This is a genomic window from Streptomyces sp. NPDC002055 (genome assembly GCF_040296705.1).
Lineage (GTDB): Bacteria > Actinomycetota > Actinomycetes > Streptomycetales > Streptomycetaceae > Streptomyces.
On the sequence record NZ_JBEOXS010000034.1, the window covers coordinates 1 to 86,490 of the forward strand.

The 86,490-nt window shown below is 70.1% G+C and carries 63 protein-coding genes, 2 pseudogenes and 2 CRISPR repeat arrays; of the genes and pseudogenes, 32 read left to right on the forward strand and 33 right to left on the reverse strand.

Annotated elements, in window-relative coordinates; genetic code table 11:
* Positions 1–266 precede the first annotated feature (266 nt).
* From ABT112_RS21470 to ABT112_RS21480, 3 genes are all read right to left on the reverse strand, one after another.
* Positions 267–632 carry a hypothetical protein gene (locus tag ABT112_RS21470; RefSeq protein WP_351511889.1) on the reverse strand — a complete coding sequence of 122 codons (366 nt, stop codon included), beginning with the start codon at positions 630–632 and terminating at the stop codon, positions 267–269.
* A 158-nt stretch (positions 633–790) separates the two neighbouring features.
* Complete coding sequence (locus ABT112_RS21475) at positions 791–1,621, reverse strand: MOSC domain-containing protein (protein WP_351511891.1); 831 nt, start codon at positions 1,619–1,621, stop codon at positions 791–793.
* 220 nt (positions 1,622–1,841) lie between these two features.
* Positions 1,842–3,428, reverse strand: coding sequence for a class I adenylate-forming enzyme family protein (locus ABT112_RS21480; protein WP_351511893.1), 1,587 nt, complete (start codon positions 3,426–3,428; stop codon positions 1,842–1,844).
* Positions 3,429–3,797: 369 nt separating this feature from the next.
* Here ABT112_RS21480 and ABT112_RS21485 point away from each other — a divergent pair, with 369 nt between their 5' ends.
* The 3 genes from ABT112_RS21485 (at position 3,798) to ABT112_RS21495 (ending at position 16,203) form a co-directional block, all read left to right on the forward strand.
* Positions 3,798–12,293: a type I polyketide synthase gene (locus ABT112_RS21485; protein ID WP_351511894.1), complete on the forward strand. Its 8,496-nt coding sequence runs from the start codon at positions 3,798–3,800 to the stop codon at positions 12,291–12,293.
* Between the two features lie 255 nt (positions 12,294–12,548).
* Positions 12,549–13,508 (forward strand): ricin-type beta-trefoil lectin domain protein, encoded by a 960-nt coding sequence (locus ABT112_RS21490; protein ID WP_351511896.1) that lies wholly within the window; start codon positions 12,549–12,551, stop codon positions 13,506–13,508.
* A gap of 376 nt (positions 13,509–13,884) precedes the next feature.
* Positions 13,885–16,203 carry an ATP-binding protein gene (locus ABT112_RS21495; RefSeq protein WP_351511898.1) on the forward strand — a complete coding sequence of 773 codons (2,319 nt, stop codon included), beginning with the start codon at positions 13,885–13,887 and terminating at the stop codon, positions 16,201–16,203.
* A gap of 104 nt (positions 16,204–16,307) precedes the next feature.
* On the opposite strand, the gene ABT112_RS21500 is transcribed toward ABT112_RS21495, so the two are convergent.
* From ABT112_RS21500 to ABT112_RS21510, 3 genes are read right to left on the reverse strand one after another with little or no spacing between them, the layout of a single operon-like run.
* Positions 16,308–16,973 (reverse strand): response regulator, encoded by a 666-nt coding sequence (locus ABT112_RS21500; RefSeq protein ID WP_351511900.1) that lies wholly within the window; start codon positions 16,971–16,973, stop codon positions 16,308–16,310.
* The gene (locus tag ABT112_RS21505) at positions 16,970–17,695 is read right to left on the reverse strand and encodes an ATP-binding protein (RefSeq protein WP_351511902.1); all 726 of its coding nucleotides are present in this window, start codon (positions 17,693–17,695) and stop codon (positions 16,970–16,972) included. Before ABT112_RS21505 ends, ABT112_RS21500 begins: the two co-directional genes overlap by 4 nt.
* Before the next feature lie 37 nt (positions 17,696–17,732).
* Complete coding sequence (locus ABT112_RS21510) at positions 17,733–18,308, reverse strand: hypothetical protein (protein ID WP_351511904.1); 576 nt, start codon at positions 18,306–18,308, stop codon at positions 17,733–17,735.
* Between the two features lie 208 nt (positions 18,309–18,516).
* Between ABT112_RS21510 and ABT112_RS21515 the strand changes: the two genes are divergently transcribed.
* Positions 18,517–19,242, forward strand: coding sequence for a dienelactone hydrolase family protein (locus tag ABT112_RS21515; protein WP_351511905.1), 726 nt, complete (start codon positions 18,517–18,519; stop codon positions 19,240–19,242).
* 125 nt (positions 19,243–19,367) lie between these two features.
* Here ABT112_RS21515 and ABT112_RS21520 read toward each other — a convergent pair whose 3' ends face one another.
* Positions 19,368–19,937, reverse strand: coding sequence for a PadR family transcriptional regulator (locus ABT112_RS21520; protein WP_351511907.1), 570 nt, complete (start codon positions 19,935–19,937; stop codon positions 19,368–19,370).
* Between the two features lie 283 nt (positions 19,938–20,220).
* On the opposite strand from ABT112_RS21520, the gene ABT112_RS21525 reads away from it, so the two are divergent.
* The 3 genes from ABT112_RS21525 (at position 20,221) to ABT112_RS21535 (ending at position 25,649) form a co-directional block, all read left to right on the forward strand.
* Entirely contained in the window at positions 20,221–21,702 is a 1,482-nt protein-coding gene (locus ABT112_RS21525) for a phytoene desaturase family protein (RefSeq protein ID WP_351511909.1), read from the forward strand.
* Between the two features lie 25 nt (positions 21,703–21,727).
* A complete protein-coding gene (locus ABT112_RS21530) occupies positions 21,728–22,864 on the forward strand; it encodes an FAD-binding oxidoreductase (protein WP_351511911.1) in 1,137 nt (378 codons plus the stop codon).
* Between the two features lie 295 nt (positions 22,865–23,159).
* Positions 23,160–25,649, forward strand: coding sequence for an FtsX-like permease family protein (locus ABT112_RS21535; RefSeq protein ID WP_351511913.1), 2,490 nt, complete (start codon positions 23,160–23,162; stop codon positions 25,647–25,649).
* An 83-nt stretch (positions 25,650–25,732) separates the two neighbouring features.
* Here ABT112_RS21535 and ABT112_RS21540 read toward each other — a convergent pair whose 3' ends face one another.
* Both ABT112_RS21540 and ABT112_RS21545 read right to left on the reverse strand, forming a co-directional pair.
* Positions 25,733–26,023: a hypothetical protein gene (locus ABT112_RS21540; protein ID WP_351511915.1), complete on the reverse strand. Its 291-nt coding sequence runs from the start codon at positions 26,021–26,023 to the stop codon at positions 25,733–25,735.
* Entirely contained in the window at positions 26,020–26,634 is a 615-nt protein-coding gene (locus ABT112_RS21545; RefSeq protein WP_351511917.1) for a nucleotide-binding protein, read from the reverse strand. The genes ABT112_RS21540 and ABT112_RS21545 overlap by 4 nt, the downstream gene beginning before the upstream one ends.
* A 464-nt stretch (positions 26,635–27,098) precedes the next feature.
* Here ABT112_RS21545 and ABT112_RS21550 point away from each other — a divergent pair, with 464 nt between their 5' ends.
* The 4 genes from ABT112_RS21550 to ABT112_RS21565 all read left to right on the forward strand — a co-directional run bounded on the left by ABT112_RS21550 (position 27,099) and on the right by ABT112_RS21565 (position 32,333).
* Positions 27,099–28,643 carry an FMN-binding glutamate synthase family protein gene (locus ABT112_RS21550; RefSeq protein ID WP_351511919.1) on the forward strand — a complete coding sequence of 515 codons (1,545 nt, stop codon included), beginning with the start codon at positions 27,099–27,101 and terminating at the stop codon, positions 28,641–28,643.
* Between the two features lie 151 nt (positions 28,644–28,794).
* On the forward strand, positions 28,795–29,541 hold the full coding sequence (locus tag ABT112_RS21555) for an alpha/beta hydrolase family protein (protein ID WP_351511921.1): 747 nt from the start codon (positions 28,795–28,797) through the stop codon (positions 29,539–29,541).
* A 286-nt stretch (positions 29,542–29,827) separates the two neighbouring features.
* Positions 29,828–31,243, forward strand: a complete 1,416-nt coding sequence (locus ABT112_RS21560) for a DEAD/DEAH box helicase (RefSeq protein ID WP_351511923.1) — start codon at positions 29,828–29,830, stop codon at positions 31,241–31,243.
* Between the two features lie 217 nt (positions 31,244–31,460).
* Entirely contained in the window at positions 31,461–32,333 is an 873-nt protein-coding gene (locus ABT112_RS21565) for a universal stress protein (protein ID WP_351511925.1), read from the forward strand.
* A gap of 224 nt (positions 32,334–32,557) precedes the next feature.
* Here the strand turns inward: ABT112_RS21565 and ABT112_RS21570 are convergent, their stop codons facing one another.
* Complete coding sequence (locus tag ABT112_RS21570; RefSeq protein ID WP_351511926.1) at positions 32,558–32,941, reverse strand: VOC family protein; 384 nt, start codon at positions 32,939–32,941, stop codon at positions 32,558–32,560.
* Here ABT112_RS21570 and ABT112_RS21575 point away from each other — a divergent pair.
* Positions 32,940–33,365 carry a sterol carrier protein domain-containing protein gene (locus ABT112_RS21575; RefSeq protein WP_351511928.1) on the forward strand — a complete coding sequence of 142 codons (426 nt, stop codon included), beginning with the start codon at positions 32,940–32,942 and terminating at the stop codon, positions 33,363–33,365. The genes ABT112_RS21570 and ABT112_RS21575 overlap by 2 nt on opposite strands.
* Positions 33,366–33,477: 112 nt before the next feature.
* On the opposite strand, the gene ABT112_RS21580 is transcribed toward ABT112_RS21575, so the two are convergent.
* Both ABT112_RS21580 and ABT112_RS21585 read right to left on the reverse strand, forming a co-directional pair.
* Positions 33,478–33,855, reverse strand: a complete 378-nt coding sequence (locus ABT112_RS21580) for a VOC family protein (RefSeq protein WP_351511930.1) — start codon at positions 33,853–33,855, stop codon at positions 33,478–33,480.
* Between the two features lie 241 nt (positions 33,856–34,096).
* Entirely contained in the window at positions 34,097–35,353 is a 1,257-nt protein-coding gene (locus ABT112_RS21585) for an MFS transporter (protein WP_351511931.1), read from the reverse strand.
* A gap of 108 nt (positions 35,354–35,461) precedes the next feature.
* Between ABT112_RS21585 and ABT112_RS21590 the strand changes: the two genes are divergently transcribed.
* The gene (locus ABT112_RS21590) at positions 35,462–36,304 is read left to right on the forward strand and encodes a LysR family transcriptional regulator (RefSeq protein WP_351511933.1); all 843 of its coding nucleotides are present in this window, start codon (positions 35,462–35,464) and stop codon (positions 36,302–36,304) included.
* 571 nt (positions 36,305–36,875) lie between these two features.
* Here ABT112_RS21590 and ABT112_RS21595 read toward each other — a convergent pair.
* Positions 36,876–37,832 carry a LysR family transcriptional regulator gene (locus ABT112_RS21595; protein ID WP_351511935.1) on the reverse strand — a complete coding sequence of 319 codons (957 nt, stop codon included), beginning with the start codon at positions 37,830–37,832 and terminating at the stop codon, positions 36,876–36,878.
* Between the two features lie 356 nt (positions 37,833–38,188).
* Here ABT112_RS21595 and ABT112_RS21600 point away from each other — a divergent pair, with 356 nt between their 5' ends.
* Positions 38,189–39,319: a homogentisate 1,2-dioxygenase gene (locus tag ABT112_RS21600; protein WP_351511937.1), complete on the forward strand. Its 1,131-nt coding sequence runs from the start codon at positions 38,189–38,191 to the stop codon at positions 39,317–39,319.
* A 173-nt stretch (positions 39,320–39,492) separates the two neighbouring features.
* On the opposite strand, the gene dmpG is transcribed toward ABT112_RS21600, so the two are convergent.
* From dmpG to ABT112_RS21630, 6 genes are all read right to left on the reverse strand, one after another.
* Positions 39,493–40,524, reverse strand: a complete 1,032-nt coding sequence (gene dmpG, locus ABT112_RS21605) for a 4-hydroxy-2-oxovalerate aldolase (RefSeq protein WP_351511939.1) — start codon at positions 40,522–40,524, stop codon at positions 39,493–39,495.
* Positions 40,521–41,468 (reverse strand): acetaldehyde dehydrogenase (acetylating), encoded by a 948-nt coding sequence (locus ABT112_RS21610; protein WP_351511941.1) that lies wholly within the window; start codon positions 41,466–41,468, stop codon positions 40,521–40,523. The genes dmpG and ABT112_RS21610 overlap by 4 nt, the downstream gene beginning before the upstream one ends.
* Positions 41,465–42,286: a 2-keto-4-pentenoate hydratase gene (gene mhpD / locus ABT112_RS21615; protein WP_351511943.1), complete on the reverse strand. Its 822-nt coding sequence runs from the start codon at positions 42,284–42,286 to the stop codon at positions 41,465–41,467. The genes ABT112_RS21610 and mhpD overlap by 4 nt, the downstream gene beginning before the upstream one ends.
* Positions 42,287–42,456: 170 nt before the next feature.
* Positions 42,457–43,473 (reverse strand): VOC family protein, encoded by a 1,017-nt coding sequence (locus ABT112_RS21620; RefSeq protein WP_351511945.1) that lies wholly within the window; start codon positions 43,471–43,473, stop codon positions 42,457–42,459.
* Positions 43,470–44,333 (reverse strand): alpha/beta fold hydrolase, encoded by an 864-nt coding sequence (locus tag ABT112_RS21625; protein ID WP_351511947.1) that lies wholly within the window; start codon positions 44,331–44,333, stop codon positions 43,470–43,472. The genes ABT112_RS21620 and ABT112_RS21625 overlap by 4 nt, the downstream gene beginning before the upstream one ends.
* A gap of 318 nt (positions 44,334–44,651) precedes the next feature.
* The gene (locus tag ABT112_RS21630) at positions 44,652–45,029 is read right to left on the reverse strand and encodes a DoxX family protein (RefSeq protein WP_351511949.1); all 378 of its coding nucleotides are present in this window, start codon (positions 45,027–45,029) and stop codon (positions 44,652–44,654) included.
* Positions 45,030–45,143: 114 nt separating this feature from the next.
* Here ABT112_RS21630 and ABT112_RS21635 point away from each other — a divergent pair, with 114 nt between their 5' ends.
* Positions 45,144–45,656: a MarR family winged helix-turn-helix transcriptional regulator gene (locus ABT112_RS21635; protein ID WP_351511951.1), complete on the forward strand. Its 513-nt coding sequence runs from the start codon at positions 45,144–45,146 to the stop codon at positions 45,654–45,656.
* 129 nt (positions 45,657–45,785) lie between these two features.
* The gene (locus tag ABT112_RS21640) at positions 45,786–45,908 is read left to right on the forward strand and encodes a hypothetical protein (RefSeq protein ID WP_351511952.1); all 123 of its coding nucleotides are present in this window, start codon (positions 45,786–45,788) and stop codon (positions 45,906–45,908) included.
* Positions 45,909–46,013: 105 nt separating this feature from the next.
* On the opposite strand, the gene ABT112_RS21645 is transcribed toward ABT112_RS21640, so the two are convergent.
* A complete protein-coding gene (locus ABT112_RS21645) occupies positions 46,014–46,163 on the reverse strand; it encodes a hypothetical protein (RefSeq protein WP_351511954.1) in 150 nt (49 codons plus the stop codon).
* A 324-nt stretch (positions 46,164–46,487) separates the two neighbouring features.
* Here ABT112_RS21645 and ABT112_RS21650 point away from each other — a divergent pair, with 324 nt between their 5' ends.
* From ABT112_RS21650 to ABT112_RS21660, 3 genes are all read left to right on the forward strand, one after another.
* The gene (locus ABT112_RS21650; protein ID WP_351511956.1) at positions 46,488–47,699 is read left to right on the forward strand and encodes a cation:proton antiporter; all 1,212 of its coding nucleotides are present in this window, start codon (positions 46,488–46,490) and stop codon (positions 47,697–47,699) included.
* Between the two features lie 557 nt (positions 47,700–48,256).
* The gene (locus ABT112_RS21655; RefSeq protein WP_351512003.1) at positions 48,257–49,381 is read left to right on the forward strand and encodes an MFS transporter; all 1,125 of its coding nucleotides are present in this window, start codon (positions 48,257–48,259) and stop codon (positions 49,379–49,381) included.
* A 535-nt stretch (positions 49,382–49,916) separates the two neighbouring features.
* Positions 49,917–50,879: an alpha/beta hydrolase gene (locus tag ABT112_RS21660; protein WP_351511958.1), complete on the forward strand. Its 963-nt coding sequence runs from the start codon at positions 49,917–49,919 to the stop codon at positions 50,877–50,879.
* Between the two features lie 139 nt (positions 50,880–51,018).
* Here ABT112_RS21660 and ABT112_RS21665 read toward each other — a convergent pair whose 3' ends face one another.
* Positions 51,019–51,408 carry a DUF6281 family protein gene (locus tag ABT112_RS21665; RefSeq protein WP_351511959.1) on the reverse strand — a complete coding sequence of 130 codons (390 nt, stop codon included), beginning with the start codon at positions 51,406–51,408 and terminating at the stop codon, positions 51,019–51,021.
* 12 nt (positions 51,409–51,420) lie between these two features.
* Positions 51,421–52,503, reverse strand: coding sequence for a matrixin family metalloprotease (locus ABT112_RS21670; protein ID WP_351511961.1), 1,083 nt, complete (start codon positions 52,501–52,503; stop codon positions 51,421–51,423).
* Positions 52,504–53,249: 746 nt separating this feature from the next.
* Here ABT112_RS21670 and ABT112_RS21675 point away from each other — a divergent pair.
* The 4 genes from ABT112_RS21675 (at position 53,250) to ABT112_RS21690 (ending at position 57,893) form a co-directional block, all read left to right on the forward strand.
* Positions 53,250–54,092, forward strand: coding sequence for a calcium-binding protein (locus ABT112_RS21675; protein ID WP_351511962.1), 843 nt, complete (start codon positions 53,250–53,252; stop codon positions 54,090–54,092).
* A gap of 588 nt (positions 54,093–54,680) precedes the next feature.
* Complete coding sequence (locus tag ABT112_RS21680; RefSeq protein WP_351511964.1) at positions 54,681–55,808, forward strand: FAD-dependent monooxygenase; 1,128 nt, start codon at positions 54,681–54,683, stop codon at positions 55,806–55,808.
* 90 nt (positions 55,809–55,898) lie between these two features.
* Positions 55,899–56,840 (forward strand): VOC family protein, encoded by a 942-nt coding sequence (locus ABT112_RS21685; RefSeq protein ID WP_351511966.1) that lies wholly within the window; start codon positions 55,899–55,901, stop codon positions 56,838–56,840.
* A 51-nt stretch (positions 56,841–56,891) separates the two neighbouring features.
* Positions 56,892–57,893, forward strand: coding sequence for a helix-turn-helix transcriptional regulator (locus ABT112_RS21690; RefSeq protein ID WP_351511968.1), 1,002 nt, complete (start codon positions 56,892–56,894; stop codon positions 57,891–57,893).
* A 71-nt stretch (positions 57,894–57,964) separates the two neighbouring features.
* Positions 57,965–59,579: direct repeats of the CRISPR family, unit length 29 nt; unit sequence GGGCTCATCCCCGCGGGTGCGGGGAGCGG.
* A 190-nt stretch (positions 59,580–59,769) separates the two neighbouring features.
* Here ABT112_RS21690 and ABT112_RS21695 read toward each other — a convergent pair.
* A pseudogene (locus ABT112_RS21695) lies at positions 59,770–60,030 on the reverse strand (site-specific DNA-methyltransferase); the annotation flags it as partial.
* A gap of 569 nt (positions 60,031–60,599) precedes the next feature.
* On the opposite strand from ABT112_RS21695, the pseudogene ABT112_RS21700 reads away from it, so the two are divergent.
* Positions 60,600–60,857: pseudogene (locus ABT112_RS21700) on the forward strand (hypothetical protein); the annotation flags it as partial.
* A gap of 506 nt (positions 60,858–61,363) precedes the next feature.
* Here the strand turns inward: ABT112_RS21700 and ABT112_RS21705 are convergent.
* Both ABT112_RS21705 and ABT112_RS21710 read right to left on the reverse strand, forming a co-directional pair.
* A complete protein-coding gene (locus ABT112_RS21705) occupies positions 61,364–62,269 on the reverse strand; it encodes a phosphotransferase (RefSeq protein WP_351511970.1) in 906 nt (301 codons plus the stop codon).
* Positions 62,270–62,694: 425 nt separating this feature from the next.
* A complete protein-coding gene (locus tag ABT112_RS21710; RefSeq protein WP_351511972.1) occupies positions 62,695–63,699 on the reverse strand; it encodes an NsdA family TPR-like regulatory protein in 1,005 nt (334 codons plus the stop codon).
* Between the two features lie 580 nt (positions 63,700–64,279).
* Here ABT112_RS21710 and ABT112_RS21715 point away from each other — a divergent pair.
* The 7 genes from ABT112_RS21715 to ABT112_RS21745 all read left to right on the forward strand — a co-directional run bounded on the left by ABT112_RS21715 (position 64,280) and on the right by ABT112_RS21745 (position 70,289).
* Entirely contained in the window at positions 64,280–64,714 is a 435-nt protein-coding gene (locus ABT112_RS21715) for an ATP-binding protein (RefSeq protein WP_351511974.1), read from the forward strand.
* A gap of 388 nt (positions 64,715–65,102) precedes the next feature.
* The gene (locus tag ABT112_RS21720; protein ID WP_351511975.1) at positions 65,103–65,564 is read left to right on the forward strand and encodes a helix-turn-helix transcriptional regulator; all 462 of its coding nucleotides are present in this window, start codon (positions 65,103–65,105) and stop codon (positions 65,562–65,564) included.
* A complete protein-coding gene (locus ABT112_RS21725; RefSeq protein WP_351511977.1) occupies positions 65,561–66,145 on the forward strand; it encodes a DUF6624 domain-containing protein in 585 nt (194 codons plus the stop codon). Before ABT112_RS21720 ends, ABT112_RS21725 begins: the two co-directional genes overlap by 4 nt.
* On the forward strand, positions 66,142–67,122 hold the full coding sequence (locus tag ABT112_RS21730; RefSeq protein WP_351511978.1) for a D-alanine--D-alanine ligase family protein: 981 nt from the start codon (positions 66,142–66,144) through the stop codon (positions 67,120–67,122). The genes ABT112_RS21725 and ABT112_RS21730 overlap by 4 nt, the downstream gene beginning before the upstream one ends.
* Before the next feature lie 35 nt (positions 67,123–67,157).
* Positions 67,158–68,156, forward strand: a complete 999-nt coding sequence (locus ABT112_RS21735; protein ID WP_351511980.1) for a threonine ammonia-lyase — start codon at positions 67,158–67,160, stop codon at positions 68,154–68,156.
* Positions 68,157–68,364: 208 nt separating this feature from the next.
* Complete coding sequence (locus ABT112_RS21740; RefSeq protein ID WP_502975406.1) at positions 68,365–68,853, forward strand: peptidase; 489 nt, start codon at positions 68,365–68,367, stop codon at positions 68,851–68,853.
* Positions 68,854–68,885: 32 nt separating this feature from the next.
* The gene (locus ABT112_RS21745; RefSeq protein WP_351511984.1) at positions 68,886–70,289 is read left to right on the forward strand and encodes a UDP-N-acetylmuramoyl-tripeptide--D-alanyl-D-alanine ligase; all 1,404 of its coding nucleotides are present in this window, start codon (positions 68,886–68,888) and stop codon (positions 70,287–70,289) included.
* On the opposite strand, the gene murC is transcribed toward ABT112_RS21745, so the two are convergent.
* A complete protein-coding gene (murC, locus tag ABT112_RS21750; protein ID WP_351511986.1) occupies positions 70,286–71,740 on the reverse strand; it encodes a UDP-N-acetylmuramate--L-alanine ligase in 1,455 nt (484 codons plus the stop codon). The two genes, ABT112_RS21745 and murC, sit on opposite strands and share 4 nt — an antisense overlap.
* Before the next feature lie 179 nt (positions 71,741–71,919).
* Between murC and ABT112_RS21755 the strand changes: the two genes are divergently transcribed.
* Complete coding sequence (locus tag ABT112_RS21755; RefSeq protein WP_351511988.1) at positions 71,920–72,339, forward strand: hypothetical protein; 420 nt, start codon at positions 71,920–71,922, stop codon at positions 72,337–72,339.
* A 408-nt stretch (positions 72,340–72,747) separates the two neighbouring features.
* Positions 72,748–76,386: a CRISPR direct-repeat array (repeat unit 29 nt; unit sequence GGGCTCATCCCCGCGGGTGCGGGGAGCGG).
* Positions 76,387–76,651: 265 nt separating this feature from the next.
* On the opposite strand, the gene cas2e is transcribed toward ABT112_RS21755, so the two are convergent.
* The 7 genes from cas2e to casA are packed head-to-tail and all read right to left on the reverse strand — an operon-like array spanning position 76,652 to position 86,024.
* The gene (gene cas2e, locus ABT112_RS21760; protein ID WP_351511990.1) at positions 76,652–77,002 is read right to left on the reverse strand and encodes a type I-E CRISPR-associated endoribonuclease Cas2e; all 351 of its coding nucleotides are present in this window, start codon (positions 77,000–77,002) and stop codon (positions 76,652–76,654) included.
* Positions 76,999–78,009, reverse strand: a complete 1,011-nt coding sequence (gene cas1e / locus ABT112_RS21765; RefSeq protein WP_351511992.1) for a type I-E CRISPR-associated endonuclease Cas1e — start codon at positions 78,007–78,009, stop codon at positions 76,999–77,001. Before cas1e ends, cas2e begins: the two co-directional genes overlap by 4 nt.
* 3 nt (positions 78,010–78,012) lie before the next feature.
* On the reverse strand, positions 78,013–78,717 hold the full coding sequence (cas6e, locus tag ABT112_RS21770; RefSeq protein ID WP_351511994.1) for a type I-E CRISPR-associated protein Cas6/Cse3/CasE: 705 nt from the start codon (positions 78,715–78,717) through the stop codon (positions 78,013–78,015).
* A 2-nt stretch (positions 78,718–78,719) separates the two neighbouring features.
* Positions 78,720–79,448, reverse strand: coding sequence for a type I-E CRISPR-associated protein Cas5/CasD (gene cas5e, locus ABT112_RS21775; protein WP_351511996.1), 729 nt, complete (start codon positions 79,446–79,448; stop codon positions 78,720–78,722).
* Complete coding sequence (gene cas7e / locus ABT112_RS21780; protein ID WP_351511997.1) at positions 79,445–80,665, reverse strand: type I-E CRISPR-associated protein Cas7/Cse4/CasC; 1,221 nt, start codon at positions 80,663–80,665, stop codon at positions 79,445–79,447. The genes cas5e and cas7e overlap by 4 nt, the downstream gene beginning before the upstream one ends.
* Positions 80,662–81,384: a type I-E CRISPR-associated protein Cse2/CasB gene (gene casB / locus ABT112_RS21785; RefSeq protein ID WP_351511999.1), complete on the reverse strand. Its 723-nt coding sequence runs from the start codon at positions 81,382–81,384 to the stop codon at positions 80,662–80,664. The genes cas7e and casB overlap by 4 nt, the downstream gene beginning before the upstream one ends.
* Positions 81,381–86,024, reverse strand: a complete 4,644-nt coding sequence (gene casA / locus ABT112_RS21790; protein ID WP_351512001.1) for a type I-E CRISPR-associated protein Cse1/CasA — start codon at positions 86,022–86,024, stop codon at positions 81,381–81,383. The genes casB and casA overlap by 4 nt, the downstream gene beginning before the upstream one ends.
* Between the last annotated feature and the right edge of the window lie 466 nt (positions 86,025–86,490).

The window sequence follows — 86,490 nt, forward strand, 5'->3', positions numbered from 1 at the left end:
GCTTCTTCGCCCCCTGAGGGCTCCGCACCTTCCGGATCTGGAAGTCCATCGCATCCCCTGAACTGGGGTGTTGCGACGACCACTAGAACCCAAGCGGCCGGGGGCGGGCCCTGTATCCATGGGTCATGCCGGAAGGTGTGCCGCGTAAGGCTTCGATGACGGCCTCAGCGGCTGTCATCCCAGTCAGCGGCCCGCCTGCAGTGAGTCCCCGGCACGGGACGTTGCACTCGCCCGAACCTGCTGGGCACGAGTGTCGACGCGTGCCGTCAGGTGCGGACCTTCGAGTAGGCGCAGGTCCCGTCCTCGATGTCGTCACCGTCGATGAGGCAGACGTTGAAGGCAATCGTCTTCCCCTCGGGGAAGGACAGATTGTGGCTGGTGGAACCGCCGGTCCTGTTCGTGATGGAGCGGCCACCGACGTACGCGGTGACTCCCCGGCCGTCCGCGAAGCGGTCGACGAGCTGGACGGTCTCCCCGTCACTGAAGAAGATCGCCTCGCCCGCGCCGGCCTTGAAGTTGAGCCACTTCTCCGTCGCGATGAACCCGTTGGCACTGGCCGGAGACGCGAGGGCCATCGTCAGAGCAGCGCCGGACACCAGCGCCCCGAAGACCTTCGCTTTTCCCCTGAACATGCAGAAATCAACTCCCCGTTGTGTTGCAGTCGTGCAGGTGCACTTTCCCTTCCATGCTAGGTGCACCAGGTCGGCGGGGCCAATGAATTCACCTCGCCGACCGACCTCCACCCGACCTGTGAAGGTCCAGTGATTGACCGTCGCCCATTCCTCGCATTTCAGCCGACCTCGTCCCTCATCCATGCAGTGACGGTGAATTCGTCTCCCACCGCCAGTTTCCCGGTCCGCATCACGGAGAATTTCGAGCCGAAAGCCACACCTCCCCCGGGCACCCGCCGGTAGGAGGCGAAGGTCCGCAGCGGCTCCGGTCCGGCCTTGATGCCGGCTTCCTGGTCGACCATGGTGACGGCGCAGCGGAGAGCGAGCTTGGCGAACCCCAGCTCGGCGTCGCCCACTTCGGCCCGGAGCACCCGGTCCTCGGTGTGCGGCTCGTGCCACCCGTCCAGCACGATGTTCGGCCGGAACCGGGTCATCGGAAGGGGCTGCTTTCCCGCCGCTGTCAGCCGTTCATTGAGGTCGTCGAAGGTGGCCAGGGAAAGGATGTGCAGCGGGCTGCTGTCGGCGTAGCCCGAGGTGCCCGGAATGAGGCCGTCGGCCACCCGGTCGTGCTCCGGTGGTACACGCACCAGCCGGCAATCCGTACCGAGCGTCCCGGACAGCCAGTCGGCAGCCGCCTCTCCTTGGTCGATGCCACGGAATTGCTCCCCGAAGAGGTCGATGCCCCTCCGCGGCGAGGTGGTGTCCACCTCGATGTGCACAGCTCCACCTCCCTCTTTGCGTAAGGTGAGTTGAGTGCCGTCGGAGCTGATGTCGGGGTGGATCACCGCCAGCAGCGGATCGGTGCGCTGGGTGCGGAACACCCCCCGATCGTTGACGACCAGGAAGCTGCGATCGTGCGGGAGGCCTGCCGGAGTGAGACCGGCCTCCGTCAGCGGAACCCCGGCGCACCCTTTGACGGGGTAGGTGATCAGTTCGGTCACTGTGGGCATGCGGACACCTTATGAGCACCCCGCCGGGGGCATGACGGGTGATCCACAGCGACCGGGTGAGCCGTGCACTCCGGCCCGCGTAGAGGGCGAGGGCGGCCGCCGGCTCGGGGCCGGCTCGGCTGCCCCGGCCCACGGCCCCACCCCTACGGCACCCCCGTCCGGTGGGCGGAGCCGCGCCGGTCCGGCAGTCGCAGGGGCAGGGCCTGCGAGGTCCGAGAGCCTACGGCGCGTCCTGGGACCCGCTCGTCCACGCGGCGCGCAGCGCCTTCTTGTCCACCTTGCCGACCTTGGTCGTCGGCAGCTGGTCCAGCAGCACCGTCCTCGCGGGCGTGTACAACTCTCCCAACTCGGCGGTCACCGCCGCGCCGACCGCCTCCGGGTCGACGTCCGCGCCGCCCCCGGCCGTGGCCAGGAAGATCTGCACGGCCTCCCCGTACTCCTCGTCCGGCACGCCCAGCGCCGCCGCGTTGCGCACACCGGGCAGCGTGAGGAGGAAGTCCTCCAGGACCCGGGAGTAGACGTTGTCGCTGGTGCGGCCGGTGACGATGATGTCCTTGGCCCGGTCGACGAGATAGAGGTAGCCCTCGGGGTCGAGATAGCCCATGTCCCCGGTGCGCAGCCAGCCGTCGTGCAGCGCCGCCGCGGTGCGCTCCGGGTCCTCGTAGTAGCCGAGCATCACCGTCTCGCCACGCACGCACACCTCGCCGACCTGCCGGACCGGCAGTGCCGCCGTGCTGTCCTCACCACGGATCTCGATCTCGACGTCGGAAATCGCGCGACCGCAGCTGCGCCAGAGCTCGGGGCGCCGGGCTGCCTCCGAGGCGAGGTCGTCCGCACCGAACGCGGTGATACCGAGCGCCTCCGACTGCCCGTAACCCTGGCTGAGCACGGGCCCGAACATCTCGACCGCCTGCTGCAGCCGGCTGGGCGACGTGGCCGCGCCGCCGACGACGACCCGCCGCAGCGCGGGCAGGGCGCCCGGCTCGCACTCCGGGTGGTCGAGCACCGCGTACAGCATGGGCGGGACGAACATGGTGGCGGTGATCCGCTCCTCGCGCAGCACCCTCAGGGCCGCGCCCGCTTCGAACTCGGGGAGCACGACGAGTGCGGACCCCGTCACCAGGGCCTGGAGCGAGGTGAGGTGGCCGCTGCCGTGCGTGAGCAGCGTGGCGGCGAGCACCCTGTCCGTGCCCTCGTTCATGGCCGGGAAGAATGCGGAGCCGGAGTTCTGCGGGTCGTCCTCGACCAGGTCCACCAGCGCGTCGTAGAGCCGGTGGCTGTGCGCGGCGAGCTTGGGGCGGCCCAGGGTTCCGCCGGTGTAGAGCACGGTGACGGCTTCGTCCGCTCCGGGGGCGGGCACGCCGTCGGGGCGCACGGCCGGGCACTCGGCCGCCAGCGTCAGCAGGTCCGTGCACGGCAGCTCACAGGGCCCGAGGCTGAGCAGTACGGGGGCGTGGACGCTGCGGCCGGCCGCGTCGGCGGCCCGTTGCGCGAAGAGCGGGTCGGTGACCACGACGCGCGCCCGGGACTGCTCGACCAGCGCGGCGAGCTCGCCGGGCCCCGGCTCGGGCGGCAGGAACACGACGCGGCAGCCGATGAGATGGACGGCGAGCTGCACCAGGACGGAGTCCACGCGGTTGGCCAGGAACAGCCCCACTCCGTCGCCGGGCGCGAGCCCCTGCCCGCGCAGGGCGTGCCCCAACCTGAACAGCCGCCGCCGAGCCTCCCCCCGCGTCAGCCGCTGCGCGCCTTGGACGAGCGCCTCGGCGTCCTCGTCCTCGTGCCAGTGCTCGAGAATGTGGTCCACATACGTCCGAGGCTCGGATGTTTCCTGTGCGTTAACAATCACCAACACATCCAAACACGCTGCTCAGACGCCGTGTCCGCACGGGGGCCAGCTTCGGCCATCAGCGGGCGGAGTACCATGCCCCATGCTCACTCCTTGACGAAACTCCCGTATTCGCAGGCCAGTTGAGCGCCACCTTCCGGCGGGAGAGGGCCGATGGGGAACACCTCGTGAGTGGTTCCGACCTTCCGGACTCGGCAACTCGCAGGGCTGTCCGCTCCGTTGCACGTCCCGCCCGGCACCCTTCCTCTGGTCCGGCGCACCGGTCGCCTATCGTGAGGACGCCAACTCCCGTATTCAGAGGAAGCGTTCATCCTGGTGACAGTGCACATGACCGCCCTCCGTCCGCTGCCGGATCTGCTCCGGGAGCACGCGCGGCGCCTCGGCACCAAGACCGCCTTCCAGGACGACCGTTCCCGTGTGACGTATGGGGAGCTGGAGCTGCGGACCGGCCGACTGGCGGGACATCTCGTCGGCCTCGGTCTGCGGCACGGGGAACGCGCGGCGGTCCTCCTGGGCAACCGGGTGGAGGCCGTCGAGAGCGTCCTCGCCGTCCTCAGGGCGGGCGCGGTCGGTGTGCCGATGGACCCGCGGAGCACCACCGCCGAGTTGGCACACCTGCTGGACGACAGCGGGGCCCGGTTCGTGTTCACCGACCGGTCCTCCCTGGAACGGTTACGGCCGTTGCTGCCGGATCGCCCCCGGCTCGGCGTGGTGCTCGTCGAGGATGCCGGGACGCGAGACGGATACCCGGCGGCGGAGGCGAGTGGCGACTCGGCCGACGAAGCGGGCATGTTCCGCTACGCGCCCCTGGCCGCCACCGAACCGCCCGCGCCGGCTCCGGACGATCTCGGGCTCGACGAGGTGGCCTGGCTCCTCTACACCTCCGGGTCGACCGGCCTGCCCAAGGGGGTGCTGTCCACCCAGCGCAACCGGCTGTCCTCGGTGGCGTCCGGTTTCGTCGCCGTCCTCGGCCTGTCGGCGGACGACCGCCTGCTCTGGCCCCTGCCCCTCCACCACGCCATGGGGCAACTCCTCTGCGTCCTCGGGGTGACCGCGACGGGAGCGTCCGCCATGCTCCTGCCGCGGTTCTCCGTGACGGACGTGCTGGGTGAGCTGCGCCGGACCGAAGACCCGTTCACCCTGCTGGCAGGGGTACCGGCGACGTACGCCAAGCTCGTCGACGCTGTGGGGGACGACGGGCTGCGGGCACCCGCGCTGCGGGGCTGCGTCAGCGGGGGCGCGGCCGCCCCTCCCGCGTTCCAGCGGGCCTTCGAGGAGGTCTGCCGGGTTCCGTTCCTCGATCACTACGGGAGCACCGAGGCGGGGCCGGTCGCCATGACGGCACCGGGCGCCGCCCGGGTAGACCGCTCCTGCGGCCGTGTACTGCCGGGTATGCGGGCGCGTATCGGCGACGGCAGCGGCGCCCCGGCCTCGGGCGAGGGCGAGTTGTGGGTCTCCGGGCCCGGTGTCATGGCCGGGTACCACCAGCGGCCCGACGACACCGCCGAGGTCCTGCGCGACGGGTGGTACCGCACCGGTGACCTGGCCCGGATCGGCGCCGACGGTGAACTCACCCTCACGGGCCGGGTCAGCGAGCTGATCATCCGGGCCGGGAAGAACATCCATCCCTCCGAGGTGGAGGCGGTGCTGTTGGCCCTGCCGGGCGTCCGGGACGCCGCCGTGGCCGGCCTCCCGGACGACGTGCTCGGTGAGGTCCCGGCCGCCTACCTGGTCCCGGCGAACGCCGGTGCCCTCGACAGGCGAGAGATTCTCGCCGCCTGCCGGGAACGCCTCTCGCCGTTCAAGGTGCCGGCCGCCCTCTACGAGGTGGACGCGATCCCGCGCACCGCCTCGGGCAAGGTCAGGCGGTACGCGCTCGCGGAGGTGTCCGCGCGCCCGCTGCCGGCCGGCGCCCCCACGCCGACGGAGGCGGAGACGGTGGCGGAGACAGCGACTGTGGCGGAGACGGAGGCGGCGGACCTGACGGCTCTGGTGCGGGCCGAGGTCGCCGCCGTGCTCGGCTGCGCCGTGGACGAGGTGGAGCAGAGCACCGCGTTCCGTGACCTGGGGCTGGACTCGTTGACGTCGACGGTGCTGTGCAACCGCTTGTCGACGGCGACCGGCCTCCCGCTGTCCGAGGCCGCGCCCTTCGACTTCCCCACCGCGGCCGAGCTCGCCGCACATCTCCGGGCGCGGCTCACCGGTGGGCGTGCGACGGCCACGCCCAGCCGTCCGGAAGACGCCGGTACGGACGAGGACCCCGTGGTCATCGTCGGCATGGCGTGCCGTTTCCCCGGCGGCGTGCGGAACCCCGAGGACCTGTGGCGGCTGATCGAGGACGGGACCGACGCCATCACCCCCTTCCCCACCGACCGGGGGTGGGACGTGGACGGGCTGTACGACCCGGACCCCGGGCGGGCAGGCCGTACCTACGTCCGCGCGGGAGGCTTCCTGTCCGGTGTCGACCGCTTCGACCCGGCCTTCTTCGGGATCTCGCCCCGCGAGGCCCTGGCCATGGATCCGCAGCACCGGTTGCTGCTCGAAGTCGCCTGGGAGGCCTTCGAACACGCGGGGATCGATCCCGGCACGGTGCGCGCCACCCCCACGGGTGTGTACGCCGGACTCATGTACAGCGACTACGCCGGCCGTATCGCCCGCACGCCGGAACGGGTGGAGGGCTACCTCGGCATCGGTAACGCGGGCAGTGTCGCCTCCGGCCGTATCGCCTACACCCTGGGCCTGGAGGGGCCGGCGGTCACCGTGGACACGGCGTGCTCGTCGTCCCTGGTGGCCCTGCACCTGGCAGTCCAGGCTCTGCGCAGGGGCGAGTGCACGCTGGCGCTCGCCGGAGGCGCCACGGTGATGTCGGCACCCCACTCCTTCGTCGAGTTCAGCAGGCAGCGCGCGCTCGCCCCCGACGGCCGCTGCAAGGCGTTCGGGGCGGCGGCGGACGGCACCGGGTGGGCCGAGGGCGCCGGCATGCTGCTCGTGACCCGGCTGTCGGAGGCCCGGCGGGCCGGCTACCGGATCCTGGCCGTGGTGCGCGGTTCCGCGGTGAACCAGGACGGCGCGAGCAACGGCCTGACCGCGCCGCACGGTCCGGCGCAGCAACGGGTGATCCGTCAGGCTCTGGCGGACGCCCGGCTGGGCCCCGCGGACATCGACGCGGTGGAAGCGCACGGCACGGGCACCCGGCTCGGCGACGTCATCGAGGCGGAGGCGTTCCTGGAGGCGTACGGGCAGGCCGGACGGCGTGAACATCCGCTGTGGCTGGGCTCGGTCAAGTCGAACATCGGGCATACGCAGGCGGCGGCCGGCATGGCCGCTGTGATGAAGATGGTCCAGGCGATGGCACACGGCGTCCTGCCGCGTACGCTGCACGCCGAGCAGCCGAACCCCGGCGTGGACTGGTCGTCGGGTGCGGTGTCGCTGCTCACCCGTTCGGTGCCCTGGCCCCGGACCGGACAGCCCCGGCGAGCGGGGGTGTCGTCCTTCGGGATCAGCGGGACCAACGCGCATGTGGTGATCGAGCAGGCGCCCGCGGAGGAGCCGGATGCACCGGGCCGCCCGGACCGCGGATCCACGGCCGCTCGGGTGCCGGCCGCTCAAGTGGCCGCGGCCCCGGGGGCGGCCGTGCCGTTCCCGGTGTCGGCGAGGAGCGCCCCGGCGCTGCGGGCGCAGGCTCGGCGACTCCACACCCACGTGGCCGAACGCCCCGGAGCAGACCTGCTGGACCTCGGCTTCTCCCTGGCCACGACCCGCGCCCACTTCGAGCATCGCGCGGTGGTCGTGGCCGGTGACCAGGAAGAACTGCTCGCCTCGCTCGACGCGGTGGCCGCCGGCCGCGGACGGCCGGGCCTGAGCGCGAGCGGCCCCCGCCCGGCGGGCCAGGTCGCCTTCCTGTTCACCGGGCAGGGCAGCCAGCGGGCCGGCATGGGCCGGGAACTGTACGAGGCCCATCCCGTCTACGCCCGTTCCTTCGACGAGATCTGCGCACTGATGGACCCGCTGCTGCCGGAGCCGCTTCGGGACGTGGTGTTCGCCGCGGAGAACGACGGGAACGCCGGCGCCGGCGAGGGCGGCACGGGGAGCTCCGAGGGGGTCGGGGATGTCGAGGGTGTCGGGGGCTCGCGAGCGGGCGGGCTCCTGCACACGACGCGCTTCGCACAGCCCGCACTCTTCGCTCTGGAGGTCTCCCTCTTCCGGCTGCTCGAGTCCTGGGGCGTACGCCCCGACAGGGTGGCGGGGCACTCGGTCGGCGAACTGGCGGCGGCGCACGTCGCCGGGGTGCTGTCCCTCGCGGACGCCTGCACCTTGGTCGCGGCACGGGGCCGTCTGATGGACGCCCTGCCCACCGGTGGGGCGATGGCCTCGGTACAGGCCGACGAGAGCGAGGTCACCGCGTACCTGGCAGGCGGAGCGGGCGGTGCGCGCGGGGTGGACATCGCAGCCGTGAACGGCCGCTCCGTGGTCGTCTCCGGGGACGAATCCGCAGTGCTGGAGGCCATCGCGCACTGGCGCGAACAAGGACGCGAGACCACTCGTCTACGCGTGAGCCACGCCTTCCACTCGGCGCACATGGAACCCATGCTCGACGCCTTCGCCCGGGTCGCGCAGGGGATCAGCTACTCGCCGCCGACACGTCCCCTCGTCACCGCGGTGGCGGACCGGCCCGCGACCACCGAGGAGATCTGCTCGCCCCGGTACTGGGTGGACCATGTGCGCCGACCGGTCCGCTTCGCCGACTCGGTGCGGTACCTGTCGGAGCAGGGGGTCACGCACTTCGTGGAGCTCGGCCCGGACGGTGTGCTCGCGGGCCTGGCACGCGACTGCCTCTCCGGCCACCGCCCGACGGCCACGGCGGACACGGCGCACACGGCGACGGGGACGTCCAGTGGCGGTACGGACGGCCCGGCGCCTCTGGTCGTCCCGACGCTGCGCGGCCGACGGCCGGAGGCCGGGGCACTACTCGCCACGGTGTCCGCACTCCACGCCCACGGTGTGGACGTGGACTGGCACGCGGTCTTCGCCGGGCGCGGCGCACGGCACACGGCGCTGCCCACCTACGCGTTCCAGCGTGAGCGGTACTGGCTGGAGGCCGACCCGGCGGGATCCGCGGCGGAGCCCGACACCGCGACCCACCCCTTCCTGCGCACGGTGACCGCGACGGCGTACGACGACGGCCTGCTGCTGAGCGGCCTGCTGTCCCTGCGTGACCAGCCCTGGCTCGCCGACCACGCGGTGCTGGACACGGTGCTCCTGCCGGCGACGGCCTTCGTCGACATGGCGATCCACGCCGGAGACCGGGTGGGCGCCTGTGTACTGGAGGAACTGACGCTGACGGCACCGCTGGTGCTGTCCCTCGACGAGACGGTCGAGCTCCAGGTGAAGGTGGCGCGAGCGGATGCGGACGGGCGCTGGGCGGTGGTCTTCCACGCACGGACGCACGCCCCCGGATACGACGACCGCCCGTGGACCCGCCACGCCTCCGGAGCCCTGTCCCCTGCGGACTTCGGCGTTACAGAACTGCGGACGTCCGCGGACGTGCCGTCCCCATGGCCTCCGGCCGGCGCCGTACCGCTGCCGCTCGGCAGCGAGGCGGGTACCGGCCTCTACGAGGAACTCGCGCACGGCGGGCTGCGTTACGGACCGGCCTTCCAGGGCCTGCGGGCCGCCTGGCGCCTGGGTGACGACCTCCTCGCCGAGGTCGAACTCCCGGAGGGGGAACACGTCGACGCCCACCTGTTCACGGTGCATCCGGCGCTGCTGGACGCGGCGCTGCACACCCTGACACTGGATCAGGCCGCTCCGGAGGGCGACGGCGGCGGCGGAACCGGGGCGGTGTTGTCGCTCCCGTTCGCCTGGAGCGGTGTGCGGCTGTACCGGTCGGGCGCCCGCGCGCTGCGGGTGCGGGTGTCCCGGACGGAGGGGAACACGGCCCGGCTGGAGCTGACCGACGGGACCGGAGCCCTCGTGGCCACGGTGCGCTCGCTCGCCCTGCGGCCGCTCTCCCCCGAGCAGTTGAGCGGCGTACGCGCGCACCGGGACAGTCTGTTCCGCCTGGAGTGGACACCTCTGCCGGATTCCTCGGATTCCTCCGCCCCGATGCCGACGGAGCCGTCTGAGTGCGGGCTCCTCGGCGAGCCGGGCCCGCAACTGAGCGGCACGCTCGGGCAGTCGGGCATCCGGACGATGCTCCACCCGGATCCGGCCGCCGCGGCAGCGGACGCACCGGCCGTCGTGATCGCCTGTCCTCCGCTCACCGGGGAGGACGGGCCGGACCGCGCCTCGGCCGCACACCGTGCGGCCGGCTGGGCACTGCGGCTCGTCCAGGACTGGCTCGCCGAGGAACGGCTCGCCCACTCCCGTCTCGTCGTCCTCACCTCGGGCGCCGTCACCACCGGAGCCGATCCGGACGAAACGATCGGCACCGGCGATGCCGCTCTCGTCCAGGCCCCGGTGTGGGGGCTGCTCCGCTCCGCGCAGACCGAGAACCCGGGCCGCTTCTCGCTGATCGACATCGACGACCATCCCGAGTCCGCAGGGGCCTTGGCCCGGGCCCTGACGAGCCCCGAGCCGCAGACGGCGGTACGCCACGGCGTCGCGTACGTACCGAGACTCGTCCGCGCATCCCCAGCGGCAGCGGCAGCGACAGCAGCAACGGCAACGGCAACGGCAACGGCCGATGGTGCACCGCGCCGGCTGCACCCGGACGGCACCGTCCTGGTCACCGGTGGCTCCGGCTCCCTGGGCATGGCGTTCGCCCGTCACCTCGTGGTCGAGCACGGGGTACGTCACCTGCTGCTCGTGGGACGGCGCGGAGCCGACGCGCCCGGTACCGCCGAACTGTGCGCGGAACTCACCGCACTGGGCGCGGAGGTCACGGTGGCGGCCTGCGACGTCGCCGACCGCACGGCGCTTGCCGCGCTGCTCGCGAGCGTGCCGGAAGCACACCCACTGACCGGCGTGGTGCACACCGCGGGGGTCCTGGACGACGGCGTGGTCCCGTCCCTCACCCGGGAGCGGCTGGACCGCGTGCTGCGCCCGAAGGTGGACGCGGGCCTCGCCCTGCACGACTTGACCCGGAGCAGCGACCTGGCGGTGTTCGCCCTGTTCTCGTCGGTGGCCGGGGTGTTCGGCTCCGGTGGCCAGGGCAACTACGCGGCGGCGAACGCGTTCCTGGACGCGCTGGCACGGCACCGCAGGGCGCTCGGGCTGCCCGGCACCTCGCTCGCCTGGGGGCCGTGGGAGCAGAACGGTGGGATGACGGCCGGGCTCCGGGGCGCGGACCTGCGCCGGATGGCCCGTTCCGGTTTCCTCCCGCTGCGGACCGAGGAGGGCCTTACGCTCTTCGACGCCGCCGTCGAAGGACCGGACGCCGTCCTGGTGGCCGCTCGTCTCGACCCGGCGGCAGCCGGGGCATCCCGGGAACCCGGGGCACCGCTCTCCCGCGTACCGGGCCGAGGGCCCGTACGGAGGGCCTCCGCGTCGCTCACCGGGCCCCTCGCCGACGGCGAGGACGCGCTGCGCCGACGGCTGGCCGCCACGCCCGCGGGCGAACGCGGTGTTCTGCTCCTCTCGCAGGTCCGGGCGGAAGCCGCCCTGGCGCTCGGCCACGGCTCGGGGGATTCCGCGGTCGACGCGGACCGCGCGCTGGCCGAGCTGGGCCTCGACTCACTGGCCGCGGTCGAATTGCGCAACCGGCTCGCGGCGCTGACCGGGCTGACCTTGCCGGCCACGCTCCTGTTCGACTACCCGACGGCGCGCGGGGTCGCTGCCCACTTGGCGGAGCTCTGGTCCCGGAACGCTCCTGCATCTCCCGGCCCGTTGACCGCTCCCGGGTGTCGGGGCGGTGCGGCCGACAGCGCTTCGGCCCCGAAGGGCACGGACGCCGACTCCTTGTCCGCGCTCTTCCGTACGGCGTGCGCCCGCGGCAAGGCGTGGGACGGGATGGCTCTCCTGACGATCGCGGCACGTCTCCGTGAGGTGTTCGAGGACGCCGCGCTCCTCGGTTCACCCCCCTCGGCCGTCACCCTGGCGACCGGGGGCTCCGGGACCCGCCTGATCTGCTTCCCCGCCCTCAGCGCACTGTCAGGGCCGCACGAGTACTCGCGTTTCGGACCGGCCCTCCAGGACCGGCGTCCGGTGTCGGTCCTGCCGAACCCGGGCTTCCTCCCGCGGGAACTGCTGCCCGCCACGCTGGACGCCTTCGTGGCGGCGCAGGCCGCCGCCGTACGCGCGTGTGCGGGTGACGAGCCGTTCGTCCTGCTGGGGCGCTCGGCCGGCGGATGGGTGGCCCACGCGGTCGCCGAGGAGCTCGAGGGCGCGGGCCTGATGCCGTCCGCCGTCGTCCTGATCGACACCTATCCCGGCGAGGAGAGCGGCCCCGGCGGCCGCGGTGACGACGGTCCCGCGCTCTCGGCGATGACTGCGGGCATGCTGGAGAACTCCGCGCAGTTCGCCTCGGCCGAGACCGACCGGCTCACCGCGATGGCCGGCTACCTGGAGCTCTACGCCGGCTGGAAGCCGACCGCCCTGACGGCCCCCACCCTCTTCGTCCGGGCCGGAGACCGTCTGCCCGGCATCGAGGCAGCCGATCCATGGAGCCTGCCGCACTCCGAGATCACCGTGCCCGGCGACCACTTCACCGTCCTGGAGGACCATTCCCGCACGACCGCCCTCGCCCTTCACACCTGGCTCTCCGAGCACCTCCGAGAGGACACCTCCGGAGACGAGCCCCAGGGCCACGACGGGGAGGCCGGACGGCAGCCGGCTCCCCGGCCGTCTCCCGCCGACGGCGGTGAACCCGCTCACGACCGCTGACGCACCCGTCGCGGCGGAGCCGGGAGGTCACGGCGCGGACGGTGTCGCCGTCCCCTCGCCCCGCGGAACCCATGATGAGCTCGAACTGCGTAGTTCTACGCTACCGGGTGCCGATGGTCAGGCGGAGACTCAGCCACGTCATCGACCGCACCGACCGAACAGGTTCCGGAAACGGTCTCATCGCGCAATGCCGCAGAAGAAACGGCACCGGCCATCTCTTGCCGCGAGCGGCGCTGCCAAGAAGGAGCGAGAAGCGTGACCATTCGCCTACTGCAGCAAAGGTCAGGGCTGCGCACTGCCACTGGCCTCCTGGCTTCCCTGGGAGCCTGCGGACTCCTGGTGCTTTTGCCCGCAACGAACGCTCATGCCGAAGACAACAGGACCCTCGCCCTTCCAAGAGGGACCTACACGGCAGTCCCCGACAGTGACAGCGGGACCTTCCGCCTGGAGAGGGAGGGGCAGTGTCTCGACGTCGATTCCAGCGGTAACACCACCGACTCATCCTGTGACAGTGGAACCCGCTGGAATATGCAGCCCAACAAGGACGGTGATGGAAGGTACCTCCGCCACGTCGGCGACAACAAGTGCATGAGCAAGCTCTCGCTTGCGGTCACCGACTGCGACAGTGACTCGGTGGACAACTTCCGGGGCGTCTCCGACATTCCAGTGGACCTGAAGCTGAGCAGGCAGGCTGCGATCAGCTTGGGTGAGAACAAGATCTCCATCTGCAACCAAGGGGGATTCGCAGCCAGGGCGGTCATCGAGTACCGCGTCCAGTCCGACCCCAACAGCGCCAACGAGACCAGCGATCGCAGAGTCATCGGATCGTTTCCTGCCGGTCAGTGCCGGACCGAAACCCTCCCGGCAGGAAAGATCTACGGGAACGTTGAACTGCGCAGGTACACCGGCTGGTACCTGGGAAATTACGCTTTCTGGGACGGAGACAGCGGCGCCTACGCCGGCAGCGCCAACGACCAGCTGACGGCCAACTGGACCTTCGGAGGCGATCACATCGACGGGTCGTACAACCTGACGGGTTCGACGTGTCACTCAGGTTCGAACTTCGACCCGAACAGCAGCAACCAGGCGTCTTCAAAGATGAAGGATGGCCAGACCGGCTGTACCGGTGTCAATCCTGAGCGCATCACGACCGATTCGGTGGGCGCGATCGTCGGCCAGGTGATCCCCATGGTCCTCCGCATGGTGTTCTCCTGAGCAAGGCGCTCCCTGGAGATCCCGGAGTCGCGATGGGACCGGGCCCCATGGTGTAGCCGCTTTCGGGCCGGGGAATGGACCGCCGCAAACGGCGTGGTGTACGGAGATCAACGCCTGTGCGGCGGACAGGAAAGGCCGCCGGACATCTTGCCAAATTGTTCGACCAGCGGCATTCTGTCCTGGCCGACTCGGGCGGCCCGTGAGTCGTGCGAATCCGTCATGAGTAGTGAGCGTGCACGGTCTCCTTCGTTCTCCGCGGTTGGCTTCCGCCTCACCATCCGGCGGGTATCCGGGCGGGCCCGATGGCACCGCGAGACCTGGGGGGAGGGACCACCGCCGGCGGTGGTCCCTCCCCCCAGAGCAAAGGGCTTGAAGCATGGCGCGATCAGGCGTGCGGGAGGGCAATCTTCCGGCGGAGGTGACGAGCTTCGTCGGACGCCGGGGCGAGCTGCGCGAGGTGCAGCGACTGCTCACCGGAGCCAGACTGCTGACGCTGACGGGTGCCGGCGGACTCGGTAAGACGCGCCTGGCCCTTCGGAGCGCTTCCGACATGGGCCGGACCTTCTCCGACGGTGTGTGGCTGGTGGACCTGGCTCCGCTGAGGGAAGGAGCCCTGCTGGCACAGACGGTCCTGACCGCGCTGAGGCTTGATCACGACTCCGTCCGCCCGCCGGTCCCGGTGCTGACGGAACAGCTCGCGGACCAGCAGCTCCTGCTGGTGCTGGACAACTGCGAGCATCTGCTCGACTCCTGCGCGGCGCTGACACGCTCGTTGCTGGCGGCGTCGCCCGGCCTGCGGGTGCTGGCCACGAGTCGGCAGGCACTGGGGGTGGACGGTGAGCAGCTGTTGTCCGTGGCGCCGCTGCCCCTTCCGGACCCCACGTCTCCCCCGCGACTGCACGCCCTGGCCGGCCATGAGGCGGTGCGGCTGTTCGTGGACCGGGCCTCGGCGGTGTTGCCCGGGTTCACACTCCGTGCGGAGAACTGTGAGGCGGTCGCCGGGATCTGCCACCGGCTGGACGGCATCCCCCTGGCCATCGAGTTGGCCGCGGTGTGGCTCCGGTTCCTGTCGCCCGAAGAGATCCTGGAACGTCTCGACGACCGGTTCGGCCTGCTGACCCGCGGTAGCCGCGCCGCTCCACCGCGCCAGCAGACCCTGCGCGGCGCCATCGACTGGAGCTTCAACCTGTGCACACCCCCCGAACAGCGCGCATGGATGTCCCTGTCGGTCTTCACCGGCGCATTCGACCTGGAAGCCGCCCAGGCGGTCTGCTCGGGGCCGGAGTGTGACCCCCGAGGCACCCTCGACCAGCTCGCCGGGCTGGTGGACAAGTCGGTGCTGACCCACGAGGAGCACCGGGACGGCCCGCGCTACCGCATGCTGGACACGATCCGTGAGTACGGCCGTGCCCACCTGCGCGATCACGGTGCCGAGGAGCCCGTTCGGCGCCGTCTGCGTGATCACTACCAGCAGTTGGCCGCCCGCGCGGAAGCCGAATGGCTCAGCCCCCGCCAGACGCAGTGGTTCGTCCGGCTCCGCCGGGAGGATGCGAACATCCGCACCGCGCTGGAGTTCTGTCTGAGCACGCCGGGGGAGGAGGAGGCCGGGCTCCGATTGATCGCCTCCTTGTGGCGGCATCGCCTCGGCGTCGGTGGCCTGGAGGAGCAGCGTCACTGGCTGGGACGTGCGCTGGCACGGTCAGGTCCCACGCCTGCCAGGGCGAAGGCCCTGTGGGTGGACGGCTGGATGGCCTGCCTGCGCGGCGAGACCGCCTTCGGGCGGAGCCGGCTGGCCGAATGCCAGGCACTGGCCGCGGAGTTGGACGATCCCGACGCCATGGCCCAGTCCGTGCAGTTCGCCGGCCTGGTGGCGCTCTTCGACGACGACTATCTCCAGGCCATCGAGCATCTGGAGCTGGCGCTCGACCGCCACCGTGCGTGCGGCGACCGCAATGCGGAGTGGACCGACCTGTTCCTGCTGGCCCTTTCCTGCTGCCTGTCCGGGGATCCCCGCACCTCAGTGCTGGGTGAAGAGTGTCTGGCCCTCTGCGACGCTCATGACGCGCGCTGGTCCCGCCCGTTCGCGCTGTGGGTCCTGGGACTCCAGCGATGGCTGTCCGGCGACGCCGAGGGCTCGATCGCCCTGCTACGTGAAGGGCTGCGCATCGAGCAGCCCGCGCACCACGTCTTTGCCGTCGCCCAGTGCCTGGAAGTACTGGCCTGGGCCGAGGCGACGGTCGGACGCCATGTACAGGCCGCCAGACTGTTCGGCGCGGCCCAGAACGCCTGGCGCCTGCTGGGTACCGCAGTGCCGGGGGCCGGGCGTCTGCTGCGCCACCACGCCGAGTGCGAGGAGATCCTGCGGCGCGCTCTCGGTGACGAGCGCTACGCGGCAGTGGTCGAGGAGGGCAGGGGGCTCGGCGTCGACCGGGCGGTCGCCTGTGGGAGGGGACGCGGTGAGCCGCCGTCCGCAAGCGAGCCGGGCGGTGCCCCCGAGCTCTCCGCCTTGACCCGGAGGGAACGTGAGGTGGTCGCCCTGCTCGCCGAGGGGCTCAGCGACAAGCAGATCGCCGCCGAGCTGGTGCTGTCCCCGCGGACGGTCGAGGGGCACGTCTGGCGCGTTCTCGCCAAGCTGCACTTCACCTGTCGCACGCAGATCGCCACCTGGGCCGTCCAGCAGGAGCCGGCACGGTAGCTGCGCACCGGCACTCCGTTCCACGACGCCTCGGCTTGTTCCCGGCCTTCGCCGGACCGACCGAGCGCCTCGAACCGGCTGACCGACCAGGGCGCCGCCGCGGTTCAGTTCGTGAGGCGCCCGGGGACCACCAGTCCGGTCTCGTAGGCAGCGATCACGGCCTGGACCCGGTCGCGGAGTCCCAGCTTGGTGAGCACGTTGCTGACATGCGTTTTCACGGTGTGCTCGCTCACCACCAGCGCCGTGGCGATCTCCGCGTTGGACAGGCCTGCGCCGAGCAGCTGCATCGTCTCGCGCTCGCGGGCGGTGAGGACGTCCAGGCGTGCGCTCCGCGGCGGAGCCACGGCGGCGCCCGAGGTGAAGGCGGCGATCAGGGTGCGGGTGACGGAGGGGGCGAGCAGCGAGTCGCCCGCCGCGACCACACGGACCGCGTGCACGAGATCGTCCCGCCGTACGTCCTTGAGCAGGAAGCCGCTCGCGCCCGCGCACAGGGCGTCGAAGAGGTAGTCGTCCTGCCCCCAGGTGGTCAGCATGATCACCCGGCAGTCCGTTTCGCCGCAGATGATCCGCGCCGCCTCGATACCGTCCATCCCCGGCATCCGGATGTCGAGCAGGACAACGTCGGGGCGGTGTGCGCGGGCGGCGCCGACCGCCTCGAACCCGTCCCCGCTCTCCGCGACGACCTCGATGCCGGGCTGCGCTGCCAGGATCATCGCGAATCCGGCGCGTACCAGCTCCTGGTCGTCGGCCACCACCACGCGGATCGTCACGCCACCACCCCCACTCCCGGGGCGGCCAGGGGCAGCCGCGCCCGCACTTCGAACCCCGGGAGACGGTCCTCCCGGGGGCCCGCCGTCGCGGTCCCGCCGCAGGCGGCGGCCCGCTCGCGGAGGCCGGTCAGACCGTTCCCGCCGGACGGAAGGTCCTTGCCCGCGCCGCGGCCGTCGTCGACGACACGGATGTCCAGCCCGTCGTCGCGCCAGCACAGCCGCACCTCGACGCGGGCCGCGCCGGCGTGCTTGACGACGTTGTTCAGCGCCTCCTGCACGATCCTGTACGCCGCGGCACCGCACAGGACGACGCCGCGCGTCGCGGTGTCCAGCGAGCCGATCGAGGCGAGGCCGGCCGCGCAGATCGCCAGGAGCACCGGTATCCGCACCCGGGGTGGGGAGACGGACGCCATCCCGTGCAACGCGATGAGGACTCCGTACCAGAGCGGCTGCGGAGCGAGCGGGGCGGCGAGGTCGTAGAGGCTGGAGAACGTGGCGCAGACCAGCAGGACCGGCGCCGGCGCGCGCCGTCGCACCGCCAGGGGAAGCGATGCCCCGACCGCTGCGAGGTACCCCCACCAGTGCCAGGGGCGTCCGCTGTCGCTGTGTACGAACAGCAGGGGCGCCAGCTGCGCGACGGCAGTGACGACGGCGAGCGCACCCTCCGACCACGGCGCACCCACCAGGCGGCGCGGCAAAGGGGATTGGGACGGCGCGGGCATAACGATGAATTCTTCCACGAGAGGTGTTCGACGGTCCTCAGTCGGTCGCAGTGGCAGGAGAGGTGCCGCTACGGGGCGACGGCGCGAGTCCGGCACACAGCAACAGGCCCACGGCCGGCAGCGCGTCCAGTCCCAGGAGGGAGACCAGCACGGCCATCAGCACCGCCACCGCCCGCCATTCGGGAACGGCACCGGCCGACGCGAGTTGGCAGAACATGACGAGCAGTCCGAGGTGGAGCAGCACGGGTCCCACGGTGTAGACGAAGAGGTTCACCCCGGGGACGCTCTGGACATCGGCGAACATGTCCCGCATGGCCTCATGGTCCGCGGCGAGCACGCCGACGACGAGGTCGACGGAGATCTGGGCCATGGAGCAGACAGCACCGGCAAGACCGACGACGGCCATGGCCGTGGCGAACAGGCCGCGGCCCGCCAGCCGGCGCAGCTCCAGGAACACCGGCACGAAGAGGATCAACGCGGCCAGGAACGCGAGGTGACCGGCCGTCCAGGCCGGACCCGGACCCCGCTCGCCATCCAGGCCGTCCAGCACGCGCAGACCCGCGTAGACGGTGACGAGGAGTGGGGCACTGGTGAAGACGATGGCTTTGGTCATGGCCAGGATCCTCGCCGCGGCGACTCCCCCGGGGCATCGCCGACGTGACCCATCTCCTCCCTCCCCCGGAGGAGCGAGAAGAGACTGACGGGCCTGGAAGCAAACCAAGGAACCACCTACCCCCGGGTGGTGCAGCCGGGACAGGCCGGTGTCTGCCGTCGGCAGACACCGGCCCGAGCGGGCTCGACGGTCACTACAGTCCCGTCGCATGACGACGGTCACCACTCGTACGGTCCAATACCCGGCCGACAACCTGACGATGATCGGACACCTCGCGCTCCCGGCCGGTGCCGGGCGCCGGCCCGCGGTCCTGATCGGGCCCGAGGGGATGGGGCTCAGCGACGTCGAGCGCCGCCGAGCCGACGCCCTGGCCGAGCTGGGATACATGGCGCTGGCCTTCGACCTCCACGGCGGACGCTATGTGAGCGATCCCGAGGAGATGCTGGCCCGTTGCATGCCGTTGCTCGCCGACCCCGACCGCATGCGGGGCATCGGCCACGCGGCCCTCGACGTGGTGCGTGCCGAACCGCGGACCGACCCCGACCGGATCGCCGCCGTCGGCTACGGCACCGGCGGCGCCATCGCGCTGGAACTCGGACGGGACGGCGTCGGCCTGCGTGCGATCGGGACGGTCAACGCCCTGACCACGGGCCGACCGGGGGAAGCGGCGCGCATTCGCTGCCCGGTGTGGGCCGGGGTCGGCTCCGAAGATCCCATCATGCCGCCCGCGCAACGGGAGGCGTTCACCACCGAGATGCAGGCAGCGGGCGTCGACTGGCGTCTCACGGTCTACGGCGGAGCCCTGCACGCCTTCCATCACCCACCGGTCGACCATGCCGTGGTCTCCGGAGTCGGCTATCACCAGCGGCACGCGCAGCGGGCCTGGCGCGACGTCGTCGACCTGCTGTCCGAGTGCCTACCGGTGACGGAGTGATCCGGACCGCGCTGCGGCGCCTGCTGCGCCTCCCGCTGCCCGACCGCGGTCCTGGCGGTGGATGACTTCGCGCCGCGTCGTCGGCGCCGCTCACCGCCTGGGCTCGCCTGCGCAGCAGGCCGGTCTCACCCCTCGGTGGAGGTCGAAGCGCGCTGTTCCAGCCGCGTCAGGGCGAGCGCGCCCCACCGGAGGTTGTCCTGTTCCAGGGCCATGCCCCGCAGCAAGGTGAGGTAGGGGCCGATGCGCTCGGCGGTCGCGAAGAACTCCTCCTCGGTACGGCCGTCCAGCAGGCGCTTCCGCAGACGCTCGTAGCGGGCCAGCTTGGCCGTGGACCGCTCGGTGCGTTCGGCGATCATGGATCGCACGGCCCCGATGTCGCCTGCGTCGACACACTGAACCTTGACCATCAGCTCGTCCCTGATGGCCGTCGGCTTGGAGGGTTCGGCGGTGTAGGCCCGCACCGCCTCGAGTCCGGCCTCGGTCAGGGAGAACAGCCGCTTGTTGGGGCGGCGCTCCTGTTCCACGACGCGGGCCGCGATGAGCCCGTCGGCCTCCATGCGCTCCAGTTCCCGGTAGAGCTGCTGGGGGGTGGCCATCCAGAAGTTGGCGACCGAGGCGTCGAAGCCCTTCGCGAGGTCGTATCCGGATGCCTCGCCCTCCAGGAGGGCGGCCATCACCGCGTTACGTAGAGCCATACCGCCAAACCTAGCATTGGTTGATTAGTAAAAAACATGACTAGGTCTGGACGGGGCGCATCCGCGCCCCTAATCTACGATGCACCTATTCAACTCGTTGGGTATGCGAGGTGATCTTTGTGCACCCCTTCCGCACGGCCGGAGAGGCGGGCGACGGCGGGATCGACGACTTCCTGGTGAGGGTCCGCCCGCTCTCGGCCGCGAAGAAGGCACGGGCCGGGGCGATGGGCGCGGAGTCCGACGGGCGCGGAGTCCGACGGGATCGCGCGAGAGGCGGCCGGCCATGAGTGACGTCGACGCCGTGGTCATCGGGGCCGGCAACGCCGGCCTGACCGCCGCCACCACCCTCCAGCGCGCGGGACTGCGCACGCTGCTGGTGGAGCGCCACAACATCCCCGGCGGCTGCGCCACGTCCTTCCGGCGCGGCCGCTACGAGATGGAGGTGGCCCTGCACCAGCTCTCGGGGGTCGGCTTGGAGGGCCAGGAGTTCTCCCTGCGGGGCCTGTTCGAGGACCTGGGCGTCACCGACCGCCTCGACTTCGTCCAGGAGCACGACCTCTACCGGGCCGTGGTGCCCGGCGCGTACGACGTGACGCTGCCCGCGGACTGGACGGCCGCCGTGGACGTGCTGAGCGATGCCTTCCCGGGCAACCGCGAGCGCGTCGAGCGGTTCTTCCAGCTCCTGAAGGAGACCACGATCTGGCAGATCGCCGCCATGCGCGGCCTGCCGGCCGAGCGGATCGACCCCGGCTACTTCCGCCAGGGGCTGCGGCCGTACAGCGAGGTGCTGGACGACCACTTCGACGACCCCCGGCTCAAGTCGGCCCTCGCCGCCTACTGGCCCTACCTCGGACAGCCGCCCTCCCGAGTCGCCTTCCAGGACCTGGCGCTGATGCTGTTCGCCTACTTCGAGTTCAAGCCCTGGCACATCAGGGGCGGCTCGCAGGCCATGTCCAGCGCGTTTCTCGACTCGTTCCTCACGGCGGGCGGCGAGGTCCGCTTCAACACGGCGGTCGAGGCGATCCTGACCGAGCGGGGACGCGCCGTCGGTGTGCGGCTCGACGACGGCCAGGAGATCTCCGCGCGGGACGTCATCTCCAACGCCTCGATACCGGTGACGTACGCCATGCTCGGCGACGCCGTTCCCACGGCCGTACGGGACGATCTCGCCACCCGCCGCATCGGTGTGTCGGGCTTCATCCTGCACATGGGGCTGGACGCCACACCCGCCGAGCTCGGCTTCACCACCAGCACCACCTTCGTCAACGCCGACCTGGACGACGACCGCACGCAAGCCTCCTGGCACACCCTGGAGCCGGCCCGCGGGATCTGCGTCTCCTCCTACGACATCGCCCCGATCGGCTTCGCCCCCTCCGGCGCCACCCACATCAGCCTGATGACACTCCAGTACGCGGACGCCTGGAAGAAGGTCCCGCCCGGCGAGTACGCCCGTACCAAATTCGCCTACGCCGGGACGCTGCTGGACCGCGTCGAGGTGATCACCCCCGGCATCCGCGACGCCATCGAGGAGGTCGACGTCGCCACCCCGATGACCCTGTCCCGCTACCTCGGGCATCCCGGCGGCGCGATATACGGCTACGACCAGGACCGCACCGAGAACTGGCTCTTCCGCAACAGCGAACGCGAGACCCATGTCCCTGGCCTGCACCTGGCCGGTTCGTGGGCCGGAATGGGCGGCTTCCAGCCGTCGCTGCAATCCGGTCACCGGGTCGCCCGCGGCCTGCTGCGCCACCAGGCCGCCTGACCGCACGATCCGACAGGGAGTCCCCGTGCCCCACCGCCTCGCCCCGCTCTTCGAGGGCTGCACCGACGTCCAGGCCGACATCGACAGCCGCCCCGCGGACACCGCCGACCACGCTGCCGAGACATGGCGCACGGTCGCGTCATACCATCCCCGACGGCTGACCCTCACCGTCTCCGAAGCCATCACCGAGACCGTCAGCTCGGCCACCTTCCGGCTGCGCCGTCCCGACGGAGCGGACCTGCCGCCGTTCCTGGCCGGGCAGTACGTGGGCGTGTTCGCCGGCAACACCAACCGCCCGTACGCCCTGTCCTCCAGCCCGGCGAGCCCCGGCCACTGGGACCTGACGGTGCGCCGGGTACCCGGCGGGCGGATCAGCAACCACCTCGTCGACACCCTCTCCGTGGGCGACACGCTCACCACGACCGGGCCGATGGGCACCTTCCACCACAACCCGCTCTTCCACGGCGACGACCTCGTGTTCCTCGCCGGCGGCTCCGGCGTCGTACCGGCCATGAGCATGATCCGCGACATCGTCGACCACGGGCTGGACCGCCGCTTCCACCTGATCTACGGCTCTCGCACACCGGATGACGTGATCTTCCACAAGGAACTCGACGCCATCGCCGCCGACCACCCGAACATCCGCGTCCACCACGTCATGGCCGAGCCCGGACACGGGTGGGCCGGATCCACCGGCCTGCTCACCGCCACGCTGATCAAGACCCTCGCCGGTCCGCTCGACGGCCGCATGGTCTACGTCTGCGGCCCGCAGGCCCTGTACCCGTACGCGCTGCGGCAGCTGGAAGAGCTCGGCCACCCCCGCCGCCGGATCCGCTTCGAGGCCAACGGCGCTCCCGCCGACCCCACCCGCCAGGCCCACTGGCCGGCCGGCGCGGACCCCGACTCCGAGGTCACCGTCACCGCCGGCGGCACGTCGTTCCGCACCCGCCGCGGGCGGCCCCTGCTGGACGCGCTGGAGGACCAGGGCGTCCGCCCGGAAGCGGCCTGCCGCTCCGGCGAGTGCGGCCTGTGCCGCGTCCGCGTCCTCCGGGGCACCGTTCACACCGCCGAGGAAGCCCAACTGCGCATGTCCGACCAGCGGTTCGGCTACACCCACTCCTGCGTCGCCTACCCGGTCACCGACCTCGACCTCGACATCTGATCCGGTACGGCGGTCGCATCGCGGGGCGCGGTCCCGCCGGTCGGCAGGGTGCCGGCGGGACCGGATCGGGTAGCCCCGCCGGGCTTGGAGTCCCGGACCCGGTCGCCCTCCGCGTCGTTCGGGCCATCCGCGGCCACGACCGGGCCGAAGACCACGGCGTCATACCGGAGACGTACGGGGTCCCCACCGGGGCGACTCCGGACTGACCTCGCGATCGTGCCTGGTGGGGCCGGAAGCGGCCAACGACGGCGCATAGCGTTGAGGCAGACCACCGGGAAGGGTGAGTGGCCCCGCCATGAAGAGACTGTCCAGCTTCGCCGTCAAGGATTTCCGTGCCCAGTTGCGTCAGTTGGTGCTCACCGGGGTCGCCATCGCCGTGGGTGTGGCGTTCCTGGTGCTTTCCGTGGGCGGCAGCGGCGCCCTGGTGCAGCTCTCCTCGCAGACCGCGGCCGTGGAGGTCGGGAACGCCGACCTCCAGGCAGTCTCCGGCTCCGGCAGTGGCCTGCCCGAGGAAGCGGCGGCGCGGGCCGGGAAGGTGCCGTCGGTGACACGGGTGAGCCCGCGGGTTCTCGGGCACGGGAAGGTGGTCGGCCCCTCCGGGCGCCGCCTCTTGGACGACCGGGCCGTCGTCACCTCGATCGCCGCCGACACCAGGATGCGCTGGCAGCGGCTCGACGACGGCCGCTGGCCGCAGGGCCCGGGCGAAGCCGTCCTCGATCGGGGGACCGCCGAGCGTCTGGGCGCACAGCCCGGGGACACCGTCCGTCTGGTCGAGCCCGACGGCAAGGCAGCGGGCGTCACGCTGACCGGCCTGCTGGACACCAGCTCGTCTCGCACCCTCGCCTCACAGGCCGCCATCGGCGTGCGGCACGAGGCGATGAAGACGTACGCGACCGGGCTGACCACCACACACATCGACATGGACATCCACGAGGGCGCGGACGCCTCCACCGTCGCCCAGGCGGTGAAGACGGCACTGGACGGCAACGCGTCCGTCTTCACACACGCCGGTGCGGTCGACAACGCGCAGCAAGAGAACCGGACCATGTACCCGATCGTGCTGACCGCCGCGCTGTCGTTCGTGATGATCGCGATGGCGGTGGCGCGCATGGTCGTCACCAACACCTTTTCCGTGGTCCTCGCCCAACGCGCTCGCCAGCTGGCCCTGCTGCGCTGCATCGGTGCCGACCGCGGCCAGGTGCGCCGGATCATCCGCCGCCAGGGGATCATGCTCGGCGTCCTCGCCTCGGCCACGGGTCTCGCCGCCGGCGGCGCCGCGTGCGCCCTGGGCACGACGATGCTGCGCAATGTCGTGGACCTCGGCCCCGTCACGATCTCTCTGCTGCCGAACTGGATCGCCTTCGCCCTTTCCGGCCTCTTCGGGGCCCTGCTCACCCTGTGGGCGGTCCGTAAGCCCGCCAGGGCGGCCGCCGCCGTGCCGCCGGTGGCCGCGCTCGCACAGAGCGGGTCCGCGACGCTTCCCGAGCCAGGTCGCAAAGCCGTACGCCGGATCTTCTCCGTGCTGCTCCTGCTCTTCGGCGTCTACATGCTCACGTTCGGCGCATTCGGCGGTTCCCTGGCGCTGCTCGATGTGACCATCGGTGCCATCTGCAGCTTCTTCGCAGTGCTCAGGTTCGCCCAGCACCTGCTGCCACCCCTGGTCGGCCTCCTGGGTATCCCGGCCCGCCGATGGCTCGGCACGACCGGCAAGCTGACAGTGCAGCAGCTGAGGTCGAACGCGCGCCGCACCAGCGCCGCCGCCTCCGCGATGCTCGTCGGCGTCACCGTCGCCGTCTCGGCGGTGACCGCGATCGGCGCCACCAGCGGTGCCACGGAGTCCATGCTGTCGCCGGGGCTGCCCGCCGTCTTCACACTGAACACCACGGACAACGAGGTGCCCGCCGGCGCCGTGGAATCCCTGCGCGGGCAACCGGAGTTGGCCGTCATACCGGTCCGTTCCGCAACCCTCACCGTCGACGGACACAAGAGCCTGGTCGTCGCCGCCGCCCCCGCACTGTTCAAGGAGGACGCCGAGGGTGTTCCCGCGGCACGCTCGCTGAGCGACGGTCAGGCCCTGACCTCCACCGCACGCGGCTCGGTCACGGTGGCGGGCACCCGCCTCGCAGCCGAGTCCGGGCACTCCTCCTGGCTGAACACGCTGCTCCCCGGCGCAGACATGTACGTCACCGAATCCACCCTCGACCGGCTCGCACCGGACGCGACGACCGTGGCCGCTGTGTGGCTGGACCCGGCGAGCGGCTCCGACCACGACACTGCCCGCAAGGCACTCGACCGGGCCCTGTCCGACTACCCGCACATCCAGGTCTCCGACGCAGCCGCCGACGTCGCCTCGATCCGCCACCTGCTCGACCGGATGCTGCTCGTGGTCACCATCCTGCTCGGCTTCTCCATGGCCATCGCCGCCCTGGGCGTGGCCGCCACCCTGACGCTCACGGTCGAGGAACGCACCCTCGAGTTCGGCATGCTGCGTGCCATCGGCATGTCGGGCAGGCAACTGCGCGAGATGCTCACCCTGGAATCCGTACTGCTCGCGCTGACGGGCGCGGTCGCCGGCACCCTCCTCGGCCTGGTCTACGGCGTGCTGGCGGTCCGCTCGATCCTCGGCGGCTCGCCCCTCGACCTCCTGACATCGTCGGACGGCACGGCCCTGACGGTGCTCGTCATCCTCGCGGCCACCGTGCTCACCGGCATCGCGGCCTCGGTCCTGCCCGCCCGTCGGGTGCGCCGCATGGCGGTCGTCGACGCCCTGCACACGGGCGGGTGATACGCCGCTGCGCCCCAAAGCATGTTGCAGAACGACCGCGGCGCGTCATTCGAGCCATGATCGGGGTCGTTGGCGCGTGAAGTTCAGCGACCCGAGTCCGGAACCTCGCGCGCGGCGGACGAATCCTGGTCTCCGGGCCGAGCGACCCAGCCGGCGGTGGCGGCCAGAGTACGCAGGACGGTGGTGCCGGCGAACACCACCGAGGAGACCGGCCATCCCATCCATCGCGTCAGATCACCGCGCAGGTCGGGGTCGACCTCGACGGTCACCCGGATGTATCTGCTCTGCAGCCGGGTGACCTTGGTGGGCCGAGGTGCCGAGACATCCGGCCCGCGCCGCAGTGCCGCGCGGTAGCTCTCCTTGCGCTGACTCATGCCTCATCCTGACGCTTGATCAGTTCCTCCGCGAAGTCCATGTACGCCGAGCCCTTGGCCTGGACCGGGTTCCCGAAAGACTGGGCGTACAGGTCGAGCCGCGCGATGTGGGTGCCCAGCACCTCGAAGCCCCGCTCGGTGAGTGCCTCGCGAGCGTCCGCATCAGGCCCGGTGCGCGTGGCATCGGGACGGTTGGTGCGATTGAGCAGCACCGCCGAGCGGGCCGGCTCGGCACGCAGGGACTGCACGTCCGCCATCTCGCCGAGGATGGGTGCCATCCGGTCCAGTTCGATGGGAGCGGGGGTCACGGGCACGATCCACTCGTCGGCGTACCTCATGATGCTGCGGGCGATGCGGGGATGGTCCTCCAGTTGGGGCGCGTCGAGCACGACGGCCTGCCGGTCGCCGAGGAAGTCGTTCACGCGACGGTGGACGTCCCCCACCGGCAGAGCGATCACCGGAAACGGAAAGCCATTGGCCAGCTCGCTCCAGCGCAGCGCGGAAGCGGCCGGGTCCCCGTCGATCAGCAGCGGAGACACACCCGACTCGTAAAGCGCGTGGGCCAGCCACACAGCACTCGTCGTCTTTCCGACGCCGGGCTTGAGATTCACAAATGCACAACTCAAAGGCGCAAGAAGGGACAATAACGGGCGCGATCGTCCCGTTCGGGTCGGCACGACGGCGCGGTCTCGCGGTTCACCCGCAAGCAGTGAGAACGTCGGACGCCCGGTTGCGGTCGCGGTCACCCCGGTGCGCCACCGGCGCCCCGGGTGGCGGCCTCGGCGACGGGACCGGCCGGTGGCCCTTGCCTCGCCCGGCTCGGCCGACGCTCAGGCGTCACGCCGCGTCACGCCGCGTCACCCGAGCATCACCGCGCATAGCCGGTTCCGACGCGCCTGGACCACCCACCGCCGGGAAGACGACCCACCCGCGGCCCTCTGTCCGGGCGAGCCCCTAATATCACTTGGCGTTCTCCGACGGACGCTCACGCCCGCGGGGTCGCGCCCGCCGCCCGCCACGCCACGCCGACTCCACCGCATGCCGATGGAGTCGAGCATCGAGGAGAGGAACGTTCATGCGCGCCCGGAGCATCGCCACGGCCACCGCAACTGCACTGGCACTGGTGGCCGCTCGTGACCTTGTCCAGAAGAAGCACGCACTGCTCCGGAACTTCCCTGTGCTCGGGCACGCCCGGTACCTGTTGGAGACGATCGGGCCGGAGCTGCGCCAGTACATCGTGACGTCCAACGACGAGGAGCGCCCGTTCAGTCGTGACCAGCGCACCTGGATCTACGCGTCGGCGAAGGGGGAGAACAACTACTTCGGGTTCGGAACCGACAACGACGTCGAGCACATGCAGGGGCACGCGTATCTGAAGCAGCGCACGTTCGCCGGCCCGTTGCCCGATCTGCGCGACCCGCAGGCCCCACTGCCCTCAGCCAAGGTGCTGGGCGGGCCGCGCGGGCGCGCCAAGGCGTTCCGGCCGACGAGCGTGGTGAACATCTCGGCGATGAGCTTCGGGTCGCTCTCCGGCGCGGCGGTCACGGCGCTCAACAAGGGGGCGGCGCTGGCGGGCACCCTGCACAACACGGGCGAGGGCGGTCTCTCTCCGTACCACCGCAACGGCGGCGACCTCGTCCTTCAGATCGGTACGTCCTACTTCGGCTGTCGCAACGAGGACGGCAGCTTCAACATCGACAAGCTCAAGGATGTGGTCACCGGCGCCCCGGTGAAGGCGATAGAGATCAAGCTCTCCCAGGGCGCCAAGCCCGGTCTGGGCGGAATGCTGCCGGGTGCGAAGGTGACCCGGGAAATCGCCGAGATCCGCGACATCCCGTTCGGCGAGGACTGCGCCTCCCCGTCACGGCACACCGCCTTCGGCGACGTCGACTCGATGCTCGACTTCGTCGAACTGCTCGCCACCGAGACCGGGCTGCCGGTCGGGATCAAGAGCGCGGTGGGCGAGATGGAGTTCTGGCAGGAGCTGGCCACGCTGATGGCGCGGGGTGACCGTGGTGTCGACTTCGTGACCATCGACGGCGGCGAGGGCGGCACCGGGGCGGCGCCGCTGACCTTCTCCGACTCGATGTCGCTGCCCTTCCGGATGGGCTTCTCCCGGGTCTACGGCGCCTTCGCCGAGCGGGGGCTGACCGACGACCTGACGTTCATCGCCTCCGGCAAGCTCGGCCTGCCCGAGAACGCCGCGGTCGCCTTCGCGCTGGGTGCCGACATGATCAACGTGGCCCGTGAGGCGATGCTGTCGATCGGCTGCATCCAGGCGCAGAAGTGCCACACCGACAAGTGCCCCACCGGCATCGCCACCCAGAGCCCGTGGCTGGCCCGTGGCCTCGACCCGGCCTCCAAGGCCACCCGGACCGCTGTCTACCTGCGCACCCTCCGCAAGGAGCTGCTGAAGGTCTCGGCAGCCGTCGGCGTCGCCCACCCGGCGCTCATCACGGCCACCGACATCGAGATCATGAACGGCGACTACGAGGCCCGTACCCTGGCCGGTGTCTACGGCTACAAGGACGGCTGGGGCGAGCTCGGCCCGCATCTCGCCGAGGAGATCACCGCACTGCTCACCACCGAGCAGTCCTCCGACCGGAAGCCGACCGCCTGACGCGCCGATCACGGCAGGCACCGTGCTCGCCGCTCCCCTGCCCGGAGCGCACGCGTGGTGCCGGCCGGTGGCACCCTGGTCTTTCCTGCTCCACAGTCTTTCCTGCTCCACGAACAGCCCCTGCCTAGGTGATCACAACATGAGCGAAAAAGTGAGATTCCCGAGCGTCGTCGGCCCCGAGCTGGCCGGCGCCATCGACCTGCCGGACGGCGAGATCCGCGGCTGGGGGATCTTCGTGCACGGATTCACGCTCGGCAAGGGCTCGCCGGCCGCGTCGCGTGTCAGCAAGCAGCTGGCACGCGAGGGGATCGGCATGCTGCGCTTCGACAACCTCGGGATCGGGGAGTCCGACGGTGACTGGGGCGACGGTTCCTTCACCGTCAAGGTCCAGGACACGATCCGGGCCGCAGCCATGATGGCGGAGCGAGGGACTCCGGCAGACCTGCTGGTGGGGCACTCATGGGGAGGCGCCGCCGTCCTGGCCGCGGCGGCCGAGGCAACCGGCGTCCGCGCGGTCGCCACGATCGGGGCGCCTGTCGATCCCAGCCACGTCGAGCGACAGTACGACGCGGTCGTGGATCGCGTGCTCAGTGAGGGGTCGCACGAGTGGTTCGTCGGCGGGAGGACCCTGGTCCTCAAGCGCGCCTTCGTCGAAGACGTCCGCCGTGCTCACCTGCGGGACCGGATCGGCGAGTTGGACCTGCCGCTGCTCGTCCTGCATTCGCCTACCGACAACACCGTCGACATCGCCAACGCCGGGGAGATCTTCAACGAGGCACGGCACCCGCGAAGCTTCGTCTCGCTCGAAGGGGCAGACCATCTCCTGACGGCACGAGGACAAGCGCAGCGAGCCGCCCACATCATCAGCGCCTGGGCCGACCAGTACATCGACGGGTAGCGGCCCGGAGGCGGCACGTCGGCGTCAGGCCGTCGGAATGGGCTCTCGGTCTGTGTCGCGTCACCGACGCAGGCGGAGTAAGCAGCACCACAGCGCCGGGGCGCACTGTCACTTTGTGTTATCCTCAAACGTTTGGACGGCTGTGACGGCTGTGACGGCTGTGACGGCTGTGACGGCTGTGACGGCTGTGACGGCTGACAATTCTGCCCGTCCGACTCCCTTGTTCGTTGACTGCTCATTTCCTGCCGGGCCTTCCTCAGTAAGTTCCGCATACGGAAGGCTCTGCATGAACCAGCCGGACCACCTCGGCACCTCGCACGGCGACCTCGCCCAGCCAGTGCCCCTCACCCCGACGGTTCCCCCGGTCGCCTCCTTCGCTGAGCTGGAACTGCCGGCCGAGGTGCTGCGAACGCTCACCGAACTCGGCGTGCGCAAGCCCTTCCCGATCCAGGCGGCCACGTTGCCGAACGCCCTCGCGGGACGCGACGTCCTGGGGCGCGGGCGCACCGGATCGGGCAAGACCCTCGCCTTCGGCCTGCCGCTGCTCGCACGGACGGCAGGGCGGCGCGCGGAGCCCAAGCAGCCCCTCGCCCTGATCCTGGTGCCCACCCGGGAGCTGGCCCAACAGGTCACCGAAGCACTCGCGCCGTATGCCGACGCGCTCCGGCTCCGGATGACCGCGGTCGTCGGCGGCATGTCGATCGGCCGGCAGGTCGCTGCGTTGCGCGACGGGGCCGAGGTCATCGTCGCCACCCCCGGCCGCCTGCACGACCTCATCGAGCGCAGGGCCTGTGGCCTGGGACGGGTGCGGATCACCGTCCTCGACGAGGCTGACCAGATGTGCGACATGGGCTTCTTGCCTCAGGTCACCGAGGTGCTCGACCAGGTGCGTCGCGACGGTCAGCGGATGCTGTTCTCCGCCACCCTGGACCCGGACGTCGATCACCTGGTCCAGCGCCACCTCCATGACCCCGTCGTCCACTCGGTCGACCCGTCCGCGGGCGCGGTCACGACCATGGACCACCATGTGCTGGTCGTTCATGGCCCCGACCGGTATGCCGTCGCCACGGAGATCGCCGCCCGCGACGGCCGCGTACTGCTGTTCCTGGATACCAAGCACGGGGTCGACCAGCTCACCCGGCACCTGCGGGCCAGCGGGGTGGATGCCGCGGGCCTGCACAGCGGTAAGTCCCAGCCGCAGCGCACCCGGACCCTCGCGCAGTTCAAGAGCGGCCGGATCACCGTCCTGGTGGCGACCAATGTCGCGGCCCGTGGCCTGCACGTCGACGACCTCGATCTCGTGGTCAACGTCGACCCGCCCACCGACCCCAAGGACTATGTGCACCGCGCGGGCCGCACCGCCCGGGCCGGTGAGTCCGGCCGCGTCGTCACACTGGTCCTCCCGGGCCAGCGCAGGGAGACGAGCCGCCTGATGGCAGAGGCCGGCATCGAGCCGACGACCACCAAGGTGCGCTCGGGTGAGGCGGAGCTGAACCGGATCACCGGGGCCGAGCGCCCTTCCGGCACCGCGCTCGACGGTGAGCCCGCCGCACGCCGGACCAAGAACACCAACACGCCCTTCCGTGGCCTGGGCACCAGCAAGGACGCCTCCCGCACCACCGGCGGCAAGTCCCGCAAGGCCACCGAGGCCCGTAAGCTCTCCGAGGCCCGCAAGGCAGCCCGGGTGCGCCGCGGCGGCTGAGAGCCCGCCCCGGTAGCCGGACATTCCTGGTCAGGATCCCGCAATACTCAAGCCGGCTGGGCGATTCAGAGGCAGACCCACTGCGGCGTCGAGATTGAGCCGAGATGATCGAGATTTCGGGAGCACCGCCGTGTCGCCCTCTGCATGGCCCATGCTGGAGGGAGAAGGTTCGGCTGCAGTGACTGGCCCTGTCGAGACCGCTGGGAGGCACCCCTTGATGACCCGTGGCATTGTCGCAGGAGTGGACGGATCCCCCGAGAGCTTGGCTGCTGCGGAGTGGGCAGGCCGCGAGGCCGCGCTCCGTGCTCTGCCCCTTCGCATCGTGCATGCCTGGATCTGGCAGGACGGGGGCACTCCGATCGTCCAGGACAAGGAAGCGCAGGGCCGGTCTGCGCATGCCGTTCTGCGGGAGGCCGAGACACACGTGGCCACCACGAACCCGAATGTGCAGGTGACCGCCGAGCTGGTATCGGACACCGCAGTTGCCGCCCTGCTCTCCGAAGCCGAGCGGGCGAACATGCTGGTACTCGGCTCCCGCGGGCACGGGGCCATCGCCGGCTTCCTGCTCGGCTCCTACGGGCAGCAGGTCATCGCGGCATCTGCCTGCCCTGTGGTCTCCGTCCGCGCCCCTGAGAAGGACTCGGGCGAGACACCGGGGGAAGAGATCGTCGTTGGTCAGCAAGGCGACCGAGAAGACAGTGACCACGTACTCCAGTTCGCCTTCGAGGCCGCCGCCGCACGCGGCGCAACGCTGCGGGCCGTGCGTGCCTGGAGCCTGCCACCCGTCTTCGCCTACAGCCCCGGATCAATGCGTCTGGCCGACGAAGCCGGAGGGCTGGAACCGTTCGAGAAGCAAGCTCTGGAGCGCGCACTGAAGCCGTGGCGGGAGAAGTACCCCGACGTCACGGTGATCCCGCATGTGGAGCTGGGAAGTGCCGGACAGGTCCTGCTGTCAGCCGCCACCCGGGCACAGTTGCTCGTCCTCGGACGTCGGGTACGCCGCTCCCCGGTCGGTGGCCGTATCGGCTCAGCGGCCCACGCCGCCCTGCACCACGCCACCTGCCCCGTATCAGTGGTTCCGCACCCCTGAGAACCGCTGCCGATCAAACGGCCCACGCGTCGAGAGGGGTGCATGACGACAAAGCCGGCGTGTCAGCCGGTGCCTGCACCGGCTCGCGGTCAGGGCGTCGACGAAGGGCTGAGCGGCAGTGCCCGCGGCAGCGCGGCGACAGCATTCCTTCTTGCTGAAGATCTAGTACTGCAAACACAGTTGCTGTGACCGGCGGTCGGGCTGTTCGTTGGGCTGGGCTGAGGTCAGGAGGACAAAGCTGCCCGCTCGGATTCGGCCAGGAGAATGCAGAACTCGTTGTCTTCCGGGTCGGCGAGAACGACCCAGCCCCAGCCGTCGGGCTTGCGGTGATCGGCGACCAGGGAGGCGCCCAGCTTCAGCAGTCGCTCGACCTCTCCGTCGCGTGAGGTGTCCGGGCGCAGGCACAGATGGAGCCTGTTCTTGGCCGACTTCGGCTCCGGAACCTCGTTGAAGTGCAAGGCCGGACCGCCTGGCAGCATGATCTCCGTCTCGTTGTCACCCGGTTCGTCTTCGGGATCCAGCGGATGTCCGGTCACATCGCTCCAGAACCGCGCCAGTCGATAGGCGTTCGCACAGTCGACCGCTATGTTCGTCACCGTTGAAGGCATGCGCGCGATCATGTCGCAGCGGCGCACCGCCCGCCACCGGAATACGGCCGCCCCGCGGCCTACTACTGCGGCCCCGGAGTGTCTGCGGGACCTGTACGCGGAGCTGGACGACGCGCTGACGGCGTGGGGCGAGGTCGAGGTGGCGCCTCTCCGCCACTACATCGCCTACCGGGGGCTGGTAAACGTGGCATCGGTGATCTTCCGTCCGAAGCATGAAGTCACAGACGGCAAAGGTCACCTCACCGCGCCCCACCGCCACGGCGAGGTCGAGCTCACCCGCCAGAAGCTGGCCGTCTGGTACGCCGGAGGCTTCCGGACAGCCGCCGCGCACCTTGCCGGAGCCGCCGCCACCTCTGACGAAGCCCTCACCAAGCTGATCCGCGCCACGACAGATCACGAACCCTGGCTGCCCGACCACTTCTGACTGGCCCAGTGATACGGCGGCGAGCACGGGCTCGGTGGCCTGAAAGCCCGTTCCGCGCGCGCCCGTCACGGCGTAGAGGAAGATCGCGGAGTCCTGGGCCTCGGACGAGTGGTCAGAGCGGCTTGATGCGGGCCCTGAGCAGGCAGAACTCATTGCCCTCGGGGTCGGCCAGGACATGCCACGGCTCGTCCCCGGTCTGGCCGATGTCGGCTCGGCGGGCACCGAGCTTCAGGAGGCGTTCGAGCTCGGCGTCCTGGTCGCGGTCGGTGGGGTTGAGGTCGATGTGCAACCGGGACTTTCCCGGCTCCGGCTCGTCCCGGACGCTGAAGAAGATCGTGGGCTGCGGACCGCCGAACCCTTCCGGCGTCCCGATCTCCACGCAGCCCTCCTCGCGGCCGACCACGACGTAGTCCAGGACCTCGCACCAGAACTGCGCCAACAGTTCGGGGTCGCGGCAACCGAGCACAAGCTCACCGATACGACATGCCATAAAGACTCCTGCTCTGAGTTGGGGGCCCCACCGGGGCCACGTGCGTAGATCATGGGATCCCAGCCGCGGAGGCGACTTCGCGACCGTACCGAACGAGACGAGCATGGAAAAGATCTTTTCCATGCCCAGGCCCTGTCGGGGCGGCCGGGCCGTCGACGTCGAGCGCGGGAGGTCGCTCGGCACACCAGCGGATCACCAACTCGGTGCGGTCAACAGACGGCCCTTGCACCGAGCCCTGAGATCAGGCTGTTTCGTTTGGGTCATCGGGCGGGCCACAGGAAGATCCCCGCGACCGAGTTCGTCCCTGGTACGGCTGGGAGGTGTGAAGTTGTGTCACGCAGACGGAGAGGAAACTGACTGCAGTGGGCGGCCGCGGCGACGGACTGCGGCGGGACAGCAGGCATCCTGTCAGCGCGGCGGCGAGGCCTGTCAGCCCGGCCGCCGCGAAGCCGCCCGCCGGCACGGAGACGTCGATTGCCGCCCCGACGACCGGGGATCCGAGCGCGAAACCCGCACTCTGCGCCGAGGATTGCAGACCTGTCGCCTCACCCCGCACGCCGGCCGGCGCCAGTCGGCTCACCGCGTCGGCCACCGCGGAAAGGGTCGGCGCGGCGAGAAACCCGGTTCCGACAACGGCCACGCACAACCAGGGCCAGTCGTGGGCAAGCCCTGCGGGAATCGTCACGAGCCCGAGCAAGCCGAGCAGCAACCACGTGGGCACCGGCCGGGACAGCGCGCCGTGGATCAGCCCGCCGGCGACAGAGGTCACGCCGAGCACGGCCACGACCAGGGCGGCCCAGGACACCTGATCTGCTTCCTCGAGCGTGGCAACGATGGCGAGGTCGACGCCGCCGAGCAGCATCGTCGTACCGAACGCCATCGTCAGTACGGCCATCATGCCGACGCCCAGCCATTCCCGTCGCGGGGGCCGTCCGGAGGCGCCGGCATCCGCCTCGTCCTCGGCACGCAGCGGCGGGTTGAGCACGGCGATCCCGGTTCCGCCGACCACGATCGCGGCGCCGAGCCCCCACGCCACCACAGCCGGGGACGCCTTCGCGGCGCACAGGATCACGACCGCCGGGCCCACCATGTACGACAGTTCGCCCTGCACCGACTCCAGCGCGAACGCGGCCCGGCGCTGTTCCGCCGTCGTCATCGCGGCGATCGCCTGCCTGGTCACCGGCTGGACCGGCACCATCAGCAGACCCGCCGCAAAGGCGGTGCCCAGCAGGATCCCGTACGGCAGGACCGGCACGCTCAGCCAGAAGACGGCCTGCACGACGACAGTTGCCGGCAGCACCGTACGCAGGCCCCGCCGATCGATCATGCGGCCGAGCAGCGGCCCGCCCAGCGCCAGCCCGGTGGTCAGAGCCGCCGCGACACCACCGGCTGCCACGTAGCTCATCTTCAGGCCCAGCACGACATACAGCGTCAGTGCCATCACGTCAGCCGTGATCGCGGTACGGGCAAGAAAGGAAACGCCCAACAGCGATGCCATCCCTGGCACGGCAAGTATCCGTCGGTATCCGGTCACTCACGTGACGCTAGATCCTCCGTCAGGCCATAGGTAGTGGTTCATTTGCTGCTACCGACATAATGAATCATTATGGCCAGGGATCTTGAAACCACGTTGCTGCGGTCTTTCGTCACCATCGTGCAGGCAGGCAGCATCAGCCGCGCCGCGACCACGCTCGGACATACCCAGCCCGCGCTCAGCCAGCAGGTGCGCAAGCTCGAGAAGGCCATCGGGCGTCCACTGCTTCACCGATCACCGTCCGGTGTCTCGCTGACCCGGGCGGGCGAGGAGCTCCTGCCGTACGCCGAACGCATTCTCTCGCTCTCCGCACAGGCACTCACCGAAACCGGGCGCACGCTCACCGGCCGCTGCGGCGTCGGGCTGCTCGAAGACCTCGCCGCGTCCCAGCTTCCGCAGGCCCTCGCCGACCTCGCCCGGCTGCACCCCGGCGCGACCCTGGAGGTGCTCAGCATGTCCAACGCCGCGATGCGGGAGGCCTACGACACGGGCCGTGTCCAACTCGTGCTCAACGAGGTGCCGGCCATTCCCGGACCGCCCCACTGGACCGTACGCCGCCCGCTGGTCTGGGCGATCGGCCAGGGAGTGGACGTGACTGCCGATCCGCTGCCGGTGGTCCTGTTCTCGAACACGTGCTCCTGGCGTACGTCGGTGCTGGAAACCCTGGAACGCGCCGATCGGCCCTGGCGGGTGGCCTTCGAAAGCAACAGCCTGGTCAGTGTGCTCGCCGCGGTACGCGCCGGGCTCGGCGTCGCGGCGCTCATGCCCACGAACCTTGAACCGGCCATGGCCTGCCACGACGCGGACGCCCTCCCCACCCTGCCGGACGTCGAACTCGGCCTCGCACGGCACCCACGATCCGAAGGTGATCCGCTGATCGATGCCGTTGAGACCGCGCTGCGACGCAGGATCTGAGTTTCGCGGCCGGCCGGCGCGCCGGTTTACGTCCGACCCACAACAGGAGTCGGCCGGGCGCTGGGGCAGGTACGGCCAGAAGGTCATGGCGTGCCGACCGACAACACCTGGCTGGTCGAGGGGATGCAGAGGGACCGTGGGGAAGCCGGCTTCCATGAGCCAGCGGACGAATGTGACTGTGCGCGCCACGTCCTCGAGCGTCTCGATGCGTGCGGGATCGCCATATGACCTGTGTGCACAGAGGCCGCAGCCCCTCACGGGGGACGGACGCGGTGAAGGTGTACCGGCCGAGCACATCGGATCGGGACAGGCGGCGCAGCTCCTCTCTCCGTTTCGGACACGCAGGGTACGGAGAATGGGCGGCCACGTCTGAACGGCCTGCTCAGCCCAGCAAGCCTCAGCCGCACCTGGCGGTCGCAGCAACCACACGCTGGCTCGCCGGCGCCGCCGAAGCTCCTTCGGTCACCCGCCTCGTACGCGTGTGGACTCTTAACAAGCGCCACCCAGTGTTGGCGCTGCGCCGGCCGACTGGCGGGAGGGGAATACGCGTGGTCAGACGGATGGGTGCGGATCAGTTCGTGGCCCGCAGCGTGTCGCGATCGGGCTTCGGGAGCCACCAGTTGGCGCTCGGGAGGCGGTGCCAGTGGTGGGTCCGGGCGTAGGTGTGGATGAGTTCCAGGGCGCGGTTGAGGGCGCGGTGTGCCGTGGTGGTGTTCCAGACGGCGTGCCAGGGGTAGAGCGGGACGGGGTCGGTCAGGGGCCGGGCGGTGAGGCCGTCGGGGAGGTGCGCGGAGGTGCGGCCGAAGGCCGGGTGGCGGAGGGCCTGGACGGCGGCCAGAGCGGAGGTGCGGCCGTGACCGCGTACGTGTGTCGCCACCTTCAGGCCGAAGGCGGCGACGGCTTGGTCGACCCAGTCGTGCCACTCGGCGGACTCGTCCGCTGAGTGGATCAGGAGCGGGTGATCGGCGAGGGCGGCGAGAGGGACCTCGTCCCGGTCGGCGAGGGGGTGGTCGGCGGGGATGACGACGCCGATGGGGTCCAGGCCCACGGGCATGGTGGCGAGGGCGGCTCCGAGGGGGCGGCCGAGGCCGAAGGGGCGGCCGAAGGCGACGTCGAGGTCGCCGGTGAGGAGGCGGGGCAGTGCTGCGGCCATGCCGTGACTCTGGAGCACCTCGAACGGCAGGTCGGGGGCCTGGGTGCGCAGGTGATGGACGAGGAGCGTGGAGGGAAGGCCCTCGGCGACGACGTCGATGCGCAGGGGTGTGCAGGTGTGGGTGATCTCGTCGACCAAACGCTCGGCGTCGGCGAGGAGGCGTCGGCCGCGTTCGGCGAAGGTCTCGCCGGCGGGGGTGAGGGCGACGTGGCGGCGGTCGCGGGTGAACAGCGGGACGCCGAGTCGCTTCTCCAGGGTTCTGATCTGGGCGGAGAGGGTCTGCTGGGCGATGGTGAGCCGGTCCGCGGCCCGGCCGAAGTGGAGTTCGTCGGCGAGGGTGACGGCGTAGCGCACCTGGCGCAGGTCGAGGTCCACAAATCCTCACGGTAACAGTCTGAGGCTGTCACGTGTCCGATGATCGGTGTTGGACCGGCGGCACGCTGTGGTTGTTCACTCGTGGAGTGAAAGGCGCCGGAGGGGCGCAAACCAAAGGTGTCGTCCAGTATTTGATCGCTGCATCAAAGGCTGGTGGCGTGGCGAGCCAGTGGCCGCGCATACCTGCCGGCCCCGCGAGGTGCGGTGGGCGGTCGGGGCTGCGTCGCCGCCGTTCCTGGCACGGGTGTGGCAGGGCGGGGCCTCTTGTCGGCCCGAACCCCACGCCACGCTCACCTCTCACCCACCCACCCGATGGGGCGCCCGGCGTGTGCCGGCGCCCAAGGAGGAGTCACTGTATGTTCGCGAAGCACGTTCAGGGCCGGATCTCCCACCAGGCCCATGCCCGGGTGCCTCAGGGCACCTTCGAGGAGCACCACGGCCGTCAGGGGTTCGAGGGTGATGTCTCTCAGCTCTACCACGCCCACCCGACCACGGACTGGCTGCGGGTGGAGGGCCCGATCCGGCCACGCGGCGTCCAGCTCACCGACGTTCCCGCCGCCGATGAGCACGACGAGCGCGCCCTGCCCACGCCGCTGATGTTCAACGAGGACATCACGGTCTCGGTGTCGAAGCGAACGGCGCCGATGCCGTACTACTTCCGCAACACCGACGGCGACACCCTGTTGCTGGTCCAGTCGGGCAGTGGCGCCCTCGTCACCGACTACGGCACCCTCGCGTACGGGCCGCTGGAGTACCTGGTGATCCCCAAGGGCACCAACTACCGGATCGTCCCTGACCCCGAGACCGAGCAGCACGTCACCTACGTGGTGGAGACGCGGGAGCCCATCACGCTTCCCGAGCGGGGGCTGCTCGGGCACTTCCTGCCCTTCGACCGCGGCGTCCTCGACGTCCCCCGGCTCGACGCCGACATCACCGTCCCCTCCGCGCAGAACCCGGCCGGTGAGTGGGAGGTGCTCGTCCAGCGTACGGGCGAACTGTCGTCGATCTTCTACGCCTTCGACCCCGCCGACGTGGAAGGCTGGACCGGCACCCTGGCCCCCTTCCGGCTGCGCCTGGCGGACCTCCGCCCGCTCGCCTGCGAACGCCTTGAAATGCCGCCGGTGGCACACGCCACCTTCCAGGCCGGGCAGAACTGGTTCGTCACCATGGCACCCCGGCCCACCCAGACCGCGGACGATGCGGACAAGGCGCAGCCGGCCCATCGCAATGTCGACTACGACGAGCTGTTCGTCTTCCTCGGCACCGGCGACGGCGACGGCGGCCAGGCCGGTCCGCCGGCGGGGCTGGCGAGCGTCACACCGGCCGGAATGAACCACGGCCCCGACCAGGTCCGCCACGCCAACCCGCGCACCCGCCTGCCGTTCTACGTCTGGAACGTCGACACCGTCCGCCCCCTGCGCTGCACCGAAGCCTTCGAAGCCGTCGAGATACCCGACTTCGCCCGCCACGAGAGCTACCGCGGCTGACCCACGATGACCAACTGTCACTCCCCCACAGACCACCACGCGGGCAGCGTGCCGAGCGCGCCGCCGCCTGCGCGATGCGCAACGTCGCCGACCACGCCGCGCTCGACACTGCTCGCGCCCGTGCCGGCAACGACGCCGCCTCGGCTCGACCGGCCGTGTGCCGTTCTTCCGGGTCAGGCGATGGTGCCCACTGCGGCGAGGTCGAGGGCGATGTCGGTGATCATGTCTTCCTGACCGCCGACCAGCCCGCGGCGGCCGACCTCGATGAGGATCGCGCGGGCGTCGATGCCGTAGCGGTGGGCGGCCGTCTCGGCATGGCGCAGGAAGCTGGAGTACACGCCCGCGTAGCCGAGGGTGAGGGTCTCGCGGTCCACCCGCACTTCGCGGTCCTGGAGGGGGCGTACGACGTCGTCGGCGGCGTCCATCAGGGGGAACAGGTCGCAGCCGTGCTCCCAGCCCGTCAGTTCGGCGACCGCGACGAACGCCTCCAGGGGGCAGTTGCCCGCTCCGGCGCCCTGGCCGGCGAGGGAGGCGTCGACGCGGGTGACGCCGTTCTCGACAGCGACGACCGAGTTGGCCACGCCCAGCCCGAGGTTGTGGTGGGCGTGGATGCCCAGTTCGGTGGACGGGTCGAGGACGTCGCGGTAGGCGCGGACGCGGTCGCGTACGCCGTCCATGGTGAGGTGGCCGCCCGAGTCGGTGACGTAGACGCAGTTCGCGCCGTAGGACTCCATCAGCCCGGCCTGCCGGGCCAGTTCGGCGGGGTCGGCCATGTGCGACATCATCAGGAAGCCGGACACGTCCATGCCCAGGTCGCGGGCGGCGGCGATGTGCTGGGCGGAAAGGTCGGCCTCGGTGCAGTGGGTGGCGACACGCACCGAACGTATGCCGAGGGCGTGTGCTCGGCGCAGGTCGTACACGGTACCGATGCCGGGCAGGAGCAGGGTGGTGGGCACCGCGTGGGTCACGGCGTCGCAGACGGCCTCGATCCACTCCCAGTCCGTGTGGGCGCCGACGCCGTAGGTGATGCTGGAGCCGGACAGGCCGTCGCCGTGGGCGATCTCGATCGCGGCGACTCCGGCGGCGTCGAGTGCGGCGGCGATGGTGCGGGCCTGGTCGACGGTGTACCGGTGGCGGACGGCGTGCATCCCGTCCCTGAGGGTCACATCCTGCACGTACAGGGTCTTCGGCTGGGGCGCGGTCATGGGGAAACCACCTTCGTGGTGCGGTGGGCGGCCATGCGCTCGGCGGTGCGCAGGGCGGCCGAGGTCATGATGTCGAGGTTGCCGGCGTAGGCGGGCAGGTAGTGGGCGGCGCCCTCCACTTCGAGGAACACCGACACCTTGGTGGCCTGGCCGGACCGGGAGTCGGCCGGGATGAGGGAGCGCAGTGGGCTGTCGGTGCCGACGCGTTCGAACTGCACCTTCTGCTTGAGCCGATAGCCGGGGACATACGTCTGGACGCGCGCGGCCATCTCCTCCACGGAGGCGGTCACGGCGGCGTCGTCGCAGTCGCCGACGACGCAGTGCACGGTGTCCCGCATGATGAGGGGCGGTTCGGCGGAGTTGACGACCATGATGGCTTTGCCGCGGCCCGCGCCGCCGACCTGCTCGAGGGCCGACGAGGTGGTCTCGACGAATTCGTCGATGTTGGCCCGCGTGCCGGGGCCCGCCGAGCGGGAGGAGAGGGAGGCGACGATCTCCGCGTAGTGGACCGGGGTCACGGCGGCGACGGCGGCCACTACGGGGATGGTGGCCTGCCCGCCGCAGGTGACCATGTTGACGTTGGGCGCGTTCAGATGGGCGTCGCCGTTGACCGGCGGCACGACGTACGGGCCGAGCGCGGCGGGGGTGAGGTCGACGACCGTGCGGCCGAGTCGGCGCAGGACCTCGTCGTGGCGATGGTGCGCGCCGGCGGAGGTGGCGTCGAAGACGAGGGACACGTCCGCGAACTCGTCCAGCTCGACCAGGCCGTCCACGCCTTGGTGGGTGGTCGCGACCTTCAGCCGTCGGGCGCGGGCCAGACCGTCGGAGCCGGGGTCGATGCCGGCCATGGCGGCGACCTCCAGAGAGTCGGAGAGCCGCAGAGTTTTGATCATGAGGTCGGTGCCGATGTTGCCCGAGCCGATGACGGCGACCTTCGTGGTCATGCTCCGGTTCCTTCCGTGGTGGAGGCGGCGAACGCGGTGGTGACCGTGCCGAGTCCTTCGATGTGGGCGGTGAACTCATCGCCTTCGGCGGCGACGGCCATCGGGCCGAGCGCGCCGGTCAGGACGATGTCGCCGGCCCGCAGCGGCTCACCCAGGCCGGCGAGTGTGGAGGCGAGCCAGAGGGCGGCGGTGAGCGGGCTGCCCAGGCAGTCGGCGCCGGTGCCCCGTGAGACGGTCTCGCCGTTCCTGGTCAGGGTCATCCGTACGTCGCGCAGATCGACCCGGTCCAGGGGTACGGGGGTGCCGCCGAGGACGAACAGGCCGCAGGAGGCGTTGTCGGCGACCGTATCGACGATGCTGATGTCCCAGTCGGCGATGCGGCTGTCGACGATCTCCAGCGCGGGCAGGGCGAACGCCGTGGCACGCAGCAGGTCGGCGACGGTCGGGTCCCGGTGCGGCAGGTCCGCGGCGAGCACCAGGGCGGCCTCCGCCTCGATCTTCGGCTGCAGCAGCCGGCCGGGGGCGATCGGCTGCCCCTCGGGCACCGCCATGTCGGCGAACAGGGCGCCGAAGTCGGGCTGGTCGACGCCGAGCTGGCGTTGCACGGCGGGCGAGGTCAGGCCGATCTTCCGGCCTGTCAGGCGCCGGCCGGCGGCGATGCCGCGCTCGACGTTCCGGCGCTGCACCGCGTAGGCGGCCTCGATGTCCGCCTCGGGCAGCAGATGACGCACCGGGGGGCACGGAACACCGGCGCGGGCGGCTTCGTCCAGGACGGCCGCCACCTCGGCCACCGGACCTGCGGGCTCGTGGGCGTTCATGCTTCACCCCTGTCGGGAGCAGTGGGAAGGGGCTGCGGGATGGGCATGCGGGTTACCTCCGGAAGGGAACGGAGCTGGTGAGGGGGCTCGGTACGGGCGGGCCGGCCGACGCTGTGACGCATGCCGGGTACAGACGCGCGTCGTGAGCAACGGATCGGGCGATGGACCGGTCAGTCGTCGGGAATGCCTGCGCCGCTCAGCGACGCGACCGTGCTCTCCGGGCGTCCCAGGGAGCGGGCCCCGGCCTGGAACTGGGCGAGTTTGTCGATGATGGTCTGGCCGACCGGGAGGTGGCCCCAGATGCTGATGCCCTGGTGAGTGGTGGGCTCCCAGGTGGTCTCGTCGACGACGACTGGGTTCCAGCCGACCTCCCACTCGAAGCCCGATGGGGTGCGGGCGTAGTAGGAGAGTTCCTTGTCGTTGGTGTGCTGGCCGACGGACAGGGCCATGTCGAAGCCGAGTTCGTGCACGCGCTGGTAGCTCTGGGCCACGTCGTCGAGGGTGGCGGCCTGGATGTTGAGGTGCTGCACGCGGGTGCGGATCGGGTCGATCGACAGGCCGCCGCGGGTGGCGGCGATCGCGATGGAGTGGTGGCGTTCGTTGACGCGCAGGAAGCGGATCTTGAGTTTGACGCCGCTGATGGTCTCGTCGATGTAGTCGGTCAGGCGGGCGTCGAAGACGGTGTTGAAGTAACCCCGGGTCTGCGCCGGCTTGGTGGAGGTCAGCGCGATGTGGCCCATGCCGCCCTCGCCGGTGACGAAGCCTGAGGCGAGCATGCGCAGGGGCTCGGCCGACGTCACCGGGGTGGTGCAGATCTCCTGTGTGATGCCCTTGGGGCCGGGGAAACGCAGCAGGCGCTCGACGCCGCGCAGGGCTGCCTCCTCGTCGGTGCCGACGGCGAGGGGGACGCCGTGGGCACGGATGCGGGCCTCGATGCGATCGAAGGTGGCGTGGTCGTCGACGTGCCAGCCGGTGGCGACGACGTCCTCGGCGGGACCGCGCCGGATGAGGAAGCGGCATTCCTGGTCGTCGAGGCGGAAGCGCATCAGGTCGCGGGAGAGGGCGTCGTGGTGCATGCCGATGGCGTCGGTGCCGAAGCGGCGCCAGTCGGCGAAGCGGTTCGTCTCGATGACGATGTATCCGAGATGGACGGCACCGAAGACGGACGGGGCGTCATGTGTGCTCATCGGCGGCCGGCCAGGAAGTCGGCACACAGGCGGTTGAACAGGTCGGTGCGCTCGTACTGCACCCAGTGCCCGGTGTTGGCGACGAGGTACAGGTCGCAGTTGGGCATGCGGTCGGCCAGCATCCGGCCGCCGGACGGCCGGTTGACCTTGTCCTCCGCGCCCCACAGGACGAGGGTGGGCACGGGCAGCCGGTTCAGGCGCGGGTCGCGGGTGAAGTCCATCTTCCACAGGGTGCGCAGCCCGGCGGGGCGTTGCAGCGGCGGAGAGGCGATCACCTCGGGGTCGATGCTGGCCTGGTAGCGCTCCTCGATGGCGGAGTCCGGGACCTCGGCGGCGTTGAAGACGAGGTAGTTGCGGATGAACGTCTCCAGCTTCAGCCGCGAGGGTCCGTCGCCGGTGTAGTAGCCCAGCAGGTTGTTGAGTCCGGGAGTGGGCAGGGCTCGGGTGTTGCCGATGCCGCCGGGGCCCATCAGCACCATGCGGTCGACCCGGTCAGGGGTGTCCAGGGCCAGCCGCAGGGCGCAGGCGCCGCCGTAGGAGTTGCCGACCAGATGGGCCTTGTCCAGGCCGAGTGCGTCCATCAGGCCGCGGATGCCGTCGGCCAGGTAGCCGAAGGGGTCGCTGCCGTCGACGCCCTTGGTGCTGCGTCCGTAGCCGGGCAGGTCGGGCACGATGACCCGGTACTCCTTGGCCAACTCGGCGATGTTGCGCGCGTAGTTGGATACACCGGAGGCGCCGGGGCCGCCGCCGTGCAGCAGCAGCACGGGCGGGCCGTCGCCCGCCTCCGCGGCGAAGATCTTCCTTCCGCCGATGTCGTACGTCGTCTCCTGCATCGTCGGCAGGTCGGCATGCGGAGTCATGGTGTCGGTCCTCACTGGGTGCCGTTCGTGGTCGGGCGGGGTGCGGCTGCTGGGGCCAAGCCCGCTGAGGGAGGGGTCGGGGGTACGGCGGCGGCTGCGTGGACAGGCGTGGGGCCGCAGGGCGAATGCGGCCGTGCGGCGGGTGGCCAGCCAGGGGCGCAAGACACTTCCCTGGCCGTCCGCGGCCGGGGCTCAGTAGCCGGACTCGTTGAGGTGGACCGGACGCGAGACGAAACCTCGGCGTCGCGCTCCGGGGCGGCGGTCCTGGGGTTCGGCGTGGCCTGCGCGGATGCGTGGAACGAGACCGCCTATCGATCACTAGAGGGCGTACGGGCCGAACCGGCCCCAGGCCACGACAGCCGCGAGCACGAGCAGCACCAGATTCACGGCGATCATCTGCGACTCGCTGCGACGGGCATGCACACCGAGGGCGCCGAGCATGACCAGCGCCAGACCAAGGGCCGCCAAGGGTGCCAGCACCGGTGCGATGCCGAGCGCGGGCGGCAGAACCAGACCCAACGCGGCCAGCACCTCCACGCTTCCGATCAGCTTCACCGTCCCGGCGCTCACACCCTCGGTCCAGCCCATACCCGAGGCCGCCAGCTTCTGCTTCGGCTGGGACAGCTTCATCGCCCCGGCCGCAAGGAACCCCGCAGCGAGCACACCCGCGAGGACCCACAACAGAACGTTCATCATGATCAACACCTTTCAATGACTTAATTCATTAAGTGAAGACTAGAGCTCATTCACTTCAAGATGCAAGTCATCCGTCAAGTTGATCACTTCACGTGTGAAGCTATACTCGCGAGCATGGAGACCCCGCAGGAACCCCGCTGGCTGGACAATGAGGAAGATCAGGCATGGATTGCGCTCAGCAGCATGCTGATGCGGCTCCCCGCGGCACTGGACACGCAGCTACAGCGCGACGCCGGCCTGAGTCACTTCGAGTACCAGGTGATGGCCGGGCTTTCCATGGTCCCCGAGCGCACCCTGCGGATGAGCGAGCTCGCCGCGTTCGTGGAGGGTTCCCTTCCACGGCTGTCCCAGGTCGTCGGGCGGCTGGAGAAGCGCGGCTGGGTACGCCGTAATCCCGACCCCGCCGACGGCCGCTACACCGTGGCCACCCTCACCGACGACGGTTTCGACAAGGTGGTCGCCACCGCCCCCGGACACGTGGAGGCCGTGCGCAGCTATGTCTTCGACGCACTCACCAAGGCGCAGGTCCGCCAGCTGACCACGATCGGCCGCCGCATCGTCGGCGCCGTCGACCCCCATCACCCGCTCGTCACCGGAACGCTGGACCGGCTACGCCCCGAGAAGTAGCACCACCTCGGAAGCGGGGCGGCGGCGAGGGCGAGGCTGGGGTTTCGCCGACCCCGCCCACTTCAGCCGCCTGTTCCGGGCCACCTACGAGATACCGCCGCGGGACTACGGAAACCTGCCGCCCCAGTCGTGCGCGATTCGTCAACAGCCCTGCGCGGACTGACAAGGCCGCACAGTGGCCACTGGGCGGACTGGGACTGCCAGGAGGGCGGAGTCTTCTCCGACTACAAGCTCTGGCTGCAGACCCGCTGAGCACCGCGCGGCCAGGTCCGGGCGTGCGGAGTGCGCGCCCGGCCCTGACCACCCGTCAAGGCCCACCGGACGGGCAGGGAACGTTCACTGGCGATCGTCGCGCAGTCATGGCCCGAGCTTCGGGCGGGTCATCGGGTCGGTGGCGCCCGAGAACTCCCAGTCGTCGGCCCAGCCGATGATGTGCCCACCGACCGCTTCAGCCGCGACCAGGACGTCTTCCCGCCGGCGTTCCGCTGACGAGGTGGCCGGCTTCATCCGGGACAGGCTGCGCACACCGAGTGGTCGGGCCGGGGCACGGTGAAGTCTGTCGTCATGAGGTGAGTTTCGCCAAAGACCGGCCGAGAACGGATTCCTACTCCATCTGTGTGCTGAACGGCTGTGCCGGGCCGTCACGCGGCTTGCACTCCTCAGACCGTGAAAGAGTCGGCGCACCGAACGAGGACTCGCTGTCGCGACAGCAGGAGAGCGAACCAGGCCGGCCTGGAGAAGCCCGGCCTTCTGCAGGGATCAGCTGTATGCGCGGCCAGTGCTCGCTGCCTCATGGGACATGCCGGAGCCGGCGGGAGAAGAGGGCAGGCGTTGAGTACCGATCAGATCCTGTTCGGGGTGGGCCTGATCCTGGTGCTCGCCGTGGGCTCGCAGGTACTGGCGAGCCTGCTGCGTATCCCGGCGCTGATCGTCCTCCTCCCGGCGGGGTTCACCGCCGGAGCGCTCACGAGCAACGTCGATCCCGAACGGCTGCTGGGCCCGGCGTTCCAACCGCTGGTCTCACTGGCCGTTGCGCTGATCCTCTACGACTCCGGACTGGGCCTGCAGTGGGGCAAGATGCGCGGGCGTGCCCGTCGCGTGGCACCACGCCTGGTGATCTGGGGAGTGCCGGTCACGTTCGCACTCACCGCCGTGTTCGCCGGCCCGCTGCTGGGCATGTCGGCCAAAGCGTCGTTGATGACCGGCGCGATCCTGGTGGTGTCCGGGCCAACAGTGGTGGGCCCGTTGCTGACCTTCATCCGGCCGACCGAAAGCGTCCAGCGGATCCTGTCCTGGGAGGGCTCACTGATCGACCCGGTCGGCGGCGTCCTGGGCGCCGTGGTGTTCGCCGAGGTACTGTCGAGCACCCACCACGGACCCGGCCACCTGCTCGGGCAATTCTTCCTGTCCATCGGCATCGGCGTGGCCGGCGCACTGGTCGGCCTCGCGGTGCTGTGGTTCTGCCTGTGCAAGCTCAAGCTGGACGACCTGCTCCGCGCCACCAGTCAACTCGCATGCGTGGTGGCTGTGGCGGCCGTTTGCAACATCTTCCGTGACGACTCCGGGCTCACCGCCGCCATCCTCATGGGTATTGCGGTCGTCAACCTGCCCGGCTTCGACATCCCAACCCGGCGGCCGCTGTCCGAGACCTTGGTGCAATTGCTCATCGGCGTCCTGTTCGTGTCCATCTCGGCCACCGTCACCCCCGAGTCGCTGCACGGCCTTCTGCTACCCACCGTCGGCCTGGTGGCCGTCCTGGTGCTGGTGATCCGCCCGCTGGTGGCTTTCGCCGCCACCATCGGGACTGGGCTGACCAGGGGGGAGCGCCTGTTCCTCAGCTGGATGGCACCGCGAGGCATCGTCGCCGCGGCCACCGCGTCGACCTTCTCGGCCCAACTGGTTGCCCAACACATCGGCGGCGCGTCCAAGATCCTTCCGGTCACTTTCCTGGTCATCATCGCGACCGTCGCCCTCTACGGCCTGACCGGCGTCCCGGTGGCCCGCCGCCTCGGCGTCACCCACCCCCCGCAGCCGACGCAGTAATCAGCGGCTACCCGTGGGGTATCGACTTGGCCGGGGAGGCGCCCTCTGGACGCAAGGGGCACGCACCCACCGCCATTTCGGGGTCGGCGGCGAACGCCGCTCGTCCCTCGTCGAAGATCCGCGGCAGGTCCAGCAGCAGCCGGTGCTTGTGCGGATCGTCCCTGAAAACGACGCAGGGCCCGAGGGAAGGGGCTCGTCCCCGCGGGTGCGGGGAGCGGAACCGGCCGCCGCACCTGTCGCACTGCAACCCGGGCTCATCCCCGCGGGTGCGGCAGTACATGCCACTGAAAGGCACGATCCTCAGGTTAGCGGCCGTTCACGAGTTCCGGGAGGGCATCTTTCAGCTATGAGGCCGGAAGCGTTCACAGGGTGGCCGCCCGGCGGGGTGAGTCCGCTTCCGCGACACTTCCGGCATCGCGCACCGGTGTCGGCCCAGGCCGAGTTGACACGTCAGGGGCCAGCTGTCCCGCTAGATTGACGGCGTGATCGTTCGGGAGGCCGGTGAACGTCGTGCGCGAGGCTGGTACCTCGCGGCCGCAGGAGTGTTCGCGGTCGGCATGGCAGGGACCACGCTCCCGACGCCGCTGTACGGGCTCTACGAGGAACAGATCGGGTTCTCCGAACTGATCGTGACGGTGGTCTTCGCGGTCTACGCGCTCGGGGTGATCGCCGCACTGCTGGTCGCCGGTGACTTCTCCGACCTTCTGGGCCGACGCCCGGTGCTGCTCTTCGCTCTGGGCCTGTCGGTCCTGAGCGCGGTGTGCTTCCTGGGTGAAAGCGGACTGCCGCTGCTGTTCGTGGGACGGCTGCTTTCGGGATTCTCCGCGGGGCTCCTCAGCGGGGCCGCGACAGCTGCCGTGCTGGAGCTGGCGCCCCCGGAGCGGCACGGTCAGGCGGCATTCGCCGCCACAGCCGCCAACATGGGCGGCCTGGGCTGCGGCCCGCTGCTGTCCGGGTTCCTGGCGCAGTACGCGCCCTGGCCGCTTCGACTGCCCTTCCTCGTACACATCGCCTTGCTCGTGGCGGCCCTCGCCGTCACCCGCGCCCTGCCGGAGACAGTGGCGCGCCGCACTCCCCGCCCGCCGCTGCGCCCTCAGGGCATGGTCGTACCTCCTGAGACGCGCGAAGCGTTCGTACCGGCTGGGCTGGCCGCGTTCGCCGGCTTCTCTCTGCTCGGACTGTTCACCGCAGTGGCGCCGGGCTTCATCTCCCAGGTCCTGGGGGAGCACAATCTCGCCGTCACCGGCGTGGTCGTCTTCTCGGCGTTCTGCTCCTCCACCGTCGGCCAGTCCTTGATGGGCCGGGTGGGCGTGCGGCGCGCGCTGCCCACCGGTTGCCTGGTCCTGACGACCGGCATGGCCATCGTGGCGTCCTCCCTCCTGGTGGAGTCCCTGCCGGTGCTGGTCGCAGGCGCAGTGGTCGGGGGCCTCGGCCAAGGCCTGGCTTTCCGCGCGGCCATGACCAGCGTGAGTGCAGTGGCTCCGAACGAGCGCCGTGGCGCGACGATCTCAGCCTTCTTCGTCGTCGCCTACGTCGGAATCTCCCTGCCGGTCGTGGGGGTCGGTGCACTCACCCTGACTCTGGGGCTGCGCGACGCGGGTCTGGTCTTCGCAGCTTGCGTGATTCCGCAGTCGGCCGGCGTGGGCATGTTCCTCCTGCGCCGACCGCCTCAAACGGACTGACAGCGGGCAGCAAGCGTCGTGACCCCCACCGCAGGCCCATGCCACATGGGGAGCATCTGCAACGCGATGCGGCTCGGACCACGATGGCGCTCCACTCGGCCCGGGCAGGTGTGGGCCGGGGCCGCGGGGCATCCCAGACCGGTGCCCGGGAGCTGCTGCAGTCAGCGGCATCCATGAGACGGGTGTCGACGTGACGTGATGGAGAGCTCACCAGGTGTGCTCTACTCGCATAGATCAGTTGGGGCCGCTATGCGTGCCGCGACGGGCTTGGCGGGCGCGACTCAGCAAGGATCCTGAGCGCGCGGAGACTCGGGGCCCACAGCTGACGGCGATCGACCTGGACTGGAACTGCCCCCTTTTGTGGGTGTTAGATGGGAAGCGTCACGAACGTGGAGACGTGCCGTAACGGCGGGCAGCCGCCAGGCCGCGATTGCCCGGTATCGGGAAGACCCGGTGCGTGACGAGCTGGCGCCGGTGCTGCGTTGAGCGCTCTTGGCCAAGTCCATGTCCGAGCCTTCGCATGAGGAGCACTGTCATGACTGCTGCCAGCCCGGTCGTCCTCGAGCCTGCGGCACAGGACGTTGCCGAAGGGTTCTCGAAACCGCCGTTCTTGTACGAGATGGCGCCGGCCGATGCCCGGAAGATCCTCGCAGACGCGCAGTCTGCGCCGGTCAGCAAGCTCCCGGTCGACGAAGAGTGGATCACGGTGCCCGCCCAGGTGGGGGACGTCCGGGTACGCATCATCAGGCCACAGGGCACTACTGGCATGCTGGTGCCGGTCATTGTGTACATGCACGGTGGAGGCTGGATCCTCGGCAACGCCGAAACCCACGACCGGCTCGTGCGCGAACTCGCCGTCGGCGCCGGTGCGGCGCTCGCATTCGTGGAGTACCCGAACTCGCCGGAAGCCCACTACCCGACTGCGATCGAGCAGGGCTACGCCACCGCCCAGTGGATCACCCGAGACGGGGCATCCAAGGGCCTGGACGCCGGCCGCATGGCGGTGGCCGGCGAATCGGTGGGCGGCAATATGGCGGCCGCGCTGGCGCTGATGGCCAAGGAACGCGGCGACGTCACCTTCCTGCAGCAGTCGATGTACTACCCGGTCACCGACGCGGCGATGGACACCGCGTCGTACGAGCAGTTCGCCACCGGTTACTACCTCACCCGCAAGGCGATGGAGTGGTTCTGGGACGCCTATACCACCGACCCGGCACAGCGCGCCGAGATCACGGCATCGCCGAATCAGGCCGGCACCGAGCAGCTCACGGGCCTTCCGCCCGCTTACGTGTGCGTTGACGAGGCCGATGTGCTGCGCGACGAGGGAGAAAGCTACGCCACCAAGCTCCGCTCAGCCGGGGTCCCCGTGACCACCGTGCGCTACGACGGAACCATCCACGACTTCATGCTGCTCAATGCGCTCAGCGAGACCCGAGCCACGCGAGCCGCCATCGGCCAGGCCACCGCCTTCCTGCGCGCCGGGCTCGGAACCGGCTGAGGCACCGCACACGACACCACTCGTCCAGAACGCGGCCACCAGGATCGGATGCGACCGGATTGAGCGGCGATCGCACCTGCCGGCCATGAGGCCGCACGGCCACCCGGATCCCATCCTCAAGGCGACCCGGAGTGCTGCGTCACGAGCCGTTGATCAGTTTCTTGACTTCAGGCGGGAGGTCCGAGCCGGAGTAGGAGACGACGAGCCTGGCATCTTCGGGGGTGTCCCCGACGGCGATCGCCACTTTCGGAGAAATGCCGTCCACCGCATAGGCGGTTTCCGTGCTTCCGGAATTCTCCGCATCGTCCTTTCCGGTGTCGCCACAAGGCGCATCGGTCGCGGTTCCCAGCTTGTCCGCAACCGTGAAGTCCACGTTCGCAACGTCCCGGTACATCCTGCCCTGGTAGCTGAACTCGGCCGCGCAGGACCCCGCTCCCTCGTTGCTGCCATCTTCGGCCGTACACCCGGCGATCGACACCATCACCGTTGCCGCCAGGAGCATGCCTGCGGATCGCACGGCTCGGGTCATCAGCGTTCCTCCTCAGTAAATGCTGCGCAGCGCCATGACGTCTCCCTTACCGAGAGTCCTTGTCTTCGTCGAGCAGGCGTCGATGCTCGTGAACATCGTGAGCTCTTCGTGCCCCGAACCGACATGGTCAAGCCCGAAGACGTGTCCGGCTTCATGCGTGCCTACGGCGCGGATGTCGTACTTGTTCCGGCAACTTCTGGTCGGCTTGTTCGTGAAGTCGTAGTCGGTCGTGTTGAAACGGACGTCGGCCTCACGCAAGTCATTCTTGATGCCGGGCATGGGCCAGGTCCAGGAGCAGGTCGCAGCGAGCACGCCGCTGCTGAGGTTGCCCGCGTCCCAGGTGCTCAGTCCGTCCCGGTCGGTGCACATGGTTCTGCTGTTGATGTCCGCTTCGTAGCTCGTGGGTGCCCGGTAGTTTTCCTCCGCGCCGACCTGGTCACTGAGGCCGCAGTTGTTGGAGCTGTCGGTGATGTTGTCAACGGCGTCCCAGAATGCCCACTTGGCGTCTGTCCGTGACAGCCCTCCGGGCATCCCTCCGTCGCCGATGTACCACTCGTAGGAGCCGTACTCCTTTTGGTCCATGGTGGAGTAGGCGCCATCGTTACAGGCGCCGGAGGCGGCCCAGCCGTCCGCCTCGGGAATCTCGCTCTCGCCCGGTGCACTGGTGTCTGCCGCATCCGCGTCGGCAAGGTCCGACTCCTGCGACAGGTCGGCCGCTGTCTGGGCAGGCTTCGACAGAACGTCAGGGACATCGGATCCTGCGGTGGACGAGTCCGCGTCAGCACCGGTCAGGTCGTAGGAAACCTTCCCGTCGGCAGCGACTTCGAGTTTGAACCCGTGCGTTTCGCCATCCGTTGCCAAGGCGGAAACACTCACTGCCGTCCCGGGTTCGGGAACCGTCACGCCGGTGCCGTCGTAGGCGACGACGCGACCGACCGCCCTGCAGGCGACCACAGAGCTGCCGGCGGGCAGATCTCCTGGGCTCAGGTCTCCTTCGTCGGGAAGGTCACAGACCTCAGCCCCACCTGGCCCTTCCGTGGCCGCCTGAGCGCTGCTGATGGTTCCTGACAGTACCGCCACAAGCGCGAAAGCCATGGCCGATCTGCCTATTCGTCCTCGACTGCGTGCAGTCATTCTTCACCCCCGAATATGTCCCGCCATGCGGGCCCGGACAAGAACTCGATCACCGTAGCCACGACCGCTCGCACAGGCTCTCGATTTTCGCGTTTAGGACAACTTTCCGCTTCAGACGGCCGATTCACGCCGCACCGAACATTTTGGAAGCTTGAATTCCATTCGGATTGCGCGCCCCCGCTAACACAGGAAGCCGGCATGAGGGTCCGACGAGTTATCAAAGTCGCCGAGAAATGCGTGTCTTCGCCGACCAACAGGGCACCGCCATCACGGACCTGCTGCGCCGACATGGGACAGCCACGACAACGCAGGCCTGGGCGGCCTCGGGCCCGGCCTGGGTGGAGGCCGAGCCCCCGTGCCCTCGGCAGCGCGGCCAGAGAACAGCGGTCCTCACCGCGCGGCCCACGACCCGCCACACCGGCCGGTCGGCCCCCTACCGGGGCGAGCCCGGCCGGGCTCGGGCGGCAGGGCGCGCAGGGTGCCGACCGCCTGCCCGCCCTCCGCAGGACGGAGAGGGGGAGCGTGTGTGGACCCTCGGGTCCCGGTGTCGTCATGGGGATGGTCGTACGCGGAGCTGTCCATGTCCCGGACACTGCCTGGTCCGCAGGTGTTCATGACCGAGGGCACAACTCCGTTCCCGGCCCCCTTGTCCAACCCGATGACCACAAGCACCACGGCGCACTGACATCCCGAAGGGCTACTTCCGCATGCGCACCTACAGCACCATCGCTGCTACCGCCACCCTTGTCCTCGCCCTCGGCACACCCGCCCTCTCGCCGGCCGCCCAGGCAGCCCCGGGAACCACGGCCACGCTCGTCCACCAGGACGGCGAGCTCTGGTACAAGGCCGCCCCCGGCCAGCAGAACAAGCTGACGGTCACCGAAGAGATCGAGCACCGCGGTGAGTTCGAGTCGTACTACGTCCTCACCTTCCGCGACCGGTACGACGTTGCCATCGACGCGAGTGCGGCGAGCTCGGACGAGTGCACGTACCCCACGCAGGGCGACCGCACCGTCGTACGCTGCGCGGTCGGGATCCCGCAGAACTCGGATGACTCGGAAAGCTACGACATCGACCTCGGCGACAAGGACGACACCGCGACGCTCGAACAGGACAGCGACGCATGGGCCGCGGTATACGGCGGCAAGGACAACGACGTGCTCAAGGGGCCCGTGTCCGCCATGCTCCACGGGGACGACGGCAACGACCGTCTCGACGGCGGCGGTGGTCCCTTCGGCTTCGGCTCCTTCGGCGGCCCGGGGAACGACACCCTCACCCACTGCGGGCAGGACTGCTCCGGCGGATCCGGGAACGACTCCCTGACCGGTACCGGCGAGGAGAACACCCTGCACGGCGACGACGGCAACGATGTTCTGCACGGCAGCGGCGGCGCCGATGTCCTCTACGGCGGCAAGGGCAACGACGACCTGTACGGCGAGGCGGGTAACGACACGCTGTGGGGCAACAGCGGTGACGACGTCCTGTGGGGAGGCCCGGGCACCGACCAGCTCTCCGGCGGCCCCGGCCGCAACGAACTGCACCAGAACTGAGCCTGTTTCTCACCCCGCGTTCTCACAGGCTCCACCGAGTTCGTTCCGTTGTGCCTTGAGTTGCGTGGCGCTCCCAACTCGGGTGAACGCCTCACGGTGAAGCGGTGTCTGATGCCCCAGGCACTACCTGGACGCCAAACGCAACGCGTGCAGCTATTGGGCTCCTTACTGGACACGCGTATTGCCGGCGACGCCCTGAACGATCTTGCTCAGCCCAGGAAGCTCAGCCGCACCTGACGGTTGGGGTTTGTCCTTGTTGGTGTCCGCCAACCTCCGCTAGGACAACCCCTGGCCTATCCGGATTGCGACGCGCACCTGCCTGGCGCCGTGGTCGTCCCCTTCTGGGATGACCACGGCAGCTGGGTCACCAGCGAGGCATGCAGAAGCCAGCCATGACTAGTCCGCCGCGCTGATATCACGAGCCCCTAGCCATAATCCCCATGCCGCAGCCGGGCCAACGCGGTGGCCGCGAGGGGTACCACCGCCAGTCATCGATTGCCGGAAGCGGATAGTCGCCTCCCGATACGGACAGGGCGGAGCCGCGGCGCCTTCTAGGGTTCCGGTGAATTCGGTGCTCAGGAGGCGTGGATGAAGAGCTGCCGCGGCGCGCGGACGGCCGTGATCGTGGGTGCGGGTGTCGCCGGTCTGACGGCGGCGTCGGCCCTGGCGCGCAGGGGGTGGCGCGCCGAGATCGCCGAGGCCGCCCCGGCGACGGCGACGTCGGGGTGGGGGCTGTGCCTGACCGGCCCTGCGCTGCGCGCGCTGGACGAGTTGGGACTCGCGGACCGGTGTCTCGCCGAGGGCTACGGGATGGCCGGCATCACGCATGTGGACGTGAACGGCGAGTCTGCGGACCGGGTCCAGTTGCCGCGTCTGATCGGCGCGGAGCGGCCGGCGATGGCCGGCATGGCGCGCCCCGTACTGCACCGGGTCCTGCGGGAGACGGCCGAGCGGAGTGGGGTGGTGGTGCACTACGGGATGACGGTCGCGGCGGTGGACCAGGAGCAGGAGTTGGTCCGTGTGCGGTTCTCGGACGGGACGGTCCGGCAGTTCGCGCTGCTGGTGGGCGCGGATGGCATCCGCTCGTCGGTCCGGGCCCTGCTGGGCTTGGCGACCTCGCTCGACTACCACGGGCAGATGGTCTGGCGTGCCCTGGTGCCGCGCCCGCCGTGGGCCACGCGTATTCATCAGTTCGCCGGCGAGGTCGACACAGCTGGACTCATCCCCATCTCGGGCAGCCAGGCGTACGTGTTCCTCACGGAGAACGGAGTAGGACACAGCGCCCTGCCCGATGCCGAACTCGCCCCGCGTCTGCAGCAGCTCCTGGGGGCCTTCCCGGGGCGGGTGAAGGAGATCTGCCCTCTGGTGTCCGCGTCGGAGTCGGTGGTACGCCGCCCGGTCCGGACGGCGTTGTTGGCGGGTGCCTGGAACCGCGGAAACGGCGTCGTCATCGGTGACGCCGCGCATGCGCCGACACCTCAGATGGCCAGCGGCGCGGCCCTGGCGATCGAGGACGGGCTCGTGCTGGCCCACGAACTCGCGTGTCACGAGTCGGTCGGCGCGGGGCTTGAGTCGTTCGTCAACCGGCGTGCACGGCGATGCCGCACGCTCGTTCAGACCTCGGTGGCGATCGTCGGCCTGGAGCAGGCACAGCGTCACCACGAGGCGTACCCGCTGGTCAACGCCTGTCACCAGCAGATGGCCGAGCCCGCGTAACCCTCCATCCGATGCCCACCGTCGATGCCCACCGCCATCGACCGGCTGACCGAACACCTCAGCCGATCCGCCCCATACGAGGAGTGACCGATGAGCGACACAAGCTTGATCACCCACCTGCGGCATATCGATGTCGCCATGCCGAGCTTCGCCGAACAGCGCCAGTTCTACACCGGGTCATGGGGTCTGACGGAGATCGCCGGTGACACGGGTGTCTCGTTCCTGGCGGCCGAAGGCTCCCCGGAGCAGTACGTGGTGCGGCTGCGCGAGGACCAGCAGAAGCGCACCGACCTCATCGCCTTCGGTGCCGCCCACCCCGCCGATGTCGACGCCCTGGCCGCGCAGTTGATCGCGCAGGGTGTGAAGCTGGTGCGGGAACCGAAGATGCTGGACACTCCCGGAGGCGGCTATGCGGTCCGTTTCTTCGACAACGAGGGCCGTGTGGTGGAGGTCTCCGCCGACGTCACCCCACGCCGGCACCGCACGATCGAGGCACGGGAGTCCATACCCGTACGGCTGTCGCATGTGCTGATGAACTCGCCCACACCCGAAGCCACGGTGGCCTGGTACATCAAGCATCTCGGCTTCCGGCTCTCGGACACCCTGTGCATCGGCGGCCGCGGCGAGATGATGTGGTTCCTGCGCTGCAACACCTACCACCACAGCTTCGGCATCGTCCGCGGCCCGCATGCGGCCTTCCACCACGCGTCCTTCGAGATGCGCGGGGTGGACGAGTTCCTGCGCGGCACGGGCCGGATGCAGCGACTGGGCATCGAGCGCCTGTGGGGTCCGGGCCGGCACCGCGCCGGTGACAACTCCTTCAGTTACTACCTCGACCGGGCGGGCAACACCGTCGAGTACACCACCGAGCTCGAAGTCGTGGACGAGGACACCTGGCATCCACACCTCTTCGACCTGACGGACCCGGCCAACGCCGACCAGTGGGGCACGGCCAACGAGATGAACGAATACATTGCCGCCAAATCCCACAATGACGTCGACCCCGGGCTGTTCGTCGCCCCGCCGATCTGAGCGTCCTCGGACCGAGGTGGCCAACATCCGGCCGCAAAAGGAGTTCCCACCATGACGCCGTCATTTACGCGTGAAGCTGTGACCACTCCCCTGCACACGTTCCGCATCACCAAATCTCGGAACCCGGTCGATCTGCTCAACGCTGCCACCCGACTGTTCGGCGGCTCGATCACCACCTCTCCGCTGGACGGCCTGGCCGGCGGAGAGCACGAACTGCGCGGCGTCGCCGCCTCCGACTTCGCGGTCGGCTACTTCGCCTCGCCACTCGACGTCCGCGTCGCTTCGGCGTCCGGCCGCCGCCGCTCCTACTTCGTCAACATAGGTGTTTCCGGCGCCATCGCGGCGACCTGCGGCAGCCTGCACGCGACCCTCGACAAGGCCACCGCAGGAGTCGTCAACCCCGGAGACACTCAGGAGCTGCGCCCCGCCCGCAGCCGGACGCGTTTTCTGGGTCTGCGGATCGATGCCGCCCTCGTCGACCAGGAGTTCGCCGCGCTCACCGGGCAACTGCCGACATCCACCGTACGCTTCGACTTCGCCCTGGACCTGGCCAAACCCAAGGGCCGGGCGGTGCGGCTGCTGGTGCATTCCCTCGTGGAGCAGCTGGACTCAGGAGACCCCTTGTTCCAGCGTGCGGAGCTGCCGCGCAGCCAGCTGCGGTGCATTGCCACCGCCCTGCTGCTGGCCCAGCCCCATACGCATATCGGCGAGCTTCAAGACGGCCCTCACCCCAGTCACCCGCGCTCGGTACGCGCGGCTCTCTCCTTCATCGAAACGAACCTCTCGGAACGCCTCACCCTCAGCGGCATCGCCGCCGCCGCAGACTGCAGCCCACGGACCGTCAGCTCCGCATTCCGCACCCAACTCGGACTGTCTCCCCTCACCTACGTGCGCAATCTGCGACTGGACCGGATCCGCGAGGACGTCCTCACCTCCACCGATCACGTCAGCACCATCGCCTATCGGTGGGGCGTCTCCCACCTGGGCCGCTTCGCCGCCGAGTACCGCGACCGCTTCGACGAACTGCCCTCCGAAACGGCGGCCCGCCGGTAGCAAACCGCCCCTGGAACTGGTGGTGGTCAGGGTTCCGCGCCAAGGCGTGACGTCAGCTTCGGGTCGATGCCGGGCTCATCCCCGCGGGTGCGGGAAGCGGCCGGAGAGCTCGACGATCCGGTTGTGGACCTCGGGCTCATCCCCGCGGGTGCGGGGAGCAGCGGCGCGCCTCGCGCGTGCGGTGGGCGGGACTGGGCTCATCCCCGCGGGTGCGGGGAGCGGGGCGGCGCCTCGATCAGCAACCGCCGGATCAGGGGCTCATCCCCGCGGGTGCGGGGAGCGGGGCATGCCTCTGCGTGTGTCCGTGCAGCGGAGGGGCTCATCCCCGCGGGTGCGGGGAGCGGGCGATGTCCCAGGAGCCGGCGCCGTAGAACTTGGGCTCATCCCCGCGGGTGCAAGGAGCGGCGGTGCCCGAAGCCGTCGCACTTGGACGCGACGGGCTCATCCCCGCGGGTGCGGGGAGCGGAGGGCGAGCAGGCGCGCCGTGCGTCGCAGGTAGGGCTCATCCCCGCGGGTGCGGGGAGCGGTCGTCGAAGGCCGGGCTGTGGCTGCCGTCCTCGGGCTCATCCCCGCGGGTGCGGGGAGCGGACAGCGGAGTTGCTGCGCCGGGCCGAGGCCGCGGGCTCATCCCCGCGGGTGCGGGGAGCGGTTGGGCCGCCAGTTGCGGACCGCCGAGCGGTTGGGCTCATCCCCGCGGGTGCGGGGAGCGGAGATTCGACCGTATCGGGCGGACTGGCCGGGCGGGCTCATCCCCGCGGGTGCGGGGAGCGGCTCTCCCACCAGCCGGCCGCCGGGCCCGGCCCGGGCTCATCCCCGCGGGTGCGGGGAGCGGTGCCGCCCTGGATGACGTTGGTGCGCAGGGCGGGGCTCATCCCCGCGGGTGCGGGGAGCGGCTGTCCTCGGAATGCATCATCCAGGACGATCAGGGCTCATCCCCGCGGGTGCGGGGAGCGGCAGCGGCGTCCCGGTGGCGGATGGGGCGGATGGGCTCATCCCCGCGGGTGCGGGGAGCGGACCAGGCGCTCCGCCCACTTCCTGGCCGTGACGGGCTCATCCCCGCGGGTGCGGGGAGCGGAGACGGCCATAGAGCGCCGTCAGGACCCCTGCCGGGCTCATCCCCGCGGGTGCGGGGAGCGGCCGCGGTTGTCAGAGTTCGTCTTGTTCCCCGCGGGCTCATCCCCGCGGGTGCGGGGAGCGGTCCCAAGCCCAGCCGTCGGGTAGCTCCTGGCTGGGCTCATCCCCGCGGGTGCGGGGAGCGGCTCCAGCCCGTCGCCGTCGTTCGGCGAGCTGCGGGCTCATCCCCGCGGGTGCGGGGAGCGGGTCGGCAGGCACCGCGCCCGCCGGGCAAGGGGGGGCTCATCCCCGCGGGTGCGGGGAGCGGGCCAAGCTGCTGCGCGAGCTGGGCGACGACGTGGGCTCATCCCCGCGGGTGCGGGGAGCGGCGGACCGCCCCCCTCGGAGGGTCCGGCGGGCGGGGCTCATCCCCGCGGGTGCGGGGAGCGGCCGCCGTGCTGGACCACGACGTCTGGGACGTCGGGCTCATCCCCGCGGGTGCGGGGAGCGGCCGCCGGCCCTGTGTGCCCAGCCTCGTGCCATTGGCTCATCCCCGCGGGTGCGGGGAGCGGGCCTACCTGGCCCGCATCGGCTGCACCGAAGCGGGCTCATCCCCGCGGGTGCGGGGAGCGGGCTGCGTGAGCTGCACATTTATCAAGGGGCGACGCTTGTTTCAGCAAGGTTGAGAGAAAAGGGCATACGGGACAGAAAGGAATGCATTCACCTGAGATGCCTCCACGCCACAGACTACGCGTTCACACCGAGGCTTCTCATATGAGGCTGCCAGACCCCCAAGATGCCCCGTCATGGGGCGCGGATCCCCATCGGTCGCTGCCCGGTACGCCTCCGTCAGCAGCTCGGTCAGCCAGGCTTGGTAGGAGCGCTGATCGCGGTTCTCACCGGGGAAGTTGGCGAGATGGTGCGCCGAGTTGCTGGTCACGTACTTGGGTCGCGCGGTGCGACCGGTGCGGTCCGAACGCCCGCCGGAGTTGTACGGCGGGTCGATGATCACCGCCCTGACGCTCTCGTCCGGGAGGGGCTTGAGCACGGTGAGGGCGTCGCCTCGGTGCACCGTGTAGCTCATGAGAAGGGCCTCCTTCAGGGCATGGCGGGGCTGGGGGGCCACTCCGGACGGCGTTCAACAACGCTCGTCGGGGCGGGTGGTGCCGGATGTTAGGCGTGATTTCCGGCCGGACCTCATGAGCTGAGCCGCGCTCCGGGAGGGGGCCGGGAATCGTTGGTGCGGCCGGAATACCGGTCTACTGTCTCGTCCTGTCGCCGGCGGGCCGAAGCCTCACTTCACCCCCGTTGACCTGTGCTTATTCGTGCTATCTCGTCCGAACGAGCTGCGCGGAAGGCACGTTGCGTCTCATCCCCCACGCCGTCAGGAGCCCGGTGTACTGCCTGAGATTACGAGCGCGGCTGGCTGCCGCGCGTGACCTGAGACCAGCGTCCGGGAGCAACCAACTCCGTTGACCCGGGCCCGCCCGACAGGCTGATTCACATCGGCGCGATGCCGACGCCTTTGCACGAGAAGTCGGCACCGCGTCTCCTGCGAACACCGAGGAGCCGCTGCGATGCCCTGATACCCCATAGCCCCGACCCATCACCGGCACCCGGCCATCGCCCCCACCTTGGTGAACGGCGGCGGCGGTGAAGAAGACCACTGGAGCCGTTGTCGGCCTCTGCGCAACCGGTCCGCTGCTGCTGGCCGCTCCCGTCCTCGCCTTTGGCGCCGAGGCCGCGTCGGCCTCCTGCTCGACTGACAGTGCACGGCCTGTGGATGCCGCAGCTGTCGCCGCTCAGGTGAAGGCCATCCTGGACGGCGGCGACAAGGGCTCGGTCCACGTGCCGGGGCTGAGCGATCCGGCCGAGCAGGTGCCCAGCGCCAAGAAGATCCAGGCCACCGGCGGCTCGCCGCCCCCTCGCCCGAGCATCACCTCCACAGTCGAAACGGTCACCGGCACACCCGCCCGCACCTACCGCCAATGGGTGTCCGACCACGCCGCCGACTTCGGGTGACCCTGTGCCAACCGCACGGCATGAACATGGCCGCCATACAGGGGTGAGGACAAGAGCAGGTCTGGCGCACACGGCGAGCGTCGGCGGGATTTTCAGAGAGCCTCAACAAGGCGGACCTCGGCGCCCTCGCCCGGCTGTAGGTGGCCATCCAGCAGCCCGTCTTCCCGCGGGGGCTGCACCGGGCTCTACTACAGCCGGGTGCCGACAGAGCAGCTCAAGATTCCTGTGGACCCTGGCGCCGGTGGCAGGGAGGCAGCAGCAGCCGAGCTGATCAGTCTCGGCTTCGCGACCTTTGCCGACGAGGCTCTCACCAGGCGTGGGCCATCCCAGCCGCAGCCCGGAGCCTTAGGCAAACGATGGTTTGACGACAGGTGGACGACGCGTCCGCTGGTGAGTCAGAGGATGTTCCATTGCAGAAATGCATCCTGGCTCATGAGCCCGTGCACTCGCTGCTCGATCTCTCGCAAGCTATGTGGTGCGTGGCGGATCTTCCGAGCGTTTGTCGTGATCATCCGCAGCTCGCGAATCGCGGCCAAGGTCCGGTATCCCGGCCAGGACGTGACGTCCCACCCGTAGGCGTCTGCAAATGCTTCGTAGTGATCTCGGCCGTGTCCGAAGCGTCGGCAATGCACCTCCACAGTGACAAGGTCCCACTCCGGCTGTCCGAGGGCCACGGCGTCCCAGTCGCAGAGGACGGCATCACCTCCACCGACGTGGAGGGCGTTGCGGTGCTGTGGGTCGCCCTGCATCACCCCTTCCGGCAGCTCGAACTTCACTGCGCACAGATCTGATTCGAGCTGGTCTGCGTACTCGGCCATGACCGCCAGCGTGCTTTCGGGAAGGCAGGTGATCGCCGTGAGCGACCGGCGGATCGCCGCGAGGTTGTCGTGATTCGGCAGAGGCACAGGGGGTGCGGTGATCGCGTGGAGTCCGGACAGGGGCTTGGCGAGCTGTGCCGCGGCGACCGGGTGATCCGGCTGGGGCAGGTACGACCAGAAGGTCATGGCGTGCCGACCGACAACAACTGGCTGGTCGAGGGGATGCAGGGGGACGGTGGGGAAGCCGGCTTCCATGAGCCAGCGGACGAACGTCACTGTACGCGCGACGTCCTCGATGCGAGATCCCTTTCGGGCGACCTTGACGACGACCTGCTCCTTCTCAAGGAGGATGACCGCGTTCGTCTGTCCCCGGAGGAGGCGGGCGTCGGAGCAGTCGAGGCCGGTGGCCGCGCACCCTTGCTCCAGGACCTGGTGCATCTCGAATTCGTCGAACCCACCAGGGGTCGGAGCCGCGTCTCTCATGCGGTCCAGACTCGCCGACGGCCGCGCCGCTGTCACATCCTTCCGGGAGGAAGAGCGAGGATTTCGTGGAGCTCCCGTGCGGCGCGGCCGCTTTCCGCACCCGAGGGGAGTGCTCCGAAGACCTCACGGGCCCGCTGCTCCACGATCGGTGTCCGGTGCTCGGGGGCGATCCGCAGAAAGGTGGTTCCGGCAAGCTGACACGCCTCTGCCGGGCTGCGATCGTGTGCCAGGCAGATGGCCGTCTCGAAGTTGAGGAGCGCCGGGTCGATACCGGTCTTCGTCGGGTAGAGGCCGAGTGCCTCTTCCTGTACGCGCCGAGCCTGGCTGGTCCGGCCGAGAGCCGTCAGGGTTCCACTCTCGTACAGCCGCAGCCGTCGCTCTGGGAAGCCAAAGGCATCGTTGTCGGCCTGGGATCCGGACTTGCTCTACTCGAACGCAGCGACGGCGCACCCCAGTGCAGTCTCCGCGCCCGCCATGTCGCCCAGCCTTGCCAGGGCGCGGGCTTCCGCAGCCGAGGCGAAGGCCGCGGTGGAGCTGGGCCGGCCACGGCAGATGATGCGGGCCTCTCGGGACAGAGTGACGGCCGCTTCCAGAGGGCCGTAGTAGAACGGCAGCATCGCGGCTTGCGCCCGAACTCTTGCCCGGAGCTCGGTATTACCGCTGTCATCGGCAGCGTTGCGTGCGGTCGCATACCAGGCCTGTGACCTTGGTAGCTGACCAAGCTTCATGAGAGCGTCAGCGATCAGTGTGGCGAGCGTCGCCGTCAGCTCCGAAAGCCGGACCTGGATCGCGGCCGGCTGCCGGTGTGCTGCCAGGTCCTCGACTTCGGACAGATGGCCGAGCAGCACGGTGATCATCGATGCGGGAGGGGTGTAGACGTACCGCTCCCGGGACCAGAGGACCTGTTCATCGAGCAAGTCGAGCTGGGTTGCACTGACCGTGCTGACCGCCAGAGTGCGGTCCATCGAGCGTCGGGCTGAGTCCACTTGGTGTTCAAGGGAATCTGTCGTGCACGACGTCCGCCGGGTCACGTACGGAGGCAGGGGCTCATTGCCCCGGACGAGGGTGGTGCTCGAAGGGGCCCGGACGGCGTCAGCCGCGTTTCCAAAGCCCAGGTCCTGAGCTGTGCAGGCGTAGAACTCGCACAGCAGCCCGAGGGTTGCCGAACGTGGATGGTGACGTCCGGTTTCCCAGTGTCCGAGCTGGTCACCGTTGGCTCGGGGAGCGTCAGCGCGGCCTTCGGCGAGGTTGTTCAGGCCGTCAGCAGCTTCCTTCAAAGTCAATCCCCGGGCCAGGCGCTGAGCGCGTAGCAGGGATACCGCACAGTGCGCGTGGATGGCCTGCGCCAGTCGGCCGACCGGCTCCCCGCGGTTGCCGACCTGTTCGCGGAGCTCCTTCGCGCAGGACGGACGGTGCGACTTGAGGTCCATCGGCCCCTCCCTCACCGGGCTCCTTTCACACTGAGTTTAGTGACGCACCGTCGGCTCCACGCCAAATCAGTGACGCATTCTTCGCTTTCGGTGACTGAATCAGTGACTGCTCACCGCTGATGTCACTGATCAGCGCCCCATCACGGTTGCTCGCCTGCGGCGCGAGAACGAATCCTGCTCATCGAAGGCTCGACAAGCTGCTGAGTGGCAACGGGCGGGCTCTCCAGCCCTGTCGGATGGAGAACCGCGGCATGGCCACGGAACCAGGAGGTGGTGGGATGACAGCCTTGGTGAACCGGCCGTTCCCCGCAGTGTTGACGCTCGTAACGCCACAACTCCCCGCAGTGGAGAACGACAGCGTGACCGGCGTTGCCGGCGAGGACCAGCAGATGGCGCGGCCGCAACGCGGCGTGAGGGAACTCGCTGAGCCAGGCGGGCTCGTTGACGCGGTCATCCACACGAGCCGTTCACTTGTCACCGCCCGAAGTCATCCGGTGGGTGAGGGAGCGTGGTCCACCGCGCGCTCGATCCCCGGTGCACCTCCCGTTCCCCCCTGCAATGACCGTTCGGGAGGCCTTCGATGAGCCCCACCACCGCCGCCATGCCGGTCTCTGTGGATCCCCTGTCGAAGGCCTCGCGATCCTTTGCGGTGGTCTTCCTCCCCGACCTCGCACGCGTCGCCCAGATGCGCCGGATCACTTCGGCATCTCTGCGGTCGTGGAACCTGCGCGGGCCCGTGGCTGCGGACGTCGTCCTCGCTGTCTCCGAACTGGTCACCAACGCCGTCCAGCACGGCTCCGGCGATGTCGGTCTGCTCGTTCGGTGCAGCGGATGCAAGCTGCGTGTCGAGGTCACCGACGGGAGTCCGGGCCGCCCTGTTGTCCACTACGCGGACGACGATGACGTATCCGGTCGCGGTCTGTTCCTCGTCTCCGTTCTCGCGCAGGACTGGGGTGTCAGCGATGACGGGCTGACGACATGGTGCGAGTTCCGTCTCCCCGCGGGGAGGCCGTAATGGTCGCACGCTGCCACCGAGCTGACGGCCAGGCGGACGGTGTCGCCGTCTACGACCGGAGCGCGGTGAGCCGCGATGCCGACGTAGAGCAGCAGCTCGAGTGGTTCGCTGCGTGAGCAGCCCTCGTCGGCCTGGTCAAGAGGGAGACCGCGCCGTGAAGCGAGCTGACCGTTGGATGGACGATCGGGGCTGGGGCTGGCGTCAGTGGTGCCTGCAGTTCCTCATCGTCGCAGTTGGTGCCGGACTACTGGTGCCGCTCGTGATCACGAACAAGGGTCCCTGACCTCCGCAGAGCGCAGCCGCCGGGGGCTGCCGCGGGACACCAAGTGAGGCCCGATCCGCCGCCCCTTCTGCCCACTACCTGAACATTCACCTCCTGGAGCTCTTCATGCCCGTGAAAACCCTTTCCACCGCCGAGCTCAACCAGTTGACACCCGCAGAGAACGGCATCAAGGCTCACGTCGCCGCCGGGCACACCAACCAGCAGGCCCCCAGCCTGACGGGCATCAAGGCGACCACCGTCAGCAGGCGCCTGAAGCACATCGGGGACAAGCTCGGTGCCACCGGCCGTACCCCTCGGGTCCACGCGGCGCTCTCCACCGGCCAGGTCTCCCCGCCGAGCGTGACGCGGCCGGCCCCGGACTTCACCGACCAGGAGCTGCTGCTTCGGGCCGTCGCCGAACACTCCGAGTACAGCGATATCGCGACCGCCACGTCGCTACAGCTCCCGAATGTCACCGCCTTGCTGAAAGCCCTCCTAGATAAGGCAGAGGCAATCGACACTGCGCACCTCGTGGGACTCGGGCACGCCTGGAAGCTGCTCGGGCCTGGTGTGGGAGATGGGCAGTGAGCGAGCAGCTCAGCAACGCTGAGGCGGCCTCGACGAGCGGCGGGTACAGCCTCTCCTGTGAGCTGGCGGCAGTGCTCGGCCGTAAGCTGATCCGCCGGGCGCGAGAGGACAGGCGCCTGTCGGCGGACTTGCTCCGGGTGCCGGCCAAGCACCGCCGCGAACTCCTTGCGCGATGCCACAGCGAGAATGCGCAGGCCCTCAAGCAGATCGTTGAGCGGCACGGGTGGCCGACCCGCGCGCTCGTAGGCGACGAGGCCTGCACCGCCGCCTTGACGATCTTGCTGCACGCAGGCGATCTACGCTTCCAGCTCCATTGCGGTCATCTGATCGACGACGCCACCGAAGCGGGGCACTGCTCCGGTGTCCACCGCGCCTACATCCAGGACCACTGCGAGGCCCAGCAGGGCAATCCGCAGACCTATGGCACCTGCATCAACACCGTGCTCGGCCGCCCGTACCCGATCCGTGACGAAGCCACCGTCGATGCCCGCCGAGCCTCGATCGGCCTGCGCCCGCTCGAACAGCAGATGCAGGCGCTGCGCGCCGCTTCGCTGCCCACCCTCAAGGAGCTCCGCCCGTGAATGTCGAACTGCTCTCCCCTGCCGACTTTCCGGCGCCGGTCGCCGTCATCTCCGGCGGCTGGTCCAAGGAGCGGGACCGCGCTCTGCTGTCGGGTCACGCCGTCATGGATTCCCTTGCCCGGCAAGGCGTCAAAACCCGGTGGATCGATCTGAAGAACCGGGAAACCCTCCTGAGTGATCTGGCGGGGATCGGACTCGCGGTCCTCGCGATCGCCGGTCGTGGAGCCGAGGACGGCAGATTACAGGGGCTGCTGGAGACCCTCGGCATCGACTACACCGGGTCCGGTGTGCTGGCGTCGGCAGCCGGCATGCACAAGGTCATCGCGAAGACCATCGTCCGGGCCGCGGGTGTCCAGGCGCCCGCAAGCACCGTCATCGAGCCCACGCGCGGGGCCGCCTTCGAAGCCGATCGCATCGAACGGCTGCTCGGCTTGCCGGTCATCATCAAGCCCATCAGCGAGGGCGGCTCCATCGGGCTGCACACCGCGCACACGGCCCACGATCTGCTCCAGGCCATCCGGGCAGCCCCACCCGGCCACGTGATGGCCGAGCGGTTCCATCCCGGCCGGCCGGTCAGTATCGGCATCCTGCAGGCTCCGAGTGGCGCCCCGCACGTCCTGCCCGCCCTCGAAGCCGAACTCCCCGACGCACCCGACGAGGTCTACAGCTACGAAGCCAAACGCGGTCAGACCACTTGCCGGTACCACTGCCCCGCCAACCTCTCCGCCGACTTGGAACAGGCCCTGCACCGACAGGCCCTGACCGCGCACCAGGCGCTGGGCTGCCACGCGTACAGTCGGCACGACTTCATCGTCGCCGACCATGGCGAGGTGCTGTGGCTCGAGGTCAATACCCTGCCCGGCCTGTCCGAGACCGGAAATCTCGCCCGGATGGCCGCAGCCCGCGAGCTCGGCTACGACCAGCTGATCGCCCACGTCGTGCGCAGCGCCCGCACCGACCGCAAGGTCCAGCCGTGAACCACCGCCGGCCAACGCAGCCGGATCCCCTGCCCATGCAGCCTGACGACGTGCGGCTCGCCCTTGCACACCTGGACGGCATCGCTGTTCGCACACCGTTGCTCTCCTCTCCGACCATGGATGAACTGCTCGGGCGCCGTGTCCTGGTCAAGGCCGAGAACCTCCAGCGCACCGGCTCCTTCAAGTTCCGCGGCGCGTACACCGCCCTGTCGACGATGGGTGCACACGCCCGTCTGCGTGGGGTGATCGGCGCGTCGTCGGGCAATCACGGTCAAGCGCTGGCACTCGCGGCCACGCTGTTCAAGACGCGTGCGACGGTGGTGATCCCGAACGACACACCGGCAGTGAAACGTCAGGCAGTCCAAGCCCTCGGAGCGCGCGTCCTCACCTACGACCGGCACACCGGAAACCGGGACGCTCTCGTGGCCGAACACGCACACCGTGAGGGCCTGACGGTAGTGCCCTCCTCCGACTCCCGGCCAGTCATCGCCGGGGCAGGCACGGCAGCCTGGGAGATGCTTCAGGATGCGCCGGACCTGGTGACCATCGTGGTCCCTGTCGGCGGTGGCGGGCTCGCCGCCGGCACCGCACTGGCCGCGCGCGCCCACCATCCGCGCATACGGATCGTCGGGGCCGAGCCGGCCACGGCCGACGACACCCGCCGCTCCCTGCGCCGAGGGCAGCCCGTCCGGATCAGCGCACCGGTGACCATCGCCGACGGTCTGGGCCACACCACTCCCTCCTCGCTTCCGTGGGAGATCAACCAGCGCATGCTGCACGACGTGGTAGCCGTGCCCGACCGTGCGATCGCCGAGTCCATGGCACACCTGTGGCGGCATTACCGCAGTGTCGCCGAACCCTCGGCCGCTACCGGGTTCGCCGGGCTCCTCGCGTGCGTGGACCGGCTGCCCGACGGTCCGGTGGGCGTGATCCTCTCCGGCGGAAACGTCGACTGGGACACCTACAACCGACTGATCACCCTGGTCCTGGACCGAACGGAGCCCAGCCCCCGTGACACACCCGTGCTGCACTGAACCCCTGACGGCCAGTTCGTCTTCACCCCGGCCGCCGCACGAGCCGGTCCCGGTCGTCACCCAGTACGCCAGCCCCGACCTGATCGGTGCCATCACCTACGAGGGGCACGATCCGGCCGAGGACCCACGGTGGGCTGAGTCCGGAGCCCCGACACAGCGGGCGTACCGGCGGTGGTGCCGGCATCTGTGCGGTATGGCGTGCCTGCGGATGGTCTTGCTGCACCGCGATGGCCAGGCCCCCAGCCTCTTCCAACTCCTGGCCGGCGCGCGGCCCTACGGCGCCTACACCACCGCCGGGGGTGGGGAGATCAAAGGGCTGATCTACGCGCCGTTCACGCAGTACGCGGACGAATGCCACGGCCTGCCGGCCACGGTGCACCGCGAACTGCCCCTGGACTCCCTCGTGGACCTGTTGGAGCGAGGCCAGATGGTGATGGCGTCGGTCTCCAAGGAGATCCGGCGTCCGGACCATACTCCCCCGCGCCGGGGCGGCCATCTGGTGCTGGCCATCGGTCACCAGGACGGTTCGATCCTCTACAACAACCCCTCCGGGCACACCGAGCAGACCCGCAGAGCCCGGCTGCCCGTCGCCGAGTTCGGACGCTTCTTCGGCGCCCGCGGCATCGCCCTGGACCTCACGGTGACCGTCAACGGCACGCCGGGCGGATACGCGACCACCCGGCCCGTAGCGTCCTGACAAAACACCCCGAACAGGAAGGAAACCTTCTCGTGCTTCCCATGTCTGTGGCGCAGATCGCCCGCGTCTGCAACGGCCGGCTGGCCGATGTTCCCGACCCCGATTCGATCGTGTCCGCCCCGGTGGTGTTCGACTCCCGCGAGGCCACGCCCGGCAGCCTGTTCGTGGCCCTGGCCGGCAATACGGGCGACGGCCATGACCACGCCCCTGCGGCAGCCGCTCGCGGCGCCGTGGCGATCCTCGCGAACCGGCAGGTCGGCGTACCCGCCGTCATCGTCCCGGACGTCCTCGCCGCCTTCGCTCTGCTCGCCCGGCACCTCGCCCGGCAGCTGACCGGCACGCAGGTGGTCGCAGTCACCGGATCCGCAGGCAAGACCTCCACCAAGGACCTCATCGCCCATCTGCTGACCGTCGCAGGCCCGACCGTCGCGACCCACCAGAGCTTCAACAACGAGATCGGTCTGCCCGTGACCGTGACCAGGGCAGACGCCACCACCCGCTACCTGGTGCTGGAGATGGGAGCCCGCGGCGTGGGTCACATCCGCGACCTGACCGAGATCGCCCGCCCGGACATCTCCGTCGTCCTCAACGTCGGCACCGCTCACGTCGGCGAGTTCGGAGGCCGCCAGAACATCGCCCAGGCCAAGGGCGAACTCATCGAGGCCCTCCCGCCCGGCGGACTCGCCGTCCTCAACGCCGACGACCCCCTCGTCCGGGCCATGGCACCGCGCACACTGGGCCGCATCGTCACCTTCGGCCAGCGGGCCGACGCCACGGTGCGTGCCCGTGATGTCCAGCTCAACGACTTCGGACAGCCCACCTTCACCCTTCTCACCCCCGAAGGCACCGCACCGGTGGAGCTCCAGCTCGTCGGCGGCCACCACGTCTCCAACGCCCTCGCCGCAGCGGCGGTCGCCCGGGAAGCCGGCCTGACCCCGCAGCAGACCGCGTCCCTGCTCGGACAGGCCACCGTGCAGTCCCGCTGGCGCATGGAGGTCCACGAGCTCGCCGACGGCGTGACGGTCATCAACGATGCCTACAACGCCAACCCCGATTCCATGCACGAGTCCCTCAAAGCCCTCGCCGCGATCGGTCGCGGCCGCGACCGGCGCACCGTCGCCGTCCTCGGGCACATGAACGAGCTCGGCGCCGACTCCCGATCCGCGCACGAAGGGGTGGGCCACATGGTTGCCGAGCTCGGCCTGGACCAGTTCATCGCGATCGGAGGGGAGGAAGCCCAGTGGATGCAGCAGGCCGCAACCAGCGCCGGAGCCGCAGCAGCCCTTCACCTCCCCGACCAGGACACCGCCCTGGCCCTGCTGCGCTCCACTTTGCGTACCGGAGACGTGGTCCTGGTCAAGGCCAGCCGGAGTGTCCAGCTGCAGCAGCTGGCCGACAAGCTGCTGCAGCCGGACGCCGAACCCGCAGCCGGTTAGGCCGCGCTCACACCACAACCAGCGGTCCGGGCCAAGCGGTCCACGACACTTCGGCCCTCCTCGGCCAGGTCACCGGTGCCGATCAGCACGATCACATCACCCGGCCGGGCGGCCGCGGCGACGGACTGCGCCGCGGCCGAACGCTCAACCTCCAGCCCGGCCGGCTCACCACCGGCTCTCCTGACGGCCGCAGCCAGATCCTGCAGCACGGCCGGGTGGAGCGCCGGGACGTTCCCGGTGATCACAACCTGATCGGCGCCGGCCAACGCGGTCCCGAAGCCCTCGCAGAACACCGCCAGCCGGGCCTGCGAGGCAGGCTGGAACACCGCCAGGGCCCGCCCCGCCCCGGCCACGGACCGGGCGCCGGCCAGGTCCGCGGCAACCGCCGTGGGGTGATGAGCGTAGGAGGCGTAGACCTGCACACCCGCCGCGGTGCCCAGCGCACTGAATCTGCGCTCCACTCCAGCGAACCCGGCCAGCGCTCGCACCATCACGGCCGCATCCACCCCCGTGGCACATGCGGCCGCCACCGCGGCGGCCGCATTGCGGAGCTGATGCACCCCGGGGACGGTCAGGCGCAGCGGGAGCTCGCGGCCGCCCGGGACCGTCAGCGTCGCCCTGGCCCCCTCCGGGCCGCTGCTCGGATTGCTGATGCGGTAGTCGGCGTCGTCGGCTTGTCCGAAGGTGATCAGCCGCAGCCCTCTGCAGTCGGTGGCCAGTCGCCGGGCCAAGTCGCGGCTGGCCGGGCGGTCGGCGTTGAGCACCACCGTTCCGTCGCGCCGCATGCCCGCCACGAACGCGGCGTAGGCGTTGACGTGTTCCGCCACGTCGGCGTAGGTCTCCGGGTGGTCGTGCTCGAGGTCTGTGATCACGGCGACGTTCACGGACACGGCCAGGAGGCTGCGGTCGGACTCATCGACCTCGGCCACCATCACCGCTCCTGCACCCAGCCGGCTTCCGCTGGCGGGGCCGTTCAGGTCGCCGCCCAGCGCGTAGGAGGGGTCATGCCCCATCCGGCTCAGCGCTGTGGCGATCATGCCGGTGGTGCTGGTCTTGCCGTGGGTGCCGGTCACCCCGACCGCGGTCCGGCCGACCATGAGCTCGTTCAGCGCCTGCGAACGGTGCACCAGGGGGATACCGAGCCTGCGTGCCTGGGCGATCTCCGGGTTCTCTCGGCCGATCGCGGACGTGAACACCACGGCAGTCGCGTCCGCCGGCACATGCCCGGCCGCGTGCCGGCGGTGCACCGTCGCTCCCATCGATGCCAGGACCTCGAGCGCCTCGGTGTGCCTGGCGTCGCTGCCGGACACGATGTGGCCGCGTTCGAGGCACAGGCGGGCCAGCGGCAGCATGCCCATACCTGCGATGCCCACGAAGTGGGCGCGGCGCAGGTCGGCCGGGCCTGTCGGCGACGGCGTCGGGGAATCCTTCGGCACTGCGGTCTCACACATGAAACGACCTCCTCCGGGCGACGCGAGCCGCCCCGCATGCGGAGGCACCCGCATCCCGGGCGCCGCCCACCACGGTCCCGGCCCGGCCTCGGGCACTGCCAGCACCTGCAGGGGTGCGAAACCCTTCGCACCCCCAACCACGACTGCGCTACCGCCACACCGGCAACGGGAGACCCAACGTGCCACTCAACTACGCGCTCGCCCTGGCACTCTCGGCCGCGGGCTGGAGCAACAGCGAGACCGCCCGGCGGCTCAACAAACACGCCGCGAAGCTCGGCTACACAGGTATCGCCGTCGACCACACCAGGGTCGGCCGCTGGCTGCGCTGCGGCGAGAAACCACGACCACCGGTCCACCAGCTCCTCGCCGACCTCCTGTCCGAACACCTCGGACAGCCCTGCACGCCGCAGAGCCTCCAGCTCACCCGCTGCCCGGTCCTGCGCGTACCACTGCAACCACGGGAACACGCGGCACTGCTGCAACAGTCCAAGGCGTCCAACCTCCCACCAGAGGAATACGCAGGCCAACTCCTACGGTCTGCATTGGCCTTGGCCTCAGCACCATCTGATGGCAAGCCCAGGTCGAAAGCCCTGGCCTGAGCACCAGGTCACACCCCAGACGACGCGTCACCGGCGACATAGACAGCCTGGCCGCCACGAGGCCGACCCATCCCTGTCCGCCTTGCTCGCGGCCAACCCCGCGGCGGGCTACCTCGGTGACGGAACCATGACCCGTTCGCCAGGGTTTGCTGACCAGGCCCACAACGGACAGGAGTCCGCAGCCACTCGCGCTGGCTGCGGACTCCCGGCAGCGCTACAGCACAGCGGCAGGGACCTCAGCCCGTAGTACTGGCCGAACTCGCCCTCCGCTGTCTCGACGGTGGCCTTGCCGGACCAACGCAGGCCCGGGACGACGCGGCCGAAGCCGCCCACAACGGACGACGTATGCCCGCACCCAGTCCGAGTGCGAGAGCGGCAGTCGTGGCTGATGCTGCTGGCCTCCGGCCTGGGGTCATCCCCGCGGGTGCGGGGAGCGGCTGTGCGTCACCGCACCTTGGTACGGGATCAAGGGCTCATCCCCGCGGGTGCGGGGAGCGGATCCACGCAGCCACCATGTGCGGGTCCACGTGGGCTCATCCCCGCCGGTGCGGGGAGCGGCGGCCGAGCTGTGAGAGCAGCCATTCGCGGGTGGGCTCATCCCCGCGGGTGCGGGGAGGGGACGGCCGTCGTCGTCTTGCCGACCCCGCCCTTGGGCTCATCCCCGCGGGTGCGGGGAGCGGCGCTCCTTCTCCTCCCGCTCGTACCGGGCCTGGGGCTCATCCCCGCGGGTGCGGGGAGCGGCTGCTGGTCGGTGCCGTGTGCTGCGCGGGGCCGGGCTCATCCCCGCGGGTGCGGGGAGCGGTCCTGGAGCGTGGTGGAGCTGGTGACCGACTCGGTCTCATCCCCGCGGGTGCGGGGAGCGGTCCAAGACCGCCGGGTCCCCGCCCCCCGCGTGGGGCTCATCCCCGCGGGTGCGGGGAGCGGGGATCCGCGGAGCTGCTCGACCAGCATGAGCAGGGCTCATCCCCGCGGGTGCGGGGAGCGGACGTCGGACAGAACGGGGTACGGCACGGTGACGGGCTCATCCCCGCGGGTGCGGGGAGCGGCCTCGCCCAGCACGCGCGCACCGTCGGGGGCCGGGCTCATCCCCGCGGGTGCGGGGAGCGGCGCATGCGGTCGAGTTGGGCGCGGAGAGCCTCGGGCTCATCCCCGCGGGTGCGGGGAGCGGCGGATGGCGGCGCGGGGGTCTCGCTGCCTGTCGGGCTCATCCCCGCGGGTGCGGGGAGCGGCTCGAGACCGAAGGGCCCGGCGCCGGCGCCACGGGCTCATCCCCGCGGGTGCGGGGAGCGGACGCTGCGCCGCCGCCTCGACGAGGACCAGCAGGGCTCATCCCCGCGGGTGCGGGGAGCGGCAGCGCGCCTCGGACGACAGACCACTCCTGCGGGGCTCATCCCCGCGGGTGCGGGGAGCGGATGAGGGCCGCCGCCCGGGACACCGGCGGTTCGGGCTCATCCCCGCGGGTGCGGGGAGCGGTGTTGTTGGCCATGAGTGCGTGCTCCTTATTCGGGCTCATCCCCGCGGGTGCGGGGAGCGGCTCAACCGGTTCGCGGCGCGCGGGATCACCGGGGGCTCATCCCCGCGGGTGCGGGGAGCGGCGCTCCTCCTCGGAGGGCGGGAGTTCGCCGCGGGCTCATCCCCGCGGGTGCGGGGAGCGGACCGCGCTGCTCCTGGTCGGAGTGGTCGTCCTGGGCTCATCCCCGCGGGTGCGGGGAGCGGCGGTCGAGGGTCTCCTTCACCAGGTCGCTCGGGGGCTCATCCCCGCGGGTGCGGGGAGCGGACCTTGAACAGACTGTCGGTGATGGCCGGGTGGGGCTCATCCCCGCGGGTGCGGGGAGCGGGAGGACTACGAGCGCGCCGCGAGTAGCGAGGCGGGCTCATCCCCGCGGGTGCGGGGAGCGGTGCTCGCCGAGCCACCGCACCAGGTCGTCCACGGGCTCATCCCCGCGGGTGCGGGGAGCAGTGTCAGATCACCGACGCGTACAGCGGCGCCACGGGCTCATCCCCGCGGGTGCGGGGAGCGGCTGCCGAAGGGGGCGGAAGCGCGACTGCGCGAGGGCTCATCCCCGCGGGTGCGGGGAGCGGCGTGGTCTACGCCGGACACCAAGATGCTGTGGGGGCTCATCCCCGCGGGTGCGGGGAGCGGCCGTGACCGTGTCCCGTGACCGTGTCGATGGTGTCGTCTGCCTCGGGCTCATCCCCGCGGGTGCGGGGAGCGGACCCAGTCGTTCTTGAGCATCGAGTCACCGACGGGCTCATCCCCGCGGGTGCGGGGAGCGGGCCGACCGCACCGGCGGGCGCGACCCGCACAAGGGCTCATCCCCGCGGGTGCGGGGAGCGGTACTTGTCAGCTTCCGCGCCCGCGTCAGGGTGAGGCTCATCCCCGCGGGTGCGGGGAGCGGACCCTCCCGAAGTCCCGAACCGGGCCTTCGCAGGGCTCATCCCCGCGGGTGCGGGGAGCGGGACGCCGAGGCTGTCGAGGCGTTGCCCGATGGGGGCTCATCCCCGCGGGTGCGGGGAGCGGGTCAACGACGACGTCCACGAAGCCCTGGCCAAGGGCTCATCCCCGCGGGTGCGGGGAGCGGGTGTCCTGCCACATCACCGCGGACGGCGTCCTGGGCTCATCCCCGCGGGTGCGGGGAGCGGAACGGGGTCGGTCACACCTGGATGATCCGCATGGGCTCATCCCCGCGGGTGCGGGGAGCGGACCCTCCCGAAGTCCCGAACCGGGCCTTCGCAGGGCTCATCCCCGCGGGTGCGGGGAGCGGACCCTCCCGAAGTCCCGAACCGGGCCTTCGCAGGGCTCATCCCCGCGGGTGCGGGGAGCGGTCGGTGCCGAACTTCTCCCGCGGGTTGACCTGGGGCTCATCCCCGCGGGTGCGGGGAGCGGCCGACCTTCTTCGGGACCTGCCGGCCGCGGTCGGGCTCATCCCCGCGGGTGCGGGGAGCGGGATGCAGTCGGCGACCTCGGGGCGCCCCATCTGGGCTCATCCCCGCGGGTGCGGGGAGCGGCCTTCGGGCAGTTGCTCGACGGACATGACGACGGGCTCATCCCCGCGGGTGCGGGGAGCGGCCGACAGCCTTGAGCGCCATCATCTGGGCGATGGGCTCATCCCCGCGGGTGCGGGGAGCGGCTTCGGGTCGAACGGGAAACCGTTAGTTGCACGGGCTCATCCCCGCGGGTGCGGGGAGCGGCTGCTCGTGGACTCGCCGATATACCCGCCTGGGGGCTCATCCCCGCGGGTGCGGGGAGCGGAGGACACCGGGCTGCACGGTCAGGGCGTTGTGGGGCTCATCCCCGCGGGTGCGGGGAGCGGCCCGCCGGGCACCCCGCCGAGCTGACCGAGGCGGGCTCATCCCCGCGGGTGCGGGGAGCGGGGCGCGGCTGCTGTCGGTGTCGGCTCCGGCCAGGGCTCATCCCCGCGGGTGCGGGGAGCGGATCTCCACGGAGAAGGAATCCAACCCGGTCCAGGGCTCATCCCCGCGGGTGCGGGGAGCGGCCGCAGTCCAAGTTCGGTGTGCCGGGCAACCTGGGCTCATCCCCGCGGGTGCGGGGAGCGGCGAGTTCACTCCGGGCCCGGAGCGGCAGGCACGGGCTCATCCCCGCGGGTGCGGGGAGCGGTCCATCTGGGACGAGGTGGTGTTCGCGTCGATGGGCTCATCCCCGCGGGTGCGGGGAGCGGTGCTCTTCGGCGAACCACTGGGGCTGGTAGTCGGGCTCATCCCCGCGGGTGCGGGGAGCGGTGGTCAGGTGGTGGCGTACTTCCGCTGGTCGTTGGGCTCATCCCCGCGGGTGCGGGGAGCGGTGTCCCTCGGGCACACCTACGGCAGGCTGGTCGGGCTCATCCCCGCGGGTGCGGGGAGCGGCCTGTTCGGCGCCGCCTGATGCGGGCGCGGCAGGGCTCATCCCCGCGGGTGCGGGGAGCGGGAAATCCTCGCAGTCCTCCTCGCCGAACCCCCGGGCTCATCCCCGCGGGTGCGGGGAGCGGCATGGGGACGATGTCGGCGTCCGGTCGGGCGCGGGCTCATCCCCGCGGGTGCGGGGAGCGGTCTTCGTGAGCTGCACTTTTATCAAGGGGCGACGCTTGTTTCAGCAAGGATGAGAGAAAAGCACATACGGGACAAAAGGGAAGTGGGGTCAGTTCCAAGTGCCCGGCATTCACCCGGGACGGACGACGACAGCGGCGTACAAGCCACCAAGCGCCGAAACCCGAACTCGCCAGACTCACGACGCAGCGGCCCCCACCACACAGCCGTCGGCGGTACGGGCCATCCGCGCATACATGGCCGGAAGGTCACTCCGCTGACGAAGAAGCTACGGCGCCCGGTTGCCAAAGCGACGGCGCTTGGACGCCTTGCTCCAGCCTGAAGTGGGTGACGAGCGAGCAGGGCGGTCTGAAGGACGGAAGATGAGGGTGAGGCCCTCATGGTCGACGGGATGCCATTTGTGGTCGTGGGTGCGGAAGGCGTAGCCCTGTTCGGAGTTGGTGGAGTAGGCGAGCAATGCGCGGCCGTTTCCAGCGTACTGCCGAACCTCGTCCCACAGGATGTCGCGAATGCGGGCGGACGGACTGCCCAGGAAGACACCGGGCGAGATTTCCAGGAGCCAGCGGGTAAGGAAGCCGCGCAGGCCGACCGGGCAGTGGGTGAGGACGATGACCGTCACCAGATCACGCCGTCCCGCGCGAGGGTGTCCTGCACCCCGACATCCTGAGTCAAGGTGTCGCCCTGACCATCTCCGTGGTCGCCATAGTTGCGGCCGGCGGCCACCTCGGTGCCCCGGTCTGACAGGAGGGTGACATGATCACCGTCGTCCGGCAGGTCGACGCCTGCGGGAGCAAGCAGCATCTGGATATCGCGCACGCACCGGTCGAGCAGCCCGGTGGTGTTGATGCGGTCACGCAGCGCTCGTCGCGTTCGGGAGCCGATGTCTTCCGGGCCTTCCGCGGCAACCTCGAAGGCGACGGGAATGCCGATGTCCGTCTTGTAGAAGTCGGCCACGTCGAGAACGAAGGACAGTTCGTGGCCCGAGTGGACAAAACCGAGCCCTGGACTGCAGCCCAGCGCCGCGACCACGGTCTGGGCGATGCCGTACATGCACTGTGCAGCGGCTGTGATCGCTTGGTTCGGGGCGTCACCGGAGCTGAAGTCGCCAGGGGTGAACCGGCGGCCGCGCCAGGGAACACCGGTACGGGCGGCCTGCTCCGCGTAACAACGCTTTACCCGATCGCCCTCACGGCCAAGGAGTTGGCGGCGGGTGCACCCGGCCGGATCCTCATCGGGAAAGCGGAGCCGGTACATGGCCCTGGCCACATTGAGTCGGGCCCGCTGATTCGCCCAGGCGACGGCCTGGGCTTCCACGAGAGCGGAGGAGCGGGTCAGCGCCCGGCCGCCGGCGTAGAAGCGTACGCCGTTCTCGCCCACCCATACGACCACGGCGCCGCTCTCACCGAGCACCGCCATGGCCTGGTGGGTGATCCGCGTGCCCGGGCCAAGGAGCAGCGTGCCGATCGTCGCCGACGGGATGTGGCGAACTCCCTCTGCGTCCTCGGCGGTGATGGCGTTGGCATCGCGGTGCACCACACAGCGTTCGAGGTAGACGAAGGACAGGCGGTCACCGACGCGGGTGAGCTGTCGCGGACTGGAAGCAGGTCGCCGGCTGATCGTGGTCATCGGCTACTCCGCCGGGGCCAGGGTCATGAGCCCGCAGCCGTACGCCTTGGCCTTGCCGAGACCGGAGGTGAGGGTGCGGCGGAGCGCATGGGGATCGAGGACGCGGAGGCGGCCGTCGTAGGTGACGCGGGTCAGCGTCACCTTGTGCGCGCGGGCGTCCGACTCGTTCCTCTTGCGGAAGGCGAGGTCGCTGCGGTTGTGGACGACGACCTCGTGCCAGGCGTCGGGAATGCCGTCCGGCCGGCGCGCTGTCTTCTCCACGATCTCGAAACCGGCGTCTGTCTGCCGTTTGAGCAGCCAGTCCAGCTGATGGCGTGGGGTGACGTGCACGGTGCGCTTGGTCGGCTCGGCGTCGTGCCGCCGGATGCTGTGCACGGGGTTCGCGGTGAGCCGGAAGGCCCAGGTGTCGTCGGCTGCGAGGCGGGCGAGAAAGGGCCCGTACGGCTTCGTCTGCCAACCGCCCGTCGTCGGCCAGCCTGCCTGCTCCACCAGATGGGTGAGGTCGGGCCGGTCGGGGCTGACGACATAGAGCAGCACTTCACTGCGGGACTGTTGGTCCAGGCGCCACAGCACCCGGGGGCCGTCGCCCTGGTGGTCGGGCTTCTCCGCGAAGGACGCCATGACGGCCGCGTGCAGGCTCTGCGGTGAGGCGACCAGCCGGCGGGCGCCCATGCGCGCGGTGTTGAGACGGAATCGGGTCAGGAACATGGTCAGTCTTCCAGTAGCCCCATCGGATCGTGTTGCGACGGTAGGGAAGTCCTGCGGGACGTGCTCAGTGGATTGGCGACGGTGACGGCACTTGAGTGGACATTGCGCAGTCCGTACCTGCGGTGGCGCGGGTCGAAGCTGAGCGGCTGGTCCCGAATCGCCTCGCCTGGGCCGTCACCGGCGACGAGGTCGGCGATCACTTCGAGTTCGACGCGTCGCTCGCGGACACGGCGGCGCTGGAACCAGGCGGATGCCTGCCAGGGCTCGGACCCCAACGCCCGCCACAGACCGCCGCGATGGACGCCCAGGTCGATCGGGCGAGACGGCGGGCAAGAGCGGCGGCCGAGGAACGGCAGGAACGTCGGAGACCGCACCGCCGCGTACAGGGCGCCGATCAACGCTTCACCGCCCTCGACGGCGACGACGAAGACCGCGTCGGAGAGGTAGAAGCGTTCGGAGACCGGCATGGACTTGCCGGTGTCGCCGTGATGTGCGGTCTGGTAGTCGCGGACGCGGGTGCCCGGCTGATCGAGCCGGACGGCGAACGTGAGCGCGGCGAGGTCGGAAAGGTCCGCGCCGCGGTCACGGCCCTGGGCCGCGGCGAGCAGCCCGAGCACGCCGCTCTTGGTTGGCGTGCGCTCCGTCGTGCGCCGCTCGAAGCGCGACGACGCGCCCCAGGACTGGAGCGGGCCCGCGAGGCGCAGCGTCAGGACGGCGGTGCGTTCGCTCATGCGGGACGGTCCCGGCCCTCGGGCGCCTGCCCCGCCAGCCGCTCGGAGACGGCGTCGCCTACCTCGTCGAGCAGTCCGCCGATGGTGACCGCGGTGCCGAGTGCCGCCAGCGGCTCGGTCGCCGCCCCCGCCCTGAGCACCCAGCTCCTGTCGCCGGTGACTTCGTACGCCTTCTCGATGTCGGAGACGTGCGCGAGCAACTGGGCGCAGGCACCGCGCAGATGGCCGCCGGAGCCCATGGGGGCGACGACGGGCTCCTCGAAGGCGGAGACGAAGCTGATGGGCCTGGCCGAGCGGAGGCTGACGATCACGGCTTCGGGGAGGGTGTGGTTGCCGAACGTGTTGATCTTGCCGGTGGGCATGGAGGCCACGAAGCCTTGCAGGAAGGCCCGCACCGCCCTGCGTACCGGCTCGTCCAGCGGCTGATCGGTGCGCCGGCCGACACCGAGGTTGTCGCGTAGCCGGTCGACGTCGAGAGCGGCGTAGCGGTAGAGCGTCGCCGAGTTGAAGTCGACCGTGCCGATCATGCCGGCACCGGATTCCTCCTCCTTCTCGTTCTGGTCGTCCACCGCGGTGAAGTAGTCGGACTCGTTCTCGACCTGGTGGACGCTGATGGCGTGCGCGACCTGGGCCGCGGCGTCGACGTTGATGTCGGCGGAGTCGGCGACCATTCGTCCGAACAGCGCGATGTCCACCGAGTGTCGGGTGTCGGCGATTCCCCGGGCCTTGGTCTTGTTCTCCTTGACCTTCAGGTACGCCTTGATGTCATCGGCTCCCTCGACCGCGAGGCGAGCCAGGCCGTCGATCTGGCGCGAGCTGAGAAACATCAGGTACGAGGACTCCGGCGGCGGCTCCGGCTCGCCCTTCTTCTTCGCGCTCTCGGCCTTCCGGCGCGGAACCTCGATCTTTGAACCCGTCGCGGCGTAGAGCGTTTCGGCGGCCAGCGCCATAGCCGCGGCACCGTCCAACGAAGCTTCCACAGCAGTGATACGCCCGGCCAGAAGCTCGGCGACCCGGCGGGTACGAACGCCGAGTTCGTCCGGGTCGAGCAGATCCTGGAATGCTCGTCGTGTCGCCCTCTTCCATGCCTGGCTGGAGACGCGGGCGCGGCGGACACCGCCGTAGACCGCGGTCTTCGGAGTACCGGTGTCGTCGCGGTTGAGGTTGCTCGGCGGCACGGTCTGCAGCACGTGTACGTCGAGGATGGTGCGGCTCACGGGGTGTCGTCCTCCGGGGTGGTCGTGTCAGGGTCGTGCGGGCCGCTGCCGCCGTCCGGCGCGTCCGGCCCCGCTGGCGCCGAGCCGTTGCCGGCAGCGGCCCGTGGGGCGGCGAGGTAGGAACGCCCCCAGGAGCGGCGTACTGACTGGGGTCCGCCGGGGCTCTGCCACAGGTACAGCTGGTCGGCCAGCAGTCCGTAGTCGAGCGGGACGGCCTCGCGGCGCAGCAGGAGGACGAGCTCGCGCAGCCTCCCGGAGAGCACCACGGGGGTGGCCGCCGTGCCCGCCCGGACGAAGCGTTTGCGCGTCGGCTCGTCGATCTCGGCACCGGGGGCCAGCCGACGCACGGCGGCGCCGAGTTCAGGGCCGGGCCTGCGGTGCATACGAGCGGTGTGGTGGGACTGCTGGTGGAGCGACCACAGGGTGACGGCTGCGTGCGCCGCCTCCTCAGCCTGACGCAGGGCGTCCTCGGACCATTCACGGCGCTCATACCGCTCGTGGAGGGGCTCGGTGCCGATGAGGCCCCACAGGTCTGCGGTCTCACCGGCGGGTCGGCCGATGCCGCGCCGCAGCCGGGCCAACGTGCACACGGCGTCGCTGCGGTCGTCCAGGTAGCCGCGCTGCAGCCACGTGATGCGCTGGTGGACAGCGGTGCCGACCGGACCGAGGGGGGCCTGCCGCGTACCGGACGTGGCAGAGGCGGGAAGGCTGGTGGTCATACCGGCGACTCCACGGGAGGTTGGGCGGGCGGTGGATCCGGCGGGCCGTCATCCTCAGTGGCCAGGAGCCCATTGAGGCGTCGTTTGAAGCGGAGCTCGGCCGCGGCGTCGTTCAGCCATCGCCGTCCGCCACGGGTCTCCACGACGCGTCCTTCCCAGGCGGCGAGTCCGGCGTCGTCCAGCAGGCCGGTGCCCAGACCGCAGACGATGTTGTGCACCTGACGCTTCCAGCGGTCGCGGTGCTCTTCCAGGTCAGGGGCGGCGCCCAGGTCCCGCAGCCATTGGCGGTAATGGGTGTCGAGGGTGCCGAACCCCAGGTCTCGGGCGGTGTCCCCGCGCGGCTGAGGGTCGGCCCCGGACGCCAGGGCGAGGTCGGTGGCGAGGTCGGCGAGCATGCCGACGGCCTTCTCCGCATCGTTCAAGGCGTCCACGGCCTTCTGCCCGTAGCGTCGGTCGTCGCGGTGGAGCAGCACCACGGGCATCAGGACCCCGTCGTCCACCACCTCGTCGATCACCGATTGCTGGGTGCCGTACCGCGCGCCGATGATGCGGGTGCGGATCAGGTAACCGCTTGGGAGAAACCCTTCGGAGGTCAGCCGGGCGATCCACTGTACGATCCCGGGCCGCAGGTACTTGGCGCCGTCCTGGCCCTGATCTGTCCCCGCCTCTCGGCCGGTGAGGAGGCCCTCCATCCCGCGCCAGGCCATGCGCGACGGGGCGTGTTCCTGCGGCAGGTATACGAGCCCTTCGCCACGCTTTTTCTCCTGCGCCGGACTGCGGCGCCAGCCCGTCATCGGCTCGTACCGCATTCTGTTGTGCGGTTCGAGGCGGTCCCCGTACGCCAGCACCACGCCGTGGACACCGTCGGCATCATGGTGCAGCCGGATACGACGGGACTGCCAGGTGTACAGGTCCCGCAGTCCGTAAGGGCGTTGCGCGAGGTCGGCGGCCTCGGCCGGCCCGCACGGTTCGGCCCGCCACGCCGGGCGGTCGGCCTGGTTCACGTGCAACTCTGTGGAGTCCGCGGCCACCAGGTTGAGCAGCAGCGTCTCGTGGAGGTTGTCCGCCTCCACAAGGACGCCACCGAGGGTGCCCGCCCATGCCACGCCCTGGGGGTAGCCCTTGCCGGCCTTCACCCGGGGGTCGTCCACCGCGCCGGATTTGATGCCCGAGGGGTCGAACGCCTGGGCGTGCACCAGCCAACGCGCCGCCTCTGCCCAGCCGAGCCCGTCGACCCCCGGCATGCGCATGCTGAAGAACGGTTCCCCATTGGGCACGTCGGCAACGACGCGGTTGAGGGAGGAGACCTCGTCCTTGGCCGTACGCAACCCGGCGACCTGGAAGAACGGACGCTCGGAATGCAGCAGTTCGAAGCGATCATGGTGCCGGTGGAGGTAGTCGGCCACGAGACCGGCGTACGGCGTCTCGGACAGCCACAGCTCCTCCCATGCGTCGATGTCGGCCGGTGCCGCGCCCGTCCCCGACACGTCGAGAGCGTCGTGGAGGATCGCCAGCAGCAGTCGCGTCAGGGCGAAATCCTGGGTGGGCAGATCTCCGACGAGCCGGCGGATGTCGCGTGCCTGGTCGAACACCTCCAGCAGGGAAAGCTCACGCTTCGAACCGTCGACAAGCTGGACGGGCAACCAGGGGCGATGGGCCAGGTTGAAGGACGGCGTCCCTGGCACCGGTGCCGCTTCCTTTCCCTTGCTCGGTTCCTCGCGTGTCACCAGCAGTCCCTCGTCGGGGTCATAAGCCAGATGCCATCCCGCCAGCTGGGTGCGACAGTCCTCGTCGAGCGCGAGGATCAGCTCCCCGGCGAGCCAGTGGCTCTCCTTCTCCTGCCAGGCGGGGACGTACAGCTCTTCCAGTTCGGCGAGGGCCTGCTCCAGCTTGTCGGGGAAGGAGAAGTGGTAGGGCAGTCGCAGACCGCTCGCAGCGGCTGCCCGCGCGGCGCACGCGGACGGTACGGCGCCGGTGGGCAGTTCCAGACCGCCGCGCCCCTTGTCCAGCCAGGGCAGAGTGCACAGGGTGCCGTCGGCCCGGCGCATGACGACCAGGACCTCCAGGCTCTCCCGGCTGTCCCGGACCTGCGCTCGTCCGGCCCTGCTGTCATCCGCGTCACCGACGCCTGCGCCGATCCAGCCGATGAGAGGCCGCCCGGCCTTACGTACCTCGTCCAGCCGGAAGACCTCCGCCTTCTGCTGCTGCTTGGCACGGGCTTCGTGGTGAGAGGCCCGCGCGGGAACAACGGTCTGCTCCCAGAGCGGCGGGCAGGGTTCGTCGTCCCCGTACGCCCGCTGGACGAGAGGGCTGATGTCCTCCGGCAGCCGAACCGGCCGGCCCGGCGTCCCGGGTTCTCCGAGGTGCGGGGTGAGTACGGCGAGCGACCGGAGCAGCGGATACGCACCATAAACCGTGCGCGAGCCTTTGACGGGCGTGGGCGCGGGATCCGTTCGCCAGTCGACTCCGGTCACCAGGCAGCGCGGCTGCCGCAGGCGCGGAGGACGTTCGCTCTGCTGCTCACCGCGCGGGTGGCGGTGCAGCCGCCCCATTCGCTGGAGCAGCAGGTCCACGGGGCACAGGTCGGTCACCAGCAGATCGAAGTCCACATCCAGCGACTGCTCGGCGACCTGGCTCGCGACGACGATGTGTGTTTCCCGTGGACGGTGGGGTGACTTGCTCTCGCGGTCCGGTGGTCCGAATCGGCTCAGCAGCGAGGCATCCTTGCGCGCTCGGTCGACATCGATGAAGCGCGCGTGCGCGACGGTGACGTGCTCGGCACCGAACCTCGCCCTGAGGGAGGCGGCCGTCTCCATCACCCGGTCGACCGTGTTGCGGACAACCAACGCACATCCGCCGTCGGCTAGTTCGGCTACAAGACGATCCGCAAGCGCAGTCTCGTCATCCGCCAGGCGCTCCACCACCACGTCGGTCCGGCGCCCAGAGGCCGCCGGTGACGCCTTCACCGGCTCCGCACCGGGGGCGACGGCGGTCAGCAGCGGATAGTCGGTGGCGCCGTCGAGCGCCTCGGCGCTCTGCCCGGCGTACGCCTCCGCCAACTCCCTTCGCCGGCCTGCTGGAAGCGTCGCCGACAGCACCACGACGGGAACCCGGTATGCCCCCAACCACGACAGCACCCGGTCGAGGTAGGTGTTCATGTAGGCGTCATAGGCATGCACTTCGTCGATGACGACGACCTTGCCGACCATCGCCAAGTGCCGAAGAGCGAGGTGCCTGCTCTTGAGACCGGTCATCAGTAACTGGTCGATCGTCCCGACGGCGAACGAGGCGAGCAGGCCCTTCTTCCGTCCCCTCAGCCACTGGTGCGCGACGAGGTCGGCGGAGGCGCACTTCGCGTCGCCCGCGGGACGTTCGTCCTCACCGTACGCGTCCACAGCGGCGATGGTGCGGTGGCTTTCGCGCATCAGGGCTGCATAGTCCTCCTGGAGCGCCGCCTTCGCGTGCGCCAGCAGGACCGAACGCCGCTCCGCCGAGGTCTCCCCCGCAGTCGGCGACGTGAGGGTCGGGAGCCGGTCGAGCCAGTCCAGGAGCCGAGGGAACATGGCATTGCTGGTCGCCATCGTGGGCAGGGCCAGGTAGCATCCGCCCGCACCCGAGCGAGCCGCGAACACCTCTGCCACCGCGAGTGCCGCCTCGGTCTTCCCCTCCCCCATGGGCGCCTCGATGATCAGCATCCCCGGCTGTTCCATGCCCCGGGCCATCGCGAGTGCCTGCTCCTGCACCGGCCGCACCACGGCACCGGGCGGCAGATCGAAGCGCGCGGCGAACAACTCCGCTGCCTGTTCCCGTGGTTCGGACGGTGACCACGGTGCGGGTAGCTGAAGCCCCTGCCACGCCGCGGTGACCCGCTCGGTGTCAGTCCGGGGATGCTCCTCGGGGAAGTACGGGAAAAGGTCCGGATTGCTGGCGATCCAGTCGCACACGATGACGATCGCGGTCAGCAGCACCTGGACCGGCTGGGGAAGTTTTACCCCTCGCCAGTGGGCAAGCCGGTCGTCCACCCCGAAGACGTCGGCAGAGGTATCCAGCAGTTCGTTCTGCACCCGCCGCCAGACAGCCTCCGCCGGGCCCGGCGTCCGCAACAGTTCGGGATGCGCGTCGAGGTTGTGGATCTGCACATGGTCCGGTGGTACGCCGTGGTGACCGCCGGCCATCACAGCGAACTGCGCCGAAGCCCTGCGGGTCCAGCCATGCCGTTCCTCGAGCCACTCCTGCAGCAGCAACTGTCCGGCCAGCCCATGCGGTGCCATCCGACGGTCGTCGCCGAACTGCTTGCACGTCCGTATGCCGAGGCCCGCGGTACTCATCACATGGGCCAGATCGTCCACTTGGCACGCGAAAGCAGGGGTGGCCTTTCCGATGTCATGCGTCCCCGCCAGCCACACGCATAGCCGCCGACCATCGGCCTCCCCCTCGGGGAACGCCTCAGCGACCAGCTTCTTCACGTTGCGCGGCAGCCAGTGGTCCCAGAGCAGCCCGGCGACAGCGGCACTGTCCGCCATGTGCCGCCAGAGCGGCAGCCACTTCTCCGTGGCCCGATCGTGCTTGGCCCACACGGTGCGGGCCGCGCCGCTCAAGCGGTCACCGAGGTTTGTGGGCGGGTTCCCTTCGTCATGCACGGCGGTTATTCAACAGGAACCTGGATTGTCAGGTCGGGGCATACGACACGATTGATCAATGCTTGTCTCTCGTGATCAAAACGTGCCACGACACGAAGGGAGATTGCCTGCAAGCGCTAGACCGATGCATCCGGCGGGCGGCGACGAGGCCGGCAGTGCCACCCACGCAGGCCTGGACATAGCCGGGCACGGGATCGCGTACGATTCGGCGAAACACCTGCTTCCCGCATTCGCGGGATACTTCACCCGGCAAAAGGCTCTGCGCACCACTGAAGCTAGACCGGCGCTGCGGATAAAGGTAGTCCGGTGTGAATAACTAGGTCCACCGATCCGAAGCATATTCGGATGTTCCCTTGCAAGTCGCCACGCGCCAGGCCGCCCTGGCCCCTCCCCACACCTGCGGGGATACGCCCACCAGCCTCGATCTTGCATGAGGGGCCGTCAGCTTGCTGACGGCCCCTCATGC

What these genes read in the sequence shown, in the direction of transcription:
- ABT112_RS21570 (WP_351511926.1), bottom strand. Translation starts at nt 32,941, where the DNA reads ATGCCTTCAACGGTGACGAACATAGCGGTCGACTGTGCGAACGCCTAT.
- casB (WP_351511999.1), bottom strand. Translation starts at nt 81,384, where the DNA reads ATGACCACCAGCCTTCCCGCCTCTGCCACGTCCGGTACGCGGCAGGCC.
- ABT112_RS21565 (WP_351511925.1), top strand. Translation starts at nt 31,461, where the DNA reads ATGACCCGTGGCATTGTCGCAGGAGTGGACGGATCCCCCGAGAGCTTG.
- ABT112_RS21525 (WP_351511909.1), top strand. Translation starts at nt 20,221, where the DNA reads ATGAGTGACGTCGACGCCGTGGTCATCGGGGCCGGCAACGCCGGCCTG.
- ABT112_RS21630 (WP_351511949.1), bottom strand. Translation starts at nt 45,029, where the DNA reads ATGATGAACGTTCTGTTGTGGGTCCTCGCGGGTGTGCTCGCTGCGGGG.
- mhpD (WP_351511943.1), bottom strand. Translation starts at nt 42,286, where the DNA reads ATGAACGCCCACGAGCCCGCAGGTCCGGTGGCCGAGGTGGCGGCCGTC.
- ABT112_RS21665 (WP_351511959.1), bottom strand. Translation starts at nt 51,408, where the DNA reads ATGACCCGAGCCGTGCGATCCGCAGGCATGCTCCTGGCGGCAACGGTG.
- ABT112_RS21655 (WP_351512003.1), top strand. Translation starts at nt 48,257, where the DNA reads ATGGCAGGGACCACGCTCCCGACGCCGCTGTACGGGCTCTACGAGGAA.
- ABT112_RS21485 (WP_351511894.1), top strand. Translation starts at nt 3,798, where the DNA reads ATGACCGCCCTCCGTCCGCTGCCGGATCTGCTCCGGGAGCACGCGCGG.
- ABT112_RS21600 (WP_351511937.1), top strand. Translation starts at nt 38,189, where the DNA reads ATGTTCGCGAAGCACGTTCAGGGCCGGATCTCCCACCAGGCCCATGCC.
- cas5e (WP_351511996.1), bottom strand. Translation starts at nt 79,448, where the DNA reads ATGAGCGAACGCACCGCCGTCCTGACGCTGCGCCTCGCGGGCCCGCTC.
- ABT112_RS21540 (WP_351511915.1), bottom strand. Translation starts at nt 26,023, where the DNA reads ATGAGTCAGCGCAAGGAGAGCTACCGCGCGGCACTGCGGCGCGGGCCG.
- ABT112_RS21660 (WP_351511958.1), top strand. Translation starts at nt 49,917, where the DNA reads ATGACTGCTGCCAGCCCGGTCGTCCTCGAGCCTGCGGCACAGGACGTT.
- ABT112_RS21690 (WP_351511968.1), top strand. Translation starts at nt 56,892, where the DNA reads ATGACGCCGTCATTTACGCGTGAAGCTGTGACCACTCCCCTGCACACG.
- ABT112_RS21580 (WP_351511930.1), bottom strand. Translation starts at nt 33,855, where the DNA reads ATGGCATGTCGTATCGGTGAGCTTGTGCTCGGTTGCCGCGACCCCGAA.
- ABT112_RS21635 (WP_351511951.1), top strand. Translation starts at nt 45,144, where the DNA reads ATGGAGACCCCGCAGGAACCCCGCTGGCTGGACAATGAGGAAGATCAG.
- ABT112_RS21680 (WP_351511964.1), top strand. Translation starts at nt 54,681, where the DNA reads ATGAAGAGCTGCCGCGGCGCGCGGACGGCCGTGATCGTGGGTGCGGGT.
- dmpG (WP_351511939.1), bottom strand. Translation starts at nt 40,524, where the DNA reads ATGACCGCGCCCCAGCCGAAGACCCTGTACGTGCAGGATGTGACCCTC.
- ABT112_RS21670 (WP_351511961.1), bottom strand. Translation starts at nt 52,503, where the DNA reads ATGGCTTTCGCGCTTGTGGCGGTACTGTCAGGAACCATCAGCAGCGCT.
- ABT112_RS21720 (WP_351511975.1), top strand. Translation starts at nt 65,103, where the DNA reads ATGCCCGTGAAAACCCTTTCCACCGCCGAGCTCAACCAGTTGACACCC.
- cas1e (WP_351511992.1), bottom strand. Translation starts at nt 78,009, where the DNA reads ATGACCACGATCAGCCGGCGACCTGCTTCCAGTCCGCGACAGCTCACC.
- ABT112_RS21645 (WP_351511954.1), bottom strand. Translation starts at nt 46,163, where the DNA reads ATGAAGCCGGCCACCTCGTCAGCGGAACGCCGGCGGGAAGACGTCCTG.
- ABT112_RS21710 (WP_351511972.1), bottom strand. Translation starts at nt 63,699, where the DNA reads ATGGACCTCAAGTCGCACCGTCCGTCCTGCGCGAAGGAGCTCCGCGAA.
- ABT112_RS21625 (WP_351511947.1), bottom strand. Translation starts at nt 44,333, where the DNA reads ATGACTCCGCATGCCGACCTGCCGACGATGCAGGAGACGACGTACGAC.
- ABT112_RS21705 (WP_351511970.1), bottom strand. Translation starts at nt 62,269, where the DNA reads ATGAGAGACGCGGCTCCGACCCCTGGTGGGTTCGACGAATTCGAGATG.
- ABT112_RS21510 (WP_351511904.1), bottom strand. Translation starts at nt 18,308, where the DNA reads ATGACCAAAGCCATCGTCTTCACCAGTGCCCCACTCCTCGTCACCGTC.
- ABT112_RS21515 (WP_351511905.1), top strand. Translation starts at nt 18,517, where the DNA reads ATGACGACGGTCACCACTCGTACGGTCCAATACCCGGCCGACAACCTG.
- ABT112_RS21560 (WP_351511923.1), top strand. Translation starts at nt 29,828, where the DNA reads ATGAACCAGCCGGACCACCTCGGCACCTCGCACGGCGACCTCGCCCAG.
- cas6e (WP_351511994.1), bottom strand. Translation starts at nt 78,717, where the DNA reads ATGTTCCTGACCCGATTCCGTCTCAACACCGCGCGCATGGGCGCCCGC.
- ABT112_RS21495 (WP_351511898.1), top strand. Translation starts at nt 13,885, where the DNA reads ATGGCGCGATCAGGCGTGCGGGAGGGCAATCTTCCGGCGGAGGTGACG.
- ABT112_RS21715 (WP_351511974.1), top strand. Translation starts at nt 64,280, where the DNA reads ATGAGCCCCACCACCGCCGCCATGCCGGTCTCTGTGGATCCCCTGTCG.
- ABT112_RS21470 (WP_351511889.1), bottom strand. Translation starts at nt 632, where the DNA reads ATGTTCAGGGGAAAAGCGAAGGTCTTCGGGGCGCTGGTGTCCGGCGCT.
- ABT112_RS21735 (WP_351511980.1), top strand. Translation starts at nt 67,158, where the DNA reads ATGCAGCCTGACGACGTGCGGCTCGCCCTTGCACACCTGGACGGCATC.
- ABT112_RS21550 (WP_351511919.1), top strand. Translation starts at nt 27,099, where the DNA reads ATGCGCGCCCGGAGCATCGCCACGGCCACCGCAACTGCACTGGCACTG.
- ABT112_RS21675 (WP_351511962.1), top strand. Translation starts at nt 53,250, where the DNA reads ATGCGCACCTACAGCACCATCGCTGCTACCGCCACCCTTGTCCTCGCC.
- ABT112_RS21475 (WP_351511891.1), bottom strand. Translation starts at nt 1,621, where the DNA reads ATGCCCACAGTGACCGAACTGATCACCTACCCCGTCAAAGGGTGCGCC.
- ABT112_RS21520 (WP_351511907.1), bottom strand. Translation starts at nt 19,937, where the DNA reads ATGGCTCTACGTAACGCGGTGATGGCCGCCCTCCTGGAGGGCGAGGCA.
- ABT112_RS21535 (WP_351511913.1), top strand. Translation starts at nt 23,160, where the DNA reads ATGAAGAGACTGTCCAGCTTCGCCGTCAAGGATTTCCGTGCCCAGTTG.
- ABT112_RS21620 (WP_351511945.1), bottom strand. Translation starts at nt 43,473, where the DNA reads ATGAGCACACATGACGCCCCGTCCGTCTTCGGTGCCGTCCATCTCGGA.
- ABT112_RS21575 (WP_351511928.1), top strand. Translation starts at nt 32,940, where the DNA reads ATGCGCGCGATCATGTCGCAGCGGCGCACCGCCCGCCACCGGAATACG.
- ABT112_RS21505 (WP_351511902.1), bottom strand. Translation starts at nt 17,695, where the DNA reads ATGCCCGCGCCGTCCCAATCCCCTTTGCCGCGCCGCCTGGTGGGTGCG.
- murC (WP_351511986.1), bottom strand. Translation starts at nt 71,740, where the DNA reads ATGTGTGAGACCGCAGTGCCGAAGGATTCCCCGACGCCGTCGCCGACA.
- ABT112_RS21585 (WP_351511931.1), bottom strand. Translation starts at nt 35,353, where the DNA reads ATGGCATCGCTGTTGGGCGTTTCCTTTCTTGCCCGTACCGCGATCACG.
- ABT112_RS21685 (WP_351511966.1), top strand. Translation starts at nt 55,899, where the DNA reads ATGAGCGACACAAGCTTGATCACCCACCTGCGGCATATCGATGTCGCC.
- ABT112_RS21610 (WP_351511941.1), bottom strand. Translation starts at nt 41,468, where the DNA reads ATGACCACGAAGGTCGCCGTCATCGGCTCGGGCAACATCGGCACCGAC.
- ABT112_RS21740 (WP_502975406.1), top strand. Translation starts at nt 68,365, where the DNA reads ATGGTCTTGCTGCACCGCGATGGCCAGGCCCCCAGCCTCTTCCAACTC.
- ABT112_RS21590 (WP_351511933.1), top strand. Translation starts at nt 35,462, where the DNA reads ATGGCCAGGGATCTTGAAACCACGTTGCTGCGGTCTTTCGTCACCATC.